The organism is Mangrovicella endophytica (genome assembly GCF_002893625.1).
Taxonomy (GTDB): domain Bacteria; phylum Pseudomonadota; class Alphaproteobacteria; order Rhizobiales; family Rhizobiaceae; genus Mangrovicella; species Mangrovicella endophytica.
Genome location: NZ_PKMZ01000012.1, coordinates 1 through 105,633, shown reverse-complemented (window position 1 = coordinate 105,633; position 105,633 = coordinate 1). Strand labels below are relative to the sequence as shown.

Genomic DNA, 105,633 nt, shown 5'->3' with positions numbered 1-105,633 from the left:
CGGCTTCCGCATCGGCATGCTGCTTCTCGATCGCCGCATCCTTGAAGATCTGGACGGCACGCGCCATCGCGCCCACTTCGTCCTTCTGCGACTTGCCCTCGATCTCGATATCGAGCTTGCCGCCGGCGAGTTCGCTCATCGCCTTGCGCAGACGCTCGATCGGACCGGTGATTCCCTTCGACGTCACGAGCATCGCTGCGATCAGGCCGATGATCGCGGCCGCGAGCGAACCGACGAGAAGCGTTGTCGAGGAGCTCTGCGACATCGCCGATAGCTCGTCGGAACGCTGATTGCCGCGGGCTTCCAGCGCCGTGTTCAGCGTGTAGGTCTTGGTGGCGAAATCCGTGATCAGCGGGTCCGCGACGGCCATGATCTGCTTGGCCTTCTCGTCGTCATCCGCCAGGGCGGCATCGAGCGCCGGCTGAACGTAGCTGATGATCTTGTCGAAGGACTGTTTCAGGTCGTTGAGTTCGGCGACGTGGTCGGGGAGCTTTTCATTGATTCCTTCGAAGAGCTTCAGGCCGAGCTGGATATCCGTGTGTGCCAGGTCGACGCTTTTCTGCGTCTGTGGATCCGTCGGTCCGTAGGTGATCGCACGATAGATCGAGTAGCCGAGGCAGTTGGCCACCCGGTTCATCCGCGCTGTTGACAGGATAGCCTTGTCAACGTTGTGCGTTAGATTGTTATAATCGTAGTCTATCGTTTCGATGACACTGCGCGAGTACACGGACGCCCCCACGCCCACTGCACTGACCGCAACGACTAACGCGCCGATCTTGGCGCCGATCTTGATATTTCCCAGCATTTTATACCCCACTCGTACAAGAACTGCTGACGGGTATAGTAAGGACCGATGATTAAAATCAAATTTAATTCAGAATTACGCGAGTTTGTCAGAATATCATCTTGAGTTATGCAGATGAGGTCATTTGGAGCATAGGAAGAAATTTAACATCTCCGACCTGGAAAGCTTGATCCGCAGCGGTCGTGTTCGACTGCATCGATAGGTCGTACAGTTTGCAACTCGAGATAAGTGGCAGAAGCTGCATCGACATCGGGTCCGCGAACCAACAGCGCCGGAGGGCCCAGGATCCTCCGGCGCTTGTCATGTCGGCTCCGCCTGCCGCGGAGAGGGCGCGATCTCACTTCGCGGCGGCGAACAGCTCCTCGAAATGCGCCTTCACCTTCGGCGGGTTCTTGACCTGCGTGGCAGCCTCGAGATTGGTCGGCTGGCCGACGATCACGAGCGCGACCATGCCCATGCCGAAATGCGGCGTGCACTTGATGCCGTAGACGCCTTCGGTGGCCAGCGTCACCGAGAAGTCCTGACCGGGCCTGCTCTTGAAGGTCTCGGCGCCTCCGGGAGCATGCCCTTGATCGTCTCGGCATTGTGACCGGGATCCACCGACACGAACTTGATCGTGTCGCCCGGCGCCGCCTTGACGAGATCGGGCTCGAAGACCATCGCGCCCTTCTCGCCCTTGTTCAGCATCTTGACCTGGAATTCGGCCGCGCTTGCGCCGTGCGCCCCCGCCAAGGCCGCCAGCAGCAATGCCAACGGCGTCATAAAGGCCTTCTTCATGGTCATAGTCCCTCTGCCCATCCGGTGCTCGGCTCGTCGGCCGCGATGCCCTTCTAGGATGGCGCCGTCGAGGGCGCTTTGATCACGCGCAAACCGGGCGCTGTCGGCCAGCCGCCGTCTGCGGCGCGCGGCGATTGCAGCGGCGCAAGCCGGGCAGAGATGCACGGTCTGGACCGGCAGCAGGACTCGGCGAAACCGGCGTGCCGACCGGCGAAGTGACGGGGCGAGCCACGGCCTGACGACACGGACGGCCAGCCGCCGGAGTATTGCGCCGACGGTCTGGATAAAGGGGGACGATGCCGGCCCGAATCGCGCGCGATCCGCCGCAGCCTTGGCAGCCGCCGCTCGGATGAACCAGATTTTTCGGGAGAAGCGACGCAGCTAAGTCTTGAGCGGCGTCCAGGTGTCGGATGGTGGGCGTGACAGGGATTGAACCTGTGACCCCTTCGATGTCAACGAAGTGCTCTCCCGCTGAGCTACACGCCCAACCGACGAAGCGGCATAGACCACAGGTGCGGAGCAGCCGTCAAGAGGCTGTCACAGCTTCAAGATCGACCGGCTGTGGATGCCGATCGATCCCGATGGATTGCAGGTCAGGCCGCGCTTTCCAGCATCTTGCCGACCTCGTCCACGAGCTCACGCAGGTGGAAGGGCTTCGACAGGATCTTGGCGTCCTTCGGAGCCTTCGAATCGGGGTTCAGCGCCACGGCGGCAAAGCCGGTGATGAACATGACCTTCAGGTCCGGGTCGAGCTCGGTTGCGCGGCGCGCCAGCTCGATTCCGTCCATCTCGGGCATGACGATGTCGGTCAGGAGCAGCGAGAAGGGTTCCTCGCGCAGCCGCTCATAGGCGCTGCCTCCATTGTCGTAGGAGACGACCTCGTAACCGGCTTTCTCCAGCGCCTTCGCCAGGAAGCGGCGCATGTCGTTGTCGTCTTCGGCAAGCAGGATCTTTGACATTCATGTTACCCGGATGCGGCTTAGGCAACGTCCAGCCGGCTGGTTTATTGACAATTGCACATTCTAGCAGATCGGCCCAACATTTCCTAAAAGGATCAAGTGGCATTGCAGCGGGAAGAGCGGATTTTTTGAACGAGTATCGCGGTTTCGAGGATCCCCTCCTGCCAGACACGATGCCGACCCTCGAAACGGCCGACGGGATCGTGCCGGCCTTCGACGTGATTCTGCCGCCGATTCAGACGATCCCCTTCGTTTTCTGCTCGCCCCATAGCGGCCGCGACTACCCGCTCGGCTTCCTCCAATCCTCGCGCCTGTCGGGTGAGGCGATTCGCCGCTCGGAAGACCTCTTCGTCGACCAGCTGTTCGATTTCGTGCCCGACTTCGGCGCGCCGATGCTGCGCGCCCGCTTTCCGCGGGCGTTCCTCGACCTCAACCGCGAGCCCTACGAGCTCGACCCCCGCATGTTCGAGGGAGACCTGCCACTCCAGGTGAACTCGGCCTCGGTCAGGGTTGCAAGCGGGCTCGGCACCATCCCGCGAATCGTTGCCGAGCGCGAGGAGATCTACCGCCGCAAGCTCACCGTCGCCGAGGCAATGCACCGGATCGACACCTTCTACCTGCCGTTCCACCACATCCTGGAGCGGCTGATCGAACAGACACTGGAGCGCTTCGGCATCTGCGTCCTCGTCGACTGCCACTCGATGCCGTCGAGCGTCCGGGCCCTGCCGGGCGGGGTGCGGCCGGACGTCGTGCTTGGGGACCGCTATGGCGAGAGCGCGTCGCGCCGTCTCGTTGCGGCGGCGGCCGCACGGCTGGCCGCGCTCGGCTACGAGGTCGCGCGCAACAAGCCCTATGCCGGGGGCTTCATCACCGAGCACTACGGTCAGCCGCATACGGGCGTTCATGCCCTCCAGATCGAGCTGAACCGCGCCCTTTACGCCGACGAGCGGCGCATGCTGCCGCATCACGGTCTGACGAGTCTGCGCGATCGGCTCGCCGACTTCGTCGCCTATTTCGCCGCTGAAGTCGGCGGCGACTTCGGTCTTCCGGCTGCAGCCGAGTAGGGGCCAAAAAAAACCGCACTGCATTGAAGCAGCGCGGTCTGAAGTCTAGGGAGGAAACGCCCATATGGGCAGCGGCACCGAAATGCCGCACTGCAAACGCTATGACTGCGCGCCCCTTCTGTCAATTCAACTGATTTAAACGTTCTGAAACGTGGTGTTCACCGATCGGGTGCGCATCCCTCATGGAGCCTTTGCGGCCGACGATGACGATAACACTGCCATCCGCCGACTTCCTGATGACGCTCATGGATGCCGCGGACGCCGAGACGCTGCCGCTGTTCCGGCAGGATCTGACGATCGACAACAAGATCCTGGCCAGCTTCGATCCGGTGACGGAAGCCGACCGCGCGGCCGAGCGCGCCATTCGCGACGTCATCGCCGCAGCCTATCCCGACCATGCGATCCTCGGCGAGGAGTATGGCACGACCGGCAAGGGGCCGTACCAATGGGTCATCGATCCGATCGACGGCACGCGCGCCTTCATCTCGGGACTGCCTGTGTGGGGAACACTGGTCGGCCTGACGGTGCAGGGCAAGGCCAGGATCGGCGTGATGTCGCAGCCCTTCACGCGCGAGCGCTTCTATGCCGACGGCAATGGCGCCCACATGGTCTGGCCGGGCGGCAAGCGGACGCTCTCGGTGCGTCCGACGACGAACCTGTCCGAGGCGACGCTCTTCACGACGACGCCCCGCCTCTTCACCGGCGAGATGCTCCCCCGCTTCGAGGCGCTGGAACGGCGGGCGCGGCTGACGCGCTTCGGCGTCGACTGCTATGCCTTTGCCATGCTCGCGGCAGGCCAGGCCGACCTCGTCGTGGAAACGGGGCTGCAGCCCTATGACATCGTGGCGCTGATCCCGATCATCGAGCAGGCTGGCGGCATCGTCTCGGCGCTCGGTGGCGGCGCGCCGGAAGCCGGCGGCACCATCATCGCGGCCGCAACGGCTGCCCTTCACGACGAAGCGGTTGCAGTCCTCTCGGGCTCCGCCGGCTGAGGGTTCACCTCCGGCAGGCCGCCGCCTTCCAAAAGCGTCGCCTCGTCATCCCCGCTCGGATCGATATCGGGCACGGGCAGCGCGCCGCCGACAAAGGCATCGAAGGCGGCGAGGAACGGCTCGCGATAGCGGTCCGCTTCCTGCAGCAGCTCGTGGCGGGCATTGGGAATGTTCAGCGCATGGCCGGAGCGCATGCGCCAGGCAAGCCGCTCGCTCTCGGCGGTCGAGACGATGCGCTCGGCACCGGCCGTGACGATCAGCGTCGGCACCTGCAGCCGTGCGATAAATTCCGAATTCGAGAGCTGGCGCATCGCCTTGAGCGCTGCCGACAGCCAGCCGACCGTCGGGCTTCCCAGGAACAGCTGCGGTGCGGCCTCGACGAGGCGCCGGTTGCGCTCGAAGCGCCCCTTGTCGCTCGTGAGCGGGCTCGTCGCCAGCGTCCAGGCCTGCCCCTGCGGGGCAACCGGCCGGACTGAGAAGCGTCCGAGGCCGACGACCCGCAGCAGCGTCAGGAGGCTCGAAAGCGCGCGTGTGGCGCCGGGGCCGTGTGGCAGCGAGACGAGCGGCGCGCTGATCACGATCCGCTCGATGCGGTTGACGAGGCGCGGACCGGCGAGCAGCGCGACAAGGCCTCCCATGGAATGGGCAAGCACCGCATAGGGACCGCGGCAGTCGGGCAGCACGACTTCGTGCAGGAAACTGTCGAGATCCTGCATGTAGCCGCGGAAGGAGTGGATATGGCCGCGGCGACTGTCGCGCAGCAGCCGCTGCGAGCCGCCCTGGCCGCGCCAGTCGAAGGTCGCCACCATGTAGCCGAGACGGGTCAGGTCGCCGATCGTCTCGAAATACTTCTCGATCGCCTCGTTGCGCCCGTGCAGCAGGATCACCGTGCCACGGGTGAAGGAGGCGTGGCTCGGGCAGACGGCGTAGCGCAGCCGCTTGCCATCGCGGGTGACGATGATGCCGGAGCGGATACCTTCCGGGGCCGGATTGCCGTCGATGACGACCAGCTGGCTCGGATCGGGAACTTCGTCGCTCATCGGCTCTCGCAGGTCCTGGGCGTGCGCAGCCCTCCTATGTCTGAAAGGCTTTAGGCCGCTCAAGCCCTGCCGGTCAAAGCAAAAGCCGGCGCAGCGATGCCGCGGCGCCGGCTGCACGGTCGCGGTAAGGGCGGCCGGGAGCCTCGAGAGTGGAGGCCCCCGGCCTGACGGCCGCAGCGGAAGGGACGGGACGCTGGACCGTGTTACTGGGCTCGCGCAGGCTTTGCGGCCGCGCGCAGCTTGATCAGTCGATGCCGATGCTGAAGCCGAAGCCCGGCCGGTGATGGTGGTAGTCGTCATAGCCGCGGCGCCCGTAGCCAGAGCGCCAGCCGATCCGCTCGCGGGCGATGACATTGCCGTCATAGGCGTCAATGGCGAGGCGCATCAGGGCGCCGTTGCGGCGCACGGCGCGGACGATGTAGCGGTCCCGCCGCCGCTCGATGTCGTCGACAGAGACGAAGCCCTCGCGCATCAGCCGGCGCACCACCTGCCGCTCTGACAGCATGTCGTCATCGTAGCGGCGCCACGGCCGCCGGTCGTGATAGCCGCGACCAAACCCGTCCTGGACTAAAAATCGCCCATCCACTCGCTCAGGCCGTCCCGCGTTCCAGGAGCCGTCATCCCAATGCCGGTACTCCGCCGCAGCGGGGCCGGCGAGCGTGATGACGCCGAGCACTGCAAGAAGAGAAGTCCGCACCCTGTTCATCGCCATCATCCCCGCGTCCGCCGCCTCGATTATGACGAGGAGATTGCGCTGAGGCGGCTGAATGAATCCGGACCGTCGTGTTCATCTGGCGTTCAGCCCGGATGCGGCGCCAGGTGACACGTTTCGGCGGAACGGCGTGCGCCTGGCCGCAGGGGCCTCGGCTGTTCGTTCACGCCTCGCCCGATCCGCACCACGTCCGCCGAAAAAAAATTTTGCGATGGCGCGCGCGGCCCGGCGCCAGAGGTCTTGAAGCAGCTTTTGACCGCTACCACCTCATCGTTGCGGTCGCCCAAGTGGGACCGCCGGCCGGGCCAGCTTCGCCACAGATGTGGGAGCTTCACCGACCACAACGCAAACACCGTTGCTTCTGAATGGAGAACTCACATGCGTCAGATCGACTTTGCACCGCTCTACCGTTCCACCGTCGGCTTCGACCGTCTCTTCTCGATGCTTGACGGCCTGTCGCAGCCCGACAACGGCCAGAGCTATCCGCCTTACAATATCGAGCGTACCGGCGAGAACGCCTATCGCATCGTCATGGCCGTCGCCGGCTTCGGTGACACCGATCTCTCCATCGAGTCGCGCGAAAACGTGCTGACCGTGAAGGGTGAGAAGGCCGAGGACAGTGCCGAAGGCGAGCGCGAGCTGCTCTATCGCGGCATTGCGGGCCGCAGCTTCGAGCGCCGCTTCCAGCTGGCGGAGCATGTCGAGGTCAAGGGCGCTAGCCTGCGCAACGGCCTGCTCCATGTCGACCTCGTCCGCGTCATTCCGGAGGCGATGAAGCCCCGCCGGATCGAGATCGCGACGGCCGGCAACGCCAACACCAAGCAGATCGAGACCAACGCCGCCTGATCAGCGGTCTTGATCGATCGAACCGACGGCGCCCCTTACCGGGCGCCGTTTTCGTTCGTGGAGAGCGCTGAGAGGCGCGCTACCGCAAATGGGGCAGCGAGCCCTTCGGTAGCCTGTTCACTCAGCGCCGTCGCATTCGTTCCTCAGGCGCCGAGCATCGCGCAGAAGCGGTCGACCTCGTCCGCCTCGGTCGACCAGCTCGTCACCAGTCGCACGAGCTGTTCGTTCTCCGCCATCGGTACGGCGAGCCCGCGCGGCATGTTCCAGTCATAGAAGGCTGCGCCGGCGCCGCGGAGCTTGGCCGCCGTCTCCTTGTCGAGGATCGCGAAGACCTCGTTGCTGCGGGTGCTCCAGCCCTGCCGGCCATGCCGTGCGGCATCGAGGCCGGCGCGCAGCCGGTCGGCCATTGCGTTGGAATGGGCTGCAAGCTCCAGCCACAGCCCGTCTTCCAGATAGGCCATGAACTGCGCCGCAACGAAGCGCGTCTTGGAAAACAGCTGAGCGCCGCGCTTGCGGATGTAAGGGAACTGCCTGGCCGCATCCGGATCGAAAAAGACGACGGCCTCGGCGCACCAGCAGCCGTTCTTGGTGGCGCCGAAGGAGAGGATGTCGAGGCCGCGCTTCCACGTCATCTCGGCCGGCGAGACGCCCGTCGCCGCCAGCGCATTGGCAAAGCGCGCGCCGTCCATGTGAAGGGCGAGCCGCCGCTCATGCGCTATTCCCGCGATTTCGTCGAGCGTCTCCAGCGGGTAGAGCGTCCCGGCTTCGCCAGGCTGGCTGACGGTGATCGCCATGGGCTGACCGGCATGCACGAAGTCAGGATGAAAGCGGGCGAGTTCGCGGCGCAAGTTGACGGGATCGATCAGCCCGTTGGCGCCGTCGACCGGCGCCATGCGCGCGCCATGGGTGAAGAATTCCGGGGCCCCGCACTCGTCCTCGACCACATGCGCCTCGCGGTGGCAGAGCACGACGCCGCCGGGTCGGTTGACGGCGGCAAAGGACAGGGAGTTTGCGGCCGTTCCGGTTCCGACGAAGAAGACGGCGACCTCCTTCTCGAAGATCTCGTTGAAGCGGCGCTCCACCGCCTTGTCGAGCTCGCTCGACCCGTAGGCCGACGCCATGCCGCCGGCATGGGCCGTCAGCGAAGCAGTGATGGCCGGATGGGCACCGGACCAGTTGTCGGAGGCGAAGATCATGTGGAAATCCCGCAAGGATTTGATCGCGTTGCGGCGGGCGTAACGCGCAGCGGCTGCGAGGTAAAGCCGGTGCGATCGCGGAACGTCGCCTCGGCAGATTTAGAGGACTTCTTAACGCCGCTTGCTCCGCAGACACTTTTCTGCCATGTTGCCACAGATAGGACAGCAGTGCTGCCATATCTGGCCGGTCGGCGGGAGGTTCGAGCGCCGGCCATGACTTCGTCTTCGAGGAGACGAAGGCGCCAAGAGCCTGTTGTTCTGGGTAGGGCTGTGCGAAAAGCCCATCTTGGACATCCAATGAGACAGAGCCGGACGGCCAGCGCGGATTTCGATCTGCGTCTTTGCCGCGACCGGAGAAGGAGAGACAGCGTGTCGCCGGCACCAGGGCCGCGGCGCGCCGATGGGAGACGAAGCCATGACGACGAACATGCCGTCCAGCGCCCCGAAGGCCCCGTTCGCGAACGATGCCGTCAAAGCCGCTTCGACCATCAAAGCCCGCACGATTCCGTCGCGCATCGGCCTTTATGATCCGCGCAACGAGCATGACGCCTGCGGCGTCGGCTTCATCGCGCATATGAAGAACCAGAAGTCCCACTCGATCGTCGAGAAGGGGCTGACCATCCTACTCAATCTGACGCATCGCGGCGCCGTCGGCGCCGATCCGCTGATGGGCGACGGAGCGGGCATGCTCGTCCAGATCCCGCACGGCTTCTTCAAGGCGGAAATGGCCGAGCAGGGCATCGAGCTGCCGGAGCCGGGACAGTACGGCGTCGGCCATGTCTTCATGCCGCAGGATGCCGATAAGCGCCGTCATCTGGAGGAGCTGTTCCACACCGTCGCGGCGGAGGAGGGGCAGACCATCCTCGGCTGGCGCGACGTGCCGGTCACCAACGAGTCGCTGTCCAAGGCGCCCGAGATCGTCGCCACCGAGCCCGTTCACCGCCAGATCTTCATGGCGCGGCCGGCGTCGGCCGCGACCGACGACGACTTCGAGCGCGGCCTCTATATCTTCCGCAAGGTGATCTCGAACCGCGTCCAGGCCGAGACCGGCGGCGAGGACATCGGCTTCTATGTCGTGTCGCTGTCCGCGCGCACGATCATCTACAAGGGCATGTTCCTGGCCAACCAGCTGGGCGCCTATTATCTCGACCTGAAGGACCCGCGCTTCGAAAGCGCCCTGGCGCTCGTGCACCAGCGCTTCTCGACCAACACCTTCCCGTCCTGGAAGCTCGCCCACCCCTACCGGATGGTCGCCCATAACGGCGAGATCAACACGCTGCGCGGCAACGTCAACTGGATGGCGGCGCGCCAGGCCTCGGTCGATTCGGAGCTCTACGGCAACGACATCGGCAAGCTCTGGCCGATCTCCTACGAGGGTCAGTCCGACACCGCCTGCTTCGACAACGCGCTGGAGTTCCTGCATCAGGGCGGCTACCCGCTGGCGCATGCCATGATGATGCTGATCCCGGAAGCCTGGGCCGGCAACAAGCAGATGTCGAAGGAGCGGCAGGCCTTCTACGAGTACCATGCCGCGCTGATGGAGCCGTGGGACGGTCCGGCGGCCGTCGCTTTCACCGATGGCCGACAGATCGGCGCGACGCTCGACCGCAATGGTCTGCGTCCCGCCCGCTATGTCGTCACCGACGACGACCTCGTGATCATGGCCTCCGAGGCCGGCACTCTGGAGGTCGACGAGGAGCGCATCGTCAAGAAGTGGCGGCTGCAGCCCGGCCGCATGCTGCTGATCGACCTCGAGAAGGGCCGCATCGTCTCCGACGAGGAGATCAAGAGCGAGATCGCGACGGGTAACCCCTATCGCGACTGGCTGAAGTCGACCCAGATCATCCTGGAGGACCTGAAGCCGGTGGCGCCGCGCGCCTCGCGCACCGACGTCTCGCTGCTCGATCGCCAGCAGGCCTTCGGCTACAGCCAGGAGGACACCCGCGCGCTGATGGCGCCGATGGCGACCACCGGTCAGGAAGCCATCGGCTCGATGGGGACGGACACGCCGATCTCGGCGATGTCATCGAAGTCGAAGCTGCTCTACACCTATTTCAAGCAGAACTTCGCTCAGGTGACGAACCCGCCCATCGACCCGATCCGCGAGGAGTTGGTGATGAGCCTTGTCTCCTTCATCGGGCCACGGCCGAACATCTTCGATCTCGAAGGCACCTCGCGCCGCAAGCGCCTGGAGGTCCGCCAGCCGATCCTGACCAATGGCGATCTGGAGAAGATCCGCACCATTGGCCATGCCGAGGATCGCTTCGACACCAAGACGATCGATACCACCTACGCGTCCGAGCAGGGCGCGGCCGGCATGGCCGGCGCGCTCGACCGGCTGTGCGAGCGTGCCGAGGCGGCCGTCGTCGGCGGCTACAACATCATCATCCTGTCGGATCGGCAGATGGGCCCGGACCGCATCCCGATCCCGGCGCTGCTCGCCTGCGCCGCCGTGCATCATCACCTGATCCGCAAGGGCCTGCGCACCGCGGCGGGCCTCGTCGTCGAATCCGGCGAGCCGCGCGAGGTGCATCACTTCGCCTGTCTGGCGGGCTATGGCGCCGAGGCGATCAATCCGTATCTCGCGTTCGACACGCTGCTCGACATGCACAAGCGTAAGGAGTTCCCGCCGGAGGTCGATCCGACGGAGCTCGTGCAGCGCTACATCAAGTCTGTCGGCAAGGGCCTTCTGAAGGTCATGTCGAAGATGGGCATCTCGACCTACCAGTCCTATTGCGGCGCGCAGATCTTCGATGCCGTCGGCCTGAAGAGCGACTTCGTCGAGCGTTACTTCAACGGCACCGCCACCACGATCGAGGGCGTCGGGCTGGAGGAAGTGGCGCGTGAGACCGCCGAGCGTCACGCCCGCGCCTTCTCGGACGATCCGGTGCTGCAGCGCTCGCTCGAGGTCGGCGGGGAGTATGCCTACCGCATGCGCGGTGAGTCGCATCAGTGGTCGCCGGACGCGATCGCGACGCTGCAGCATGCGGTGCGCACCGAATCCTGGGACAAGTACCAGGACTATGCGCGCATCGTGAACGAGAACGCCGTGTCGAACTCGGCGATTCGCGGTCTCTTCCACATCCGCATGGCGGAGGAGGTGGGGCTGACGCCGGTGCCGCTCGACGAGGTCGAGCCGGCCAAGGACATCGTGCGCCGCTTCTCCACCGGTGCGATGAGCTTCGGCTCGATCTCGCGCGAGGCGCATACGACGCTCGCCATCGCCATGAACCGGATCGGCGGCAAGTCGAACACCGGCGAGGGCGGCGAGGAGCCGGATCGCTTCACGCCGCTGCCGGACGGCTCGCCCAATCCGGAGCGCTCGGCGATCAAGCAGGTCGCCTCGGGCCGCTTCGGCGTCACGGCCGAGTATCTCGTCAATGCTGACATGCTGCAGATCAAGGTCGCACAGGGTGCCAAGCCCGGCGAGGGCGGTCAGCTGCCCGGTCACAAGGTCGATGCGACCATCGCCAAGACCCGGCATTCGACGCCGGGCGTCGGCCTGATCTCGCCGCCGCCGCATCACGACATCTATTCGATCGAGGATCTGGCACAGCTCATCTACGATCTGAAGAACGTCAATCCGGCCGCGGCGATCTCCGTCAAGCTCGTCTCGGAGGTCGGTGTCGGTACGGTTGCCGCGGGCGTCGCGAAGGCGCGGGCCGACCATGTGATCGTCTCCGGCTTCGACGGCGGCACCGGCGCTTCGCCGCTGACCTCGATCAAGCATGCCGGCAGCCCGTGGGAGATGGGCTTGGCCGAGACGCAGCAGACGCTCGTCCTCAACGGCCTGCGCTCGCGCATCTGCCTGCAGGTCGATGGCGGCCTCAGGACCGGGCGCGACGTCATTGTCGGTGCGCTGCTCGGCGCCGACGAGTTCGGCTTCGCCACCGCACCGCTGATCGCGGCCGGCTGCATCATGATGCGCAAGTGCCACCTCAACACCTGCCCGGTCGGCGTCGCGACGCAGGACCCGGTCCTGCGCAAGCGCTTCAAGGGCACGCCCGAGCACGTTATCAACTTCTTCTTCTACGTGGCGGAAGAGGTCCGCGAGCTAATGGCTGCCATGGGCGTGCGCAAGCTGTCTGAGCTGATCGGCCAGTCCGACCGCCTCGACAAGCAGGCGATGATCGACCATTGGAAGGCGAAGGGCCTCGACTTCAGCCGCGTCTTCTTCAAGCCCGAGGCGCCGGAAACGGCCCTGCGCTGGACTGAGCGTCAGCATCATCCGATCGACGACGTGCTCGATCGCAAGCTGATCGAAAAGGCTGAGAGCGCGCTCGTCGCCCGCCAGCAGGTGGCGATCGAGATGCCGATCTCCAATGTCGATCGGTCCGCCGGTGCGATGCTGTCCGGCGAGGTCGCCAAGCGCTTTGGCCACAAGGGCCTGCGCGACGACACGATCAGCGTGCGTCTGACCGGCACCGCCGGCCAGTCCTTCGGCGCCTTCCTGGCACGCGGCATCACTTTCGAGCTCGTCGGCGATGGCAACGACTATGTCGGCAAGGGCTTGTCCGGCGGGCGCATCATCGTGCGGCCACGCGATAACACCCGTATCGTGCCGGAGGAGTCGATCATCATCGGCAACACGGTGCTCTATGGGGCGATCGCCGGCGAGTGCTACTTCCGCGGCGTCGCGGGCGAGCGCTTCGCGGTGCGCAACTCGGGCGCCATCGCGGTGGTCGAGGGCGTCGGTGACCATGGCTGCGAGTACATGACCGGCGGCATCGTCGTCATTCTCGGCCAGACAGGGCGCAACTTCGCCGCAGGCATGTCCGGTGGCATCGCCTATGTCTATGACGAGAAGGGCGATTTTGCCGAGCGCTGCAACATGGCGATGGTTGATCTGGAGCCGGTGCCCGAGGAGGACGATCTCCTGGAGAAGCTGCACCACCATGGCGGCGATCTCCAGCATATGGGCCGCGTCGACGTGTCCTCCAATATGACGGGCCATGACGACGAGCGCCTATACCAGCTGATCTCCAACCATGCGCACTACACCGGCTCCGGCCGGGCCAAGGCGCTGCTGGCGGAGTGGGAGCTGCACCGGCCGAAATTCGTCAAGGTGATGCCGGTCGAGTACCGCCGCGCGCTGCAGGAGATGGAGCGCATGCGCATGGGCGTCGCGGCGGAGTAATTGCAGCTGTCAGACATCGTGTGATATGCCATGGCATATCACACGATTGGAGGTCCTGCATGGCGACGTCGGTAGAACGCGAAGCCAGCGTCTTTCGAAACGGCAGGAGCCAGGCGGTCCGCATTCCAAAGGAATTCGAGTTCGAGACAGAGAAGGTCCTGATCTCGCGCGACGAGGACGGTACCGTGCATCTGCGGCCGAAGGCGGGAAAGCCGAATCTGATTGAGGTGCTGGACTGGCTGGCGCGCCAGCCGCCTCTCGATGGGTGCATGCCGGAGATCGATGACCTTCCGGCCGAGCCGGTCGATCTAGACGACCCCGCATGAGGTATCTGCTGGACACCAACATCATCTCCGACGCCGTTGGATCTCCGACGGGCCGGTCGGCGAGCAGAATCAGGGATGTCTTCTCGTCCGCGTCAATCGTGACGAGCATTATCGTGGTCTCGGAACTGCGCTACGGGTACACGAAGATCTCGTCCAAACGACTGCGCGCAGCATACGAGCTGTTCTTCAGCGGCATCCCGATCGAAGACTGGGAAGTGCCGTTCGACCATGTATACGCGGACATCAGGAGCGCGTTGGACAAGAACGGGCATCCGCTGGGTGCTATGGACATGTTGATCGCGGCGCATGCCATGGCCACGGATGCTGTCCTCGTTACGGCCGACGCGGCGTTCCGTCACGTCGGCGGGCTGAGGGTGGAAAACTGGCTGCGGGACGAACCCGCGCCGCAGGGGTGAAGTATGGGCAAGGTAACTGGGTTTCTCGAGATCGACCGGCAGACGCCGAAGTACCAGCCGGCGTCGGACCGCATTCGCCATTTTCGCGAGTTCACCCTGCCGATGTCCGACGAAGAGGTCGGCAAGCAGGCGGCACGCTGCATGGACTGCGGCATCCCGTACTGCCATGGTCCGACGGGCTGCCCCGTCCACAACCAGATCCCGGACTGGAACGATCTCGTTTATTCCGGCGACTGGGAGACGGCGATCCGCAATCTCCATTCCACCAACAACTTCCCTGAATTCACCGGCCGCATCTGCCCGGCGCCCTGCGAAGAGGCCTGCACCCTCAATCTCGAAGACGTGCCGGTTGCCATCAAGACGGTGGAACAGGCGATTGCCGACAAGGCCTACCAGCTCGGCCTGGTGAAGCCGCAGCCGGCGTCGGTCTCGACCGGCAAGCGCATCGCGGTTATCGGCTCGGGCCCGGCCGGGCTCGCGGCGGCCCAGCAGCTCGGCCGCGCCGGCCACACCGTCGACGTCTATGAGCGCGAGTCGAAGCCGGGCGGCTTGCTGCGTTACGGCATCCCCGACTTCAAGATGGAGAAGCACTGGATCGACCGTCGCGTCGAGCAGATGAAGGGCGAGGGTGTCACGTTCCATTGCGGCGTCGACGTCGGCAATGACAAGCCGCTTGATGCGCTGACGGCCGAGTACGATGCCGTTCTCTATTGCGGCGGCGCCGAGCGTCCGCGTGACGCCGGCATTCCGAGTGCAGGGCTCGGCGGCATCTACGACGCCATGCCCTACCTCGTGCAGCAGAACCGCCGTGTCGGCGGCGAGCCGGTGCAGAGCGTCGCCTGGGCTTCCGAGGAGATCTGGGCCGGCGGCAAGCATGTCGTCGTCGTCGGCGGCGGCGACACGGCGTCGGACTGCGTCGGCACGGCGTTTCGCCAGGGCGCGGTCAAGGTCACCCAGCTCGACATCCGGCCGCAGCCGCCCCAGCGGGAAGACAAGCTCGCCGTCTGGCCGTATTGGGCCACGAAGATGCGCACGTCGTCGAGCCAGGCGGAAGGGGCGATCCGCGAGTTCCAGGTCGCCACGCTCGAATTTGTCGGCGAAGATGGCCAACTGACCGGCGTGCGCTGCGCTGAGGTCGATCACCAGCGCAGGCCGATCCCCGGCACGGAGTTCGTGATCAAGGCCGATCTCGCCTTCATCGCCATCGGCTTTGCAGGTCCGCTTCAGACCGGCTTCCTGTCCGATGCCGGCGACCGGCTGAAGACGGTCACCGACCGGCGCGGCAACCAGTCGGTGTCAGCAAATGACGTGGATTACCTCACCTCGGTCGACAAGCTCTATGCCGCCGGCGACGTGCGGCGCGGGCAGTCGCTCGTGGTCTGGGCGATCCGCGAGGGCCGGCAGGCCGCTCGTGCCATTGACCTCGACCTGATGGGCACGACGACGCTGCCGCGCTGACCGCAGATCCTGACCGCTGCGGCTGGCAAAGCGCGGCCGCAGCCGTGATCTCCGTCCTGAAACACGGGAAACGGCGGCTGAAGTGACGGGGTGAAGATGCCTCAGTCGGCGGATGCTGTCGGTGTCTGGCTTGCCGCAGGCGATGCCGTCTGGCCAGCCGGCACCGTACCGGCGGCGCCATTGGCCGCCGTGGTCTCGGCTGCCGGAGCTTCAGCCGCCTGGCCAGCCGGCGCCTTGGCCTTCTCCGCCTCCGACTGCTTGGTCCAGTCTTCGATGATGGCGTCCTGCAGGCTCGGCATCTGCTTGGGCGGCTGCAGCCCGTTCGAGCCGCGAATGGCCTTCAGGTCGACCGAGCCCCGCGCACTGGACGGCGAAGCGCCGGCATCAGGCGCGACGGCCGGTGCTTTAGCTTCCCATGCAAAATTGTCGGCCCGTCCCGCGGCAGCCGTCGACGGCAGGCCGGAGACGACGAGCCGTTCGCGCGGGGAGGGGTCGAGCGAGAAGCCTTGCGCGGTCCGGCTGCCAAGCAACTGGTCGCCGCCATCAAGTGCGGGATCGTTGAGGGCGACGGGTGCGACGGTGACGGCATTGGCCGCATTGGCAAGCGGCGGAAGCTGCAGGTTCGCCATCGCCTCCGGAGGCAGCGTCGTCGTCTGCGGGCCTGTGCCCGTGCCGAGCACCTTGGTCAGCGCCTTTTCGGCGAAGAAGGCGAGCTTGTCGGCGCCCGCCGGGGTCATGGTGATCCCATCCGAATTGCGCAGCTGCGCCGGTTGGCCCGAGACGTCGGGTCCGGAATAGACGAAGCCGCCATTGGCATCGACAAAGCCGTCCCAGACGTCGACGAACTCGCCGGAGGCGTCGGCTGCAGCCTTGCGGTAGATGTCGTTGAGGAACAGCATGTCCTCCGACATCTTGTCGAACTTGAAGGCAGGCATACCGACCCAGACGAGCGGCAGGTTCCTGGTGCGGACGATCTGCCCCAGTGCCCCCGCGCGTTTGCCGTATTCGCTGGCCCAGGCATCGGTCCGCGGCTGTATCGCGCCGCTCGGAAGGCCCGTGATCGCCTGCCGGTCATTGGAGCCGAGCATCACCACTACGGCCGCCGGCTTGAACTCGTCGATGAAGGTTCCGAGCTTGCCCTGCCAGTCGTAGTGATCGGTGCGTACCAGGCCGGACGAACCGTTGACCTTGCCGACGATCTGCACCGCATCATTGGCAGCGTAGATGTCGGTCAGGCCCTTGGTCAGGGAGTCGGCCAGGAAGTCGCCGATGACCAGGATGGTGCGTGCGTCCGGCTTCTTCGCCACGGCGGCCACGGCCGGCGCACTGGGCTCTGGCCGCGTCTCACGCGAGCGCTTGGCTGCAAGCGCCTTGCTGCGGCGGGGAGCTACCTTCTTGCGCGGTGCTTGTCGGCGCTCGACCCGGGCGGGCGGGCGCGAACGTGACACGCCGCCTCCGCCGCCGAAGAGCATCTCGATGATGGTGCGCGGCCGCTCCTGCGCCACAGTCACGCTGGGCAACAGAAGCCCCGCAAGGACGAGAAGGACGGCTGGCAGACGTGCGGCGAGGCGGCGGTGCATCCGCCAACGCGTCGATTGCTGCAGCCGTCCGTTGGTCATGCCGTCAGTTTTTCCTCAGAAAGTCCAGCAGCGCCTTCGATGCGTTACCGTCGCGTTCGATACCGGCCCGCTCCTGATACGCCATGATCGCGGTCTTCGAGCTCGATCCGATTTTACCATCGATCTTGCCATCATAGAGGCCGTGATGGGTCAGGCGCTGCTGCAGCTCGTAGCGCTCGTCCATCGAAAGTGGCGTATAGCCGCGCGGCCAATCCTGGGCGAGAGGGCCGTAGCCTCCAATTCGGTCGGCAAGATGGCCGACCGCGAGCGCGTATTTGTCGGCATTGTTGTAGGCCTTGATGACGAAGAAGTTCTTGGTCATCAGGAAGGCCGGGCCGTTGCTGCCCGACGGACGGATCAGCGTGGCGCGCTCGGACGAACTGGGGAAGTCGCGGCCGTTCACGCGGGTGAAGCCGAGCTTGCGCCATTCGGCCATCGTCTTGGACGTGCGCTCGGCCCGGCTGCCGAGGCCGGCGGGAACGCTGACCTCGTAGCCCCAGGTCCGCCCGCTCTGCCAGCCATTCTTGCGCAGGAGGTTCGCCGCCGTCGCCAGCGCATCCGGCACGGACGCCCAGATATTGGCATGGCCGTCGCCGTCCATGTCGGCGGCGTAATGCAGGTAGCTCGTCGGGATGAACTGCGTATGTCCCATCGCGCCGGCCCAGGAGCTGGTCAGCCCGTCGACGTCGACATGCCCGGCCTGGACGATCTTCAGCGCGGCGATCAGCTGCTGGCGTGCGAACTTGGCGCGGCGGTCGTCCAGATAGGCGAGGGTCGCCAGCGAGCGCGGCAGCGAGCGCATGACGTCCTTGCGCTCCAGGATCTTGCCGTAGTTGGTCTCCATGGACCAGATCGCCAGAAGGATGTCGCGGTCGACGCCGAAGCGCTTCTCGATCCGGTCGAGCCAGGGCTTCCACTTCGTGCGCATGCGCTGGCCTTCGGCAATCGAGTCCTCGTTGACGCGATTGTCGAGATAGTCCCAGATCTTGTCCTTGAACTCCGGCTGGAACTGCGCCTTCTGGATCACCTCCGGGTCGGGATCGCTGACGCCCGCAAAGGCGGCCCGATAGACCGACCGGCTGATGCCGGCAGCGACGGCGGTCTTCTCGAAGCCCGCGATCCAGTTGCGGAAGCCCGCATCGGCATGTGCGACGCCTGTGCTGGCGAGCGAGCCGGCGAGTGTGAGCGACAGGGCGCAGGCGAGCGCTGCCGCCTTGGCGCGGATAGAGATGGCTCCGGACATTGTTCACCTCCTTCTCAGGGCAGGGACGTTTGAAGCCCAGCCTAGAACGATGGCGTTAAGAGACTGCTTACCACAGAAATTTCCGGTTCATCATGAAGCCGCCGTGGTCGTTACGCATTCATTCGCTACTTTTCGGGCAAAAGCGCGGCGTTGCCGGCAACGGATTGGCGCGGCGCGTCTTACGTGTCGCCTTAAGGAGCATGATGCATGAAGAAGGTGCGCAAGGCCGTTTTCCCTGTTGCTGGCCTTGGAACGAGATTCCTGCCCGCCACCAAGGCGATCCCGAAGGAGATGCTGACGGTCGTCGATCGCCCTGTCATCCAATACGTCGTGGATGAGGCACGCGAGGCCGGCATCGAGCACCTGATCTTCGTGACCGGGCGCAACAAGGGCGTCATCGAAGACTATTTCGACATCCAGGTCGAGCTCGTCGGCACCCTGCAGGAGCGCAACAAGCAGAAGGAGCTCGATCTCCTCGACAGCCTGCAGCCGCGTCCCGGCACGGCGAGCTTCACCCGCCAGCAGGCGCCGCTCGGCCTTGGCCATGCCGTCTGGTGCGCCCGCGACCTGGTGGGCGGCGAGCCTTTTGCCTTGCTTCTGCCGGACATGATCATGCAGGCCGAGCGCGGCTGCCTCGCCCGCATGGTCGAGCTCTACGAGCAGACCGGCGGCAACGTCATCTCCGTCGAGCAGTGCGACCCGCAGTCGACCGAGAAATACGGCATCGTCGGGCGTGGCGAGGACGTCGGTACCGGCTTCCACATCACCGGCATGGTGGAAAAGCCGAAGCCCGCCGAAGCGCCGTCGAACTTCTACATCTCGGGCCGCTACATCCTGCAGCCGGAGATCTTCTCGATCCTCGAAACGCAGGAAAAGGGCGCCGGCAACGAGATCCAGCTGACCGACGGCATGCTGAAGCTCGCCGCCAGCCAGGAGTTCTACGGCTACCACTTCACCGGCCGCACCTTCGACTGCGGTTCGAAGGAAGGCTTCATCCAGGCGAACGTCGCCTTCGCCCTCTGGCGCCCCGATATTCGCAACCGCGTCTTCGACGACATCGGCGAACTGCTGCAGACGGTCGAGCCGGCCGAGCAATTGGCTGCGCAGTAGCATCTGTTGGCCGAGGAAGGGATGCCGGCTCATCCAGCCGGCGTCGCAACAGTACAGACCGCCGTTCAGGCGGATCTGAAGGCGACGGCATCGCCTGCCTCAATGCTGCAGTCGGATGCCGAGCTTGGCGGAGTTGACGGTGTAGTCGTTCAGCCCGTTGGCGCTGTCGTTGCGCTCGGTGCGCAGCAGCCCGGTGAAGGCGAGCGTGCGGTTCAGCCAGTAGGTGAAGCCGGTCTCGGCGGCATAGGTGGTCTCGTCGTCGCCGGGAACGTCGCTATCGCTGAAGGCAGTCGAGAGCGCCGCAGTGACGTCGGTCCGGGCGGTGGCGCGGTGCTTCACCGCCAGCGTGCCCTCATAGACGACCTTCGTCGTCAGGTTTGAGGCATCCGGGTCGAAACGGGTGAGGCCGCCGAGCGTCACGTCGGTACCGCGGCGTGGCGACCAGGCGAGCGAGGCGTCGAAGGTCGGCGTTCCTTTCGTCGGCAGGCCGTCGGCGTCCGGAACGTTCTGCGCGTAGCCGACCGCCGCCTCGCCGGACAGCTTCTCGCCGAAATCGGCTTCGACGCCCGCGCGCAGCGCCTCGATCAGCGAGTCGCGCTCGACCCCGTCGGCGCCGGTGTCATCGAAGACGCGCCGCCCGAGGCTTGCCTCCACGAAGGGCTTGATCGCCGGCGAGATCTCGTAGCCGCCACGGATCGCCGCCGTGTATGTCGTGAAACTGTCGTCGGCGGCAGCGCCCTCCTTCTTGGAGTAGCTCTCGCGGTTGAACCCACCGGTCACGCCGACGACGACGTCGCCGAAATGCCGCTCCACCTGCGCCGAGGCAGAGCCGCGGAAGATGTCCGGTCGATCGGCGGCCGAAACGGTGTCGTCGTCCGATTCGTTCGGCTCCTCGCGGCGGTACTCCATGGCGCCGCGCAGCGTTGCCGTCGTTAGTCGGTCGACGTCGAGCCGAAGCCGCCCGTCCACTGCGGCGCGTGGATCCTGCCTGGCCTCGCCGCCGAAGTTGTAGCGATAGCCGAAGAGGGCGTTGATCTCCGCCTCATGCTCGGCCCAGTCCGACAGGAGGCGGAAGGAAGTCGTGGTCTCGCTGAAGGCGCCGCCGACGCCGTTCGGCCTCTTGTCGAGATTGCTGGAATAGCCGGCGGACTGGTCGAGGGTCGAATAGATGTTGAAGTTGCCGGCGCGCAGACCCACGGGCGCGAACGGGTCGTCCTGCGACCGGCGCGGCGGCGGGCGCAAACCGGTTGCGGCAAGATTGGTGCGGATGCCGGCGCGGTCCTCGCGCAGCGGATCGGCCACAGTGCCGACGGGCAGGCCCGCATCGAGCGGCTGGGCACCGCGCAGCTCTGCGTCGTCCCGCCGGTCGGTCGCCTCCGAACGGCTGCCGTTGCGCCCTCGCTCCTGTCGCCGCTCTCGCTTGTCGCCAGGCTTGCGCTTGCGCTTGTCGGCCTTGGCACCGGCAGCGCCCGCGGCCGAGGCGGGTGCGTTGGAGAAGCTCGCCGGCTTGGTCGGTCCGCTCATGGGTTCGAAGTCGATCTTCAGCTGCGGCGCGGCATCTGGCGCCGCCGTCTCCAGCGGTTTGCGCTGGCCCGTCGCATCCTCCAGGAGGTCGAAGGTCGAATCCTCATCGTCCTGCGGGTTCTGGAGGTCGTCCTGACCCGTTCGAAAACCGCTCGGGGTCGTCAGCCGCTCGGCATCGGACGGCGCGCCGGACAGCGCCGGCCGCAGATCCTCATTCGCAGTGGAGATGTCGCGGCCCTGGCGCAGGTTCGTTGCGGGCACGACGTCCTGCGCAGCGGTCAGCGAGGTGGTTGCGGCGAGTACGGCGACGGCGCCCGCGGCGATCAGGACGCCGGTCGTCGCCAAGTTGAGGGAGCGGTGAGGGGCCATTACCGATTGCCGATCGCGCTGTCATCGCCTCGGCTCGCCCGCCGCAGGTCTTTCCGAACCGTAAACATCTATGGTTAACGATGCGTTGAGGAGGCCGAAGTCCGACGCTCCAGTTGCCGCACCGCATATGACGGCGTAGAGCCTTTGCGAGGCTGGAGGGGCCGATCCGCCGCAGACGCTCGCCGGATTGGCCGTGACGCCGGTAGGGACTGATGACGAAGCAGGGTGATCCGATGAACAGCGTGGCGATGAGCTCAGCCGTAACACCGGGTGTTGCCTCGGCTCTGCGAACGGTCGAAACCGAGGCTGCCGGGCTCGCCGCCGTGCAGGTCTGCCTCGCCGGCGACATGGCGGCGCCTTTCGAGGCGGCACTGGAAACGATCGCGGGCGTCAAGGGCCGGCTGATCGTCACCGGTGTCGGCAAGAGCGGCCATGTCGGCTCCAAGATCGCCGCGACCTTTGCCTCGACCGGCACGCCCGCCTTCTTCGTGCATCCGGTCGAAGCCGTGCACGGCGATCTCGGCATGATCGGGCGCGACGATGCAATTCTTGCGATGTCCTGGTCCGGCGAGACGGCCGAGCTGAAGGGGATCGTCGCCTATTCCAGGCGCTTCCGCATCCCGCTGATCGCGATCACCTCGCGGCCAAGCTCGGCACTGGCGACGGCCGCCGACACCGCGCTGGTCCTGCCGCGGGCGGAAGAGGCCTGTCCGCACGGTCTGGCTCCGACGACGTCGACGACGATGCAGCTCGCCCTCGGCGATGCACTTGCCGTCGCGCTGCTCGAACGGCGCGGCTTCACCGCCGGCGATTTCCGCGTCTTCCATCCCGGTGGTCAGCTCGGTGCTCAGCTGACCCATGCCGGCGACATCATGCATTCGGGCGACCGCCTGCCGATCGTCGCCAGTGGCACGCCGATGTCGGAGGCGATCATCGTCATGTCGCGCAAGGGTTTTGGCTGTATTGCCGTCGTCGCTGACGACAGGCTGATCGGCATCGTCACGGACGGCGACCTGCGCCGCCACATCGGCAATGATCTTCTCGACCGCACGGTCGACGAGGTGATGTCGCGCAATCCGAAGACGATCGAGCCGGAAACGCTGACCGGCAAGGCGATCGACATGCTCAACGAGGCCAACATCACCGCGCTGATGGTGGTGAAGCAGGGGCGGCCGGTCGGCATCGTCCACCTGCACGATCTCCTGCGCATCGGCGCTGCCTGAGACAGGCAAGAGCCGTCCGGCACAGCGATCAGGCGTCGTGACGCTGGCCGAGGTCGTGAGCGTCAGGCGCTGCAGCCACCTTCAGCAATGAGCTTTCGGCGCCGGTGATCTGCACCCGGCTCCCTGCCGGAAGGTCGGGACCCTCGACGCTCCACCAGCTGTCCTCGATCGCGACCCGCCCGCGCCCGCCGACGATCGCCTCGGTCAAGGTGGCGGTGCGGCCGATCAGCCGGTCCGTGCGCCGGTTCAGCGACTCGCCCTGGCGCTCCTCGGCGCGCGGGCCGTACCAGCGGCGGCCGACGAGCGCTGCCGCCACCGAGACTGCGATGAAGGCCAGCACCTGCTCCATCCAGCCGAACCATGGCGACAGGAGGAGAGCATTGGTGCCGACGACCAGCGCGCCGATGCCGAAGAACAGGAAGTAGACGCCGGGCGCCAGCACTTCGAGCGTGAGCAGGACGAGGCCCAGGACCCACCAGCTGTAGCCGCCATAGCCGGTGACGAACTCGACGAGCGGGGTCATGCGTCGTCGTCAGCGGGTCGGGTGGTGAAGACCGGGGCGCGGCGCGGCGGCTTGCCAGGCGTTGGCGCTGCCGGTGACGGCTCGCCGCCCTGGAACGAGGCCTTGGCGATCTCGGCGATGCCGCCGATGGCGCCGATCAGCGAGGAGGCCTCGAGCGGCATCAGGACGACGCGCTGGTTGTTGGCCGACGCGATCTTGGCGAGAGCCTCGGTGTATTTCTGCGCGACGAAGTAGTTGATCGCCTGCACGTCGCCGGCGGCGATGGCTTCCGAGACGAGCCGCGTCGCTGTCGCTTCGGCCTCAGCCAGGCGCTCGCGTGCTTCCGCCTCGCGAAAGGCAGCCTCGCGCCGGCCTTCCGCCGCCAGGATCTGCGCCTGCTTCTCGCCCTCGGCCCGCAGGATCGAGGCGTTGCGCTTGCCCTCGGCCTCCAGCACCTCGGCTCGCTTCTCGCGTTCGGCCTTCATCTGCCGGCCCATCGCATCGACGAGGTCGCGGGGCGGGGCGATGTCCTTCAGCTCGATACGCGTGATCTTGATGCCCCAGCTGTGCGCGGCCTGATCGACGACGCGCAGGATCCGCTCCGAGATCGCGTCGCGGTTCGACAGGAGATCGTCGAGGTCCATCGAGCCCATGACCGAGCGCAGGTTGGTCATCACCAGGTTGAGGATGGCGTTCTGCAGACCGGCGACCTCGTAGGCCGCCGCCGCCGCATCGAGGATCTGGTAGAAGGCGACGCCGTCGGCCGCGACGGAGGCATTGTCGCGCGTGATGACCTCCTGGGTCGGCACGTCGAGCACCTGCTCCATCATGTTCATGCGATGGCCGACCCGCTCCACGAAGGGCAGGATCAGGTTCAGGCCCGGCGTCAGGGTACGGGTGTAGCGGCCGAAATTCTCGATCGTATAGTTATAGCCCTGCGGCACGATCTTGACGGTCGAGACCAGCACGATCACCGCCAGCACCAGCAGAACGATGACGACGATAGCGGGACCTGTCAGCGGCACGACCATACTCCACCCAAGACGGCGACATAGACGTGGCGCCGCGAGGACTATCGCCCGGCGGGCGAAGTCAGTGCAAGCATGAGCTGTTCCTCAGTCGATCCAGCCCTGCAATTCCCGTCGCACCATGGTCTCGATCACGTCCATTCCGGCGTCGCTGTCGTTGAGGCAGGGGATGTGGCTGAAGTGCTCGCCGCCATGTTCCTTGAAGATGTGGCCGGCCTCGACGGCGATCTCCTCCAGCGTCTCCAGGCAGTCGGAGACAAAGCCCGGATTGAAAACGGCGATCCGCTTGATCCCCTGTGCGGGCAGCGCCTCGACGGTCTTGTCCGTGTAAGGCTGCAGCCACTCCTCCGGGCCGAAGCGCGACTGGAAGGTCGTCATCAGCCGCCCGTCCGCCCAGCCGAGCCGCTCCTGCAGAAGGCGCGAGGTCTTCTGGCAGTGGCAATGGTAGGGATCGCCATTGCGGAAGTAGCTCTGCGGTATGCCATGGTAGGAGGCGATCACCCGCTCCGGCTCGAAGTCGAGGGTCGCCAGATGCGCCTCGATCGAGCGGGCGAGCGCGTCGATATAGACCGGCTCGTCATGGTAGGGCGGCACCGTGCGCACCGACGGCATCCAGCGCTTCGTCATCATATGCGCGAAGAAGCTGTCGTTCACCGTCGCCGTCGTCGACGCAGAATATTGCGGGTAAAGCGGATAGACGAGGATACGGTCGCAGCCGGCTGCCAGAAGCCGGTCGGCGCGCTCGGCGATGGACGGCTGGCCGTAGCGCATGGCCCAGTCGACGACCACGCCGTGCTCCTCCGCCATACGCTCTGCCAGCTTCTCACCCTGCGACCGGGTGAACGTGCGCAGCGGCGACTCGCCGCGTTCGTAGTTCCAGATCTTCGCATAGGCCGCACCCGACTTCTTCGGCCGGGTGTTGAGGACGATGCCGTAGAGGATCGGGTACCAGACGGCGCGCGGCCATTCGATGACGCGGCGGTCGGACAGGAACTCGCGCAGGTACCGCCGCATCGGCCTGTAGTCGGTACCGTCGGGCGTGCCGAGATTGACGAGGAGCACGCCGACCTTCGGCGTCTTCACCGGCGGGTGGCCCGCCGGCAGCGGTCCGATCGTCCGGGGCTGGGCGGTCGGAGAGGAAGAGGTCATGGATGATCGATCCCGCGGCCGGCGCCCGCGTCAGCAGCGGGCCCGTGTCTTCGTTGTGCCGCCGGCGCCCGACGGGCCGGCAGGCCTGCTTCAGATGGTGAACCGGCGGCAGGAACCGCAACGGGATGCGTCAACGTGGCTGAGGCTGTTTGTCCGCACTTGGCAGCGGATCGCGTCCAGCTCAGCCGCGGCGGACGAGGTCGAACGTGCTGCCGTTGGATGAGGCACAGGACAGCCGATCCATCTGGACCTGATTGCAGTTCACCGCGAGGCGCTGGTTGCGCGCTGTCGAGGTGTAGATGATGTTCACCTGCCCCGGTCCCCGGTCGGTGTAGGTGCCGGCGGCGAGCGTCGCGCCGGTGGCGCTTTCGGTCGAGGTGAAGCGGCCGCCGCTGAACGTCGCCGTATAGGGCACCGGACCGCCGACCGACGACCAGGCGCCTTCGATGCCGCGCGGCTGCGGTGCCGTCGCTACGCGCTGCGGCGCTGCGGACTGGCAGGCGGACAGGGCGAGCAGCGCGGCGGACATAAGGAGCGGGGCGGCCGTCCGGGACATGAGGAACTCCAACTCGTTTGAGCGTTCGCGGTGAGATTTAGAGCATTTCGAAACGAAGGGAAATTACGCCGCGTTCAACAAGTCGGACACTGCACAAGGTGCTTCGCTCAGGGTTCCTGAGCGGCGGCCGCGGCTAAACGAAACATCCGTTCCGCGCCTCAGGCTGCGCCTTCGCGTGTCTTTGCGGGGATGACGGAGTGGATCGAGCCGATCGTCTCGATCGAGCGGATCCGTCCATCGGTCGTGAAGCTGAACCAGTACATTGTCGTGCCCGTCACCAGCGAGCCGTTCCGCTCGTCGCGCCGGGTCCAGTTGCAGCGGCTGGCGGCGTCGTCCTGCTCGACCACGATCCCACGCAGCTCATAGGAGATGTAGGTCGCACGCCGCAGCAGCTCGCTGAGGAAGGACTTTGCCTCCTCCTCGCCCTGCAGACGAAACTCGCCTTCCATGCGGTCGAACCACGGCGCATCAATGATGCCGGCATTGCTGCGAGTCGAGATCACGGCTCCAGGGGCGAAATAGGAAGTGATCTTGCCGGGGTTACCCGACATCATGGCGTCCAGAACCTCGATCAAGAGATTTCGACGTCTATCCTGCTCTTCTATCACTTCGCTCATACGCAATTCCTCGCTGCACCTTGGGAGATGCAGGTCAAGGACTTAGTGCATCCCGCTCATTCAACCAGCGGGACCTTGAAATTGATCCAAGGTTGAAAGTTCGGCGGCGCTTCGTCCACAGGAAAAGCCGCCGAACGCTGTCAGCGCACGAGGATGTTACGAAACTGCCAGGGATCGTCGGTGTCGATGTCCTCTTCGAAGAGGCCCGGCCGATCCTGCAGCGGCGTCCAGTCGGTGAAGTAGCCTTTCACCGGTCCGAGATACGGAGCCTGCACCGCGAGGCAGCGGCGATAGTCCATGTCATCGGTCTCGACGATACCGGCCTCGGGATTTTCCAGGGCCCAGCTCATGCCGGCGATCACCGCCGAGGAGACTTGCAGCCCGGTGGCGTTCTGGTAGGGCGCCAGCGAGCGTGCTTCCTCCAGCGAGAGCTGTGAGCCGTACCAGTAGGCGTTCTTCTTGTGGCCGTAGAGGAGGACGCCGAGCTCGTCTGCGCCGTCCACCAGTTCATCCTGATCCAGCACGTGGAAGACTGGCTGCGGACGGCCCGCAGCGCCGAACATCTCGTGCAGCGACAGAACCGCATCGTTGCAGGGATGATAGGCGTAGTGGCACGTCGGCCGGAAGCTCACCTCGTCATGCTTGTCATAGGTGGTGAAGTATTCGGAGACCGAAATCGCCTCGTTATGCGTGACGAGATAGCCGTATTGCGGGCCGAAGGTCGGGCACCAGGTGCGCACGCGCGTATTGGCGCCCGGCTGCTCCAGATAGATCGCCGCCGCCTTCTTGTGCTTCTTGAAAGTCTTGGCGTTCTTCGGCATCCACGTCTCGTGGGTGCCCCAACCGAGTTCGGCCGGCTGCAGCCCCTCGGAGACGAAGCCCTCCACAGACCACGTGTTCCAGAAGACGTTCTGCGGCTTCGGCCGCTTGGCGCGCTGCGTATCGCGCTCGGCGATGTGGATGCCCTTCACGCCGGTCTTCTTCATCAGCTTGGCCCAGGCGCTGCGATCCTCCGAGCCCGGCACCTCGAAATCGAGGCCGATCTCCGTCGCAACGTCGACGAGGGCCTGCTTGACGAGCCAGGAGACCATGCCCGGATTCGCGCCTGAGCAGGACACGGCCGTGGTGCCGCCCGGGTTCTTCCGCCGCTCCTTCTTGACCGTTTCCCGCAGCGCGTAATTGGTGCGGTCGGCGTTCGAGGCCTCCTTGTCGTAGTAGAAGCCCTTCCAGGGCTCCACCACCGTATCGATGTAGAGAACGCCGAGCTTGCGGCAGAGGCGCATCAGGTCGAGCGAGGACGTATCGATCGAGAGATTGACGCAGAAGCCCTGGCCTTCGCCTTCCGTCAGGAACGGCGTCAGCAGCTCCTCATAGTTCTGCGGCGTGACTGCCTCGCGGACGAAGCGCAGTCCGCGCTCGTCGACCAGGCCGCGGTGACTGTCGTCGGGGTCGATGACGGTGAAGCGGGAGCGATCGATCTCGAAGTGACGTTCGATCAGCGGCAGCGTGCCCCGTCCGATCGAGCCAAAACCGATCATGACGATCGGGCCGGCAATCTTGCCGTGGATCGGATAGGTTTCGTCTGCCATTCGTCGGTCCTTCCTGACTGCGTATGCGAAAACAAGCTTCACCGGCTAAATCAGTTTGATGTCACATGAAAGTGCCGGAGGCACTCGAACGCAAACGCGGTGAACGCTGAACTATTTGGTCTCGCCGGCTGGATTGGCTACAGAGGCTTTGGGACTCCGGCGTTCCCGTGGCTCCCGCGCTTAATCCTTTCAACATCTTCGGTCGCGTCAGCATGGAACTTCCGGCAGCCTTGCGCATCGGCGTGGAGCGCATTCTCGATGGCGTGCCGCCGGCCGATCTGCACCGCGCGTCTGCGGTTCTGTCGACGCGCTATCGTGCCGAAATCCGCGACGGCCGGCTGCATCTTGGCGACGATCTGGCCGCGCGCGCCTACCTGGCGACGCGCCTGCCCGCGACCTTTGCGGCGATCCGAACGAGCCTTGCGGCTGCCGCCGAGCGGTTGCCCGACTTCGCGCCGACGAGCCTCCTCGACGTCGGTGCCGGACCTGGTTCGGCGCTCTGGGCCGCGGCCGATTGCTGGCCGGATCTGAAGGAGGCGACGCTGATCGAGGCCAGTCCGTCGATCCGTCGGGTGGGCGAAGCGCTCGGCAGCGAGCTTGCCAATGTCGCTGTCGGCTGGAGGGCAGGGCGGATCGAAGACGGGCTTGCCGATGCTGAGGCCGCGGACCTCGTGACGCTGGCCTATGTCCTCGATGAACTCTCGCCGGCGGCCGGCGAGCAGCTGATCTCGCGCCTGTGGGCGCTGACGCGCGGCCTTCTCGTCGTCGTCGAGCCGGGCACGCCCGCCGGCTGGCGGCGGATACTGGCGGCCCGGGATCAGCTGATCGCAAGCGGTGCCGCGGTTGTGGCGCCCTGCGCCCATGCGTCGCCCTGTCCATTGGTCGCGCCGGACTGGTGCCACTTCGCCGCGCGCGTCGCGCGATCGAGGCGCCACCGGCTCGCCAAGGGCGGCGAGGTGCCGTGGGAGGACGAGAAGTACATCTTCATCGCCGCCAGCCGGCATCCCGTGCCCGTGGGGGCTGCGCGCGTTCTCGCACCGCCGCGGACCGCCAGCGGCCGCGTCGCGCTGAAGCTTTGCGAACCGGACGGCACGGCGCGAGAGCGCCTGATCACCCGCCGCGACGGCGATGCCTTCCGCCGCGCGCGCCGCCTCGACTGGGGCGACGCGCTGGACGAGGGCACCTGAGGCCCGTCAGTCCTCCAGCGCTTCCAGCTCGTCGATGAAGCCGGAGATGACGCCGAGGCCACGCGACCAGAAGGAGGGATCGGAGGCATCGAGCCCGAACGGCGCCAGGAGCTCCGAATGATGCTTGCTGCCGCCCGCCCGCAGCATGGCGAAGTACTTGTCCTGAAAACCCTCGCCCGCGTTCTCGTAGACCGCGTAGAGCGAGTTCACCAGGCAATCGCCGAAGGCATAGGCATAGACGTAGAAGGGCGAGTGGATGAAGTGCGGAACATAGGTCCAGAAGGTCTCGTAGCCGGGACCGAGATGGATCGCGGGTCCGAGGCTGCGCCCCTGCACGCTCGTCCAGATTTCGCCGATGCGTTCGGCGGTGAGTTCGCCCTGCCGCCGCTCCTGATGTAGCTCCCGCTCGAAGGTGTAGAAGGCGATCTGCCGCACCACCGTATTGATCATGTCCTCCACCTTGGAGGCGAGCAGCGTCTTGCGTTCGCTGCGTGTCGCGGCCTGGTCGAGGAGGGAGCGGAAGGTCAGCATCTCGCCGAACACCGAGGCGGTCTCCGCGAGCGTCAGCGGCGTCGGCGCCATCAGCGCGCCTTGCGGACCCGCCAGCACCTGATGGACGCCATGGCCGAGCTCATGGGCAAGCGTCATGACGTCCCGCGGTTTGCCGAGATAGTTGAGCAGCACGTAAGGATGGGCCGACGGCACGGTCGGATGTGCGAAGGCGCCAGGGGACTTGCCCGGCCGGATCGCCGCGTCGATCCAGTTGCAGTCGAAGAAGCGCTTGGCGATCTCGGCCATGTCAGGCGAGAAGCCGGCATAGGCGCCGAGCACAGTTGAACGCGCCTCGGCCCAGGGGATGTCGCGGCGGGCTGCGTTCGGCAGCGGCGCGTTGCGGTCGTAATGGGCGAGCTGATCCAGGCCGAGCCACTTCGCCTTCATCGCGTAGTAGCGGTGCGAAATCGAGGGATAGGCGGCGACGACCGCTTCCGCCAGCGCGTCGACGACCTCGCGCTCCACGCGGTTCGCCAGATGCCGCGAGTCTGCGACGTCCTGGAAGCCGCGCCAGCGGTCGGAGATCTCTTTGTCCTTGGCCAGCGTGTTGGTGATCAGCGTGAAGGTGCGAAGGTTCTGCGAGAACACGGCAGCGAGCGCGTCGGACGCGGTGCGGCGCTTCTCGCGCTCCGGATCCTGGAGGAGGTTCAACGTCTCTTCGAGAGCGAGACTCTTGCCGTCGACGTCGAAGCGCAGCGCGGTCATCGTCTCGTCGAAGAGGCGGTTCCAGGCACTCCAGCCGGTCACGGCCTTGTCGTGGAACAGTTCCTCGACCCGGTCCTCGAGCTGATACGGCTTGTCCTGGCGAAGATCGACGATCCACGGCTTGTAATGCGCGAGCTTCGGATTGGCGGCGATCGCAGCGTCCATCACCGCATCGTCGATGCGGTTCAGCTCCAGCGCGAAGAACAGGAGGCGCGAGGAGATGTCGGTGATGCGGGACTGCACGTCGCCATAGAATTTGGCACGGGCCGGATCGGCGGTGTCGCCGGAGTAGACGAGGCCCGCATAGGAGATGATGCGACCCAGCCGCTCCTCCAGGTGCTCGAATTCCGCGATCGCAGTCGCCAGGCTGCCGCCTGACGGCTTCTCCGCTTCGCGGGCAAGGATGCCGCGCCAGCGGGCCTGAAATGCGGCGGCGTCGCTCGCCCCGGTGTCGAGGTCGGAGGCAAGCTGCGGGCTGTCCATGCCGGAATAGAGATCTGTGAGGTCCCATTCCGGCAGCGCCTCGCGCGGTGCTGCGTCGGCAGCCGCTTCGGCGGCTGCAAGAACCCGGAAGGTATCGCTCATGCTGATGGTTCCGTCGTTGGTGGGACGAGGCCGCAGGCCAGACGCGGCGGAAGCTTGAGAAGCGCCGTCACGCTTCGTTAGCCCTGCTCCTTCAATCCCGCTTCAGGGACCCGTGTCAAATTGGGTCATCGACGCCATGAGGCGAGAGCGGGAGAGACGGCATGGAGCCGACCGTCCTGATTGTCGATGACGATCCCGTGCAGCGGCGGCTGCTGGAGGCAGCGGTCGCGCGCCTTGGCGTTTCGCATTGCTCATGTTCCGGCGGGGCTGCGGCGCTCTCCTATCTGCAGTCGGCGTCGGGCAGGGCGGTCGCCGCCATGGTGCTCGACCTGATGATGCCGGACCTCGGCGGCCTCGCCGTTCTGGAGGCGATGCGCCGCGACGGCATCGCTCTGCCGGTGATCGTCCAGACAGCCAAGGGCGGCATCGACACCGTCGTTGCCGCAATGCGCGTCGGCGCCTTCGACTTCGTCGTCAAGCCGGCTTCACCGGAGCGGCTGCAGACGGCGTTCGCCGCGGCCATGCGGGTCGGCGCCAGCAGGACGGCGGCGGTTCGGCCGGACGTGCGTACCGACGCTTGGCCGCTTGCCACCGGCGCCTTGCGGCCGGTTCTGGAGACCGCGCGCAAGGCTGCCGCATCGGCGATCCCGATCCTCCTTTGCGGCGAGACCGGTTCCGGCAAGGAGTGGCTGGCTCGTGTGATCCAGGAAGCCGGCCCGCGGGCGGGGCGACCCTTCGTTGCCGTGAACTGTGGCGCACTGCCCGAGGCTCTCGTCGAAAGCATTCTCTTCGGCCACGAGAAGGGCGCCTTCACCGACGCCACGGAGCGCCACAGGGGCAAGTTCGTCGAGGCGCATGGTGGGACCCTCTTCCTCGACGAGGTGGGCGAGCTGTCCGCCGCCGCGCAGGTCAAGCTGCTGCGCGCGTTGCAGGGCGGCGAGATCGATCCAGTCGGCGCAGGCCGGCCGGTCCGCACGGATGTGCGGCTGATCTCCGCCACTAACCGCGATCTCGCGGCCGCGGTGCGCGACGGGAGCTTCCGGGAGGATCTCTATTATCGCCTCAACGTCCTGGCCATCGAGCTTCCGCCACTGCGGCAGCGCCGCGAGGAAATTGAGGAGCTGGCAAACGGCTTTGTTCGTCGCTGCTGCGCCGCGGAAGGCGTCTCGCCGCCACGCCGGATCGGCCGCGATGCGCTGGCGCTGCTGCGCGCCTATAACTGGCCCGGCAACATCCGGCAGCTGCAGAACGCCATCCACCGCGCCGTCGTGCTCGGCGAAGGCACGACGATCGGGATCCACGACTTTCCGCAGATCGAGCCCTTCGTCGATCGCAGCCGGCTGGACCTGCGGAACCATGCCGAAGCTCCGCGAGCTGACCTAGAGGGCGCCGCCGAAGCCGCCGAAGCCCTCTCTGATGGCGCCAATTCGGCGTCGATCACGGCCGATGCGGTGATGGCCGCCCTTGATGATGCCGGCGACATCCGCACGCTCGAAGCCGTGGAAGCCGAGCTGATCCGCCGGGCGGTGATCCGCTATGGCGGCCGGATGAGCGAAGTCGCGCGCCGGCTCGCCATCGGGCGCTCGACCCTCTACCGCAAGCTGCAGGCCTACGGCATCGAGACGTAAACGGATCGCCAATGGCGGCATTGCGGTGCGGCATGGAAGCCGCTGAAATGCTATCGTCCTTAATAGCTACTTAAGTTGTTTCGTTTCAAATGCAGCTTCGATGAGCTAGGCGTCATTTTGATGCCGCACTTGTGTAAGACTAGGCGCTCGTAGAATATCCTGCGCGGATCGCTGCCGAGGGATGTCGGGCGCGACCGACGGTTCGAGGGGAAGACCGAATGCTCGGAATGACCGACCGCGCCGGCCGTTGGGCTGGTCGCGTGGCCAGCATCGCCGCCGCAGGACTGCTTCTTTTTTCCGCTGGAACCGTTGCGGCACGAGCCGAAACGCGGACGCTGAAATTCTATCATCTCCATACGCATGAGAAGGCGGAGATCGCCTACAAGAAGGACGGCCGCTATCTCAAGGACGGTCTGAAGCAGATCAACTGGATCCTTCGGGACTGGCGCCAGAAGAAGCCGGTCAACATGGATCCCCGGCTGCTTGATCTGATCTACGAGGCCTACCGTCAGTCCGGCTCTCGCGCCTATATCAACGTCATCTGCGGATATCGCGCCCCGGCCACCAACTCGATGCTGCGCTCGCGCTCGTCCGGTGTCGCCAAGGAAAGCCAGCACATGCTGGGCAAGGCGCTCGACTTCTACCTTCCGGACGTTCCGCTGAAGAAGATGCGCGAGATCGGTCTGAAGATGCAGGTCGGCGGTGTCGGCTATTATCCGAAGTCCGGATCGCCTTTCGTCCATTTCGACGTCGGTAACGCCCGGCACTGGCCGCGCATGAGCCGCCGGGAGCTCCTCGCCGTCTTCCCGAAGGGCAACACCATCCACGTTCCGTCCGACGGCAAGCCGCTGCCGGGCTATCAGGAGGCGCTCGCCTCCTACAAGAAGCGCCGTGGCGCCGACACGCTGATGGTCGCCAATGCCAGCGCAGCCTCGAAGTCTTCGGGCGGTGGTCGTACGCTGTTCGCCGCCCTGTTCGGCGGTGGCGGGGCCGACGAGGAAGAGGATGAGGTCGAGGCCGCCGCGCCGACGCCGAAGGCTGCAACCCCCAAGGCTGTTCCCGCGCCTGTTGCTCCGAAGGCTGTGACGCCGCGCGCCGTTGCGATGCCGGAGGTCGACGTGGCTGAGGTGGCTCCGGCCCGTCGTCCGGCCGTGCTGCCGTCCGGCGTGGCGCTGCCGGCCCGCGACACCTTCGATCTCGGTGCTCCGACGCCGCCGGCCGGCATTCCGGAAGAGAAGGCGACGGAGGTCGCTTCGCTCGATACGCGGCATGTTCCGACCCCGACATGGGCTCCGGCACGCGCTGCCGCCGCTCCTGCAGCCGCCGCAGTGCCCGCCGACGAGGTGACGACGCTTGTCGCCGCGCTCGAGAAGCAGGCCGCGGATGAGACCGAAAGCGCGGCCCAGCTCGCCTACAACGTTCCGACCCCGCGTCAGCGGCCGCTCTTCGAGACGATCCTTGCCGAAAAAGCGCCCGAGCCGAAGGCGGCTGCCGAGGAGGCGATCGTCACCGCCAGCGTCATGCCGGCGCCGCGGCCCGAGCGCCTGGTTGTCGAGCCTGGCAAGACCGCGGCTGCCAGCCTGATGCTGAACGCCGCCGCTCCTTCGATGAAGCCTGCCGCGGCGCCGAAATCCGCCGCTGTTCCGGCCGCGACGCGCGTCGCCTCGCTGGCACCGGCCGCACCGGTTGCTGCACCGCGCGCTGCCTCCGTGTCCGGCAAAGGCGGCCGCCTTGTCCGCTCGCAGCGCCAGGTCGCTGCGCCGGCGCCGACCATGGCACAGCAGGCGATCACGTCACGAGTGCAGATCGCGTCGCTGGTCATCGATCCGGACCTGCGCGCCAAGGTCGCCGGCATGCAGCGTCCGAAGGCCGACCGCCTCGTCCAGGAAGCGCCGACCTCCGTCTACACGATGGGCTTTGCCGCAGAGCCTCGGAACCCTGCCGCCGATCGCTTCGTCGGCACTGCGGTGGAGTTCCTCCCGGTCGCCAATTTTCGCTGATCGCGGCTTACGACGTTGAACGAGCGCTGCGGCAAAGCCTGCCGCAGCGCTCGTTTCGTTTTGCGCGAGCGGTCAAGGCGCGCCAACGGCTGCCGGTCAGCCTGCCGCCAGAGAGGCATGGCTGCGCGTGATCATCTGCGAATCACCTAGATTAAGATTGGGCGGACTGTCCTCTAGGGGATGGTAGAATAGATGGCCAATCACGCATAAGTTGTAGAAATTGACCATAGCTTGATCTTGTTAATTCATTGAGCGCTTGAAAACTTCGCCGGTCGTCTGCAACGGCGACAACTCAGACGCTGATTTCCAATGAAATAAGTGGTTGATGCTGCAATTTCGCCTATGCAGCTAAGCTTGGCCTTGCAGATTCGTCACTTGACATTAAGTAATGGCCCATCAATACCAAGCTAGCCGCAGTCGAGCGACGCAGTCTTCGCAGACGGCCATGAACAATAGGAACTTCCCCCGAAATCCCGAGATCCCGCAGGATGTAGGATTCTGCGGCGCAACCGATTTCGGCTGACGCTGGAGCCAACGAGATATGGATCAGATCGATAGCTTTGATAACAACGAGATGCTCATGGAGCTGACGGCGGAGGTCGTAGCCGCCTATGTCAGCAACAATTCGCTTCCGGTATCCGAGCTGCCTGCCCTTATTTCTGATGTCTACGGCGCGCTCGGCCGCACCACTGCCGCACCGCAGGCGCCGCAGGTTGAAAAGCCGAAGCCGGCCATCCCGGTGAAGAAGTCGGTGACGGACGACTACATCGTCTGCCTCGAGGACGGCAAGAAGTTCAAGTCGCTGAAGCGCCACCTGATGACGCACTATAATCTGTCGCCCGAGGAATACCGCGAGAAGTGGGACCTGCCGGCCGACTACCCGATGGTTGCGCCGAACTATGCAGCCGCTCGGTCGCGTCTCGCCAAGCAGATGGGTCTCGGCCACAAGCGCCGCGGCGGCCGCTGAGGGTCCAAGCCGGCGCCCCCGCGCCGCAGATAAAGAACTTAAGGGCCGCGCGGCGATGGCTGCGCGGCCCTTACTGTATTCACGGCCCATAGGCTGAGCGGCGGGAGAGCGGCCATGGGCCGTTCAGCGCATCGCCACCGCGACTGTCGCTCGCATGCTTCGCGCTGCCATGAGCGCTCAGCTGGCACCCGGAGTCATGCCGAGGGCCTGCAGGTAGAGGTCGAGGATCGCATCCTGCTCGGCGCGCTCGTTCTGGTCCTGCTTGCGGATGGAGATCACCTTGCGCAGCACCTTGGTGTCGAAGCCGTTGCCCTTGGCTTCGGCATAGACGTCCTTGATGTCGTCGGCGATCGTCTTCTTTTCTTCCTCAAGCCGCTCGATGCGCTCCACGAAGGAGCGAAGCTGATCCTGGGCGACGCCGTCGGTATTGGACATGCGGAACTCCGTCCTTGCGCGGTTCTTTGAACTCGGAGCCGGCGACTAGCAGAAAAGCGGTGATTCGTTGAAGCGGCACGCAGCAACCGCGGAGTTGGGCAGACAGCCGCGATCGCTACGGCAGCCGTTCTCTCCCGTGTCTAGCGTAAGCCTATGACCCGTCGTCAGCCGTGGGGCTGCGACGACTCGAATGCCGACCGGCTTTCCTCGCTGGACTCAGCCTGGTAGCGCGCCTTCCACTCCTCATAGGGCATTCCATAGACGAACTCGCGCGCCTCGTCCTTGGAGACCGCCACATTGTCGGCTTCGGCCGCTTCGCGATACCAATTGGACAGGCAGTTGCGGCAGAAGCCGGCGAGATTCATCAAGTCGATATTCTGCACGTCGGTTCGCTGGCGCAGGTGATCGCGCAGCCGCCGAAAGGCCGCCGCCTCATAGGCGATACGTTGTTCGTCGGTCATGGGCCGGCTCCTGTCGAACGTGCAGCGGTGTCCTGAGGATATCGGCTACGGGTCCTGCAAGATCAACGGGGCCGTTGCAGCGACGGTCCGGCATGCTACAGCCACCGGCGCGGCATCGGAACGATGCTCCCCCAGCGGATCATCCCGCGACTTCGGCAGAGGATCGAGCAATATGGATGCGACGGTCGCCCGCGCGCCGCGGGCTCTGACAGCTGCGTCGGCCTTTCCGCTGCTCGTGCTCGGCGCCGCCGCGATGGGCATCTCGCCCTTGTTCGTCCGCGATGCCGGCGTCGGGCCGTTCGCCAGCGCATTCTGGCGCGTCGGACTGGCGCTTCCCGTGCTGGCGATCTGGGCGCAGGCCAGCCGCGGCAGCGCCTCGCAGCCCTGGCGCCGGATCTGGCGCAATCGTGCCCTGCATCTGGCCGGCATCCTGTTTGCCGGCGATCTGATCTGCTGGCATCTGGCCGTCCTCAACACCTCGATCGCCAACGCCACCTTCTTCGCCTGCCTGGCGCCGATCTGGGTGGCTCTCCTGTCCCGCTTCACCATCGGCGAGAGCGTCAGTCCCCGCACGTTCGCGGGCCTCGCCATATGCCTGCCCGGCGCGGCGCTGCTGATCCTCCACTCCCGCGGCGACGCGATCAGCCATCCCGTCGGCGATCTCCTCGGTCTCGGCACCTCATTCTTCTTCGGCCTCTACTTCCTGGCGATCCGCAGCGCGCGCCGGGTTGCCGGCGGCGCCGAGGCAACGCTCGTCTCCTCCGCAGTGTCGACCGTCATCCTGCTGATCGTCGCGCTGGCGGCGGGCGACAGCCTCATTCCCCAGACGTGGCAAGCCGCCGCCAACCTCACCGCGCTCGGCCTTGTCAGCCACGCTGCGGGGCAGGGGCTGTTGGCGGTGGCGCTCGGCGTCCTGTCGGCCTCCTTCTCCTCGCTGGTGATCCTGATCGAAGCCGTCATTGCCGCGCTGGCGGCGTGGATCTTCGCAGGCGAGCCGCTGAGCCTGCTGCAGATAGCCGGCGGTCTCATGGTCATGGCCGGTCTGCTCGTGGCGCGGCCGCGTGGCGGCAAGGCGTGACGAGGCTCGAGTGGTCAATGCGCCGTGAACGGATCGCCGAGCATTGTCATTGCGTTGACAGCGTAAGCCGCTAAGTCGAGAATCCCGGTACCGCACGCATGCAAAGGACATTCATCATGCCGTCCCGCCTCGTACGACGCTGCCGTGGGCTGATCGGCCCTGGCATCCTGGCGTCGGCTGCCCTCCTGCTGGCTTCGCCCTTGGCTGCGACACCTGCGCGGGCGGACTTCAGGGTCTGCAACGGGACACAGTCGCTGATCGGCGTGGCGATCGGCTACCGGGCGGATGCCGGCTGGACGACCGAGGGCTGGTGGCGCATTCCCGCCACCACCTGCAAGTCGATCATCGATGGCGCGTTGTCGTCACGCTACTACTACCTCTATGCCGAGGATGCCGAAGGGCAGGGCCGTTGGGCCGGTAACGTCGACCTTTGCATCGCCGAAAACGAGTTCAAGATCGTCGGGGTCAAGGACTGCTTCAAGCGGGGCTACCAGAAAATGGGCTTCCGGGAGTATGACACCGGCGAACAGGGTAGCTGGATGGTTCAGCTGACAGAAGCGCCTCGTGGGGGCACCGGGACACCATGAAACGTAATCGCAAGGTCAAGATTCTCGCAACGCTCGGACCTGCCTCCTCCGACGAAGCGATGATCAAGAAGCTGCACCAGGCCGGTGCCGATGTCTTCCGCATCAATATGAGCCACACCGATCACGACACGATGCGTGAGCTGGTGAAGCGCATCCGCGCCGTCGAAGCGGATCAGGGGCGGCCGATCGGCATCCTCGCCGATCTTCAGGGGCCGAAGCTGCGCGTCGGCAAGTTCGCCGAAGGCAAGGTCGATCTCACCGTCGGCCAGACCTTCACGCTCGATGCCGATACGACGCCGGGCGATGCGACACGCGTGCATCTGCCGCATCCGGAGATCCTCGAAGCCGTGCAGGCGGGACACCGCCTTCTCATCGATGATGGCCGTCTGCAGCTGGTCGCGCTGGAGGCGGACGGCAAGAGCATCCGCTGCCGTGTCGTTGCCGGCAACAAGATATCCGACCGCAAGGGCGTCAGCCTGCCCGATACGACGATCGGGACTGGCGCTCTGACCGAGAAGGACCGCCGCGACCTCGATGCCGTCCTCAACGAGTCCGTTGATTGGGTGGCGCTGTCCTTCATCCAGCGACCGGAGGATCTGGCAGAGGCACGCAAGATCGCCCGCGGCCGCGTTTCGCTTCTCTCGAAGATCGAGAAGCCGCAGGCCGTCGAGCGGCTGGACGAGATCATCGAGCTGTCCGACGCCATCATGGTGGCGCGCGGCGATCTCGGCGTCGAATTGCCGCTCGAAGCCGTGCCCGGTATCCAGAAACGCATCACCCGCGCCGCCCGCAAGGCCGGCAAGCCGGTGGTCGTCGCAACGCAGATGCTGGAATCGATGATCACGGCGCCGGTGCCAACGCGCGCTGAGGTGTCCGACGTCTCGATCGCCGTCTTCGAGGGCGCCGACGCGGTGATGCTCTCGGCCGAATCCGCGGCCGGCGAATATCCGGTCGAAGCCGTCGAGATGATGAACCGCATCGCCCAGCAGGTCGAGCGCGACCCGCTCTACGAGCAGATCATCACGGCCCAGCGCCCTGTCGCGGAGGCGACCGGTGCCGACGCGGTATCGCTCGCGGCGCGCCAGATGGCCGAGACGCTGAAGGTCGCCAACATCGTCACCTACACGGCCACCGGCACGACCGGCCTTCGCACGGCGCGCGAGCGCCCGCATCTGCCGATCGTGGCGCTGTCGCCGGTGGTGCAGACCGCCCGCCGTCTGTCGCTGGTCTGGGGGCTGCACTGCGTCGTCACCGAAGAAGCGCAGGACCTCGACGCGATGATCGATAAGGCGTGCCGCATGTCGGTCGAGGAAGGCTTCGCACGGGCCGGCGAGCGCGTCATCGTCACCGCGGGCGTGCCCCTGCGCACGCCAGGCGCGACCAACATGCTGCGCATTGCCTATATCGGCTCAGATGGCCTGTCGGCCATCTGACGTCCCAAGGCTCGGAGGCGGCGCGAACGATGCGTGCCGCCTCGCCACCGCCGCGGTCGGTCTCCTTCATCCCTGGGTCGATGCTCGTTAGTGCCGGCAGGACGACGCACCGCGTCGGCTCGAAAGGGCGTGGCGCCGTTCTGCGCTTCGCCCCCTCCTGCATGGGTCCCCTGCAGCGAACCGAGCCACGGAGTGATCCAGCCTTACCCGAAGTGCTTCAGGCGAGAGCCCTGGCTCTGACGGCCTGATCGTCCGCCGACGGCTCGGTCAGAAGATCACGCATCGCAGAGGCGTCGATCGGCTTCGAGTACAGATAGCCTTGCGCTTCTGCACAGCCGAGCATCCTGAGGCACTCCGCCTGCTCCTCGTTCTCGATCCCTTCCGCGATGGTGCGGAGGTCGAGGCCTTGTGCGAGCGCCAGGATTGCCCGCAGGATCGCCAGCGACTGGCCGCTGCGCGGCAGATCCTTGACGAAGCTGCGGTCGATCTTGAGCTTCGAGACCGGGAAGCGGTGGAGGTAGCCGAGCGATGAGTAGCCGGTGCCGAAATCATCAAGCGAAAAGCTGACGCCGATCTCGGTGAGTTCGTCGAACACGGCCTGCAGACGCGAATCCTCGTTGACGAAGGCGCTTTCGGTAATCTCGAGTTCAAGACGGTGCGCGGGCAGACCGGAAGCGTCCAAGGCCGCGCGAACGGCGGACACGACGTCACCCGCCGAGAGCTGAAGCGCCGAAACATTGACCGCCACGCGCAGCGGCTGGTCCCAGGATGCCGCCTCCTCGCAGGCGACCCGAAGCACCCGGGCTCCGATCCGATGGATCAGCCCCATCTCCTCGGCAACGGGTATGAAGAGCGCCGGGGAGATCGGTCCCTTCAGCGGATGCTGCCAGCGCAGCAGCGCCTCGGCACCGGTGAAGGCTCCGTAGCGAAGCGAAACCTGCGGCTGGAAGACGACCTCCAGCGCCTCGGCCTCGACGGCTTCCAGAAGATCGCGCTCGAGATCGAGCCGCACGAGCCGATCCTCTTCCATGGCCGGCTCGAACAGTCGAAGCTGCCCTTCGCGCTCGGCGCAGTAGAGGGCGAGGTCGGCACGGCGCATCCGATCCTCGGCCGAGGCACTGTCGCTGCTCCAGCAGTAGAGGCCGAAGCTCGCCCTTATGCTCAGCCGGTGGCCCGAGGCCATGATCGGCGTCTCGATCGTCGCGCTCAGATGCTGCGCGACCTCGTGAGCCTGCTCGGGCGAAGCCTTCGGCAGAAAGGCCATGAACTCGTCGCTGCTGATCCGGGCTGCCAGGCCCTGTTCCGGGAGACAGCGCTCCAGGCGTCTGGCAACCTCTACCAGCACCGCATCGCCCATCGCATGGCCCAGAGCGTCGTTGACGGTCTTGAACCGGTCGAGGTCGAAGGCGATGAGCGCAAAGCCTCCCGCCGACCCGTCGCCATCTTCGCGAGATGCGGAATCGAGGTGAAGCTGGAGCGCTGCTCGGTTGGCCAGCCCCGTCAGGTCGTCGTGTAGAGCCAGATGGCGCATCCGATCCTCCACCATCTGCCGCTCCGTGACGTCGCGGGCGGTGAGGCAGAGATGGGTGGCGCTCACGGCCTGGCCGGAGGAGGCATCGTCCACAGCGGCAAGACGCAGCGGGGAAACGGTGTATTCCAGCGCCTGCATGGCGCCGTCCTTCTCCGACCGCAGGAGGTTCGTGACGGAGCGAGGGGCGAGTGGTGCGGCTGTATCCGCCGGCCAGAGCACCGCTCGACAGTCCCTGGCGACCAAAGCGGGCAGTGCCTCCAGCTGCGCGCCCACGGAGATCGCAAATAGGCGGCGTGCCTCGTCGTTGAGGCGCCGGACGGTCCCTTTGTCGTCGACGATCACCACGGCCCCGAAACCTTCCTCGACCACGCGCTCCAGCATGGCGCGGCTGTTGCTCGCTTGGATGCCGGCGACCCAGGCAAGAACTTTGCGGATACCGAGTTCACGCAGCAGGCGTTCACCGGCTATGCAGACGAGAAGGCCGTGAAACGGCGCGGTGACAAGCGCGATGCAGGCCTTCTCCTGCAGGACGAAGGCAGCGGCTTCGGCGCTCACCCCGAGGAGCGCCAGACCGCACAGACCAGGTATGATGCGGGCGCGGCGCAGAAGCGGAACAAGAAGGATGGCGGCGATCGCCAGCCCGCCCCAGGGCAGCTCGACAGGCTGCAGGGCCCGGCCCTGGAGCAGCGTCTCGCTGGCCAGGGCAAGAACGGTGGAGCCCGACACGTTCCCCCACCTGGGGATGGTGAAGCGGTCCTGCAGTTCCACGGCATTGGCGCCGACGATCAGCGTGCGCCCGGCCAGCAGAGCCGGGTCGACGCGCTTCGAGATCAGATCGGCATAGGAGATGCGCGGAACGCTGGTCGCATCGATCGAGTAGTCGATGCCGAAAACATCCTCCCCCGCCGGGTCGAGCCCCGCAATTGCTGCTGGTATCGAGGGAAGGAGTTCTCCGCCGATTTCAACCGCAACCGGGAAGGTCCGAACCAGTCCGTCCGCATCCGGACGCAGGTTGACCACAGCGGGCCAGCCGGAGGCCGCAAGGGCGGTAAGCGGCATGGAAGCGATGTCCTGGCCCTGGGCATCATGTTGCTTGAAGGCGGCGAGAAGCGTGTCGAGCCCGGTTTCGTCGATTGCCTTGGCAAAGGCCGCGTCGGACGCTGGCTGAGACGCGGAACTGAAGTCGATATCGAAGGCGACCCGAGCCGCGCCGGCTGCCGCCGCGGCACGCACGAGATCGGCGTGCAGCGTCCGCGGCCAGGGCCAGATCCCGATCTCGGCCAGACTGCGGGGGTCGATGTCGACCAGCACGACCTCACCGCTCGGGGAACGCTCCTGGAAGCGGAACCGAAGATCCGAGAGATGCGACTGCAGGAGCGGCAGAATGCCGGCGGCCCCCGCGGCCGCATGCAGCGTCAGGATGACCGTCAGCCTTATGGCCAGGCTCAGCAGAGTGGCTGTACGCGAATGGTGACGGCTAAACAGGGAAGCGGCTTTCGATCTGAGGAACGGGGCGAGGGGCAGACCTTACGGCCTGCCGTTACCGCCGCCATTGCCGCCGCCATTGCCGCCGCCGGGGCCGCCGGCACCACCGCCGGGACCGCCTGAACCGCCACCACCGGGGCCGCCTGCACCACCGCCGGGACCGCCTGCACCGCCGCCACCGGGGCCGCCGGCACCACCGCCGGGACCGCCTGAACCGCCACCACCAGGGCCGCCTGCACCTCCACCGGGGCCGCCTGCACCGCCACCAGCGGGGCCGCCTGAACCGCCACCACCGGCAGGACCGCCTGCACCGCCACCGGGACCGCCGGCGCCACCACCGGGACCGCCGGCACCACCACCGGGACCGCCTGAACCGCCTCCACCGGGGCCGCCGGCACCTCCACCGGGGCCGCCTGAACCGCCACCACCGGCAGGACCGCCTGCACCGCCACCGGGACCGCCGGCACCGCCGCCGGGACCACCTGCACCACCACCGGGACCGCCTGGACCGCCACCCGGGCCGCCTGCACCACCGCCGGTACCGCCTGCACCGCTGCCGGGGCCGCCGTTGCCGTGACCGCCAACACCGTTCCCGTGCCCATGCCCGGCACCGCCGCCGGGACCGCCTGCACCGCCACCGGGGCCGCCGTTGCCGTGACCGCCAGCACCGTTCCCGTGCCCATGCCCGGCACCACCGCCGCTGCCTGCACCACCGCCGGGACCGCCTGCACTGCCGCCAGGACCGCCTGAACCGCCGCCGGGACCGCCTGCACCGCTGCCGGGGCCGCCTGCACCACCGCCGCTGCCATGGCCGCCGCTGCCGTTGCCATGGTCATGGCCACCACTGTGTCCGTGGCCGTGCCCTCCGGCGCCGCCGCCGTTACCCTGACCACCGTTGCCGTTGCCGTTGCCGCCCCTGCCGCCCGTTCCGCCAGAGTTGCCGCGGCCGCTATCGTCGTCGTTGCCGCGTCCGCTGTTGCCGCCGAAGCCGCCGCTGCCTTTGCTGCCCCTCGATCCCGTACTGGTCGATCCGGCGCTGCTTGATCCGGCGCTGCTTGATCCGGCGCTGCTTGATCCGGCACTGCTTGATCCGGCACTGGCCGATCCGGCACTCATCGATCCGGCGCTTGCGGAGCCGGCGCTCGTGGTCGCGTCATCGGCGGAAGAGAGGCCACTGGCCGTGTTCGATTCCGCCGTCGCTGCCTGCGTCTCCGCCTTGAACGTATCGAGCGTCACGCCGACAGGAGCGACGGCGGGGGCCTGTGGCGCCGCCTGAACAACGGCCGGTGCGCTCGGACCGGCGGTGCGCAGACCCGGCTGCGTGGCGCTGACCTGCGCGCGCTGGCCGGCGGCGATGCCAGCCGTCTGGCCGCTGCGCAGGTCGGTCGCCTGCACCAGCCCGCGCGAGACCGTGAGCCTGGTGGAACTGCGCGCGACGTCGACCGTGAACCTGGTGCCCTTCACCACCGCAACGAGGTAGGGGCTGGAGACGGAGAAATAGGGCCGCGACCGCTTCTCCACCTCGAACTCAACCCGCCCCGTCCGCTGGAGAACCTTGACGGTTCGGCTTGCCGTGGAAGATGGCGTCACGGCGACAGCGCTGTTTGGCGCGAGCGTCATGACGTTGTTGTCGCTTGAAAGGCGCACCCGCCCATCGGCCGCGGTGATCACCGTGATGCCTTCCGGCACGGTCATCTGCGCCCGCAGGGGATATTTGTTTCTGTCCGCGTCGATCATCACGACCCTGCCGGACACCCGCTCCACGAGCCAGTCCTTAGCCATGGCGGCAGGGGCGCACAGCAGGAACCCGGCGAGCGTAGCGACGCACAAAGTCTTCGATTTCACTGACGGACTCCGCCCCAAAACTCGGCTGAGCCTAACGACGGATCCTTAGAGGCCAGTGAATCCATCGGGAAGGATTCTCTGCTCCTACGATTTCCAGGAATTTCTCCAACCGCTAGCGGTCCTGCTGAGCCACTTTCAGGGCCGTAGACGGCTGCGCCGAGACGCAGGACAGCCGCTTCCGGTGTCGGCTTTGAGATTCGCAATAGCCACGACCGGACGCCGTCGCCTTCTGCCAGCCCGTGACTGCAGGCCGCTGTCAGATCGGCTGACCGCCCAACTCGTCGGCGAGGCGGCCGACGGCATCCTGCGCCGCCTTCAGGGCAGGATAGACCGCCAGCGCGCGACTATAGGCGTCAAGCGCCTTGTCCTTCTGGTCGAGCTCTTCGAGGATCATCCCGAGCCCCATCAGGGCGCCGTAGTGGCGGGGCTCCCGGCGCAGCGTCTGCTCGACGTCGGCAATCGACTGCGGGTAGCGGTTCATGGTGAAGTTCAACGTCGCGCGCCGGTTCCATCCTTCCGCATAGTCGGGGGCGAGGAGCACCACCTGATCGAGAAGGTCGAGCGCTGCGGCATTGTCCTTCTTGGCGATCGCGGCTGCAGACCACAGCATCAGGAGATCGACCGTATCGCTGCCGCTGTCGCGCCAGATGCTCTCGATGGAACTGGCGATCCCACCGGCTTTGTCAGCCGATGGCTCGCGCTTCAATTCGGCGAAAAGCGCGTCCAGTCGCTCTCCACGCGGCTTCTCCGCCGTCTTCGGACCGCTCGAATCGAACCGGGGAAGGGGTGCTGCCTTGATGTCCGGGGCCGCCGGTGCAGCCGGTGAGCCCGGAGCGGGCACGGCCGGTGCCGCCGCCGGCGGTTCATCCGACGGTCGCTGCGGCTCACCCTCGGCGGCCAGCACGACCGCAGCCGACATCAACAGGATGGCGAGGCCAAGACATGACAAAGCACGCATGCCGCAGAGAGTAGTCTCCGGCCGCGTGCCGTCAAACCCAAAAAGCCGTGACACAGCCGCGGGAGCGGCAGCCCGCCGGATGGCGAGCCGAAGCGTCAGCCCTGGCGCGCCTTATAGCGCGGGGCGAGCTTGTTGATGATGTAGATGCGGCCCTTGCGGCGCACGAGGCGATTGGCGCGGTGGCGGGCCTTGAGGGCCTTCAGCGAATTCTTGATCTTCATGTCAGTCACCGAGGTCGAAGGATGGCGACGATGAAGCCCCGCCGCGTAATCAAAAACGCGCCGGAAAGGCGCGCTTGAAGAGTGCCGCCGAGATACAAGCGGACTTGACCGATGTCAACGCTCGCCGGCCACCTGCATGCCCGTTTGGAACGGCCCGCGATGCCGCCGATCAGCTCCGCGCAGGGCCTGTGAGGCGGGTGAAATGCCCCATCTTGCGGCCGGGACGGCTTTCGGCCTTGCCGTAGAGATGCAGCATGACCTGCGGCTCGCCGACCAACTCGGCACCGCGCAGTACCTCGTCGCCGATAAGGTTCTCCATGACGCAGTCCGAATGCCGCTGCGTGTCGCCGAGCGGCAGGCCTGCGACCGCGCGGATATGCTGCTCGAATTGCGAGATCAGCGTCGCGGCCTCCGTCCAGTGGCCGGAATTGTGCACCCGCGGCGCGATCTCGTTGACGAGGAGGTCGCCCACTGCTGTCACGAAGAACTCGACGCCGATGACGCCGACATAGTCGAGCTTCTCCAGAATCGCCGTCGCAATCTTTCGAGCCGCATCCGCCGTCGCGGGATCGATCTGTCCTGGAACGGTGGAGCTCTTCAGGATGCCGAGGCGATGGACATTCTCGGCGGGATCGAAGAAGGCCAGGCTCCCGTCCTGCCCGCGCGTCGCAATCACCGAACATTCGAAGGCGAACGGCACCTTCTTTTCCAGGATGCAGGGCACGCCGCCGAGGCTGCGGAAGGCCTCCTCATGCGGGCTTCCCGGGCGCATCGTCGCCTGGCCCTTGCCGTCATAGCCGAATCGGCGCGTCTTCAGGATGCATTCGCCCCCGAGGTCGTTCAGCGCATGGTCGAGCTCCTGCGCGTCGTCGACGGCCCGCCAGCCGGCCGTCTCGACACCGATGCCATTGAGGAACGCCTTTTCGACAACCCGGTCCTGCGCGACCTCCAGCGCCTGCACCGGCGGAAAGACGGGCACCGCGTCGGCGAGAAGGCGGATCGGCTCGACCGGTACGTTCTCGAACTCATAAGTGACGACATCACAGCTCGTGCCGAGTGCCGTCAGGCCCGTCGGGCTGCCATAGCCGGCCACGATCATCTCGCTCGTGACCTGCGCGGCCGGGCAATCGGCCGCCGGGTCGAGCGCGACGGTGCGGTAGCCGAGCCGCGCCGCGGCCATGGCCAGCATGCGGCCGAGCTGGCCGCCGCCGATGATGCCGATGGTGGAGCCTGGCGGAAGGGGCGTCGTGCTCATGCCGCGTCCTCCGGCTGTTCGGCGACCGATTCGCTTTGCGCCCGGCGCCAGTCGTCGAGCCGGCTCGCGAGGCCTTCGTCGGTCAGCGCCAGCACGCTGGCGGCGAGCAGCGCCGCATTGACGGCACCGGCCCGGCCGATGGCGAGCGTGCCGACCGGGATACCGGCCGGCATCTGCACGATCGACAGGAGGCTGTCCTGGCCCGACAGCGCCTTGCTCTCGACGGGTACCCCGAAGACGGGAAGCGGCGTCATCGCCGCCGTCATGCCTGGCAGATGCGCCGCACCGCCGGCACCCGCGATGATCACCTTGAACCCGTCCGCCTTTGCCGATCGTGCAAAGGCATAGAGACGCTCCGGGGTGCGATGGGCCGAGACGATCCGCGCCTCGTGCGCGATGCTGAGGGCGGCCAGCGTGTCCGCCGCATGCTTCATGGTCGCCCAGTCGGACTGGCTGCCCATGATGATGGCGACGAGCGGCGTGCCATTGGCGGAAGAGGGGGAGGTCACGCGATGATGTCCGGCACGATCTGGTCCTCGATGTCCTGCAGGAGGTCCTTGATCGCCAGCTTCTTCTTCTTCATCCGCTGCACCTGCAGCCGGTCGCAGCCGGTCGCCTCCATGGCGTTCACGGCCGCGTCGAAGTCGGCGTGGTCCTGCCGCAAGCGCGCCAGCTGCAGCCGCAGGGCCGCCTGTTCCTGATCCGGCATTGCCTCTCCTCGATCCCCGTCCCTGAAACGAAAGCCCCGGCCGCTCGTTAGACGTCCTGCTGCCTCAGGACCGCTTAGCAGCGACCGCGATGAGGCGGAATGGCTGCAGCGGTCGGTTCGACAGTGTCGACATTTTGTGACACGTTCGAATGGTCGGCGAAGCCGGCACAAACGAGGAAAGCGGAACGAAACCAACGAAGGGAGACACCATGTCCTTGGATACCCATCTCGCGACGCTGGAACAACGGCACTCCGCGCTCGACGATGAGATTTCGTCGGCGTTGACCAAACCAGCGATGAGCGATGAGGAGATCAGGGAATTGAAGCGTCGCAAGCTTCAGCTCAAGGACGAGATCGAGAGGCTGCGCACCACGCACGCCTGACCTTCGACGATGGAGGACGCGGCACTGCCCGCGTCCTCTTCGCTCCGTCGGCGTCCCGTGCGGACGGTAGCCTCAAGAGATACTGAGCCGATCGATTAGCGACGCCGACGTCGCTGCCGGTCCAGATGCAGGTCACGCGACCACGCTGACAAGCCCTCGTGAACCTGAAGATCGCCTGGCTCGGCAGAGGCTGCCGAAGCCGCGTGAAATCGTGATTCCGGTTCAAGCGGCTCCGGCGTCTTGCATCAGATCGTTCGACACGGACGACCTCTGGCGTTAACGAGGATGACGCGACGTCGCTGCAGATGCGGCATTGCTGATTTTCCCCCGTATCAAGCCTGCGCTACAATCGCCGCAATCCGGCGCCACCTGCGCCGTCAACGCATCGATTACGCCGCCATGTCCGACGCTCTCATCCGACCCCGCCTTGTCCTGATCACGACGCCGCTGCCCGACGGGGCCCCCGGCGAGGACGCGCTGCGCGCTGCCCTCTCGGGCGGCGATGTCGCTTCGGTGATCATCGACCCGGCAGGGCGCGACGAAGCGGCGTTCCAGCGCTTCGCCGAAGCTCTTGTGCCGATCGCCCAGGACGCAGGGGCGGCCGCCATTGTCGTCGACGATACGCGCTGTGCGGGACGGGTGAGGGCGGATGGTCTGCATGTTGCGAGCGGCACGGTCGAGGCGCTGCAGGATGCCATCGCCCGCTTCTCGCCCAAGCTCATCGTCGGCGGATCGGGCTTCGAGACACGCCACGAGGGTCTGGAGGCAGGCGAGTTCCTGCCGGACTACCTGATGTTCGGACGGCTCGGCGGCGATGCCGCCGAGGAGCCGCACGCCAAGAATCTCGAACTCGGCGAATGGTGGGCGGCCGTCGTCGAGATCCCATGCATCGTCATGGCCGGCGGCAACGTCGAATCGGCCAGAGCCGCAGCCGCGACCGGCGCCGAGTTCGTCGCCCTCTCATCGGCCGTGTTTGCAGAAGGGTCCGACACGGCCGCTCAGGTCGCGCGCGCCAATGCGATCTTCGACGAGATCGCGGAAGGCGTTGCCGCATGACACGCGCGCGCCTTGCCGTAGCCGCCGCCATTCTGATTCTCGGCGCGAGCGGGACCGGCCATGCCGCGCCTGACACCAAGGCGGATGCACTGGCGGCCGCCGCCGCGGTGAAGGCCGCGGCGCCGAAGCCGGCGCCGCCGAAAGCCGGCGCCGCGGCGGCCGCAAAGCCGCAGCAGGGTGCCGCACCGACGCAGAGCGACCTTGCCTATGGCGCGTTCCAGCGCGGCCTTTACCTGACCGCACTGCAGATCGCCCGCCCGCTCGGCAATCTCGGCGACCCCGCAGCTCAGACCCTTCTCGGCGAGATCTACTCGCGGGGCCTCGGCGTTCCGACCGACCTGAAGGAGGCGGCGCGCTGGTACCGGGCCGCTGCCGTCGCCGGCAGCGCCGAGGGGCAGTTCCGCTATGCGATGCTGCTGCTCGATGGAACTGTGGTCGAGCAGGATCTCGCCCAGGCGCGCGATCTCATGAAGGCGGCCGCCGATGCCGGCCTGCCGCTGGCGCAGTTCAACTACGGTCAGATGTTGATCCAGGCCTCGCCGGCGGGCGGGTTCGAAGAGGCGCGCAGCTATTTCGAGAAGGCTGCCAAGGCGGGCGTCGGCGACGCGCAATATGCGATGGCGCAGCTCTACATCTATGGGCGCGGCGTCAAGAAGACCGATCTGGCGGCGGCGCGAGAATGGCTGAAGACGGCAGCCAGCAACGGCTATGACACCGCGCAGATCGAATACGGTATCTGGCTGGTCAACGGGAAAGGCGGGCCGGCCAACGCGCAGGAGGGCTTCCTGTGGCTGAAGCGCGCCGCCGAGCGCGGCAATCCGATCGCGATCAACCGCGTCGCGCATCTCTACAAGGACGGCATCGGCACGGCGGCAGATCGCGGCCAGGCCGCCATGTGGTCGGTCCTGGCCAAGCGCGCCGACAACACCGATCCTACGCTGGACGACTTCTTCCGCGGCCTTGATGCAACGGCGCAGAAGGCCGCTCTTGAGGCAGCCAACCGCTTCCGCACGAGCTGAGCTGCCGCGGGCCGCGGCCAGCCCGAGGCTTGAACGGCACGGCTTTTTATGGTCTTGAGCAGCCGCATGCCGGGAAACGCGCGTCGGCTTCGTCGCTGCGGCCTCTGAGGTGCGATGCATCCGACGATCACCGCCTGCCCATGATGTCCGCGCGGACCGCGTCGCAGGCTGTCTGAACGAGCTTTCGAGATAAAGATGAAGATCAACGGCAACGAAATCCGTCCCGGCAACGTCATCGAGCACAATGGCGGCCTCTGGGCCGCGGTGAAGACGGCGCATGTCAAGCCCGGCAAGGGCGGCGCCTTCGCACAGGTCGAGCTTAAGAACCTGATCGACGGCACCAAGCTCAACGAGCGCTTCCGTGCGTCCGAGACCGTCGAGCGCATCCGCCTCGAGCAGAAGGACTATCAGTTCCTCTACGCCGAGGGCGAGATGCTGGTCTTCATGGATAGCGAGACCTACGAGCAGCTCGAGCTGCAGAAGGATTTCGTTGGCGACCGCGCTGCCTTCCTGCAGGATGGCATGACGGTGACGGTCGAGAGCCACGAGGAACGTCCGATCGGCATCTCTTTGCCGGACTATGTCACGCTGCAGATCGTCGAGGCCGATCCGGTGGTGAAGGGGCAGACGGCGGCATCCTCCTACAAGCCTGCCAAGATGGAAAACGGCATGCGCGTGATGGTGCCGCCCTTCATCGAGACCGGCGAGCGCATCATCGTCGATACCAACGAGATCACTTATGTCCGCCGCGCCGACTGAGCGCTGACGCCCGATCTCTCATAGGTGCCGGCCCTAAGCCGCCGGCGCCTTCGTGCGCCCGTGCGGCGCCACCGCTGAAAGCTCAAAGTCCATGGCTCGTTCCGCGCTTCTCAACGTGATGACGCAGGCCGCCCTGAAGGCCGGCCGCTCGCTGACGCGCGACTTCGGCGAGGTGCAGAACCTCCAGGTCTCCATGAAGGGACCGGCCGACTTCGTCTCCAACGCCGACCGGAGGGCGGAGGAGATCGTCTTCCAGGAGCTCTCGCGGGCCCGCCCGGACTGGGGCTTCCTGATGGAGGAACGTGGCGCCGTCGAGGGTCGCGATCCCCAGCATCGCTGGATCGTCGATCCGCTGGACGGCACCACCAACTTCCTGCACGGCATTCCGATCTTCGCCGTCTCGATCGCATTGGAGCGCGACGGGCAGATCGTCGCCGGTGTCGTCTTCAACCCGGCCGTCGACGAGCTCTACACCGCTGAAAAGGGTGGTGGCGCCTTCGTCAACGACCGCCGCATCCGCGTCGCGGCGCGCCAGAAGCTGCCGGAGGCCTTGATTGGCACGGGCATTCCCTTCCTCGGTCATGGCGATCATGCGCGCTTTCTCTATGAAGTGCGGCAGATCATGAACGAGACGGCCGGCATCCGCCGCATGGGCGCCGCCTCGCTCGATCTGGCCTACCTCGCCGCCGGCCGGCTGGACGCCTTCTGGGAGCGGGAGCTGCAGCCCTGGGACATTGCGGCCGGTGCGATTCTGGTGCGGGAGGCGGGCGGCTTCGTGACCGCGACGGATGGATCGCCCTTCGATCACATTCAGGGCGAGATCGTCTGCGGCAACGAGTTCATGCACAAGGCGATGCTGGACCAGTTGAAGAAGGCCGCTGCCAGCCGCCGCTCCGATCGGAGCTGATGCCGCGCCGCTGATCCCGGCATCTCATCCGCGGATCATCCTGCTGCGTTCGACGAAGCGCGCGGGCGTGCAGGCGCTGTGACAAGCCGCTGTTCTCCGGCGCTTGTAACCCGCGGGAACGCATTCACTGCGATAGCGATTTCGGCTTGCATGAGTCGGCTGAGCCCTGCAACTGTCTGAAAAGAACAGGCCGGCGCTCGCGGAGGCGCCGACAGCGGGAACTCGATCGCACGATGCAGGTCTTCACGAAGCCGAACGGCAAGACGACGAGGCCGGAAGGTTTCGAAACCGACAGCCTGTCGAGCCCGCTCGTCTTCCTGTGGTCGATGCTGGTGTTTCTGGCGCTGGCCGGATTTGTCGTCGCGATCCTGTGGCGTCAGATCACCGAAGCCTTCGTCACCAATCCCGGACTGAACGGGCTGATCGCCGGCGTCCTCGGCGTCGGCGTGCTCCTGGCGCTGCTGCAGGTCGTCCGGCTCAATCGTGAGGTGCGCTGGGTCAATGCCTTCCGCGAAGGCGCCGACGACTTCGAGACGATGTCGGATCCGGTGCTGCTGGCGCCGATGCGCGCCTTGATCGGGCGCCGCCGCTCGCTGGCGTTGTCCACGCCGTCCATGCGCTCCATCCTCGATTCGGTCGCCACGCGTCTCGACGAGGCGCGCGACATCGCCCGCTATCTCACCGGGCTCCTCGTCTTCCTTGGCCTTCTCGGCACCTTCTGGGGCCTGCTGCGCACCATCGGCTCGATCGGCGAGACGATCCAGGCGCTCGATCCTTCCGGCGGCGACACGTCGAGCATCCTCGACGCGCTGAAGGCGGGTTTGGCAGCCCCCTTGTCCGGCATGGGCACGGCCTTCTCGTCATCGCTGTTCGGCCTGTCGGGATCGCTGATCCTCGGCTTTCTCGATCTGCAGATCGGCCGGGCGCAGGGGCGCTTCTACAGCGAGCTGGAGAACTGGCTGTCCTCCATCACCGACGTCGGATCGGATCTCGTCCTGCCACCAAGCGCGGTCCCCGCCGGTGGCAACGGGACGGACGAGCTGCGGCTCCTGTCCGAGCGACTGAACCGCCTGGTGCAGGATCAGTCGGCCAGTCCGCGCAGCAGCGCCGCGATGGCCAATCTCGCGGAGAGCATCCAGGGTCTCGTCCAGCACATGCGCAGCGAGCAGCAGATGCTCCGCGATTTCGTCGAGACACAGGCGGGTGAACAGCACGAGTTGCGCAACGTCCTCGACCGGCTGACCAAGACCATCGCCGACGGGCGCGGCAGCAGCGGGTCGTAAGCCATGGCGCTGTCGAGAGGCCGGCGCTCGGAGCGCACGATCGACTACTGGCCGGGCTTCGTCGACGCGCTGTCGACGATCCTCCTTGCCATCATGTTCCTCCTCACGGTCTTCGTGCTGGCGCAGTTCCTGCTCAGCCGCGAACTGTCGGGCCGCGACGAGGTGCTCGACCGGCTGAACAGCCAGATCAACGAGCTGACCCAGCTGCTCGCGCTGGAGCGCACCTCGGGGCAGGATTATCAGGACCAGATTGCCAGCCTGCAAGCGTCCCTGGCCTCCGCCGAGGATCAGCGTACGCGGCTGCAGCGTGCGCTCGACACCGGCAGCGGTTCTGCCGCGGCGGCGAATGCGCAGGTCGGCCAGCTGCAGGGCGAATTGACGGACCAGCGGCAGATCTCGCAGCGGGCGCAGTCGCAGGTGGAGCTTCTGAACCAGCAGCTGTCCGCGCTGCGCCAGCAGATCGCCGCGCTGGAAAGCGCTCTCGACGTCTCGGAGAACCGCGACAAGGAGAGCCAGACGCGCATCGCCGATCTCGGCCGCCGGCTCAACGTCGCTCTGGCGCAGCGTGTGCAGGAGCTGGCGCGCTATCGCTCCGACTTTTTCGGGCGCCTGCGTGAGATCCTCTCCGATCGGGAAAACATCCGCATCGTCGGCGACCGCTTCGTCTTCCAGTCCGAGGTGCTGTTCCCCTCGGGCTCCGACGTCCTTCAGGCGGCGGGGCAGGACGAGATGGTCAAGCTCGCCGACGCCGTGAAGGCGCTCGCCCGCGAGATCCCCTCCGACATCAACTGGATCATCCGCGTCGATGGCCACACCGACAATGTGCCGATCTCCAGCGGGCGCTATGCCGACAACTGGCAGCTCTCGACCGATCGCGCCGCTGCGGTGGTCAAGTTCCTGATCGCGCAAGGGGTGCCGGCCGACCGGCTCGCTGCGGCGGGCTTCGGCGAGTACCAGCCGCTCGATCCGGCCAACACGCCGGAGGCCCGCGCTCGCAACCGCCGCATCGAGCTGAAGCTGACGGAGCGGTAGCAGCGCGGCAGCCGGGGTAGCTGCGGCTTCCTCCTTAAGGACCGGCGTGCAGGCTGCTGATGGCAGTGCCGGACAGACCTCTCAGCCCAGCAGCGCCAGGACCACGCCGGCCGCAGCCGCGAAGGCCACCACGATCCAGGGCGGCGCCTTCCACACGACAAGCGCGACGAAACAGGCGAGCGCCACTGCAAGGTCGCGCAGGTCTCCGATCGCGCTGGTGAAGACCGGCGAATAGAGCGCAGCTCCCAATATGCCGACGACCGCGGCATTGGCGCCTCGCATCAGGGCTTGCGCGGTTGTCCCGCTGCGAAACCGGTTCCAGAACGGCAGGACGCCGATGAGCACGAGGAAGCCCGGCAGGAAGATCGCCGCCAGGGCCATTGCCGCGCCCGCAGCACCGCCGGGTGGGATGATCGCCCCGAGATAGGCCGCGAAGGTGAACAGCGGCCCTGGGACAGCCTGCGCCGCGCCATATCCCGCAAGGAAGGCGTCGGAGCTGATCCAGCCGCTCTGCACCACCTCGGCATCGAGAAGCGGCAGCACGACATGCCCGCCACCGAAGACCAGCGCGCCTGCCCGAAAGAAGCTATCGATGAGGGCGAGCGTCTGCGACTGCGGCGCCAGAAGCGGCAGGAGGCCGAGCAGAACGAAGAGGAGGATCAGAGCGAGGACGGCACCTGTCCGAGAAATCGGCACGTCGAAAGGGGCTGCGGGTTGGGTCTCTGCGCCGCGGCAGAAGACCAATCCAAGGGCGGCGCCAAGAAGAATGGCGCCGATCATCCCGATCGAGCCCGGCAGGGCGGCGAGAACCGCAACCGCCGTGACCGCGATGCCGGCTCGCGCTTGGTCGGGGCACAGCGACCGCGCCATGCCCCATACGGCCTGCGCCACGATGGCGACGGCGACGATCTTCAACCCGTGCAGCGCGCCGCCGGCGAGAGGTCCCTCGACGGCCGCCGCCGCCATGGCGAAGGCCAGCATGATCAGCGCCGACGGCAGGGTGAAACCGATGAAGGCCGCGATGGCGCCCGTCCATCCCGCACGCATCATGCCGAGCGCAAAGCCGGTCTGACTCGACGCTGGCCCGGGCAGGAACTGGCAGAGCGCCACGAGATCGGCATAGGCGCGGTCATCCAGCCATTGCTGCCGCACGACAAGCTCCTCCCGGAAGTAGCCGAGATGCGCGATCGGGCCGCCGAAGGAGGTGAGGCCGAGCTTGAGGAAGGTGGCGAAGACTTCGCCCGCGCGACCCCGGCGAGGCTCAGCCTGCGAACTCACAACCTGATCTGCCACCGCTGTCGCCCCTGTCTTCTCACCAACCCTGAGATCCTCCATGCGACAATCCCGTGACACGCTGGTGACGACGTCGCACCTCAGGGCTTGGCCGTTCGGTCCGCCGGGCCCCGCGATCAGCCTCCCCCGCGATCGCAACATACCGACCCGGATCGCCGGCCTCCACCGCCCGCCGCGGCTAGAGTTGCCTGAGGCGCGGAATGCCAGGATCAAGACCGGCGCAGCATTGAGCAGGTATCCGTAATCCGGTAGCGTTGATATCAACCAAGACGGAGGGGCTGCGATGCGCGTGATGGTTATGGTGAAGGCGACCGAGGCGAGCGAGGCCGGCACTATGCCGTCGACGGCGGACTTCGAAGCGATGGGGCGCTTCAACGAGGAGCTTGCGGCCGCTGGTATCATCCTAGCGGGGGAGGGGCTGCATCCGAGCTCGAAGGGCAAACGCGTCGTGTTCGACGGGTCGAGCCGCACCGAAGTCGACGGGCCATTTTTGGCAACGAACGAGCTCGTCGCCGGCTTCTGGCTCTGGCAGGTGAAGGATATGGCCGAGGCGGTCGAGTGGGTGAAGCGCTGCCCCAATCCGATGCCGACCCGCAGCGAGATCGAGATCCGCCCGCTCTTCGAGGCCGCCGACTTCGGTGAGGCGTTTACACCGGAACTCGCCGAGCGGGAGGACAGCCTGCGTCAGACGCTCGGCGCCGGCTGACAGGTGCCTTCGTCGCCTGCGATGGGGACTATTGCGGAACATCGCGATCGGCCGGCCTGACGATGACGGCTTCCTCTTCGTCGATCAGCAGGAGTCGCGGCGGAACAGAAAGTCCGAGGCTGGCCGAGATGTCCTCTTCCTGTTCCGCCAAGTGCCGGGCGGCAAGCGCGAGGCGTGAACGGACGCGCGGCTGCAGGGCAGCGAAGCGACGTTCTGTGTAGCGGCGGGTGAGAAGCCTGTCGAAGATCGGCATCGGTCACGACCCGGTCTGATGGAACGGGAGAAGGGCGAAGGCGACGGCCTGAAGAAGCAGCGACGCCAGGATCAGGCGCAGCGCCCAGGTGCGGCACCGCGAACTGATCGCATTACCCTGCAGGTATTGCTCGTAGGCGACGGCATAGCTGGCGGCGAGAACGCCCCGCAGCCGCTCTTCCTCGGCCTCAGCTGTTTCGGTGCCGAGATCGACGATGTCGGTCAGTCGCGGCGGCTCATGATAAACGAAGAGCCACTCCGACTTCACGACCTGGTATGCTGAGCTGAACAGTGCCAGGACCGCGGCCGAGCCCAGCGCGAGAATGGCCAAGGTGATGCCGTCGCGCCAGCGTGAGGCGTCGACTGCCGCCGACAGCGTGCTGAGCGCGAAAACGGCAAAGGAGATCGCTGCAACCGGCGTGCTGAGGCTGCTGCGGATCGACTCGCGGCGCTCCCGCTCCCCGAAGAACAACTGCCGCGTATGCTCCAGGTGAAGTGTAGTGATCGTGCGCAAGCGGAATGCCCTTGAAGCGATCCGCCGCCGGGGCGGATAAATCCTCTACGATCGGCCCTGACGATCGGCCACCTCGTCCCGACCGGCCGAGACTGCGAACCAGTTCCTCCGGAACTAGGGTGCCCTGAGCCGGATATACCGCCCCGCCAGGCTGTGCGTTCCGACGCGGCGCCCTCGGTGAAGCCGGTCAGTATTCGAGCCCGCTCGCTGGGAACGAGCTGCATCCGGGATGCGTTGCCTGTCCGATCGTTCGTCAGGCACATAAGTGCTATGAGACTAAAGCGGCAGGTTGCCGGGCGGCCATGGCGCGGGCGCTTCGGGACGGCCAATGCGCCGTGGTGCCGTGGCGACTACTCCGCCGCGGCACCTTCGTAGAGGCCGGCGCTGCCGGCTTCGAACTGCAGCCGCGCCAGCTTGGCATAGAGGCCGCCACGGGTGATCAGGCTCTGGTGCGTGCCTTCTTCGACGATCCGGCCTCCATCCATCACGAGGATGCGGTCAGCCTTCAGGACGGTCGCAAGACGATGCGCAATGACGATCGTCGTGCGCCCGCGCATCAGCTGTTCCAGAGCCTTCTGCACCAGCACCTCGCTTTCGGCGTCGAGCGCTGACGTCGCCTCGTCCAGGAGGAGGATCGGCGCGTCACGCAGGATGGCGCGGGCAATCGCGATGCGCTGGCGCTGGCCGCCCGACAGCGTGATGCCGCGCTCGCCGATCTCCGTCTCGTAGCCTTTCTCCATGGCTTCGATGAAGCCGCTGGCAAGCGCAGCCTGTGCCGCCGCCTCGATCCGAACATCGGAAGCGGAAGGATCGCCGAAGCCGATATTCTCGGCCGCTGTCGCGGCAAAGATGGTGACGTCCTGCGGCACCAGTGCCAGCCGGTCGCGCAGCACCCGCAGATCGGCCTCGCGAACGTCGACGCCGTCGATCAGGACGCGGCCCGAGACGGCGTCGTAGAAGCGCTCGATCAGGGCGAAGACGGTCGACTTGCCAGCACCGGATGGGCCGACAAGCGCCACCGTCTCGCCCGGCTGCACTTCGAATGAGAGGCCCTCGACGGTCGGTCGGTCGCGCCGTGTCGGATAGGCGAAGGAGACGTTCTCGAAGCGGACGGAGCCGCGCGACGGCGTCGGCAGCGGCACTGGCACCGCGGGGCTGTCGACGGTCGGTACTTCCGCGAGAAGCTCGGTCAGCCGCTCGGCGGCACCGGCGGCCTGCGCCAGCTCGCCCCAGACTTCCGACAGCGAGCCGAGCGCGCCGGCGGCAAAGACGGAATAGAGCAGGAACTGACCGAGCGTACCCGGCGACATGGTACCGGCGATCACCTGCTGTGCACCCACCCAGAGCACCGCGACGATGGAGGTGAAGATCAGGAAGATCGCGAAAGCTGTCAGGAAGGCGCGCGCCGTTACCGAGGAGCGTGCGGCCCCGAAGGCAGTGTCCACGGCGCGCGAGAAGCGGCCGCTCGCCGTGCCCTCGCTGGTAAACGCCTGGACGGTGCGCATCGCGCCGATCGCCTCGCTGGCATAGGCGGTTGCCTCGGCGAGGGTGTCCTGCGCCAGGCGCGAACGCTTGCGCACGGAGCGGCCGAAGGCGATCAGCGGCAGCACGATCACCGGGATCGCGCCGATGACGATCAGCGAAAGCTGCGGGCTGGTCACCGCCATCATCGCAATGGCGCCGATGAAGAGGATGGCGTTGCGCAGCGCGACGGAGGTCGTCGCACCCACCGCAGACTTGATCTGCGTCGTGTCGGCCGTCAGACGCGAGACGATCTCGCCGGACAGCGCCTTGTCGTAGAAGGCGGCGGACAGGCGGGTGATGTGCTCGAAGACGTCCTTGCGCAGATCCGCGACCACGCGCTCCCCGAGGGTGATGACGAAGTAGTAGCGGCCGGCGCTGGCGAGGGCGAGAACCGCCGCCAGTGCGATCAGCATCATGAAATAGGCGTCGATGAACCCGGAATCGGAATTCTGGAAGCCGTGGTCGATGACGCGGCGAACCGCGATCGGCAAGGCCAGCGTCGCGACGGCAGCGATAGCGAGCGACACGGCAGCGCCGACCAGAAGTCCCTTATAGCGCGCCATGTAGGGATTGAGCCGGGCCAGCGGCTTCAGATCGCGCTGCCGGCGCTCGGCCGGGGCGCGTTCTGCTTTCGGTTTACGCACGTCCTGAACTCGCCGCTCTCGCACTTGTGCCTGTTTGGGCCCTCATGTATAGGCTCACCCCTGAATTTGAAAGCCAAAGCGCTTTCCGGCTCCTCAGACATCGATGCTGGCGCCCGCGGGTCTTTCCCGGTTGCCGCAGGCTTGGGCAGACGGTGCGACGGCATTGAACAGGACCAAGGCGATGAAGAACGGCATCCATCCGGACTACCACACGATCACCGTCGTGATGACGAACGGCACCGAGTACCAGACCCGCTCGACCTGGGGCGGCGAGGGCGACAAGATGAACCTCGACATCGACCCGACCAGCCATCCGGCCTGGACCGGCGGCAACCAGCAGCTGCTCGACCGCGGCGGCCGCGTGTCGCGCTTCAAGAAGCGTTACGAAGGCCTCGGCATCTAAGACGGCTTGCGCGGCCGGCTGTTCCGGCGGTCGCATCTACTCAAGCAAAGGCCCGGCTGCTCGCGCGCCGGGCCTTTGTCGTTTCCAACGTCCTGGACGACTGGATAGTCGGCGGTCGCCGGCGCCAACGTGGCAAGAGGCCTGCCCAACGAAAAAGGCCCGGCGCTTTGATTGCGCCAGGCCTCGAATGTCGTTCCCGAATGTTGCGCTTTAGCGCAGGAAGGCGGTCTTCAGAAGGTTGATCTGCTCGCCGACGGGATTGCCGATCTCCTCCGCCGCCGCGCCGGCGCCGCCATAGATCTCGCGGTCGAGCATGGCGATGCGGCGCTCGAGCTTCAGCGCGCGCTCCACCAGTGAGCGGAAGGCTGCCGGCAGGTCGCCGAATTGCGGCGACTCGCGGCCCGTGCCGAGCCCTTCGAGCCGGACCTTCACCTTCTCGGCTTCCACCTGCGCGCGCGACATGTCGCCCTGGTTGGCGGCGCGCTGCAGCAGCAGCCAGGAGGCGACCTGCATCAGACGCGTCGTCAGGCGCATCGATTCCGCGGCGTAGAGCGTCGCCGCAGGCTTCGACAGCGCCTTGGCCGCCGTGCGTCCTTCGCCGTCGAGATAGAGCGCCGTCTCGTCGACCAGCGCCATACCCTCGTTGAACAGCGGCTGGAACGAGCGCGAGAAGGCGAGGTGCTCGGCGAGGCGGATGGTGCGGTCGTCGTCCATCAGAGTCGGAATCTGCGTGGTCATGGGGTGGCGGCAACTCTCGAAAGCACGAACAGTGCCGCAGCCGGCATGCGCCAGCCTTTCGCACCTGTGAAGCGTCCGGCGACCCTGCTTGGAGACGGGCTCTTTGGCAAGCCGCTGCGAAGAGCGTGGTTAACGCGCGTTAGCCCTGTTTCGTTCAGGCAACGCCTGCGATTTCAACGCGCAAAAAAAAAGAGCCGCAGCGGGGCGGCTCTCAGGAGTTTCAACAGGGAGGCGTCAAACGACGCGGCCAGCGCGCCATCTATCCGGCGAACCGGACTGACTGCAGTTAAACACCGTAAAGCTTGACGGAGGATTAATGCGGGTTCGTTTTCTTAAGTCTTGGCGCTACCTCTCGCCGCAGCAAAGCATGTGGATGAGGTTCAACTGATATGGCCGAGACGATGACGGCAGTCCTGGTGGATGGCTTCGGCGGGCCGGAGGTGCTGGTGCCGGGCGAGCGTTCGAGGCCGGAACCCGCGGCGGGCGAGGTGCTGATCGAGGTTCATGCCGCCGGGGTGAACCGGCCGGACATCCTGCAGCGCAAGGGCGCCTATCCCCCGCCGCCGGGGGCGCCGGACTGGCCGGGACTGGAGGTCGCGGGGCGCGTCGTCCGCTGCGGCGATGGGGTGGCGCGGTTCTCGCCGGGCGATGCCGTGATGGCGCTGCTGCCGGGCGGCGGTTATGCCGAGTATGCCGTGGCCGACGAAGGCAGCGTCCTGCCTGTTCCAGCTGGCATCTCGATGGCGGCGGCGGCGGCAATACCGGAAACCTTCTTCACCGTCTGGCAGAACGTCTTTCAGCGCGCCGGCCTGAAGGCAGGCGAGAACTTCCTCGTCCATGGCGGCACCTCCGGTATAGGCACGACGGCGATCCAGCTGGCGAGCGCCTTCGGCGCCAAGGTGTTCGCAACCGCCGGCAGCGCCGACAAATGCGCGGCGGCCGAAAGGCTCGGCGCCGAGCTCTGCGTCGATTATCGCAAGGGCGACTTCGTCGAAGCGTTGCGCGCCAGAACGGACGGCCGGGGTGTCGACGTCATCCTCGACATGGTCGGCGGCGACTACGTCAACCGCAACCTCGATGTCGCCGCCGAAGACGCGCGCATCGTGCAGATCGCCTTCCTGCGCGGCCGCACTGCCGAGATCGACCTCAACCATGTCATGCGCAAGCGCCTGACGCTCACCGGCTCGACACTGCGCAACCGGTCCGCCGCCTTCAAGCGCGGCATTGCCGAGGCGCTCGTCGAAAATGTCTGGCCGCTGCTGGAGGCCGGCCGCGTGCGCCCGCTGATCGAGGCGACCTATCGGCTGGAGGAGGCGGCCGAGGCGCATCGGCACATGGACGAGGACCACGTCGGCAAGATCGTCCTGACGACGCAGGCCGGCCGTGCGGCGGCTTGAGCGGAGGTCAGGTGACGTGACGGTCCGCCGTGTCGAAAAGCCTGTGGTGACGCGTCGGCATTTCTTGCGGAAAGGGCCGTCAGCGCCTATAACTACAGGTACTTTCCAAGACATGTGGTGAACATCCACAGCTTGTCCGGTTCCGGGCAGGTGACCAGGAGGACCGTATCCATGGCCCAGCAGCTTCTGATGCCGAAGGCGACTGCCGTCTGGCTCGTCGACAACACGTCGCTGTCCTTCGAGCAGATCGCCGATTTCTGCACGCTCCACCCGCTGGAGGTGAAGGCCATCGCAGACGGCGAATCGGCGCAGGGCATCAAGGGCCTTGATCCCGTCATGACGGGCCAGCTCAGCCGCGAAGAGATCGAGCGCGCCGAGAGGGACGAGAAGCACCGGCTGAAGCTCGCGCCGCCGAAGGTCCGCGTCCCCGAGGCCAAGCGCAAGGGGCCGCGCTATACGCCGGTGTCCAAGCGCCAGGATCGGCCGAACGCCATCCTCTGGCTGGTGCGCAATCACGCCGAGCTGAAGGACGCGCAGATTTCACGCCTCGTCGGCACGACCAAGAACACCATCCAGCAGATCCGCGAGCGCAGCCACTGGAACTCGGCCAATCTGACGCCGATGGATCCGGTGACGCTCGGCCTCTGCTCGCAGATCGATCTCGATCTCGAGGTGGAGAAGGCCTCGCGCGGCCTGCCGCGGACGGAGGAGCTGGAGGAGGAGGAGCGTCTCCTGTCGGCAGCGCAGACGCAGAATTACCGGCCGAGCTCTTCGTCCGACGAGGACGAGCTGGACGCCGCCGCCGTCTTCGCCAAGCTCACCTCCATGCGCCGCACCGAGACCGACGAGGAGGACGAGGATCAGCTCTGATCCTCGTTTGCTGACGATCGAACGCGTAAGGGAGCGCCGGTGGGCCGGCCGCTCCTGATGCGCTGAAGAAGAAGGCCTGGTGGGTGCCGGGCGGCTGTCACCAGCTGGGCTTGACCCGGCGGCTTCGAACTTCGGCGCTCGGCAGCTCGCATGACCGCTGCGAGCCATCCTGCCTCTCGGCGATCAGGCTTTACCGGCGCGGCCACAGTGCAGCCGCCTTACGACGGCCGCACCTTTGAACGAGTTGGCGTTCAGTGCCACTCCCGAATGTCGACAAAGCGGCCGGCAATCGCCGCCGCCGCTGCCATGGCCGGTGACACGAGGTGCGTGCGCCCCTTGTAGCCCTGCCGACCCTCGAAGTTGCGGTTCGAGGTCGAGGCGCAGCGCTCCAGCGGATTCAGCCGGTCCTCGTTCATGCCGAGGCACATCGAGCAGCCCGGTTCCCGCCAGTCGAAGCCGGCGTCGCGGAAGATCACATCCAGCCCTTCCGCTTCCGCCTGCGCCTTCACCAGACCCGATCCCGGCACGATCATCGCCGAAACGCCGTCGGCGACCCTGCGGCCCTCGACGACCTTGGCAACCGCCCGCAGATCCTCGATGCGGCCATTGGTGCAGGAGCCGATGAAGATGCGGTCGAGCGTGATGTCGGTGATCGGCGTGCCGGGCTGCAGGCCCATATAATCGAGCGCGCGCGCCTTTGACTGGCGCTTGTTCTCGTCCGGAATGGTGGCCGGATCCGGCACCACGCCGTTGATCCCGACGACGTCCTCGGGCGAGGAGCCCCAGGAGACGATGGGCGGCAGGTTGGCCGCATCGAGCCGCACGATCTTGTCATAATGCGCCCCGGGGTCGGAGGCGAGCGTACGCCAGTAAGCGACCGCCTTCTCGAACATCTCGCCCTTCGGCGCGCGCGGCTTGTCGCGCAGGTAATCGAAGGTGACGTCGTCCGGCGCGATCAGGCCGGCCCGGGCGCCGCCCTCGATCGACATGTTGCAGATCGTCATCCGCCCTTCCATGGAGAGCGAGCGGATCGCCTCGCCGGCATATTCGATGACGTGGCCGGTGCCGCCGGCTGTGCCGATCTCGCCGATAATGGCGAGAATGATGTCCTTGGCGGTGACGCCGAAGGGCAGCTGGCCATTGACCTCGACCAGCATGTTCTTGGCCTTGGCCTGGATCAGCGTCTGCGTGGCGAGCACATGCTCGACTTCCGACGTGCCGATGCCGTGCGCCAGCGCCCCGAAGGCGCCGTGCGTCGAGGTGTGGCTGTCGCCGCAGACGATCGTCGTACCTGGCAGGGTGAAGCCCTGCTCAGGCCCGATGATGTGGACGATGCCCTGGCGGCGGTCGACCTCGTTGAAATACTCGACGCCGAACTCGGCCGCGTTGCGGGCCAGCGTTTCCACCTGCAGCCGGCTCTCCGGATCGCGGATGCCGTTGCGCCGGTCACTGGTCGGCACATTGTGGTCGACGGCGGCGAGCGTGCGCTCAGGGTGGCGGACCTTGCGGCCGGCCATCCGCAGTCCCTCGAAGGCCTGAGGGCTGGTCACCTCATGGACGAGGTGACGATCGATATAGAGGAGGGCGCTGCCGCCTTCCTGCTGCTCGACGACGTGGTCGTCCCAGATCTTGTCGTAGAGGGTACGCGGCTTGTTGCTCTCTGTCATGGCTTGGCTTCCACTGCCGGCGGCAAGGCCTCGAAGGGGCTCGATCCGTACGGTCGCGATCGGGGTCGGAAAATGGCGGCTGCGATAGGGAGCGCTAGCGGCCGTCGGCGACGAGAAGACGATAGAAGAAGCGACCAGGCATCCGCCAACGATCGCCCACCGGCGAGAAGCCGAGGGTGGTCGGCAGGCGCGACCCGGACGTGATCGTCGGCAAGGCTGGCATGGTTCTAATGAGATAGCCGAGCCAAGTGGTCAGTGCAAGACGATCGCCCATCGCGAACGTCTTGGCCGCCGAGGTCTGCCGCTCATGCCATCCTGCGTGCGGGACGACTGAGGCCCAGAACGCAGAAAAGCGGCCGAAGCCGCTTTTCCGTTGGATAAGGAAGCGTGCGGCCGAAGCTTACTCGGCAGCCTGCGTGGCGCTGGCCTCGGCGGCAGCAGCCTTGTCGGCAGCGGCCTTGGCGCGCTCGTCGGCGGCGACCTGACGGGCGTCGTCGTTCAGCTTGCGGGCGCGGGCATTGGTGGCCTCGACGATACGGGCCGACTTGCCGCGGCGATCGCGCAGATAATAGAGCTTGGCGCGGCGGACACGGCCGCGGCGCACGACCTCGACCGAGTCGAGCATCGGCGAATAGATCGGGAAGACGCGCTCGACGCCCTCGCCATAGGAGATCTTGCGAACCGTGAAGTTCTCCTGGAAGCCCGAGCCGGAGCGGGCGATGCAGACGCCCTCATAGGCCTGCACGCGGGTGCGGGTGCCTTCCACGACGCGCACGTTCACGCGCAGCGTGTCGCCCGGCGAGAAGGTCGGGATGGTACGCACTGCATCGATGCGAGCGGCCTCGGCGGCCTCGATCTCGGAGATGATATCCATGTCATAGCCTCAATTCGTTTCATGCCGGTTAGACCCCGGACATGGCCGTCGTGACGGTCAAGTTATTCTGAGGAAATCGCGCTGGCACATACACTGCATGCTCCGGCTTGTCGAGTGCCGGTGATCCCAAGCGCCGCGCTTGATCTGCACCCCTTGCAGCCGCGACGCCAACATGGCGTTGCGGCCGGCTCGCCCGCCGCCTATGCGTGTCGGGTTGCAGTTCCCGGCGGTCCCCCATGTCGTTTGTCGAAGTCTTTCTCCTGTTTCTCGCAGGCTTTGTTTCGGGCGCCATCAATGCCGTTGCCGGCGGCGGCACCTTCATTACCTTCGGCGCCTTCACCCTCATCGGCATCGGGCCGATCTCGGCCAATGCCACCTCTTCGATCGCGCAGTTCCCCGGCTATATCACCTCGACCCTCGCCTATCGCAGGGATCTCGTCCGCATCTGGCGCGAGGTGCTCGTCCTCGCCGCTGCGTCGATCGCAGGCTCGCTCGTCGGGGCGCTGATTCTGCTGGCGCTGGACAACCCGTCTTTTGCGGCGCTCGTTCCCTGGCTGCTGCTGGCCGCGACCGCTCTCTTCGCCGCTGGTCCGTGGCTGCGCCCGAGCCCGCGCGAGGCAGCGGAGGCTGCAAGAGGGCACCGAGTTATCGGCCCCATCGTTCAGTTCCTGGCGTCGATCTATGGCGGCTTCTTTGGCGCCGGCATGGGAATCATGATGCTCGCGACGCTCGGCCTCACCGAAAGCGGCGACTATCATCGGCTGAACGCGCTGAAGAACCTTCTCGCGACGGTGATCGCCGTGATCGCAATCGTCGTCTTCGTATCCGGCGGGGTCGTTGCCTGGCCGGCCGCGCTGGTGATGATCCCGGGAGTTGCACTCGGCGGCTATTCCGGAGTGTGGATCGCCAAGCGGGTGCCGCAGATGGCCGTCCGCCTCTTCGTCATCGCCATCGGCCTCGGGCTGGCAGCCTACTACTTCTACGTGGCCTGACGTGACGGGAGAGCGCAGAAAGCCCATCTGCTCACGGGTGAGGCAGGAACCAACCCCATATCCAACAGTTGAGGGGAGACACTACATCCTTTGGAGGTTCCCACGATGGGCCGCGGCATTCTTCTCTGGCTTCTGGGGGTTCCGATCCCCGTAATCATCCTTCTCGCATTGTTCTTCCGCTGAGGAGCGCGCCCGTGCCCCTTGCTCCAACGCCGGTGGTTGACGCCGACGCATCGGCCTCCGCCGTCTCCTGGGGAGCGATCATCGCCGGCGCCGTCGCTGCGGCGGTGATCTCGCTGGTGCTCATGCTGGTCGGCTCCGGCCTCGGCATGACGATGGTATCCCCTTTCTCCAATGAGGGCGTCAGCGCCACCACCTTCGCCGTCTCAGGAATCATCTGGCTGGTGATCGTGCAGTGGCTGTCCTCCGGTCTCGGCGGCTATCTCACCGGACGTCTGCGGACGCGCTGGGCCGCGACCCATAGCGACGAGGTCTACTTCCGTGACAGCGCCCATGGCTTCCTCGCCTGGGCTCTGGCGACGATCCTTGTTGCGGGACTTCTGTCGTCTGCCGTCAGTTCCATCGTGGGCGGTGGCGTCAGCGCTGTGTCCAACGTCGCGGCCGGTGCTGCGCAGGGCGGCGTCCAGGCTGCCGGCGAGCAGGCGGGCAATGCAGGTGGCGGCAGCGATCCGACCGGCTATTTCGTCGACACGCTGTTTCGCACCGATGCCGCGGCTCCGGCCGCTGCCCCGGGCGCATCTGCTACGGGCACGACCGACTACCGCGGCGAGGCCACGCGCATCCTCGCCCGCAGCGCGGTGACGGGTGAACTGCCCGATGCCGACAAGGCCTATCTCGCGACGCTCGTCGCCCGTGAGACCGGCCAGCCGCAGGACCAGGCACAGGCACGGGTCGATCAGGTCATCGCCTCGGTCGACGCAGCCAAGCAGGAAGCCAAGGAAGCTGCCGATACGGCGCGTTCGGCTACGGCGACGCTGTCGCTTCTGACGGCTCTGTCGCTGGTCATCGGTGCCTTCATCGCCGGTGTCGCTGCGATCTTCGGCGGGCGCGAGCGCGACGACGAGCGGGTCGTCCTGCGCTCCTGAAGTGGCTGGCTGGTAGACGTTAGTCCGTCGCTCACTCCGGGCAGATCGACATCCAGGACCTGTCGCCCGGACGCAGCCGGTTCATCGAGCCTCCGCGGTCATCCGCGGGGGCTCCACGGCATCGGGCGCCACGTATTCGGAGACGGGCGGGAAGCGGTTCGCGCCGCGCAAGTCCAAAGGTCGGTGATCGCAAAGGCTCGCCTATCGGTAATCTGCCCATCGTCGAAAGCTGCCTCTCGGTGCTGCGAATTGTCACGCATTGAGAGGACCTGCCGGAGCACAATCCCGGCAGCGGAAGGGGATGCATCGTTGTTTCGGCCTCTGGTGCCACGCGGGCGGCCGCCCACGTCTCCGTGATCCAGCTACGCGAAATCCACCGCGCGTTCTGTGCCGCCTCAAACAAGAGGATGAGCCGATGTACAACCGTTACATGCCGAACGAAGCCGCATGCCCAGTCAACCTCGAGCTCCTCGGGCTCCTCCTTCGCTCGGCCGAAGAGCGTGTGGTCGAGATCGTCGACGAGCAGGATCCGAAGCAACGTGCCCGCCTGGCAGTCTTCTGCTTCCAACGCGCGCATATGCGCGACATGGCCGTTCTGGTCGCCAGCCGGTGCGATGAACGAACCCTTCGGCAGGCCGACGCGACGATCGGCGAGATGCTGATCGAACAGGTTCAGGAGCGCGCTTCCAAAGCGAAGGTCAGCAAGTCGCGCATCACGCTGGCGCGGGCCGCCTGACGGCGCTTGGCTCCACAGCCCGTCCGCCCGCCACGAGTCGATTTCGGCTCGTGCTTGCGCCTGAAAGAGCCGATCAGACACCGGTCGGCACGGACTTTGATCATGCTATAGCTGCCCTCGGCATTACACGAGGTCGGATCCAGTGAGCAGCATTCCCCGTCGAACTCACACGATCCTGGTGACCGACGTTCATGTTGGCGGAGACGTGCATCAGATCATTCTGGGAGGCATCGCACCGATCCCTGGACTGACGGTGCTCGAGAAGCGTGACTATCTGCGCGATCACGCCGACGAACTCCGCCAGGTCGTTCTCGGCGAGCCACGCGGAGGCCATCCGTCACTCTTCGCCGACCTGGCCATCCCGCCGGTCGATCCGCGGGCCGCGGCCGCCTTCATCATCATGGAATTCCTGGGCTATCCGCTCTTCAGCGGGTCCAACACGATGGCGACGGCGATAGCCCTCATCGAGGAGGGTGTTCTGCAGGCGCCTGCCGGCAAGTCGAGCCTTGTGCTGGAGAGCCCCGGCGGCCTCGTGAATGTGGAGGTCGACGTCGAGCCCGATGGAAAGGTCTCGTCGGTGACCTTCAAGCCCGACGATACGGCATGTGTCATCAAGAAGGGGGCTCTCGTCGAGGTCGATGGCCGCGGCCGTGTCCGCTACGACCTTGTATGGGCTGGATGCTGGTACGCTGTCGTTGCGGCGGAAGACTGCGGTCTGGCAATGATGCGCAATGAGGAGGCTGCGCAGGGTCAACTCGCCTTCGAGATCATGGAAGCGCTCGCTCGCGAGCCCAACCCCGTCCATCCCGTTCTCGGCGAGCAGGGACGGATTGCCCTCGTCCTTTTCGCCGCAGCGCCCTATCGGGGATCCGACGGCCGCCTCAGGCGCCGGATTTCGCCAGTCGTGCACCCTCGCTCGGTGTCGCGCTGTCCTGCAGGAACGGGGACGACGGCAGCCGTTGCCCAGCTCGTCGCTGACGGCGCAATGGCGCTTGATGAGGATATCACCACGATCAGTTGCTGGGATACCCAGTTCGAGGCGTCCTGTTGCGAAAACCCCGACGACTATGGGGTGAGAGTCGCCGTGACCGGCCACGGATGGGTGATTGCGAGGAAAGAACTGATCCTGGATGCAACGGACCCGTTGACCCCTACGGGTGCCTTGAGAGCGCTCCTGGATCACTAGCTCCAAGGCAGTACGGCATCCCTCGTCGGCGGGCATGCCTGCACCTGCCTGGCTTCCGCAGACGTAGACAGGTTGAACCCGTCGATCCTCTGCCTCAACCGTTGCCGCGAAATTCCGGATAGAGCGACATGCCGCCGTCGATGAAGAGCGTCTCGCCGACCATGTAGTCGGCGGCGTCCGATGCGATCCAGGCGACGGCGCGCCCGATATCGGCGGCTTCGCCGATGCGGCCGTAGGGGATCAGCTTCAGCATCCCTTCTTCGTTGTCGTCCCGCTCCTCGGCGTTGATCTTCGTGGCGATAGCGCCCGGTGCGACGGCATTCACCCGGATACGCTCGCAGGCGACTTCCTGTGCCAGCGACTGCATCAGCAGGTGAAGGCCGCCCTTGGACGCCGCATAGTTGGCGTGGAACGCCCATGGAATGCGCTGATGCACCGAGGAGTCGAAGATCAGCTTGCCGAGCGCGCGGCTGACATTGGGCCGCATGCCCTTCTTGCGGAAGCGCCGCACCGCCTCGCGCCCAACGAGAAACCCGCCGGTGAGGTTGAGCGCGATCACAGCATTCCAGTCCTCGATCGTCATGTCGGCGATGGCTGCGTCCTTCTGCAGCCCGGCATTGGAGACGACGATGTCGATCGGCCCGAGGGCAGCCTCGGCCGTGTCGAAGAGGGAGACGACGTCGTGCTCCACCGAGACATTCGCCTTCACCGTCACCGCATTCCGGCCAAGCGCGCGGATCCGCGCGGCGACGTCCTCTGCGGCATCTTCCGAGCCGTGGAAGTTGACGGCGACATCGGCGCCGGCGCGGGCGAGCTCGAGTGCCGTCGCGGCGCCGATGCCGGACGATGCGCCGGTGACGATGGCGCTCTGGCCGGCGAGAGAGATTAGGTCAGACACCGTCGGGATCCTCCAGCATGTGCGAGGGTGGAAGATTGGGACCTTGCGTCTGTCCGTCCAGCGCCCGCGACAGCCAGATCGCGGCAGAGATCAGCGATAAGTGTGTGAGTGCCTGCGGAAAATTGCCGAGGTGCTCGCCATCGGCGGAGAGCTCTTCCGCGTAGAGACCGAGATGATTGGAATATGTGTGCAGCTTCTCGAACAGGAGCCGCGCCTCGGCGACGTACCCTGTCCGCGCTAAGGCCTCGACATACCAGAACGAGCAGATGGTGAAGGCGCCTTCGGTGCCGTTCAGTCCATCTCCATTCGCCTCGGTGTTGATGTAGCGGTGGACGAGGCAGTCATGCACGAGGTGGCGGCGCACGGCCTTCAGCGTCGAGGTCCACATCGGATCGCGCGGGTTGATGAACTTCACCAGCGGCATCAGCAGTACGACGGCGTCGAGCGACTTGCCGCCCTTGTACTGGGTGAAGGCGCCGAGCTCCTTGTTCCAGAACTCCTCGATGATGGAGGCCTGGATGCGGTTCCGCTCCAGCCGCCAGCGGTCGATGTCGGCTGCCAGCGATTGCCGCAACGCCATGCGAAATCCGCGGTCGAGGGCAACCCAGCTCATCAGTCTGGACGACAGGTGTTCGCGCGGCTCGCCCCGGCTCTCCCAGATACCCTGGTCCGGCAGATGCCAGGTGTCGCAGAGCTTGTCCAGCATGGCGGCGATGGTGCCCCACACCTCGTAGGAGGGCTTTCCACGCGCCTTCACGGCGATGTAGAGCGCGTCCATGAACTCGCCGTGGATGTCGATCTGCAGCTGATCGAAGGCCGCGTTGCCGACCCTGACCGGCTGCGACCCGGCATAGCCGCTGAGGTGATCGAGCGACTCCTCCGCGGCAGGGTCCGAGCCGTCCATCGCATACATGACGCGCAGGCGCGCCTCGTCGGCCGCGACCCGCTCCATCAGGAAGTGGATGAAGGCCTCGGCCTCGTCGTAGTAGTTGAGGCGGGACAGGGCATAGAGGGTGAAGGCGGCATCGCGGACCCAGCAGAAGCGATAGTCCCAGTTCCGCTCGCCGCCGAGGACCTCCGGCAGGCCAAAGGTCGCGGCGGCGGCGATCGACCCGTGCTTCTGCGAGGTCAGGAGTTTCAGCGTCAGGGCCGAACGCACCACGAGTTCGCGCCAGTAGGCGGGGAAGGTGCCCTTCTTGACCCAGTCGTGCCAATAGTCACGGGTCGCGTTGAAGGCATCTAGAACATAGGCCTCGTCGACGGCCGGGCTGTCCTTGCGGCCGGGACAGAAGACCGCGTAGCAGACCTCCCCTTCCTTCAGCTCGATCTGCCCGGACGCACACCCGTCGGCGATCTCGAGCGGTACGTGAGTATAGAAATAGACGCAGTCCTCCTCGGGCTCGGCGCGGAGGCAGACGCCGCCCTCCATCGCTTCGAGCTTGGCATCGCGCCGCGCATAGTCCGGCCGCGGCGCGATCTCCAGACCGACGGTCAGCGTGCCGCGGATCGCTTCCGCCCGCCTGATGATGCGTCCCGAGCCGTCGACCGGCATGAAGTCGCAGACCTCCCCAATGCTCTCCTCACCGAGAAAGCGGGTGACGAGAATATTGGTGTCCGGCAGATAGATCTGCCGTTGCTTCATCTCGCCCTCGAAGCCGAGGCGGAAGAAGCCTCCCTTGTCCGGATCAAGCAGGCTGGCAAAAAGCGTCGGCGAATCGAGGTCGGGGTGGCAGAAGAAGTCGATCGTCCCGTCGGTCGCAACGAGCGCGAGCGTGCGCATGTCGCCGATGACGCCATGTTCGGAGATTTGTCGCGGCTTGGCAGGCGGCATCAGCACCAATTCCCTTCGAAATGAAGGCGCGACATTGGCTCTTCAGCCGGAAAGTAAAGCGGCGACGACGAGGGGTCCTTCAATCTGACTAAGCCGTGATTGTGCTCTAGCCGATGGCGGGCGAGCCTAATCCGACGGAGCGCGACCCGAGGCGCCGATCGCGGCGCTCGGCTGATACGTGGAATTTGCACCATCTTTGGATAGATTGTGCAGAGTACAGAGGAAGTGGGCCGGCTTGTGCCCAAGTATGGAGCTCTTGGGAGACGCAATGAGCGCGATCGAAACCAGCCTGCGGCGCGCTCTGGCGAAAGGCGATACGGCTGACCCAGAGTTCAGGCGCAGCGTCTATGAAGCCGCCGTGCGCGCTCTGGAGAAGCTCGCCGTCGACCGCGGCTACGACTCTGGCATGCAGGCCGGGCAGCGCGAGCGGCTGATGGACGCGATCAGCACCATCGAGGCCGATCTTCGCGCTTTGGCCGCGGAGAAGGCCGAGCCTTACGAGGCCGAAGACGGCCTCTCGTCGGACGCGATCGGCGACGTCGACGATGCCGAAAGCGATCGTGGCGGCGTCGGCGATGACGGCGAGCAGCTTTGGGATGCTGCGGAGGAGGAGCCCCGCGGCGTCCACATTGTTCCCGAGGCCGTCGGCACCACGACGAGCGAAAGCGGCTACGGCCAGCCCGCGCCCGACTGGCGCTATGGCGACGATGATGGACAGGAGCGCTTCGAAGGCGGCCAGCAGTCGCCGGCCGCGGACCGCTCCTTCATCGATGGCGAGGCCTCAACCATCGATCAGCCGGCGCCCCACGATCCCGGTGACGATCAGCTTATGGCTTCCGATGATGCACGGAGCGATGATCTCGCGCCACGGATCGGCAACGACGGATCTGAGCAAGGCGGCGACGAGGCTGACGAATATGGGCGTACGCCGCGGGCCCTTCCGCCGGACGATCTTTCCTACACGGCGGGAGAGTTCGACGATGGGCGGTCGCCGGGAGCCGCCTTCCCGCAGGGCGCCGGCCCTGTCGGCGGCCCGGTCGCTGGCGCGGCGACCGCCGACCTCGACGATGGAAGCTGGCGGCCTGGCGCTTCCGAGCGCGACGCGGCCCGGCCGCGGCGCCAGCGGCGCAGCCTGTTCTTCTGGATCGGCGTCGTTGCCTCGATCCTCGGGCTGATCATCGTCGCGACGGTGATCTATGGCTTCATCATGGTCGATGACGTCACGAGCCAGTCTGCCGCCTCGCAGCAGCAGGCCCTGCCGCAGCAGCCGGAAAACTGGATCGACGTCTTCTCCGGAAACGACCTCGAAGCCATATCGACGCCGGCAGGCGGCCGCGTCGAAGCGGTGACCGGCGCAGGCGGCGCACCCGCCGTCCGCATCGCGCCCGCACCCGGCAGCCAGGATGGCGAGATCGCGATCGCCATTGGCCCGGGCCTCCTCGGCCAGATCGCGGCCCGCTCCGTGCGTGTGGAGATCACCGTCGGCTCGCCGGACGGCCAGACGCGCGAATTCGCCGTCCGCTGCCTCTTCGGGGAAGAGAGCGCCTGTCAGCGACAGCGCTTCTCCACCGATCTGCAGAGCGAGAAGTTCGTCTTCGACTTCGAGGTACCGACATCGCCGAAGGAGCCGGCGCGTCTCGCGATACAGCCCGGGCTCGGTACCGAGGGGCCTGACCTTGACGTCTACGGCTTCAGGATGCGGCTGCTATGAGGCGCAAGCTCTGCGGCGAAGCTCGCGCCTCGCTGCCCTAGCCCTCAGAGGCTAAAGCGACGCCGCCACGCGGCTGCTGCGGCGCGCTACGCTGGCGGCGAAGGTCTCGTCCAGCGCGTAGCCGGAGCCTCGTACGGTGCGGATCGGGTCGACCTCGCGGCCGCGGATCAGCGCCTTCCGCAGGCGTCCGACATGGACGTCCACCGTCCGCTCGTCGACATAGATGTCTCGCCCCCAGACGCTGTCGAGCAACTGCTCGCGCGAGAAGACGCGACCCGGCGCCTGCATGAAGAACTCCATCAGCTTGAACTCCGTGGGGCCAAGCTTGATCTCGCGCCCCGAGCGGCGGACCCGATGCGTTTCGCGATCGAGCTCGATGTCGCCGGCTGTGAGTGTCGTGGAGATCTTCTGCGGGTTGGAGCGCCGCAGCATCGCCTTGACGCGGGCAAGCAACTCCGGGGTCGAGAAGGGCTTGACGACATAGTCGTCGGCACCGACGGAAAGGCCCCGTATCCGCTCGCTCTCCTCGCCGCGCGCCGTCAGCATGATGATCGGCAGGCGCTCGGCCTCGGGCCGCGTCCTCAGGCGCCGGCAGAGCTCGACACCGGACAGGCCGGGAAGCATCCAGTCGAGGATGAGAAGGTCCGGCAGGGTTTCCTTCAGGCGGAGGTCCGCCTCGTCGCCGCGCGCGATAACGTCGACTTCGTAGCCGGCCGCTTCGAGATTGTAGCGCAGGAGGACGGAGAGGGCCTCCTCGTCCTCCACCACTGCGATGCGTGTCGCCATCGGTTCAGCGATCCTCGTCGACAGCCTCGCCGTCATTCGTCTGCGGCAGCACCATCGAGGTCGTGCTGTCGCCCTTCGGACGGTCGAGGTTCATCTGCTGGCCGGTCCGGATGTAGTAGACCGTCTCGGCGATGTTGGTGGCGTGGTCGCCGATCCGCTCGATGTTCTTGGCACTGAACAGGAGATGGGTGCAGGCGGTGATGTTGCGCGGATCTTCCATCATGTAGGTGAGGAGCTCGCGGAAGATCGACGTATACATGGCGTCGATTTCCTCGTCGTTCTGCCGCACCGACTGGGCGCGCTGATGGTCGCGCGAGGCATAGGCGTCGAGCACGTCCTTCAGCTGGTCGAGCGCCAGCTCCGAGAGATGCTCAATGCCGCGCACGAGCCGGATCGGCTGCGTATGATCCTGCACGGCGATGACGCGCTTGGCGATGTTCTTGCCGAGATCGCCGATGCGCTCGAGATCGCTGGAGATGCGGATCGCGCCGATGATCTCGCGAAGATCCTGCGCCATTGGCTGGCGCTTGGCGATCATCATGATCGCGCGCTCGTCGACCTCGCGCTGCGCGGCGTCGAGCAGCGCGTCGTCGGCGACGACCGAATTGGCAAGGCCCCAGTCGCTCTGGATCAGCGCCGAGACCGAGCGCTCCACGATCCGTTCGGCCTGTCCGCCCATCTCGGAGATGCAGCGGGCGATGAACTTCAGTTCTTCGTCGTAGGACCTGACGATATGCTCGTCCATGGGAATACCCTCCTCGAAATCGTCAGCCGAAGCGGCCGGTGATGTAGTCCTGCGTCCGCTTGTCATCGGGGTTCTGGAACATCTTTTCCGTCGGCCCGACTTCCACGAGATTGCCGAGGTGGAACATCGCGGTGATCTGGCTGACGCGCGCCGCCTGCTGCATGGAGTGCGTCACGATGACGATCGTGTAGTTCTGGCGGAGCTCGTCGATCAGCTCCTCGACCTTGGCGGTGGCGATCGGATCAAGCGCGGAGCACGGCTCGTCCATCAGGATCACCTCCGGCGAAACCGCGATGGCGCGGGCGATGCACAGGCGCTGCTGCTGGCCGCCGGAGAGGCCGGTGCCGGCCTCGTGCAGACGGTCCTTGACCTCCTCGAACAGGCCGGCGCGGCGCAGGCTGGTGACGACGATCTCCTCGATATCGGATTTGGAGCGCGCAAGGCCGTGGATTCGCGGGCCATAGGCGACGTTGTCGAAGATCGACTTCGGAAACGGGTTCGGCTTCTGGAACACCATGCCGACGCGGGCGCGCAGTTCCACGACGTCGAGCGTGGGATCGTAGATGTCCTCGCCGTCAAGCGTGATCATGCCGCCGACGCGGGCGCCCTCGATTGTGTCGTTCATGCGGTTGAGGCAGCGCAGGAAGGTCGACTTGCCGCAGCCCGACGGTCCGATCAGCGCGGTGACCTGGCGTTCGGGGATCTCAAGATTGACCTCGAACAGCGCCTGCTTGGCGCCGTAGTGGACGGTGACCTTCTCGCCGCGCATCTTCACCGGCCGCGCAAAGGCGGCCGTGGGATGGAGGACGGAAGCGGCGGGTACGATGGTCTGGTTCATGGACAAGATCCTGATCGGCCTACCAGCGGCGCTCGAAGCGGCGGCGCAGGATGATGGCGGTGATGTTCATCAGAGCGAGGAAAGCAAGCAGCACGATGATCGCGCCGGACGTGCGTTCCACGAAGGCGCGCTCGGCCTCGTTCGCCCACATGTAGATCTGCACGGGAAGGGCGGTGGACGGCGCCATCGGCGAGGACGGATAGTCCGCGACGAAGGCGACCATGCCGATGAGAAGCAGCGGTGCCGTCTCGCCCAGCGCATGCGCAAGGCCGATGATCGTGCCGGTGAGGATGCCGGGCATCGCCAGTGGCAGCACGTGGTGGAACACCATCTGCGTCTTGGATGCGCCAAGGCCCAGCGCGGCCGCCCGGATCGACGGCGGCACTGCCTTCAAGGCGGCACGCGTCGCGATGATGATCGTCGGCAGCGTCATCAGCGTCAGCACCAGTCCGCCGACGACGGCGGCAGAGCGTGGCAGGCCGAAGCCGTTGACGAAGACCGCAAGGCCGAGAAGGCCGTAAACGATGGACGGCACCGCCGCGAGGTTGTTGATGTTCACCTCGATGAAGTCGGTCAGCCGGTTCTTCGGCGCGAACTCTTCGAGATAGATCGAGGCGGCGACGCCGATCGGCAGCGACAGGACGAGCACGATCACCATCATGTAGATCGACCCGACGATGGCGACGCCGACGCCCGCCGTCTCGGCCCGGCTGGAGCCGCCGAAGGTGAAGAAGCCCCAGTTGAAGCGCTGCTGCAGCCGGTCGTCGTCGCGCAGCTGCTGCAGCCATTGGAGCTGCTGATCCTTCAGCGGACGACGGCTCTCCTCGACGCTGAGGTCGTATTGGCCCTTCTCGGCGCTATCGACCTCGCTGGCCGCATACAGCCAGACCTCCTGGGTCTTCCCGATGGTCGTGATGTCGCCGAGGACGATATCGCGCAGCTGTCCGCGCACACTCTGCGAGACGAGGGCGTTGGCGGCGCGCACGGCCGTCCGATCCGACGGGTCGATGCCGAGCAGGGCGACGATGCCGTTCTGCACGAGGCGCGGATAGTTCGCCATCGACAGCGCCTTGGTGTCCTTGCCGCCGCTGTTCTTCGGGTCGACGATCGACTGGTCGAAGGTGATGGGAACGCGGATCTCGGTCTGGAAGAAGGCGGTGTAGCCTTTCGAGAAGACGCTCCAGAGGAGGGCAACGAGGAAGATCAGGCCGATGGCGATCGCGACGATGCCATAGAGCTTGAAGCGGCGCTCGGCGGCATAGCGGCGCTTGATGCCGATGTCGCGGCGCTCGGATGCCGCCGGATGCGCGGCGCGAGCTTCGGAGACAGCGAGGTCGGTCATTCATACGCCTCCCGGTATTTGCGCACGATCACCAGCGCGATGATGTTGAGGCAGAGCGTTATGGCGAAGAGGGTGATACCCAGCGCGAAGGCCACCAGCGTCTGCGGCGAGTTGAACTCAAGGTCGCCAGTCAGCTGGTTGACGATCTTCACGGTCACCGTGGTCATCGCCTCGAACGGGTTGAGCGTGAGGCGTGCGGCGACGCCGGCGGCCAGGACGACGATCATCGTTTCACCGATGGCGCGCGAGGCCGTCAGCAGCAGCGCGCTGACGATGCCTGGCAGGGCTGCCGGCAGGATGACGCGCTTCACCGTTTCGGAGCGGGTGGCTCCGAGGCCGAAGGAACCATCGCGCAGGGACCGAGGCACGGCGGTAATGATGTCGTCGGAGAGCGACGACACGAAGGGGATCAGCATCACCCCCATCACGATGCCGGCGGTGATGACGCTCTGGGCCTGGATGAAGTTCTGGTAGTTGCCGGTGATCAGCCCATTCAGCTGGGCCGACATGTCGCGCAGGAATGGACCGACCGTGACGAGAGCGAAGAAGCCGTAGACGATTGTCGGGATGCCCGCGAGGAGCTCCAGCAGCGGCTTGACGGTGGAGCGCACGCCGCGGCTCGCATATTCGGACATGTAGATGGCGGCGAAGAGGCCGATCGGTACGGCCACCAGCATCGCGACGAAGGCGATGTAGAGCGTGCCGGCCAGCAGTGGGATGAGGCCGAACTGGCCGACGGTCGGATCGGCGCCTGCCGCGGCAAAGCCCGGATCCCAGACTGTTCCGAAGAAGAAGCTTGTGGGCGAGACGCGACCAAAGAAATCGATCGTCTCGAACAGCATGGAGAAGATGATGCCGACCGTGGTGAGAATAGCGATCGACGAGGCCAGCACCAAGATCCCGCCGACGACGCGTTCAACCTGGTTGCGGGCACGAAGGCGGACGGCGATCTGCGACAGGCCATACGCGGCGCCGGCAACCGCAAGAAGGATCACCACCGCGCTCATCGCGATGCGGCTGTAATCCTCGAGGCGGTTCCGCTTCACCGCCAGCTCGACCATGTAGTCTTCCGAGGCGGAGGCGACCATTATGCCTCGGCGCTGGAACATCGCGCGCAGGTCGGCGGCACTTGCGGCAGCAGCGGCATCCTGCTCGTCGGCAGGCAACGCGCGCAGTCCTGCGCCGATCCCCTCGACCATCTGGTAGGCAAGGCGCGGGTTTGTGCCGTTCTCGATGGCTTCTGGCATGTCGGCGTGGATATCGGCGGCGATCAGGGCCGGTGAGGCGATAAGCCAGCCTGCGAGAAGAATGAGCGACGGGATGAGCGCCCAGGAAACGACAAACATGCCGTGATAGACGGCGCGCGAATGGGCCTTCTGCGCGCTGCCCGCAGCGAGCCTTTGGCTCTTGCGGTAGCCGAGCGTGAACCCGACGGCGGCTATCAGAAGAACGATCGCGATAATCGCGGACGTGGACACGCGTAGACTCCTGGCGCTGCGCGAAGGAACAGTGGCGCTCTGCGAGAAAAAACCGGCGCCCGAAGGCGCCGGCCAATTTACTGCTTACATCGTCTTCCCGGCCGAGAAGGCCTGGCGGAACTCTTCGCGCTCGGCATCCGGAGCCGGCACGAGACCGTACTCGGCGAGCGGACCGTCATTGCCGATCATCTGCTCGGAGAGGAAGAAGTCGACATACTCGGAAAGGCCCGGGACCACGCCGACATGCGCCTTCTTGACGTAGAAGAAGAGAGGGCGCGACACCGGGTACTTGCCGGAGGAGATGGTCTCGACCGACGGCACGACGTCGTTGATGGTCGCGACCTTCAGCTTGTCCTGGTTCTGCTCGTAGAAGGCGAGGCCGAAGACGCCAACGCCCTGCTTGTTGGCGTCGATGCGAGCAAGCGTCTCGGTGTAGTCGCCGTCGATCTCGGCCGCGGCGCCGTCCTTGCGGACCTGCATGCACTGAGCCGCAGCGGCCTTCTCGTCCATGCCGGACTTGGCGAAGGCTTCCTTGGCGCCGGTCTCTTCACAGCCGGCCGCAAGGAGCTTCTCGGCGAAGACTTCGCGGGTGCCGTGCTTCTCGCCCGGGATGTAGGCGGCGATGTTCCATGCCGGGAGCGAGGCGTCGACATCGGCCCAGGTCTTGGCCGGATTGTCCACGACCTTACCGTCGACGACCGACTTCGCACCGAGCGCCTTGAAGACGATCGCCGGCGTCAGCTTGAAGTCCGGGCCGCCAGCATCCGTCGCGAAGACGATGCCGTCATAGCCGAACTTGACCTCCTGGATGTCGGTCACGCCGTTCTTCTTGCAGGTCTCGACCTCGGACTCCTTGATCGGACGCGAGGCGTTCGCGATGTCGATCTGGTCCGGGCCGACGCCCTGGCAGAACTGCTTCAGGCCGGCCGAGCTGCCGCCCGATTCCACGACCGGGGTCGGGAAGTCCGGCGAGGCTTCGTGGAAGTTCTCGGCGACGATCTGTGCGTAGGGGAGAACGGTCGAGGATCCGGCGATCTGGATCGGGTCGGCCGACTGGGCGTGCGCCTGCGCGGCGATGGTGAGGGCGGTGCCGAGCGTGAGGCCGGCGACAAGCTTGGAGATGCTCACGGGAAGCTCCTTGAGGCGTTGCGTTGACGAACCGTTCCTGAGGTCCACGCCGGAGCGGCGTCCTCGGTTCGGCTTTCGTCTAGCGGTCCTGGAAGAACTCTATATGACAGACCCGTTGCAGTTTTTTGACACGCTAACCGACTGATAGGACAGCATATATGTCGATCAATCGACTGTTGCGCCGATCGCCGGGAATCGTGCGGTGAAGGTCGAGCCCTGTCCCGGCTCGGAAACGATGAGGAGTCGGGCACGGTGGCGCAACAGCAGGTTGCGCACGATCGACAGGCCAAGCCCGGTGCCGCGCTTGGCGCGGGAGTTGCCGACGTCGACGCGGTAGAAGCGCTCGGTGAGGCGCGGCACGTGCTGCGGCGGAATGCCGGGGCCGAAGTCCTGCACCGAGGCATCGATGAAGGCGCGGCCGCCTTCAACACCCTCGGACAGATGCAGGACCACCCGCTTGCCGCTCTCGCCATATTTGCAGGCATTCTCGACGAGGTTGGCGAAGACCTGCATCAGTTCGTCCGTGTCGCCTGCAACGGTCCAGTGCCTGTCGGAGGGCGTATAGTCGATGGTGACGCCGAGCTCGGCGGCCAGCGGCGCCATCTGCTCCCGGACCTTGGCCAGGATGGCGCCGAGATCGACATGGGCCGTCAGAGGCACGTTGCGCTTCATTTCGATGCGCGACAGCGACAGGAGGTCGTCGATCAGCCGCGACATCCGCGCCGCCTGCTCCCGCATGATGCCGAGGAAGCGCTCGCGCGCCGCCGCGTCTCCCTTAGCGGGTCCTTGCAGCGTTTCGATGAAGCCGATCAGGGAGGCGAGGGGCGTGCGCAGCTCATGGCTGGCATTGGCCACGAAGTCGGTGCGCATCCGCTCTACCCGCCGCTCGGCGGTGCGGTCTCGGAAGAGCAGCAGGAAGAAGTGGGGCGCAGCGCTGCCCGCGGCTGGAATGGGAGCGATCTGCGCCTCCCAGTGACGCTCCACCGGCCGCTTCTCGTCATAGAGGGCCGAGCCGCCGGACTGGCTTGCGGCCGCCGCTTCGATCGCGGCCAGGAACTCGGGCGAGCGGAAGCGGAGCGCAACCGGATCGCCCATGGTCAGCGGCCCGAAGGCGACGGCCGAGACGGCATTGCGATAGCGCAGCGTCAGGTCGCGACCGAGCACGAAGGCGGGGTCCGGCAGCGCCTCGACGGCTGCCTTCACGCCGTCATCGGGCCAGGTGGGCGTCGTCCGGCTTTGAGGATCACGAAGTGCCTTCGGCGGACGCGGGCGCTGTGGCAGCAGGCAGATGATCGCGAGAGCAACCAGGCCCGCCAGCGCTTTCCATCCGATGGATGGCTCAAGCAGTATGACGATGCCGAAGCCGACAACGGCTGCAACGGCGACCCGCGTCGCCGGAACGACGCGACGGTTGTCGGAGCCGTCACTCGTCGTCACACCTGTGCGCCTAGAGGGCATGATCGGCGCTCCGCAATCGAGATCGGACCGCCGTGAGCTGTTCAGCGGGCGCGGCGCCGCTCGGAGACCGGCTGGAAGGCGAGCTTGGAATGATAGGAGCAGTAGGGCGAGCTGTCGCCCGACGCGCAGCCGCAGAAGCGAAAATCAGCCGAGAGCGGATCGCCGAGCGGCCACTTGCAGGTGCGGTCGGTCAGCTGGACGAGCGTCAGGTTGCGCGAGATCGGAACCACCTCGCCCGGCTGGCGCTGCGGCTCGGCCACGACCGGCACCAGCACCGGCTCCATCTTCAGCGCCGTTGCGCCGACCGTGCGGGTGATGGAGCGCATCACCGGCTGAGCCGCGACGACCCGCGCCGGCACGATCACCTCAACGACTTCCGTAACGGCCTCAGCTGCCACCACTTCGGCGGCCGTTGACACGGCCGGTGCCGAGACGGTGGACTTGCCGCGCGACTCCAGCTTGAGGCGGTGCACCTTGCCGATTACGGCATTGCGGCTGACGCCGCCGCCCAGCCTGTCGGCGATCTGGCTGGCACTGAGGCCTTCGGTCCAGAGTCGCCGCAAGAGATCGACGCGTTCGTCGTTCCAGCTCATGGGAAGCTCCTAAGTCCTGGGTGCGGCCCGCCGGAATCCTTTCACGCCCACGACAGCGCCTGTCGAGGGATGTGCACTACATCTATTGATGAACCAGGGTCCGCCGCACGAAATCTAGTACGTTAAGGAATTTAGCGCATGCGCTGACTCCGTGACAAGAGTCGCACAAGCTTGACGGAATCGAATTTGCGCTTTTCCCCAGCTTGTGACGCAATCCTGATTCGATATCGCATTTCGATGCGGCTGGGCTGACGCTACGGCGTGTCGCCGAACCTTCCTGCGGCCGACCCCGCCCGCATTCATTGACATGGCGCGCCGCGCGCGTGGTATAGAACTCGCCTCACTGCGCAGACCAGCCGAACGAAGCCTGCCTCAACGGCAGGCTTTGACGTTTCCGGAAGCGGCCCAGCCGGGCCTCAGCAAAGTCGAACGCCATGTCAGCATCCAACGCCGGCTCCTCATCGTCCCTCTACCAGACTTATGCACGCGCCGAACTCTCCTTCGAGCGCGGCGAAGGTGTCTGGCTGATTGCGCGAGACGGCCGACGCTACATGGATTTCGCCGGCGGCGTTGCGGTCAGCTCGCTCGGCCACGCCCATCCGCATCTCGTTGCGGCGCTGAAGGAGCAGGCCGACAAGCTCTGGCACGTCTCCAATCTCTTCCAGATCCCGGGGCAGGAGCGGCTCGGCGAGCGGCTCACCGCCGTCACCTTCGCGGACCGCGCCTTCTTCACCAATTCCGGCGCCGAGGCGTTGGAATGCGCGATCAAGACTGCGCGCCGCTACCAGTATGTCTCCGGGCATCCCGAGCGCTACGGCATCATCACCTTCGAGGGCGCCTTCCACGGCCGCACGCTGGCGACCATCGCCGCCGGCGGCCAGGCGAAATATCTCGAAGGATTCGGCCCGAAGGTGCAGGGCTTCGACCAGGTGCCGTTCGGTGATCTCGACGCCGTGCGCGCCGCCATCACGCCCGAAACCGCCGCGATCCTGATCGAGCCGGTGCAGGGGGAGGGCGGCGTGCGCGTCGTCCCGCCGGAGTTCCTGCGGGCGCTGCGCACGATCTGTGACGAAAACGGTCTGCTCCTGATCTTCGACGAGGTGCAGACCGGCGTCGGACGCACCGGCACGCTCTATGCCTATGAAGCTTGCGGCGCCGTGCCGGACATCCTGGCCTCCGCCAAGGGCATCGGCGGTGGCTTCCCGATGGGCGTCTGTCTCGCCACGGAGGAAGCGGCCAAGGGCATGACGGCGGGAACGCACGGGACGACCTATGGCGGCAACCCGCTTGCCATGGCGGTCGGTAACGCGGTTCTCGACGTCGTCCTCGCCGACGGCTTCCTGGAGCATGTGCGCGACACCGCGATCCTGTTCAAGCAATCGCTCGCCTCGCTGGCCGACCGCTATCCCGACGTGATCGAGGAGGTCCGCGGCACCGGCCTGCTCATCGGCCTCAAGGCCAAGGTCCCGAACTCCCTCCTCGTGCAGGAGCTGCGCGCCAACGGGCTTCTGGCCGTCATGGCCGGCGACAATGTCGTGCGCCTGCTGCCGCCGTTGATCCTGACGGCGGACGAGATGCGCGAGGGCATGGAGCGCATCGAAGCCGCGGTGGCCGAGCTGTCGCCCGGCGCGGCGCGCAAGAGCGCCTGAGGACGGTTCGATGACGGCTGGTCCCAAGCACTTCCTCGACATCGCCGCGCTGGAGCCCGGCGAGCTGCGGGCGATCATGAGCGATGCCCTCGCCCGCAAGGCGGCCGGCAGGGCCGGACCACGCCCCCTGGAGGGACGGGTTCTCGCGATGATCTTCGAGAAGCCCTCGACGCGCACCCGCGTCTCCTTCGACGTCGCCATGCGCCAGCTCGGCGGCGAGACGCTGTTCCTCTCCGGCACCGAGATGCAGCTCGGCCGCAGCGAGACGATCGCGGATACGGCGCGCGTCCTGTCGCGCTTCGTCGATGCGATCATGATCCGCACCACGGCGCATAGCCGCCTCAGCGAGCTCGCCGAATATGCCACCGTGCCGGTGATCAACGGGCTGACCGACGAGACGCATCCCTGCCAGATCATGGCCGATCTCCTCACCTTCGAGGAGAAGCGCGGACCACTGGCCGGAAAGACCTTCGCCTGGAGCGGCGACGGCAACAACGTGCTGGCCTCGCTGGTCGAGGCATCGGCCCGGTTCGGCTTTGCGCTTCGCATCGCAACGCCCGAAGGCTCCGAGCCGGACATGCGCCACGTCGCCCGGGCTCGCAAGGACGGGGCCTCGATCCTACTTACCGGCGACCCGGTTGAGGCGGTCACCGGCGCCGATTGCGTCGTGACCGACACCTGGGTGTCCATGGGCCGCGAGTCGACCGCGCGCGGCCACAACGTCTTCATGCCGTATCAGGTCAACGAACGCCTGATGCGTCATGCCAAGCCCGAGGCGCTCTTCATGCATTGTCTTCCGGCCCATCGCGGCGAGGAGGTCACCGACGCCGTGATCGACGGTCCGCAGTCCGTCGTCTTCGACGAGGCTGAGAACCGGCTCCACGCCCAGAAATCCATCCTTGCCTGGTGCTTCGGCGAGGTGCCTGCCCATGGCTGATCTGCAGCCGGTCCTCGGCGAGTTCGATTTCGCCGGCGACGATGCGGTGGTGCCGTTCGCGGTGGAGGCGCTGGATGCGCGCGGCCGGGCGGTGCAGCTCGGCACCATGCTCGACCACATTCTCGACCGGCACGCCTATCCAGAGCCGGTCTCGCGGCTACTCGCCGAGATGATCGTGCTGACCGTGCTGCTCGGAACATCGCTGAAGTTCGACGGCAAGTTCATCGCGCAGACGAAGACGAACGGTCCGGTGGACCTCCTCGTCGTTGACTTCGCGACGCCGTCCGCCGTGCGCGCCTATGCCAGGTTCGATGCGGACCGGCTGGCGGAAGCGAGTGCGGCCGGGCGCGTCTCCTCGCAGGATTTGCTGGGCACCGGCGTTATGGCCTTCACGGTCGATCAGGGCGCCCATATGCAGCGCTACCAGGGCATCGTGGAACTCAGCGGCGGGTCGATGGAAGACGTCGCGGAAGCCTATTTCCGCCAATCCGAGCAGATCCCGACGACGGTCAAGCTAGCCGTGGCACGCATTGCGCGCCGCGCCGAGGGCGGCGGCTTCCAGGAGGGCTGGCGCGCCGGCGGGATGATCGCGCAGTTCCTCCCCGATGCACCGGAACGCATGCGCCTGCCGGACCTTCCGGGCGGCGATGCACCGGCGCATCTGGGCGAGGGATTGGCGCTGGAGCCGGACGATGCCTGGCTGGAGGTGCGTGCGCTGGTCGACACCGTCGAACCCTCCGAACTTGCCGACCCGGATGTCGGTGTGGAGCGGCTGCTCTTTCGCCTGTTCCATGAGCGCGGCGTGCGCGTCTTCCCCGCGAACCGCGTGGAGGACGACTGCTCCTGCTCACGCGACAAGATCAAGGAGGTGCTGTCGAGCTTCTCCGCCGAGGAGATCGCCGACAGCATCGAGGATGGCCGTATCGCCGTGACCTGCGAATTCTGCAGCGAACATTACGAGTTCGATCCCGCCGAATTCGCCAAGAGCTGACGCGACCACCCGCCGCAAGCTTTGCTAAGGACCTTGCGGCTAGAACCTTCAGCAGCCAGAACCAGCTCTACTGGATTGGGCGAAGGGCCGCGCGCGGCTCTCCGCTCCGCCTGATCGGCTGCGGACAAGCGCGGTAGCACCGGAGACTGCCAACGATGACAAGCACTTCATCGGGCCGATCGCTTCTGTCGAAGGCCAGTCGCCTGCTGTCGGTCGCGCTTTGTGTGGCGCTCGCTGCCTGCCAGTCGACGGAGCTGACCTCCGCCGGCCTCTCCTCGAGCACCCGTCCTTATCCGCCGCTCGTGGGCCAGCCGGAGGTGAGGGCGCCCGCGACCTACGTGGTCGATGCAACGAACGGCGCGACGCTGTTTGCCGAGAATGCCGACGCACTGCGCTACCCAGCGTCGCTGACCAAGATGATGACGCTCTATCTGCTCTTCGAGGCGATCGCGAGCGGCCGCGCCTCGCTCGACGGCGACCTCTTGATCTCCGAGAACGCGGCATCCAAGCCGCCTTCGAAGCTCGGTGCCAAGGCCGGCACGCGGCTGCGGGTGCGCGATGCCATCCAGGCCGTTGCGGTGCGCTCCGCCAACGATGTCGCGACAGCGATTGCGGAAAACCTCGGCGGCTCGGAACAGGCCTTCGCCGTGCGGATGACCGCCAAGGCACGCCAGCTCGGCATGATGCGCACGCAGTTCGTCAATCCGTCGGGTCTGCCGGATCCGCGCCAGATCTCCACCGCCCACGACATGGCGATCCTCGCCCGGGCGCTGCGCAGCCGCTTTCCGCAGTTCCTGCCGTTCTTCAGCGTCACGTCGTTCCAGTATGGCGGCCGCACCTTCAAGGCCACCAACAAGCTGCTCGGCAGGGTCGAAGGCGTCGACGGCATGAAGACCGGCTATATCCGCGATTCCGGCTTCCACCTCGTGGCCTCGGCGCGCCGTGGCGGACGCAGCATCATCGTCGTGGTGATGGGCGGGGTCACCGGCCGGGCACGCGATGCCTATGCGACGCAGCTGATCGACCGCTATCTCGGCGGCACCGTGACAGCCGCATCACCAATGGCGGCGCCGCTACTGCCAGGCGACGAGACCGAGACCTTCTGAAGCCGGTGGTGCGGCCGGCAGACCGTCTTGCTTCGTCTCAGACGGCCGCCCTGTCGCCGCTGAGTTGATAAGGGCGACGCCGGCTGCCACTCAGTTGAGGACGCGCTGGCGCGCCGGCACGTCGAGCGAAAAGGCCGGGATTTCGACGGTGAAGGTGCTGCCATCCGGCTTCTGCATCCGGTAGTGCCCGCGCATGATGCCGGAGGACGTCCGCAGCGGGCAGCCCGATGTGTAGGTGAAGCTGTCGCCGGGTGACAGGATCGGCTGCTCGCCGACGACGCCGGCACCCTCAACCTCTTCGACATGGCCCTGCGCATCGGTGATCTGCCAGTAGCGCGAGCGCAACTGCACGGTATCGCGGCTGCCATTGTCGATCTCGACAGTGTAGGCCCAGACCCAGCGCCCGTCCTCCGGCTGCGACTGCTCTTCCAGAAAGGACGGGGTGACCGTCACTGTGATGTTGCGCGTCGTCGCCTTGTACATGGGTCCTGGTCCGGCTCAGCGCGGGGTTGGCCCTGTTATCGCGGCAGATGATGCGGCGGTCAACGCGCGGCAGGGAAGGCGGCTTATATGCTGGACGGTGTTCTGAAACGGCGGATCGATCCTGCGCTGGCGGCGCTCGCCTCGACATTGGACCGCCGGAGAATTTCAGCCAATGCCGTCACCGCCGGCGGGTTGGCGCTCGGGCTCGCCGCCGCGGGGTCGATCGCATCCGGCTGGCTGCTGGCCGGCCTGGTGCTCATTCTTCTCTCGCGCCTCGCCGACGGGCTCGACGGTGCGCTGGCACGGCGCCGTGGGCCGACCGACCTCGGCGGCTATCTCGACATCGTCTTCGACTACATCTTCTACGGCGCGATCCCGCTTGCCTTCGCCGTGCTTGATCCCGACCGCAACGCCTTGCCGGCAGCGATGCTCTTGACGAGCTTCTATGCCAACTGCGCGAGCTTCCTTGCCTTCGCTGTCATGGCCGAGAAACGCCGATTGAGCGCTTCGCCGCGCGGGCCGAAATCCTTCTACTTCACCACCGGGCTCGCCGAAGGGAGCGAGACGCTTCTCGTCTTTGTGCTCGCCTGCCTGTTCCCGGCGCATTTTCCGGTGCTCGCCGCAGTCTTCACCGCGATGTGCGTCTGGACCTGCGCGGCCCGGATCGCACTGGCGATCCGGACCTTCGGCTGAACGCCCGTTCTTCTTGCGGTCAGACCGCGGCGAGCGCCCGCTCGATGTCCTCGATCAGGTCGTCGCAGTCCTCCAGCCCGGTCGACAGGCGCAGCAGCCCCGCATCGATGCCGAGACGCGCCCGCGCTTCCTCGGTGAGGTTCTTGTGCGTTGTCGTCGCGGGGTGGGTGATGAGGCTCTTGGCATCGCCAAGATTGTTGGAGATCTTGACGATCTCCAGCGCATTGGAGAAGCGGAAGGCCGCTTCCTTGCCACCCTTGACCTCGAAGGCGACCAACGTCGAGCCGCCCTGCATCTGTTTGGCGATGATGGCAGCATCCGGATGGTCCGGCCGGCCGGGATAGATCACCCGGGCGATCTTGTTCGAGCCGGCCAGGTGATCGGCGATGCGGCCGGCGCTTTCCATCTGCGCCTTCACCCGGATCGGCAGCGTCTCCAGGCCCTTCAGCAGCGTCCAGGCATTGAAGGGCGACAGCGACGGGCCGGTGTGGCGGAAGAAGTCGTGCAGGTTCTCCGCGATCCACTCCTCCGAGGAGAGGACGATGCCGCCGAGACAGCGGCCCTGGCCATCAATGTGCTTGGTGGCGGAATAGACGACGACGTCGGCGCCGAGCGCCAGCGGTCGCTGCAGCATCGGCGTCGCGAACACGTTGTCGACGACGAGGATCGCACCGGCGGCGTGGGCGATCTCAGCCACCGCCGCGACGTCGATCACCTCGAGCGTCGGATTGGTCGGTGTCTCCATGAAGAAGAGCTTGGTCTCCGGGCGCACCGCCGCGCGCCACTGGTCGAGATCGCGACCGTCGACGAGCGTTGCGGTCACGCCGGCGCGGGCGAGCACCGTCTCGATGATGTAGAGGCAGGAGCCGAACAGCGCGCGCGCCGCAACCACGTGGTCGCCGGCCTTGACCGCGCATTGCAGCACGCAGGCGACGGCGGCCATGCCGGAGGCGGTGGCCCTGGCATCGCCGGCGCCTTCCAGCGCCATCATTCGCTCCTCGAACATGCGGGTCGTCGGATTGGCGTAGCGCGAATAGATGAAGCCGGGCTCCTCGCCCTTGAAGCGCGCTTCGGCCGCCTCTGCCGTGTCGTAGACGAACCCTTGCGTCAGGAAGAGCGCCTCGGACGTCTCGCCGAACTGCGAGCGCATCGTGCCGCCGTGAACCATGGTGGTGGCGGGACGCAGCGCGCGGCCATCTGAGTTCGGCTTCGTCATGATATCGGTCTCCAACCATGCGGACTGCCGGCCGCGGCGTCGCGCCAGAGGCCGGTCCACGGACGATCCGCTGCTGGAACGGCCCTTTAGCGACTTGTTTAACGTGGCTGCAAGCCGGCCGGCCAAATCACCACGATCCCGGTTGCTTAGACCCCAGGTGGACTCAGGTCAATCTTCTGCAAGAGCCTTTCAGGGCCAAGTGGAACCCGTTCTGTTTCTCCGCTGGCGAGGCGATCCGGCAGGAGAGACGCGCCGGTCGATGGGCGTCCATCGGCCAAGCGGCTGGACGAACCGGGCGCCCGCCAGCGGGAAACCCTTTAGGGCCGGGTGAATTCGGGCCAATTCCATCGGGCTCCGGCTCGGCCGTAGCCCCGCTACGACCTTCACCGAACCCCTCGACCCTGATCCCGAATTCCCGCCGGCAGAACGCTTCCACTTGACCCTGAAAGGCTCTAAAGCCTCTCCCAGTTTGTGTAGGGCGTGCTGAATATGACGGGTGGCATACTGCCGGATCGCGAGATTGCGAGCCTGTTCCAGTCTGGCGCGATTGTCGCGCCGCGGCCCCTCGATCCCGATCAGATCCAGCCGGCTAGCCTCGACCTGAGGCTGGGACCCAAGGCCTTCCGTGTCCGCGCCAGCTTCCTGCCGGGTCCGGGCCGATCGGTGCGGCAGCAACTGGCGCGCTTCTCACTGCATGAAATCGACCTGTCCGTCGGCTCGGTGCTGGAAACGGGCTGCGTCTACATCGTTCCCCTGATCGAGACGCTGCGGCTGCCGGCCGATGTGCGGGCCGCCGCCAACCCGAAGTCCTCCACCGGACGCCTCGACATCTTCACCCGCGTCATCACCGACGGCGGCCGTGAATTCGACAAGGTGGCGGCAGGCTATGACGGCCCGCTCTTCCTGGAGATCAGCCCGCGAACCTTCCCGATCGTGGTGCGCGAGGGTTCCCGGCTCAGCCAGATCCGCTTCCGCACCGGCGAGGCGCAGCTCTCCGGCGCCGAGCTCGGCGAACTGCACGAGCGCGAGAACCTTGTCAGCAGTGGCGAGGCGGATATCTCCGGCGGCGGCATCGCGCTTTCGATCGATCTCAGCGGGGATGCCAGCGGCCTTGTCGGCTATCGCGGCAAGCGCCACACCGGTGTCGTCGACGTCGACAAGCGCGGCGCTCAGCGTGTGGCGGACTTCTGGGAGCCGATCCATCGCGCCGGCGAGGGCGAACTGGTGCTCGATCCTGACGAATTCTACATCCTCGTTTCGAAGGAAGCCGTGCATGTGCCGCCGGCCTTCGCAGCGGAGATGACGCCCTTCGACCCGCTGGTTGGGGAGTTCCGCGTCCACTACGCCGGCTTCTTCGATCCTGGCTTCGGCCATTCGCCGGCCGGCGGTCGCGGCAGCCGCGCGGTCTTGGAAGTGCGCAGCCACGAGGTGCCGTTCATCCTGGAGGACGGACAGATCGTCGGGCGTCTCGTCTATGAGCGGATGGCGAGCCTGCCCGACCGGCTCTATGGCTCGGCGCTCAACTCCAACTATCAGGCGCAGGGGCTGAAGCTCTCCAAGCACTTCGCCTGAGAGGCCGAGGCGATATCTGTCGTCGATCACGACAGGCGAGCGCGCCTCGTCGCAGGACGCGATCTCAAAACCGCCATCGCAGTCCCGTCCGTTCGGGCTCCTCGCAACGATGAAGAGCCGTATGGATGAAATTGCATCTCCTCCTGAGCCTGCCCTGTGTTCTGATGCTCGGCGCCTGCGTGGCGTCCGAGCCCGCCCCGGCGCCTGCGCCAGAAGCCGCCACCGAGCAGCGTCCGATGGACGAGGTACCGGTGCAGAAGAGGCTGGCAAATGGCGACAGGCAGTACGGCTTCGCCAATGGATGCATCATCGTCCTTCCGCCGAAGCGCGCTGTCGTGAAGTCCGAAGGCGCAGCCTGCAAGCTTCATCACCGCGATATCGCGCTGCTTTACGCGTCCGGCGATTAATCTAGGCAAGCCGCTGTCGGGGCGGTGGCAGGGACGGACACACGGCCGGCGGCGTCCGTCACGCGTCTGAGACGCGCTCCATGAGGCCTGGGCCATCAGCATTTCGTGTCCGGCAAGAACGGCCTGCCCGCCGTGCATCTTGCGCTGAGACGCCTTGTTCTGTAGGGGTTTTACCGAGCGCGGGTGTAGTTCAGCGGTAGAACGCCAGCTTCCCAAGCTGGATGTCGTGGGTTCGATCCCCATCGCCCGCTCCAGCCTTTTCCTTGGCCCACGGCATCTCGGCACGCGACTGGTTCGCGCCAAAGCGGGCAGCGCACGATCCTCCGCACGCTGCCAGCTCCGCCTGTGTCCACAGGAGCGGCTCGCCGCCTCAGAAGCCTTCGAGCACGATCTTGCCTCTGGCCCGGCCGCTCTCCAGGAGCGCATGAGCCTGCTTCAGGTTGGCCGCGTTGATCGGTGCCAGCCGTTCCGTCACCGTCGTGCGGATCCGGCCGGCGTCGACGAGCCTTGCCACCTCGTTCAGGATGCGGCCCTGCTCGGCCATGTCGGCCGTCTCGAAAATGGCGCGGGTGAACATCAGCTCCCAATGGATCGAGACGGCCTTGCGCTTGAAGGGACGGATATCGAGCGCATCCGGATCGTCGATCAGGCCGAAGCGGCCCTGCGGCGCGATCAGCTCGACGATCTCGGTCAGGTGCCGTTGCGTTTCGGTGGTCGAGAACACGAAGGCAGGCGCGCCGAGCCCGAGGCTTGCCACCTGCGCCGCCAGCGGCTGCGAGTGGTCGAGGACGTGATGGGCGCCGAGCTCGGTCACCCAGGCCTTCGTTTCCGGCCGCGAGGCCGTGGCGATGACGGTGAGGTCGGTCAGCGCGCGCGCGAGCTGGATGGCGATGGAGCCGACGCCGCCGGCGCCGCCGACGATCAGGATCGCCTTTGCCGCGCCCGGCACTGGCTTTTCCACGCCGAGCCGGTCGAACAGCATCTCCCAGGCGGTGAGGGCGGTCAGCGGCAGCGCCGCCGCCTCGGCATCCGACAGTGATGCGGGCTTGTGCCCGACGATGCGCTCGTCGACGAGATGAAACTCGCTGTTGGCGCCGGCCCGCGTGATCGAGCCTGCATAGAACACCTTATCGCCCGCCTTGAAGCCGGTGACAGCCTCGCCGACTTGGACTACCCGGCCGACGGCGTCCCAGCCGAGCACCTTCCAGTCGCCGTCTGGCGGTGTGGCGCTGCGCCGGACCTTCGTGTCGACCGGGTTCACCGAGATGGCGTCGACCTGAACGAGGAGATCGCGCCCGGCGGGCACCGGGCGGGGCAGCTCGATATCGGCCAGCGCGTCGGCGCGCTCGATGGCGCCGGGTGTCCTGTAGCCGATAGCCTTCATGGGGTTCGCTCCTGTAACGTTGATAGAGGCGCAAACTGCCTCTATCGTCGCCCGGCGGCAATACGCACAAATTCAGCCAGTAGTATCAAGAGGGATACCACCATGGCCAAGGCCCGTTTTTCACGCTTCGACTGCAGCCCGGGCTGCTCGGTGGAAGCCGCTGTCGGGCTGATCGACGGCAAGTGGAAGTCGGTGATCCTGTTCCATCTTCTGTCGGGCACGCTGCGCTTCGGCGAGATCAAGCGGCAAGTGGCGAGTGTGACGCCGCGCATGCTGACCAACCAGCTGCGCGAGCTGGAGGCGGACGGGCTGGTCGAGCGCCGCGTCTATGCGCAGGTGCCGCCAAAGGTGGAGTACAGCCTGTCACCGCTCGGCCGCAGCATGGAGCCGATCCTGCTGGCGCTGAAAGCCTGGGGCGACGCCAATCTCGGCCTCTACGGCAAGCCACTTTCGGGCGAGCCGGCGGAGCCTACCGGTGCAGCGGCATCCACCGTCATGGCCGCAGGCGCGGAAAAGGCGGACCTCGTTTCCGCCTGAACACCTCGGGCCACAGCGTCGGTCGCCTGACGGAGGGACGGGAAGAGGCGTGCCGCAGCCGGCGTGGTCACGCCGATGCAGCGGTCGTCGGGTTGCTCCCTCAGGCCGTCAGTGCCAGCGGCTCCCCCGGAGCGATGAAGGGCAGTTCGTCCGCTGGCTGCGGCCGGGCATAGAGGTAGCCCTGCAGCTCCTGGCAGCCTGTTCCCCGAAGATGATCGGCCTGCTCGGCCGTTTCGACGCCCTCGGCCGTGATCGACATGCCGAGCCCCTGGGCGATGTCGCGGATCGCGCGCACGATGAGCTGCGTGTCCTGCCGCACGGCGAGATCATTGACGAACGACTTGTCGATCTTGATCTTGTCGAAGGGGAAGCTGCGGAGATAGCTGAGCGAGGAGTAGCCCGTCCCGAAGTCGTCCAGCGCGACGCGCACCCCAAGCGCGCGGATCTGGCGGAGCAGGTCGAGCGCTGCGGTGGCGTCGTCGATCAGCACCGCTTCCGTGACCTCGATCTCCAACCGCGAGGGGAGGAGGCCGGTCTCCGCCAGTGCCGACAGGATCGTCCGTGGCAAGCGGCCGCGTCCGAACTGCAGGGCCGAGACATTGACGGATACGCGCAGGTCCGATGGCCATGTCGCGGCCTCGCGGCAGGCTTCGCGTAGCACCCAGTCGCCGATCTCGACGATCAGTCCGCTCTCCTCCGCCAGCGTGATGAACTCGCCAGGCTGGATGAGACCACGCTCGGGGTGCTGCCAGCGCAGCAGGGCTTCGCAGCCCGTCACAGTCTCCGACTGGGAGTCAACGAACGGCTGATAGTGCAGGACGAATTCGTTTCGCGCGATCGCCAGTCGCAGATCCTGGATGATGCGGCGGCGATCCTGTAGCTTTCCGTCCATCTCGGCCGAGAAGAAGCGGAACAGGCCCCGGCCATCGGCTTTCGCCCGGTAGAGCGCCGCGTCGACATTCTTGAGAAGCATCTCCGCGGTATTGCCGTCCTGCGGCCCCAGGGCGATGCCGATGCTGACGCCGATGGACGCTTCGATACCGTCGATGTGGAACGGCGCCTTCAACGTCTCAATGATGCAGGTTGCGAGCGTCTCGATGGCGGCAATGCTCGTGGCACCGTAATGCAGCACGATGAACTCGTCGCCGCCGAAACGCGCCGCATGGTCCGCGGCGCACAGGCACGAGCGCAGTCGCTGCGAAACCTCGACCAGGAGGAGATCGCCGATCGGATGTCCGTGCCGGTCATTCACGGCCTTGAAACCGTCGAGGTCGAGGCTGAGGAGCGCCAGTTGCGACGCAGATTGCGGCTCCAGGGCCTGGCTCAGCAGGCGCGAGAACAGCATCCGGTTGGGAAGGTCCGTCAGCGCATCGTGATGGGCAAGGTGCTCGAGGCGCAGCTCGGCGCGTTTGGCGGTCGAGACGTCCGAACAGACACCGCGATAGCCGAGGAAGCGCCCGGCTTCGTCATAGGTCGGCCGGCCGGAGAACGACCACCAGCACCTCTCTCCGTCGATCTTGAACGCGATGACGAGGTCGCGGAATGTCCGGCGTTGCTCGGCCTGCTCGCGAATGGCGCGTCGCATCTGCGCATTGTCGGCGGAGCTCTCGTCCACGCAGAGCGCTCCGAACGCAATCCCTTCGATCTCGGAATGCGGCCGGCCAAGAGCCTCCACGAAGCGGTCGGAGACGTTCCTGTAGTGCAGCTCTCCGTCGGTCTCCCACAGCCAGTCGCTGGCCTGCTCTTCGTAGTCCTTGAGAAGCACGCCGATGACGTCGCTCTGACGCTCCATGGCGATCTGCTGGAGCTGCGCGGCGACAAAGGTGTGGGATGTACGCACGGCGCTCCGCAGCGCCGTTCCGCCGCCGACGATGAAGAGGAACGCCAGGAACAGGTGATAGGGGGTCATGCCATCGACGAGGATGCCGCAGATGGTGATCGCGACAGTCAGCGTGATGTAGACGGCCGCGGCTCTGGAGATGGCCGAAAGCACAAGCCCACCGGCCCAGAGGAGGCCGGTGATGAAGCAGACGACAATGGCATAGGCGACGCCCGACGTTTGCGTCAGCAGCCAGGCGGGAACGCTGGTGAAGAACACCGCCATGACGCCGGCCTGGATGATGCTGCGCCGGATGGCTCGCGTGGAGGCTGTCATGGGAACAGCCTGCCGTACCCGCAGAGCCGCCGTCAGACGCCAGCCCGACATTATGGCGATCAGCACGAACCAGCCGATCAGCACGCCGGGGCCATGATCCAGCAGCAGCGCAACGAGCGCCGCGGAGCAACCGATATTCGCGGTCATCGTCGCCGGAACGACATCATCCACCGCCTGCAGCTGGCGAAGCCTTATTCTGCCAGCGGTGAGATCGTCGGTATTCATCAAGGGGGCGCCACAAGCCGGGGTCGACGGCAGAAGATCATCCAACCTCTAAGGAACATGTGAATCGCACCGAACAACTTCGTGTGAGCTGCTGCCGAAGCGGGCGTCTGCATCGATCAACAGGCGCCGAGGTGGCCAGGTGCCCTCAGGCGGCGGACCACGCGTGCCGCGTCGGACAACCGGCATCACGTGGCCGAGCGCCCGCGCGCCACCGGCAACGCTGGCCACGCCGCTACGCGCCCATATATGCCCGCGCCCGAGTGACGAGCGCCTGCCATGTTCGAAGCCTATGCCCAGACCAACGAAGCCGCGAGCGAGGCGCAGGCCGTCGACAAGCTGGCAGCGACGGCGCCTGATACGGTGGATCAGGCCGTGCGCATCGATTCCGGCTTCATCCTGTCAAAGATCGAAGCCTGGGTGGTCGGCTTCCAGCGCCTGCTGCCGAACATCATCGTTGCGGTGATCCTGTTCGCGATCGCCTTTGCTATCGCCTGGCTTGTGGAGCGCAGCTTCAGCCGATGGGCGGAAAAGCACGACCGCTCCAATCTTGGTGCGGTACTGGGATCATTCCTGAAATGGCTGATCCTGCTGTTCGGCCTGCTGCTCGCCCTGACCATCGTCATCCCGTCACTTAATCCAGGGGACCTTCTCGCCGGGCTCGGCATCGGTTCGGTGGCGATCGGATTCGCCTTCAAGGACATTCTGCAGAACTGGCTGGCCGGCCTGCTCATCCTGATCCAGCAGCCGTTCCGCGTCGGCGACCAGATCGTGGTCAACGGCTATGAGGGGACTGTCGAATGGATCGAGACGCGGGCGACGATCATCGCAACCTATGACGGCCGGCGTGCGATCATTCCCAACGCCGACGTCTATTCCAATGCCGTGACGGTCAACACAGCCCGCCCGACGCGCCGGTCGCAATATGACGTCGGCATCGGCTATGGCGACAGCATCCAGCGGGCACGCGAGGTGATCCTCGCGGCCGTTGCGGCTACGGAGGGGATCGAGAACAGTCCCAAGGCCGAGGTGCTGGTGTGGGACCTGTCGGACTCGGCCATCACGCTGCGGGTGCGCTGGTGGACCCATTCCAAGCGCACCGACGTGGTGCATGTTCAGGCCGCGCTGCTGGAAGCGATCAAGCACGGGCTCGACGAGGCCGGCATCGACATGCCGTTCCCCACGCGGATGGTGCTGCTGCACGATCAGACGGATGAATTCGACGGCGTGCGCGGCCGCCAGCGCGAGGGTTGGCCGGCCAGGCCGGGCGAGACGCAGCCCCGGCCGGCGCGCACGGTTGAAACCGAATACGATCGGAGTGCCAAGACAGAGGCTGACTAGAGTCTGACGCCGGGCGTCACTGTGCCGCCTCAAGGAAGGCGCGCATGTGGAACGCCATCTGCTCGGAGCCGTACGCGGCGTCTTGCCCGAAGGGGCACGCCAGGCGTGCCCTGCAGCCGCCGCTGCGGCAGCCCTCGCCCTCAGGCCCGCGCGCATAGGCGCGGCAGCGCCCGACGTCATAGCCCGCACCTGTGAACGCCCCCACCGGGCAGGCGGTCAGACATGGCCGGCCGCGGCAGCTCTCACATGGGCTCGGCAACGGCGGGCATGGTGGCAGATCGACCGCGTGACCGAGGGCGAGAGCACCGCGATAGGCGTGCCAGAGACCAAAGCGTGGGTGAATCAGCAGGCCCAGCGGCGACGGGTGTAAAGGTTCGGACCGCTTCGCCCATTGCTGGAAGGGCAGGTGTGGCGGCCCGCCGAACGGGAAGTAGGCCGCAGCGCCGATCGCTTCGGCGATTGACGTGAGTACACGCTGCGACCATCGGTCGAGCGCGTCGGAGTGTCCGTCGTCGAATTCGGGCGAGGTCGTGAAGACGCGCCACAGGTCGGGGCCTGCATTTCCGACGAGCAGCAGTGTCGCCGGCGCTGAGCCGTCCGGCATCGGCGGTAGAGCTTCTTCTGCGTCGGGCCGAAAACCGCCGCGCAGGCATAGACCGAACGCAGCCAGCCGAGCTGCGATCGGCTCATAGCTCTCCGCCTTCCCGGTCTCGTCCGCCATGGCCGCGATGTTACGCGGCCTCGGTCAGCCGCGCCATCGAGACGATACCGACAGGCTAGGGATGATAGACTTCAATGACAGCATGGCCGGGGACGAATGCCCGGCCATGCTGAATGGGATCCGCCGCAGCCTTCGAGCCGCGATTGAAGGCAGGCAGCCGTGGATCAGCTGCCGCTCGAAAGGCGCTTGGCCTCCTGCAAGGCAGCCTGGCAAGCGGCTTCGTCGCCGGACGAGAGCGCGGTGCGAGCCTTGTCGAGCGCGGCCATCACCTCGGGCTTCTGCGCGGCTGCCGCGGTCATCTGCCCGGATTGCTGAGCCTGTGCGTCCTGGCTGGATGTCGCCACATTGACGTCACCGCCGCCCTCGGCATTGGCAAGCGGCATCGTGGAGCCATCCTTGCTGACGGCGCCGCCGGAGGTCGTGCCCCCTTCGGTCGTCGTGCCGCCCGAAGCACTGGCGGTCGCCGTTCCGGCGCCTGAGCCAGCCGTCGTGCCGGAGGCCGTGCCTGTCCCGGCAGTGTTACCGGCCGTCGCGCCCGCAGTCTCCTGTAGCGGCGCCGTCGATCCATCCTTGGAGACGCTGCTGCTGGTTGCGATTTGCTGGCCGCTGGCGTCGGTCTTGGTCTCTTTGCCGGACGCGTCATACTGCGTCGTCGTGCCGCCGCTGGCGGCCGCGCCGCCCGCATCCGTGGAGGATGTGGTGGTCGTGTCAGCAGACATCGCCTGAAGATCGGCGTTGCAGTCGGCAAGCGCCGGTGCTGCGCTGATGGAGAGGAACGCACTGCCTGCGAGGAGAATGGAAGATCGTTTCATCCCGACTATCCTTTTATCCTTGTTTGGCACCCGTAACGAAACCCGTTCCGCGAACACCGGTTCCAAGCAAAACGACAGTTTTCTGCACCGCCGCTCTTCATGCCCGCTGCTGCAGGGCAGTTGCAGGATGTCCGCCATCTGACAATCGTTACATTATTCATCGAATCCCTGAACTCTCCGGCGGCTTCGCTCGTTGAGGTACTGGATGGGAGGATTAGTGATGTTGGATGGACGCACGATTGATGACGATGCCGCCGTGCGGGATCGCGCTTATGAAATCTGGGAGCGTGAAGGCCGGCCGAGCGGACGCGAACATGAGCATTGGGCGGAGGCTGCGCGGGATATAGAGCGGCAGTTCCGCCAGATTCAGGACGGCGAGAGCGCGCCCCGTGATCCAGAGCGGCTGGATGGCGCCGAGGCGACTGATGCCAAGAAGATCCGCCATGACGGTCCCTGATCGTGCGGATGCGGAAGGCGGTATGATGAGTGACATTGCGCCGGGCCGCGGCGTCGGCGGACAGACATCGATCGGGCCAACAGCCGGGAAGGCTGACAGTTCCGCAAGCGTTGCCGGTCTCGAGATCGATCATGGTCTGCCACCGGAGCGGGCGTCGATTTCGACGCAGCGCGGGCACGCTCCAACACATCTGGAGGATGGGGCATCCTTGCAGCCCACTGATGCACGACGGCTGCGACCTCATGATGGTCCGCGATCGGGTGATCGGCTTGCCGACGAAGGTGCGCAGGCGCAAGCCGCCAGCGCATAAGCGCGAGAGCCGATCGGCAGGTCATCAGCAATCGGACCAGTCGTGCCGCATATCCGGGCCGCGGTATGGCCTGCTCTGCGTCCGTCCCCTGCGGCGTTGGCGTGGCGAGCTATCGGCCCAGTCATCCCAATGCCGGCCGCGCCTCCAGGGAATGGCCGGCGTCCAGCGGCGCCAGGTCCTGCGAGCCGGCATCGTGCCGGCGCGCTGCCGATGCGGCGTCGCCGCCATGTGGCGTCTTCTCCCAACGATGCGGCGCATGAAGGAGCTGCAGCGCCGCCCTGAAGGCGGCGAAGCTGAGCAGCAGCCAATAGGGATAAAGCCCGAGCAGGCGCAACCCGAGGCCGGTCCGTTCTCGCGGCTTCAGGACAGTCCTGATGAGCATCGCTGTTGCTGCATAGCCAAGGACGACATTGACAAGGTCGAGGACCAGCAGCGCGGTCATCAGAAGGTTCGGCGCGCCCTCCGTCGCCATCGTCCAGATCGTCCAGCCGGACAGGCCGAGGAAGAACGGGTGTGCCATGCTCGACGCGATCATCCCGAAAAACAGCAGCTGAAACGTGACGAAGGCCTTGGCTCCAAGCTCCTGCCACAGGCGGACGGGTTGGCGCATGTGAACGCAGTAGGTCTGCATCCAGCCCTTCATCCAGCGCGTGCGCTGATTGCGCCAGATGCGCCACCGATGCGGCGCTTCCTCATAAGTGGGCGCGGTGATCGTGCCGCAGCGATAGCCGCGCCGGTAGAGCCGCATGCCGAGATCGGCATCCTCGGTGACATTGTGGGAGTCCCAGCCGCCCACCGCGACGAGCGCGGCTCGGCGGAAGTGGTTCGACGTGCCGCCGAGCGGCATCGGCAGCGCCTGGTCGGCGAGGAGCGGCAGCAGCCCACGGAACAGCGCCGCGTACTCCAGCGCGAACATGTCCGAGAGCCAGCTCTTCCCGGCATTGTGGATGGTGAGCGGCGCCTGCAGACAGGCAAGGCGCTCGTCGGACTGCTGAAAGCGCGCATGCGCCTCCCGCAACTGGGTTGGGTGCGGTATGTCCTCCGCGTCATAGAGAACGAGGAGTTCGCCGCGCGTCAGCGGCAGCGCGTAATTCAACGCTTTCGGCTTGGTACGCGGTTCCGACGGCGGAACGGCGACGACCTCGAACTGCGCTCGCCCGGCGATCGCGTGACGCACAGCTCGGATCGTGCCTGCGTCGTCCGCCTCGCAGACAAGCTTGATCTCGATCCTCGACACCGGCCATTCGAGAAGGGAGAGCGCGGCAACCAGTGTCGGCACGACACTCTCCTCGCGATGCAACGCAACCACCACAGAATAGAACGGCAGCTTTTCGCTGCTGCCGGCGTCAGTGGTGATCGGGACGGCGGGACGACGCTTCAGGTGCAGTCGCGCCAGCAGGCGCAGCATCGTCGTGCCGAAGAACAGGATCGACGCCGCGACGTGGAGGAACAGGCCGGCGGCGACCGAGCCGGACAGGAGCGCCACCGCGAGGATGGTGCCTCCGCAGCCGAGAACGAGACCTTGAGTGCCGGTCAAAGTGCTGCGTGCAGACGCGAGCGGCTCGTCTGCCGAAAGGCTGAGACGGGCCGATTGCGCACGGTCGACGCGGCTGCGGGCGCCGAGCGCCGCCGAGATCTCCCGGGCGGTCGCAACGAAGGTCTGGCCGCGCAGGTTCGGATGGCGGTCGAGCAGCTCGGCTGCCGCATCCAGCGTTTCCAGCAGCGGATCGACGAAGATCCGCGTCACGAGCCCTGCGTCGCAGGTTTTCACCAGCCGGACCGGTCCAGATGGAACATCGCCGATGACAGTGTCCTCAGGCAGGATCGCGCCGCGTGGAAGGCCGAGGCTCGCCGCCATCGCCGCCGCCAGGCGCCCGCGCGAGACGATGCCGGCTGCAACGAGCTCGCTGGCGGCGTCGGTTCCAAGCCGCCGAGCCCGATCGCGTGCTGCGGCGTAGATCCAGGGCTCGACGGAGGCGAGACGCAGCGCGGTATCGACGGCCGAGACCAGACGGACGATCTGCCCCGGTGATGCCTTGGAATCGCCTTTGCTTTCGTTTCCTGAACGATCATAAGAACGGCCGATCCGTTCGACGGGAAAGTCGTCGAGAAGCGTGGGCAACAGAACGGCGCCTCGTAAGACGATCGCTGATGATGCAACTGCGGATGAGGCTTTCAGGCAATGGCATCTTCCGCGGGAATCCCTCGGCAGGAAACGAACCTATGGTAGTCAGAATCCCGCTCTGGTTGATCCTGGTCGTCGGGGCGTTCATCGGTGCGCTCGGCGCTTCGGCTGCCGCGGCGGCCGATCAGGCCGGCGGGATCAACTTCTGGGACCAGCACCAGCGCATGGCACGCCCGACGCTCGGAGAGCGCCAGCGGGTGCGGTTCCTGACGACGACGGATTTCCCGCCCTTCAATTTTCTGGACTCACGCGGGAAGCTCGGCGGCTTCAATGTCGACCTCGCTCGGCTGCTGTGCGAGGAGCTCGGCGTCCTGGAGCGCTGCCAGATCGAAGCCGTTCCCTTTGCCGAGCTGGCGTCGAGATTGGAGCGCGGCGACGCCGAAGCGATCATCGCCGGCCTTTCCGTGACTGCGGCCAACCGGTCGAAATTCGGCTTCACTGGGTCGTATTTCCGCTTTCCCGCACGTTTCGTCATGCGCCGAGACCGGCCGCTTCCCGATGATGCACTAGCCGAGATGCGGGGCAGGGCCGTAGGTGTCGTCGAGGGCAGTGCGCATGCCGCGATGCTCGCGGCCTTCTTCCCGGCCGCGAAGGTGGTCCCGTTCAAGGACCAGGGGCAGGCGCTGGATGCCTTGAAGTCCGGGACCGTGGAGACCGTCTTCGGCGACGGCGTCGGCCTGTCCTTCTGGCTGGAGAGCGACGCGGCCGCGAGCTGTTGTGCCTTCGCCGGCGGTCCGTATCTCTCCGACCGCTTCCTCGGCGAAGGGCTCGCCATCGCAGTCGGGCGGAGTGATGCCGAACTCGTCCGCGCGCTTGACTATGCGCTTGGTCAGATCGTCGCAAAGCACCGCTTCTCGGAGCTGATGCTGCGCTATTTCCCCGTCAGCCCGTTCTGAGCCTGCAAGGAGTCGCGGCGTGCGCGCGGCACCCTGGAGCCGGTCGGCCGCGATCGTCTGCGGCCGGCAGTCGTGTTGACGGGGCGGCATGACCCCCATAGACGGTGGGGCCGTGCCGCCGCTGCATGGCCGGGTTTTGCCTGCGTTGCCGCTGCCGCACGTCCAGCCAAACGAGGAATGACATGCCCGCATCGCCTGCGCAGCCTTTGATCGTCGATGCGGCCCTCCAGGAGGAAGCGGCGCGATCGGGCGCCTGGCCGTTCGAGGAGGCGCGCAAGCTCGTCGCGCGTTTTGCGGCAGCGGGGACGCCGCAGGAGGTTCTCTTCGAGACCGGCTATGGCCCGTCCGGCCTGCCGCACATCGGAACCTTTGGCGAGGTGGCGCGAACCTCGATGGTGCGCCATGCCTTCCGAGTGCTCACCGGCGACACGGTGCGAACGCGCCTTCTGTGCTTCTCCGACGACATGGATGGTTTGCGCAAGGTGCCGGACAACGTGCCGAACCGCGACATGATGGCGAGCCATCTCGGCAAGCCACTGAGCCGCGTGCCCGACCCGTTCTCCAACGAATATCCGTCCTTCGGCGCCGCCAACAATGCAAGGCTGCGGGCCTTCCTCGACCGTTTCGGCTTCGACTACGAATTCGCCTCGGCCACCGACTACTACGTCTCGGGACGCTTCGACGAAACGCTGCTGAAGATGCTGGCGGTCTATGATGAGGTGATGGACATCATCCTGCCGACCCTCGGCCCTGATCGTCGCGCCACCTATTCGCCTTTCCTGCCCGTCTCGCCCCGCACCGGCATCGTGCTGCAGGTGCCGATGGTGGAGCGTGACCCTCAGCGCGGACTGATCGCCTATATTGACCCGGATACCGGCGAGCGGGTCGAGACCAGCGTGACGGGCGGCGCCGTCAAGTGCCAGTGGAAGGCCGACTGGGCGCTCCGCTGGACCGCACTTGGCGTGCATTACGAGATGGCGGGCAAGGATCTCATCGATTCCGTCACGCTGTCGTCGAAGATCTGCCGGGCGCTCGGTGCGATGCCGCCGGAGGGCTTCAACTACGAGCTCTTCCTCGATGATCGCGGTCAGAAGATCTCCAAGTCGAAGGGCAACGGCCTCACCATCGACGAGTGGCTGACCTATGCCTCGCCGGAGAGCCTGGCCTTCTACATGTTCGGCAAGCCGCGGGCGGCCAAGAAGCTGCATTTCGACGTCATTCCGAAGGCCGTCGACGACTACTACAGCTTCATCGCGGCCTATGGCCGGCAGGAACTGGCGCAGCAGCTGCAGAACCCGGTCTGGCACATCCACGGCGGCAAGCCGCCGCAGACGGCGATCGCAGTGCCTTTTGCGATGCTCTTGAACCTCGTCTCGGCATCGAATGCCGCGAATGCGCAGACCCTCTGGGGTTTCATCACCCGCTACGCGCCGGCCGTGACGCCGGCGAGCGACCCGGAACTCGACCGGCTTGTTGGTTATGCGCTGCGCTATTTCGAGGATTTCGTGCGGCCGGCCAAGCGCTTCCGCGCGCCCGACGATGTTGAGAGGGCAGCGCTCGAAGATCTGGAGGCGCGCCTCGCATCGCTGCCTGAGGATGCCGATGGCGATACGGTGCAGAATGCCGTTCTCGATGTCGCCCGGCCGATCGAGCGCTACCAGGACCTGAAGAAGAAGGGACCTGATGGCGGACCAGGAGTCTCCGGCGAGTGGTTCCAGGCGCTGTATCAGATCCTTATCGGGCAGGAGCGCGGCCCGCGCTTCGGCTCCTTTGTCGCGCTCTACGGGATCGGCGCGACGCGTGCGCTGATCCGGGACGCGCTGGACGGACGTCTCAGCTAATCTTCATGTTGGCATGGCAGCATGCTGCACACCGTCGACGCAGACCTGCCTGGACCTGCCTGAGAGTCACGGGTGGCGCCGGGTGGCTCAATGAATACATACGAAAGATTGTATATTAGCCAATAGTCAACTCCCCGCGGGTATTGTGGCAGCAATCTGTCGGGACGTCTGCTGTCTTGTGCGACACGCGCTCCGATAGTGGTGTTGCGTTAGCAGGGGGCTGCAATGGCAGACGTGAAGGTCCGTCGACCGCTTTGGATCCGCATAGCATTGTACGGCTTTGCCGCCGTCTTGTTCGCGAGTGCCGCTATCGGTGCTCAGGCCTGGTACCGCCAAAGCGGTATGATCGACCAGTCGCTGCAGACTGAGCTGAAAAGCGATCTCGCCGTGATCACGGCCGATATCGATGCGCAGAAGCGGGCTGCCTCTGCGCTCGCCCTCGCCGTTGCCGGCGAGCCTGAAATGCCCGACCTGATCCTCACCGGCAACCGCGACGAACTCATCCGGCGCTACAGCCAAAGCCTGCCGGCGATCAAGGAGAAGGGCGACCTCCAGCTCATGACCTTCGCCGATGCAAAGGGTACGGCGGTTGCGCGCATGCATACGCCGGAGAAATTCGGTGACGACATGACCCAGCGGCGTAAGACGATCGTCAGCACGCTGCGCGACGGCAACCTGTCCGCCGGCATCGAGCCTGGCCGGACCGCTCTCAGCGTCTTTGCCACCGCTCCCGTCCGTAAGGACGGCGTTATCGTCGGCGTTGCTGATGTCGGCACCATGCTGACCGAAGATTACTTCTCGCGGCTCGCGGGCAGCATCAACGCCAATATCGGCATCCACATCAAGACCGCCGACGGCTTCGAGACGCAGTCGACGACGTCCAAGACCGGCAACTTCCTCACGCCTGAGGAGCTGCAGAGCGTCTTTGACGGCAAGACCTTCGACGGCGCTGTCGATGCCGATGACAAGCACTACGCCGTGACCGGCATGCCGCTGGTCGACTTCTCCGGCACCAAGGTCGGCGTTCTCGAGCTTGCCTCCGACGTCACGGAGATGACTGCGGCGGGTCAGAGAGCTCTGGCGGAGATGGTGATCGGCGCGCTCGTCGTGTCGCTTCTGTCGCTGGTCGGCTTCCTTGTCTTCGCGCGGGCCCTGGCCGGAGCGCTCCGCCAGATCACCACGACGATGAACCGTCTGGCCGCTGGCGACCTGACGATCGAAGTTGCCGGCAAGGATCGCCCCGATGAGATCGGCGCGATGGGCAAGGCCGTCGAGGTCTTCAAGGACGCGGCCATCGAGCGTGAGCGCCTGCAGGCGGAAGCCGCAGCCCGCGAAGCGGAAAAGGAAGAGCAGCGCCGGCGGCAGGAGATCGAAGGCCAGGAATACGTCAAGGCGCATCACTTCTTCATGAGCGAGATGACGAACGGCTTCGAGCGCGTCTCCAACGGCGATCTGACAGCGCGGCTCGATAAGCCGTTCTCCAGCGACTATGAAGGTGTCCGCGGCCTGTTCAACTCGTCCATCGGCAAGCTGGAGGACACGGTCGGCTCGGTGGTGAACTCGATCGGCGCCATCCGCACCGGTCTTGCCGAGATCACGGTCGCCTCAAACGACCTCGCCCAGCGCACCGAGCAGCAGGCCGCAAGCCTGGAAGAGACGGTGGCGGCCCTGTCCGAAGTCACCAGCGCGG

The 105,633-nt window shown here is 66.1% G+C and carries 96 protein-coding genes, 2 tRNA genes, 2 pseudogenes and 1 riboswitch; of the genes and pseudogenes, 48 read left to right on the top strand and 52 right to left on the bottom strand.

What is annotated here, in order from left to right; translation table 11 throughout:
* The 4 genes and pseudogenes from C0R46_RS18775 to cpdR all read right to left on the bottom strand — a co-directional run.
* Positions 1–628: HAMP domain-containing protein (locus C0R46_RS18775; RefSeq protein ID WP_198598400.1), on the bottom strand; the 628-nt coding region annotated here is incomplete at its 3' end.
* A 514-nt stretch (positions 629–1,142) separates the two neighbouring features.
* Positions 1,143–1,567 (bottom strand): annotated as a pseudogene (locus tag C0R46_RS18770) (pseudoazurin).
* Positions 1,568–1,993: 426 nt separating this feature from the next.
* Positions 1,994–2,068: transfer RNA gene (locus C0R46_RS18765), tRNA-Val, on the bottom strand.
* Positions 2,069–2,175: 107 nt separating this feature from the next.
* Entirely contained in the window at positions 2,176–2,541 is a 366-nt protein-coding gene (cpdR, locus tag C0R46_RS18760; RefSeq protein WP_102961198.1) for a cell cycle two-component system response regulator CpdR, read from the bottom strand.
* A 173-nt stretch (positions 2,542–2,714) separates the two neighbouring features.
* On the opposite strand from cpdR, the gene C0R46_RS18755 reads away from it, so the two are divergent.
* Together C0R46_RS18755 and hisN are read left to right on the top strand one after the other, a co-directional pair.
* Positions 2,715–3,605: an N-formylglutamate amidohydrolase gene (locus C0R46_RS18755; RefSeq protein WP_102961208.1), complete on the top strand. Its 891-nt coding sequence runs from the start codon at positions 2,715–2,717 to the stop codon at positions 3,603–3,605.
* Between the two features lie 203 nt (positions 3,606–3,808).
* On the top strand, positions 3,809–4,597 hold the full coding sequence (gene hisN, locus C0R46_RS18750; protein ID WP_102961197.1) for a histidinol-phosphatase: 789 nt from the start codon (positions 3,809–3,811) through the stop codon (positions 4,595–4,597).
* On the opposite strand, the gene C0R46_RS18745 is transcribed toward hisN, so the two are convergent.
* Complete coding sequence (locus tag C0R46_RS18745; RefSeq protein WP_102961196.1) at positions 4,555–5,637, bottom strand: alpha/beta fold hydrolase; 1,083 nt, start codon at positions 5,635–5,637, stop codon at positions 4,555–4,557. The two genes, hisN and C0R46_RS18745, sit on opposite strands and share 43 nt — an antisense overlap.
* Positions 5,638–5,881: 244 nt before the next feature.
* A complete protein-coding gene (locus tag C0R46_RS20845) occupies positions 5,882–6,343 on the bottom strand; it encodes a hypothetical protein (RefSeq protein ID WP_157944690.1) in 462 nt (153 codons plus the stop codon).
* Between the two features lie 384 nt (positions 6,344–6,727).
* Between C0R46_RS20845 and C0R46_RS18735 the strand changes: the two genes are divergently transcribed.
* Positions 6,728–7,195, top strand: coding sequence for an Hsp20 family protein (locus C0R46_RS18735; protein ID WP_102961194.1), 468 nt, complete (start codon positions 6,728–6,730; stop codon positions 7,193–7,195).
* 143 nt (positions 7,196–7,338) lie between these two features.
* Here C0R46_RS18735 and C0R46_RS18730 read toward each other — a convergent pair whose 3' ends face one another.
* Positions 7,339–8,391 carry a threonine aldolase family protein gene (locus C0R46_RS18730; RefSeq protein ID WP_102961193.1) on the bottom strand — a complete coding sequence of 351 codons (1,053 nt, stop codon included), beginning with the start codon at positions 8,389–8,391 and terminating at the stop codon, positions 7,339–7,341.
* Between the two features lie 415 nt (positions 8,392–8,806).
* Between C0R46_RS18730 and gltB the strand changes: the two genes are divergently transcribed.
* From gltB to C0R46_RS18710, 4 genes are read left to right on the top strand one after another with little or no spacing between them, the layout of a single operon-like run.
* Complete coding sequence (gene gltB, locus C0R46_RS18725) at positions 8,807–13,528, top strand: glutamate synthase large subunit (RefSeq protein ID WP_245413677.1); 4,722 nt, start codon at positions 8,807–8,809, stop codon at positions 13,526–13,528.
* Between the two features lie 59 nt (positions 13,529–13,587).
* Complete coding sequence (locus tag C0R46_RS18720; protein WP_102961191.1) at positions 13,588–13,854, top strand: antitoxin; 267 nt, start codon at positions 13,588–13,590, stop codon at positions 13,852–13,854.
* Positions 13,851–14,270, top strand: coding sequence for a PIN domain-containing protein (locus C0R46_RS18715; protein ID WP_102961190.1), 420 nt, complete (start codon positions 13,851–13,853; stop codon positions 14,268–14,270). The genes C0R46_RS18720 and C0R46_RS18715 overlap by 4 nt, the downstream gene beginning before the upstream one ends.
* A gap of 3 nt (positions 14,271–14,273) precedes the next feature.
* Positions 14,274–15,728, top strand: coding sequence for a glutamate synthase subunit beta (locus C0R46_RS18710; RefSeq protein ID WP_102961189.1), 1,455 nt, complete (start codon positions 14,274–14,276; stop codon positions 15,726–15,728).
* Positions 15,729–15,829: 101 nt separating this feature from the next.
* Here the strand turns inward: C0R46_RS18710 and C0R46_RS18705 are convergent, their stop codons facing one another.
* Together C0R46_RS18705 and C0R46_RS18700 are read right to left on the bottom strand one after the other, a co-directional pair.
* Positions 15,830–17,347, bottom strand: a complete 1,518-nt coding sequence (locus C0R46_RS18705) for an SGNH/GDSL hydrolase family protein (protein ID WP_102961188.1) — start codon at positions 17,345–17,347, stop codon at positions 15,830–15,832.
* Between the two features lie 4 nt (positions 17,348–17,351).
* Positions 17,352–18,590: a lytic murein transglycosylase gene (locus C0R46_RS18700; protein WP_102961187.1), complete on the bottom strand. Its 1,239-nt coding sequence runs from the start codon at positions 18,588–18,590 to the stop codon at positions 17,352–17,354.
* 207 nt (positions 18,591–18,797) lie between these two features.
* On the opposite strand from C0R46_RS18700, the gene galU reads away from it, so the two are divergent.
* A complete protein-coding gene (gene galU, locus C0R46_RS18695) occupies positions 18,798–19,700 on the top strand; it encodes a UTP--glucose-1-phosphate uridylyltransferase GalU (protein WP_102961186.1) in 903 nt (300 codons plus the stop codon).
* A gap of 99 nt (positions 19,701–19,799) precedes the next feature.
* Here the strand turns inward: galU and C0R46_RS18690 are convergent, their stop codons facing one another.
* On the bottom strand, positions 19,800–21,593 hold the full coding sequence (locus C0R46_RS18690) for an outer membrane beta-barrel protein (protein WP_102961185.1): 1,794 nt from the start codon (positions 21,591–21,593) through the stop codon (positions 19,800–19,802).
* 212 nt (positions 21,594–21,805) lie between these two features.
* Between C0R46_RS18690 and C0R46_RS18685 the strand changes: the two genes are divergently transcribed.
* Entirely contained in the window at positions 21,806–22,816 is a 1,011-nt protein-coding gene (locus C0R46_RS18685) for a KpsF/GutQ family sugar-phosphate isomerase (RefSeq protein ID WP_245413676.1), read from the top strand.
* Between the two features lie 28 nt (positions 22,817–22,844).
* Here the strand turns inward: C0R46_RS18685 and C0R46_RS18680 are convergent, their stop codons facing one another.
* The 6 genes from C0R46_RS18680 to C0R46_RS18655 form a co-directional block, all read right to left on the bottom strand.
* A complete protein-coding gene (locus C0R46_RS18680) occupies positions 22,845–23,339 on the bottom strand; it encodes an NfeD family protein (RefSeq protein ID WP_102961184.1) in 495 nt (164 codons plus the stop codon).
* The gene (locus tag C0R46_RS18675; RefSeq protein WP_102961183.1) at positions 23,336–24,349 is read right to left on the bottom strand and encodes an SPFH domain-containing protein; all 1,014 of its coding nucleotides are present in this window, start codon (positions 24,347–24,349) and stop codon (positions 23,336–23,338) included. Before C0R46_RS18675 ends, C0R46_RS18680 begins: the two co-directional genes overlap by 4 nt.
* Before the next feature lie 84 nt (positions 24,350–24,433).
* A complete protein-coding gene (gene hemH, locus C0R46_RS18670) occupies positions 24,434–25,495 on the bottom strand; it encodes a ferrochelatase (RefSeq protein ID WP_102961182.1) in 1,062 nt (353 codons plus the stop codon).
* Between the two features lie 181 nt (positions 25,496–25,676).
* A complete protein-coding gene (locus C0R46_RS18665; RefSeq protein ID WP_102961181.1) occupies positions 25,677–26,051 on the bottom strand; it encodes an Omp10 family outer membrane lipoprotein in 375 nt (124 codons plus the stop codon).
* Between the two features lie 158 nt (positions 26,052–26,209).
* On the bottom strand, positions 26,210–26,668 hold the full coding sequence (locus tag C0R46_RS18660; RefSeq protein WP_102961180.1) for a nuclear transport factor 2 family protein: 459 nt from the start codon (positions 26,666–26,668) through the stop codon (positions 26,210–26,212).
* Positions 26,669–26,808: 140 nt separating this feature from the next.
* Entirely contained in the window at positions 26,809–28,257 is a 1,449-nt protein-coding gene (locus C0R46_RS18655; RefSeq protein WP_102961179.1) for a homospermidine synthase, read from the bottom strand.
* 212 nt (positions 28,258–28,469) lie between these two features.
* On the opposite strand from C0R46_RS18655, the gene C0R46_RS18650 reads away from it, so the two are divergent.
* Positions 28,470–29,444 (top strand): small ribosomal subunit Rsm22 family protein, encoded by a 975-nt coding sequence (locus C0R46_RS18650; protein ID WP_102961206.1) that lies wholly within the window; start codon positions 28,470–28,472, stop codon positions 29,442–29,444.
* A gap of 6 nt (positions 29,445–29,450) precedes the next feature.
* Here C0R46_RS18650 and C0R46_RS18645 read toward each other — a convergent pair whose 3' ends face one another.
* Positions 29,451–31,286, bottom strand: coding sequence for a M3 family oligoendopeptidase (locus C0R46_RS18645; RefSeq protein ID WP_102961178.1), 1,836 nt, complete (start codon positions 31,284–31,286; stop codon positions 29,451–29,453).
* 161 nt (positions 31,287–31,447) lie between these two features.
* Here C0R46_RS18645 and C0R46_RS18640 point away from each other — a divergent pair, with 161 nt between their 5' ends.
* The 3 genes from C0R46_RS18640 (at position 31,448) to C0R46_RS18630 (ending at position 35,881) form a co-directional block, all read left to right on the top strand.
* Positions 31,448–32,914, top strand: a complete 1,467-nt coding sequence (locus tag C0R46_RS18640) for a sigma-54-dependent transcriptional regulator (RefSeq protein WP_102961177.1) — start codon at positions 31,448–31,450, stop codon at positions 32,912–32,914.
* 227 nt (positions 32,915–33,141) lie between these two features.
* On the top strand, positions 33,142–34,914 hold the full coding sequence (locus C0R46_RS18635) for a peptidoglycan L,D-endopeptidase MepK (RefSeq protein WP_102961205.1): 1,773 nt from the start codon (positions 33,142–33,144) through the stop codon (positions 34,912–34,914).
* Between the two features lie 541 nt (positions 34,915–35,455).
* Positions 35,456–35,881, top strand: coding sequence for a Ros/MucR family transcriptional regulator (locus C0R46_RS18630; protein WP_102961176.1), 426 nt, complete (start codon positions 35,456–35,458; stop codon positions 35,879–35,881).
* Positions 35,882–36,058: 177 nt separating this feature from the next.
* On the opposite strand, the gene C0R46_RS18625 is transcribed toward C0R46_RS18630, so the two are convergent.
* Positions 36,059–36,316: a DUF2312 domain-containing protein gene (locus C0R46_RS18625; RefSeq protein ID WP_102961175.1), complete on the bottom strand. Its 258-nt coding sequence runs from the start codon at positions 36,314–36,316 to the stop codon at positions 36,059–36,061.
* A 164-nt stretch (positions 36,317–36,480) separates the two neighbouring features.
* Entirely contained in the window at positions 36,481–36,777 is a 297-nt protein-coding gene (locus C0R46_RS18620) for a DUF1244 domain-containing protein (protein ID WP_102961174.1), read from the bottom strand.
* A 172-nt stretch (positions 36,778–36,949) separates the two neighbouring features.
* Between C0R46_RS18620 and C0R46_RS18615 the strand changes: the two genes are divergently transcribed.
* The 3 genes from C0R46_RS18615 (at position 36,950) to pyk (ending at position 39,875) form a co-directional block, all read left to right on the top strand.
* Positions 36,950–37,855, top strand: coding sequence for a DMT family transporter (locus C0R46_RS18615; RefSeq protein ID WP_102961173.1), 906 nt, complete (start codon positions 36,950–36,952; stop codon positions 37,853–37,855).
* A gap of 116 nt (positions 37,856–37,971) precedes the next feature.
* Positions 37,972–38,442, top strand: a complete 471-nt coding sequence (locus C0R46_RS18610) for a DUF1036 domain-containing protein (RefSeq protein WP_102961172.1) — start codon at positions 37,972–37,974, stop codon at positions 38,440–38,442.
* Entirely contained in the window at positions 38,439–39,875 is a 1,437-nt protein-coding gene (gene pyk, locus C0R46_RS18605; protein ID WP_102961171.1) for a pyruvate kinase, read from the top strand. The genes C0R46_RS18610 and pyk overlap by 4 nt, the downstream gene beginning before the upstream one ends.
* A gap of 217 nt (positions 39,876–40,092) precedes the next feature.
* On the opposite strand, the gene C0R46_RS18600 is transcribed toward pyk, so the two are convergent.
* Together C0R46_RS18600 and C0R46_RS21300 are read right to left on the bottom strand one after the other, a co-directional pair.
* Positions 40,093–42,819 carry an EAL domain-containing protein gene (locus tag C0R46_RS18600; RefSeq protein WP_280953031.1) on the bottom strand — a complete coding sequence of 909 codons (2,727 nt, stop codon included), beginning with the start codon at positions 42,817–42,819 and terminating at the stop codon, positions 40,093–40,095.
* A 32-nt stretch (positions 42,820–42,851) separates the two neighbouring features.
* Positions 42,852–43,727, bottom strand: a complete 876-nt coding sequence (locus tag C0R46_RS21300; protein ID WP_280953030.1) for a hypothetical protein — start codon at positions 43,725–43,727, stop codon at positions 42,852–42,854.
* 59 nt (positions 43,728–43,786) lie between these two features.
* Here C0R46_RS21300 and C0R46_RS21200 point away from each other — a divergent pair, with 59 nt between their 5' ends.
* Entirely contained in the window at positions 43,787–44,167 is a 381-nt protein-coding gene (locus C0R46_RS21200) for a hypothetical protein (RefSeq protein ID WP_245413675.1), read from the top strand.
* 176 nt (positions 44,168–44,343) lie between these two features.
* Here the strand turns inward: C0R46_RS21200 and C0R46_RS21380 are convergent.
* A pseudogene (locus C0R46_RS21380) lies at positions 44,344–44,511 on the bottom strand (FecR domain-containing protein); the annotation flags it as partial.
* Here C0R46_RS21380 and C0R46_RS21195 point away from each other — a divergent pair.
* Positions 44,447–44,785, top strand: coding sequence for a hypothetical protein (locus C0R46_RS21195; RefSeq protein ID WP_245413674.1), 339 nt, complete (start codon positions 44,447–44,449; stop codon positions 44,783–44,785). The pseudogene C0R46_RS21380 and the gene C0R46_RS21195 overlap by 65 nt on opposite strands.
* 207 nt (positions 44,786–44,992) lie before the next feature.
* Here C0R46_RS21195 and C0R46_RS18590 read toward each other — a convergent pair whose 3' ends face one another.
* From C0R46_RS18590 to C0R46_RS18570, 5 genes are all read right to left on the bottom strand, one after another.
* Complete coding sequence (locus C0R46_RS18590; protein ID WP_198598399.1) at positions 44,993–45,694, bottom strand: tetratricopeptide repeat protein; 702 nt, start codon at positions 45,692–45,694, stop codon at positions 44,993–44,995.
* A 95-nt stretch (positions 45,695–45,789) separates the two neighbouring features.
* Positions 45,790–45,915, bottom strand: coding sequence for a type B 50S ribosomal protein L36 (ykgO, locus tag C0R46_RS18585; RefSeq protein WP_102961168.1), 126 nt, complete (start codon positions 45,913–45,915; stop codon positions 45,790–45,792).
* Between the two features lie 169 nt (positions 45,916–46,084).
* Positions 46,085–47,170, bottom strand: coding sequence for a 5-(carboxyamino)imidazole ribonucleotide synthase (locus C0R46_RS18580; protein WP_102961167.1), 1,086 nt, complete (start codon positions 47,168–47,170; stop codon positions 46,085–46,087).
* Positions 47,167–47,631: a 5-(carboxyamino)imidazole ribonucleotide mutase gene (gene purE / locus C0R46_RS18575; protein ID WP_102961203.1), complete on the bottom strand. Its 465-nt coding sequence runs from the start codon at positions 47,629–47,631 to the stop codon at positions 47,167–47,169. Before purE ends, C0R46_RS18580 begins: the two co-directional genes overlap by 4 nt.
* A gap of 44 nt (positions 47,632–47,675) precedes the next feature.
* Positions 47,676–47,879 carry a YdcH family protein gene (locus tag C0R46_RS18570; protein WP_102961166.1) on the bottom strand — a complete coding sequence of 68 codons (204 nt, stop codon included), beginning with the start codon at positions 47,877–47,879 and terminating at the stop codon, positions 47,676–47,678.
* A gap of 209 nt (positions 47,880–48,088) precedes the next feature.
* Here C0R46_RS18570 and C0R46_RS18565 point away from each other — a divergent pair, with 209 nt between their 5' ends.
* The 7 genes from C0R46_RS18565 (at position 48,089) to C0R46_RS18535 (ending at position 54,318) form a co-directional block, all read left to right on the top strand.
* A complete protein-coding gene (locus C0R46_RS18565) occupies positions 48,089–48,262 on the top strand; it encodes a YdcH family protein (protein ID WP_102961165.1) in 174 nt (57 codons plus the stop codon).
* A gap of 399 nt (positions 48,263–48,661) precedes the next feature.
* Positions 48,662–49,318: a thiamine phosphate synthase gene (locus C0R46_RS18560; protein ID WP_102961164.1), complete on the top strand. Its 657-nt coding sequence runs from the start codon at positions 48,662–48,664 to the stop codon at positions 49,316–49,318.
* On the top strand, positions 49,315–50,337 hold the full coding sequence (locus tag C0R46_RS18555; protein WP_102961163.1) for a tetratricopeptide repeat protein: 1,023 nt from the start codon (positions 49,315–49,317) through the stop codon (positions 50,335–50,337). Before C0R46_RS18560 ends, C0R46_RS18555 begins: the two co-directional genes overlap by 4 nt.
* A gap of 195 nt (positions 50,338–50,532) precedes the next feature.
* Positions 50,533–51,096, top strand: coding sequence for an elongation factor P (gene efp / locus C0R46_RS18550; RefSeq protein ID WP_102961162.1), 564 nt, complete (start codon positions 50,533–50,535; stop codon positions 51,094–51,096).
* Positions 51,097–51,187: 91 nt separating this feature from the next.
* Positions 51,188–52,003 (top strand): inositol monophosphatase family protein, encoded by an 816-nt coding sequence (locus tag C0R46_RS18545; protein WP_102961161.1) that lies wholly within the window; start codon positions 51,188–51,190, stop codon positions 52,001–52,003.
* Positions 52,004–52,236: 233 nt separating this feature from the next.
* Positions 52,237–53,286 carry a MotA/TolQ/ExbB proton channel family protein gene (locus C0R46_RS18540; RefSeq protein WP_102961160.1) on the top strand — a complete coding sequence of 350 codons (1,050 nt, stop codon included), beginning with the start codon at positions 52,237–52,239 and terminating at the stop codon, positions 53,284–53,286.
* A gap of 3 nt (positions 53,287–53,289) precedes the next feature.
* Positions 53,290–54,318, top strand: coding sequence for a peptidoglycan -binding protein (locus tag C0R46_RS18535; RefSeq protein ID WP_102961159.1), 1,029 nt, complete (start codon positions 53,290–53,292; stop codon positions 54,316–54,318).
* A gap of 81 nt (positions 54,319–54,399) precedes the next feature.
* Here C0R46_RS18535 and chrA read toward each other — a convergent pair whose 3' ends face one another.
* Positions 54,400–55,653, bottom strand: a complete 1,254-nt coding sequence (gene chrA, locus C0R46_RS18530) for a chromate efflux transporter (protein WP_102961158.1) — start codon at positions 55,651–55,653, stop codon at positions 54,400–54,402.
* A gap of 241 nt (positions 55,654–55,894) precedes the next feature.
* Here chrA and C0R46_RS18525 point away from each other — a divergent pair, with 241 nt between their 5' ends.
* Entirely contained in the window at positions 55,895–56,317 is a 423-nt protein-coding gene (locus C0R46_RS18525; protein WP_102961157.1) for a YciI family protein, read from the top strand.
* A 28-nt stretch (positions 56,318–56,345) separates the two neighbouring features.
* Here C0R46_RS18525 and C0R46_RS18520 read toward each other — a convergent pair whose 3' ends face one another.
* From C0R46_RS18520 to C0R46_RS18510, 3 genes are all read right to left on the bottom strand, one after another.
* The gene (locus tag C0R46_RS18520) at positions 56,346–56,570 is read right to left on the bottom strand and encodes a hypothetical protein (protein WP_102961156.1); all 225 of its coding nucleotides are present in this window, start codon (positions 56,568–56,570) and stop codon (positions 56,346–56,348) included.
* Positions 56,571–56,573: 3 nt separating this feature from the next.
* Positions 56,574–57,083: a hypothetical protein gene (locus tag C0R46_RS18515; RefSeq protein WP_102961155.1), complete on the bottom strand. Its 510-nt coding sequence runs from the start codon at positions 57,081–57,083 to the stop codon at positions 56,574–56,576.
* 350 nt (positions 57,084–57,433) lie between these two features.
* The gene (locus C0R46_RS18510; RefSeq protein WP_245413673.1) at positions 57,434–59,251 is read right to left on the bottom strand and encodes an ABC transporter transmembrane domain-containing protein; all 1,818 of its coding nucleotides are present in this window, start codon (positions 59,249–59,251) and stop codon (positions 57,434–57,436) included.
* Between the two features lie 181 nt (positions 59,252–59,432).
* Between C0R46_RS18510 and rpmE the strand changes: the two genes are divergently transcribed.
* Positions 59,433–59,654, top strand: coding sequence for a 50S ribosomal protein L31 (rpmE, locus tag C0R46_RS18505; RefSeq protein ID WP_102961154.1), 222 nt, complete (start codon positions 59,433–59,435; stop codon positions 59,652–59,654).
* A 210-nt stretch (positions 59,655–59,864) separates the two neighbouring features.
* Here rpmE and rcdA read toward each other — a convergent pair whose 3' ends face one another.
* Complete coding sequence (gene rcdA / locus C0R46_RS18500; protein WP_102961153.1) at positions 59,865–60,392, bottom strand: protease adaptor protein RcdA; 528 nt, start codon at positions 60,390–60,392, stop codon at positions 59,865–59,867.
* A gap of 389 nt (positions 60,393–60,781) precedes the next feature.
* On the opposite strand from rcdA, the gene C0R46_RS18495 reads away from it, so the two are divergent.
* Both C0R46_RS18495 and C0R46_RS18490 read left to right on the top strand, forming a co-directional pair.
* Positions 60,782–61,789, top strand: a complete 1,008-nt coding sequence (locus C0R46_RS18495; protein WP_102961152.1) for an NAD(P)H-quinone oxidoreductase — start codon at positions 60,782–60,784, stop codon at positions 61,787–61,789.
* A gap of 171 nt (positions 61,790–61,960) precedes the next feature.
* On the top strand, positions 61,961–62,659 hold the full coding sequence (locus tag C0R46_RS18490; protein ID WP_102961151.1) for a DUF1013 domain-containing protein: 699 nt from the start codon (positions 61,961–61,963) through the stop codon (positions 62,657–62,659).
* A 251-nt stretch (positions 62,660–62,910) separates the two neighbouring features.
* Here the strand turns inward: C0R46_RS18490 and leuC are convergent, their stop codons facing one another.
* The 3 genes from leuC to rplS all read right to left on the bottom strand — a co-directional run bounded on the left by leuC (position 62,911) and on the right by rplS (position 65,200).
* Positions 62,911–64,326: a 3-isopropylmalate dehydratase large subunit gene (leuC, locus tag C0R46_RS18485; protein WP_102961150.1), complete on the bottom strand. Its 1,416-nt coding sequence runs from the start codon at positions 64,324–64,326 to the stop codon at positions 62,911–62,913.
* 94 nt (positions 64,327–64,420) lie between these two features.
* Entirely contained in the window at positions 64,421–64,600 is a 180-nt protein-coding gene (locus tag C0R46_RS18480) for a hypothetical protein (protein WP_102961149.1), read from the bottom strand.
* A gap of 126 nt (positions 64,601–64,726) precedes the next feature.
* A complete protein-coding gene (rplS, locus tag C0R46_RS18475) occupies positions 64,727–65,200 on the bottom strand; it encodes a 50S ribosomal protein L19 (RefSeq protein WP_102961148.1) in 474 nt (157 codons plus the stop codon).
* Positions 65,201–65,436: 236 nt separating this feature from the next.
* Between rplS and C0R46_RS18470 the strand changes: the two genes are divergently transcribed.
* The 4 genes from C0R46_RS18470 (at position 65,437) to C0R46_RS18455 (ending at position 69,220) form a co-directional block, all read left to right on the top strand.
* Positions 65,437–66,192, top strand: a complete 756-nt coding sequence (locus tag C0R46_RS18470; protein ID WP_102961147.1) for a sulfite exporter TauE/SafE family protein — start codon at positions 65,437–65,439, stop codon at positions 66,190–66,192.
* A gap of 194 nt (positions 66,193–66,386) precedes the next feature.
* Entirely contained in the window at positions 66,387–67,298 is a 912-nt protein-coding gene (locus C0R46_RS18465; RefSeq protein WP_102961146.1) for a hypothetical protein, read from the top strand.
* Positions 67,299–67,728: 430 nt separating this feature from the next.
* Complete coding sequence (locus tag C0R46_RS18460) at positions 67,729–68,034, top strand: hypothetical protein (RefSeq protein ID WP_157944688.1); 306 nt, start codon at positions 67,729–67,731, stop codon at positions 68,032–68,034.
* A gap of 142 nt (positions 68,035–68,176) precedes the next feature.
* Positions 68,177–69,220: a proline racemase family protein gene (locus tag C0R46_RS18455; RefSeq protein ID WP_102961144.1), complete on the top strand. Its 1,044-nt coding sequence runs from the start codon at positions 68,177–68,179 to the stop codon at positions 69,218–69,220.
* Between the two features lie 94 nt (positions 69,221–69,314).
* Here the strand turns inward: C0R46_RS18455 and C0R46_RS18450 are convergent, their stop codons facing one another.
* Both C0R46_RS18450 and C0R46_RS18445 read right to left on the bottom strand, forming a co-directional pair.
* Complete coding sequence (locus C0R46_RS18450; protein ID WP_102961143.1) at positions 69,315–70,118, bottom strand: SDR family oxidoreductase; 804 nt, start codon at positions 70,116–70,118, stop codon at positions 69,315–69,317.
* Positions 70,111–71,949 carry a glycoside hydrolase family 15 protein gene (locus C0R46_RS18445; protein ID WP_102961142.1) on the bottom strand — a complete coding sequence of 613 codons (1,839 nt, stop codon included), beginning with the start codon at positions 71,947–71,949 and terminating at the stop codon, positions 70,111–70,113. Before C0R46_RS18445 ends, C0R46_RS18450 begins: the two co-directional genes overlap by 8 nt.
* 268 nt (positions 71,950–72,217) lie before the next feature.
* On the opposite strand from C0R46_RS18445, the gene C0R46_RS18440 reads away from it, so the two are divergent.
* Positions 72,218–73,660: a hypothetical protein gene (locus C0R46_RS18440; protein ID WP_102961141.1), complete on the top strand. Its 1,443-nt coding sequence runs from the start codon at positions 72,218–72,220 to the stop codon at positions 73,658–73,660.
* Positions 73,661–73,711: 51 nt separating this feature from the next.
* Here the strand turns inward: C0R46_RS18440 and phoB are convergent, their stop codons facing one another.
* The 8 genes from phoB to C0R46_RS18400 form a co-directional block, all read right to left on the bottom strand.
* Positions 73,712–74,446, bottom strand: coding sequence for a phosphate regulon transcriptional regulator PhoB (gene phoB, locus C0R46_RS18435; protein WP_102961140.1), 735 nt, complete (start codon positions 74,444–74,446; stop codon positions 73,712–73,714).
* A gap of 4 nt (positions 74,447–74,450) precedes the next feature.
* Positions 74,451–75,191: a phosphate signaling complex protein PhoU gene (gene phoU, locus C0R46_RS18430; RefSeq protein WP_425349907.1), complete on the bottom strand. Its 741-nt coding sequence runs from the start codon at positions 75,189–75,191 to the stop codon at positions 74,451–74,453.
* Positions 75,192–75,213: 22 nt separating this feature from the next.
* The gene (gene pstB / locus C0R46_RS18425; RefSeq protein ID WP_102961139.1) at positions 75,214–76,029 is read right to left on the bottom strand and encodes a phosphate ABC transporter ATP-binding protein PstB; all 816 of its coding nucleotides are present in this window, start codon (positions 76,027–76,029) and stop codon (positions 75,214–75,216) included.
* A 19-nt stretch (positions 76,030–76,048) separates the two neighbouring features.
* On the bottom strand, positions 76,049–77,371 hold the full coding sequence (pstA, locus tag C0R46_RS18420) for a phosphate ABC transporter permease PstA (RefSeq protein ID WP_102961138.1): 1,323 nt from the start codon (positions 77,369–77,371) through the stop codon (positions 76,049–76,051).
* The gene (pstC, locus tag C0R46_RS18415; RefSeq protein ID WP_102961137.1) at positions 77,368–78,849 is read right to left on the bottom strand and encodes a phosphate ABC transporter permease subunit PstC; all 1,482 of its coding nucleotides are present in this window, start codon (positions 78,847–78,849) and stop codon (positions 77,368–77,370) included. Before pstC ends, pstA begins: the two co-directional genes overlap by 4 nt.
* 84 nt (positions 78,850–78,933) lie before the next feature.
* Positions 78,934–79,926 carry a PstS family phosphate ABC transporter substrate-binding protein gene (locus tag C0R46_RS18410; protein ID WP_425349908.1) on the bottom strand — a complete coding sequence of 331 codons (993 nt, stop codon included), beginning with the start codon at positions 79,924–79,926 and terminating at the stop codon, positions 78,934–78,936.
* A 216-nt stretch (positions 79,927–80,142) separates the two neighbouring features.
* On the bottom strand, positions 80,143–81,414 hold the full coding sequence (locus C0R46_RS18405; protein WP_245413672.1) for an ATP-binding protein: 1,272 nt from the start codon (positions 81,412–81,414) through the stop codon (positions 80,143–80,145).
* A gap of 62 nt (positions 81,415–81,476) precedes the next feature.
* Positions 81,477–82,028 (bottom strand): GcrA family cell cycle regulator, encoded by a 552-nt coding sequence (locus C0R46_RS18400; RefSeq protein ID WP_102961135.1) that lies wholly within the window; start codon positions 82,026–82,028, stop codon positions 81,477–81,479.
* Positions 82,029–82,462: 434 nt separating this feature from the next.
* Here C0R46_RS18400 and C0R46_RS18395 point away from each other — a divergent pair, with 434 nt between their 5' ends.
* The 4 genes from C0R46_RS18395 to C0R46_RS18380 all read left to right on the top strand — a co-directional run bounded on the left by C0R46_RS18395 (position 82,463) and on the right by C0R46_RS18380 (position 86,711).
* A complete protein-coding gene (locus C0R46_RS18395; protein WP_102961134.1) occupies positions 82,463–83,677 on the top strand; it encodes an aspartate aminotransferase family protein in 1,215 nt (404 codons plus the stop codon).
* Between the two features lie 10 nt (positions 83,678–83,687).
* Entirely contained in the window at positions 83,688–84,614 is a 927-nt protein-coding gene (gene argF, locus C0R46_RS18390) for an ornithine carbamoyltransferase (RefSeq protein ID WP_102961133.1), read from the top strand.
* Complete coding sequence (locus tag C0R46_RS18385) at positions 84,607–85,605, top strand: Hsp33 family molecular chaperone (RefSeq protein ID WP_102961132.1); 999 nt, start codon at positions 84,607–84,609, stop codon at positions 85,603–85,605. The genes argF and C0R46_RS18385 overlap by 8 nt, the downstream gene beginning before the upstream one ends.
* Positions 85,606–85,760: 155 nt before the next feature.
* Positions 85,761–86,711: a D-alanyl-D-alanine carboxypeptidase family protein gene (locus C0R46_RS18380; protein ID WP_102961131.1), complete on the top strand. Its 951-nt coding sequence runs from the start codon at positions 85,761–85,763 to the stop codon at positions 86,709–86,711.
* 90 nt (positions 86,712–86,801) lie between these two features.
* Here C0R46_RS18380 and apaG read toward each other — a convergent pair whose 3' ends face one another.
* Complete coding sequence (gene apaG, locus C0R46_RS18375) at positions 86,802–87,194, bottom strand: Co2+/Mg2+ efflux protein ApaG (protein ID WP_102961130.1); 393 nt, start codon at positions 87,192–87,194, stop codon at positions 86,802–86,804.
* Between the two features lie 87 nt (positions 87,195–87,281).
* Here apaG and C0R46_RS18370 point away from each other — a divergent pair, with 87 nt between their 5' ends.
* Entirely contained in the window at positions 87,282–87,887 is a 606-nt protein-coding gene (locus tag C0R46_RS18370; protein WP_102961129.1) for a CDP-alcohol phosphatidyltransferase family protein, read from the top strand.
* A gap of 19 nt (positions 87,888–87,906) precedes the next feature.
* Here the strand turns inward: C0R46_RS18370 and C0R46_RS18365 are convergent, their stop codons facing one another.
* A complete protein-coding gene (locus tag C0R46_RS18365; RefSeq protein WP_102961128.1) occupies positions 87,907–89,103 on the bottom strand; it encodes an O-succinylhomoserine sulfhydrylase in 1,197 nt (398 codons plus the stop codon).
* A gap of 66 nt (positions 89,104–89,169) precedes the next feature.
* A riboswitch (SAM riboswitch) is annotated at positions 89,170–89,247 on the bottom strand.
* 345 nt (positions 89,248–89,592) lie between these two features.
* On the opposite strand from C0R46_RS18365, the gene C0R46_RS18360 reads away from it, so the two are divergent.
* The 3 genes from C0R46_RS18360 to C0R46_RS18350 all read left to right on the top strand — a co-directional run bounded on the left by C0R46_RS18360 (position 89,593) and on the right by C0R46_RS18350 (position 91,336).
* Positions 89,593–90,675 (top strand): 2'-deoxycytidine 5'-triphosphate deaminase, encoded by a 1,083-nt coding sequence (locus C0R46_RS18360; protein WP_102961127.1) that lies wholly within the window; start codon positions 89,593–89,595, stop codon positions 90,673–90,675.
* Between the two features lie 125 nt (positions 90,676–90,800).
* A complete protein-coding gene (locus C0R46_RS18355; RefSeq protein ID WP_102961126.1) occupies positions 90,801–91,082 on the top strand; it encodes a hypothetical protein in 282 nt (93 codons plus the stop codon).
* 179 nt (positions 91,083–91,261) lie between these two features.
* Positions 91,262–91,336, top strand: a tRNA-Gly gene (locus tag C0R46_RS18350).
* A gap of 116 nt (positions 91,337–91,452) precedes the next feature.
* On the opposite strand, the gene C0R46_RS18345 is transcribed toward C0R46_RS18350, so the two are convergent.
* Positions 91,453–92,466, bottom strand: a complete 1,014-nt coding sequence (locus C0R46_RS18345) for a zinc-binding alcohol dehydrogenase family protein (protein ID WP_102961125.1) — start codon at positions 92,464–92,466, stop codon at positions 91,453–91,455.
* A gap of 102 nt (positions 92,467–92,568) precedes the next feature.
* Between C0R46_RS18345 and C0R46_RS18340 the strand changes: the two genes are divergently transcribed.
* Positions 92,569–93,003, top strand: coding sequence for a winged helix-turn-helix transcriptional regulator (locus tag C0R46_RS18340; protein WP_198598398.1), 435 nt, complete (start codon positions 92,569–92,571; stop codon positions 93,001–93,003).
* A 100-nt stretch (positions 93,004–93,103) separates the two neighbouring features.
* On the opposite strand, the gene C0R46_RS18335 is transcribed toward C0R46_RS18340, so the two are convergent.
* Complete coding sequence (locus tag C0R46_RS18335; protein ID WP_245413671.1) at positions 93,104–95,383, bottom strand: putative bifunctional diguanylate cyclase/phosphodiesterase; 2,280 nt, start codon at positions 95,381–95,383, stop codon at positions 93,104–93,106.
* A 276-nt stretch (positions 95,384–95,659) separates the two neighbouring features.
* On the opposite strand from C0R46_RS18335, the gene C0R46_RS18330 reads away from it, so the two are divergent.
* Positions 95,660–96,721, top strand: a complete 1,062-nt coding sequence (locus tag C0R46_RS18330; protein ID WP_102961124.1) for a mechanosensitive ion channel family protein — start codon at positions 95,660–95,662, stop codon at positions 96,719–96,721.
* Between the two features lie 16 nt (positions 96,722–96,737).
* On the opposite strand, the gene C0R46_RS18325 is transcribed toward C0R46_RS18330, so the two are convergent.
* Both C0R46_RS18325 and C0R46_RS21190 read right to left on the bottom strand, forming a co-directional pair.
* On the bottom strand, positions 96,738–97,442 hold the full coding sequence (locus C0R46_RS18325) for a hypothetical protein (RefSeq protein ID WP_102961123.1): 705 nt from the start codon (positions 97,440–97,442) through the stop codon (positions 96,738–96,740).
* 164 nt (positions 97,443–97,606) lie between these two features.
* Entirely contained in the window at positions 97,607–98,392 is a 786-nt protein-coding gene (locus C0R46_RS21190; RefSeq protein WP_245413670.1) for a hypothetical protein, read from the bottom strand.
* 55 nt (positions 98,393–98,447) lie between these two features.
* Between C0R46_RS21190 and C0R46_RS18315 the strand changes: the two genes are divergently transcribed.
* On the top strand, positions 98,448–98,711 hold the full coding sequence (locus C0R46_RS18315) for a DUF2934 domain-containing protein (protein WP_245413669.1): 264 nt from the start codon (positions 98,448–98,450) through the stop codon (positions 98,709–98,711).
* Positions 98,712–99,142: 431 nt separating this feature from the next.
* Here the strand turns inward: C0R46_RS18315 and C0R46_RS18310 are convergent, their stop codons facing one another.
* A complete protein-coding gene (locus C0R46_RS18310; RefSeq protein ID WP_102961121.1) occupies positions 99,143–101,143 on the bottom strand; it encodes a glycosyltransferase in 2,001 nt (666 codons plus the stop codon).
* Between the two features lie 101 nt (positions 101,144–101,244).
* Between C0R46_RS18310 and C0R46_RS18305 the strand changes: the two genes are divergently transcribed.
* The 3 genes from C0R46_RS18305 to C0R46_RS18295 all read left to right on the top strand — a co-directional run.
* Positions 101,245–102,102: a transporter substrate-binding domain-containing protein gene (locus C0R46_RS18305; protein WP_102961120.1), complete on the top strand. Its 858-nt coding sequence runs from the start codon at positions 101,245–101,247 to the stop codon at positions 102,100–102,102.
* 182 nt (positions 102,103–102,284) lie between these two features.
* Positions 102,285–103,943: a lysine--tRNA ligase gene (locus C0R46_RS18300; RefSeq protein ID WP_102961119.1), complete on the top strand. Its 1,659-nt coding sequence runs from the start codon at positions 102,285–102,287 to the stop codon at positions 103,941–103,943.
* Positions 103,944–104,168: 225 nt separating this feature from the next.
* Positions 104,169–105,633, top strand: a 1,465-nt coding sequence (locus tag C0R46_RS18295; protein WP_157944687.1) for a methyl-accepting chemotaxis protein, incomplete at its 3' end; no start/stop codon positions are given.

Excerpts from the sequence above, each read along its gene's own strand:
- cpdR (WP_102961198.1), bottom strand. The coding sequence starts at position 2,541 with ATGTCAAAGATCCTGCTTGCCGAAGACGACAACGACATGCGCCGCTTC.
- C0R46_RS18755 (WP_102961208.1), top strand. The coding sequence starts at position 2,715 with ATGCCGACCCTCGAAACGGCCGACGGGATCGTGCCGGCCTTCGACGTG.
- hisN (WP_102961197.1), top strand. The coding sequence starts at position 3,809 with ATGACGATAACACTGCCATCCGCCGACTTCCTGATGACGCTCATGGAT.
- C0R46_RS18745 (WP_102961196.1), bottom strand. The coding sequence starts at position 5,637 with ATGAGCGACGAAGTTCCCGATCCGAGCCAGCTGGTCGTCATCGACGGC.
- C0R46_RS20845 (WP_157944690.1), bottom strand. The coding sequence starts at position 6,343 with ATGAACAGGGTGCGGACTTCTCTTCTTGCAGTGCTCGGCGTCATCACG.
- C0R46_RS18735 (WP_102961194.1), top strand. The coding sequence starts at position 6,728 with ATGCGTCAGATCGACTTTGCACCGCTCTACCGTTCCACCGTCGGCTTC.
- C0R46_RS18730 (WP_102961193.1), bottom strand. The coding sequence starts at position 8,391 with ATGATCTTCGCCTCCGACAACTGGTCCGGTGCCCATCCGGCCATCACT.
- gltB (WP_245413677.1), top strand. The coding sequence starts at position 8,807 with ATGACGACGAACATGCCGTCCAGCGCCCCGAAGGCCCCGTTCGCGAAC.
- C0R46_RS18720 (WP_102961191.1), top strand. The coding sequence starts at position 13,588 with ATGGCGACGTCGGTAGAACGCGAAGCCAGCGTCTTTCGAAACGGCAGG.
- C0R46_RS18715 (WP_102961190.1), top strand. The coding sequence starts at position 13,851 with ATGAGGTATCTGCTGGACACCAACATCATCTCCGACGCCGTTGGATCT.
- C0R46_RS18710 (WP_102961189.1), top strand. The coding sequence starts at position 14,274 with ATGGGCAAGGTAACTGGGTTTCTCGAGATCGACCGGCAGACGCCGAAG.
- C0R46_RS18705 (WP_102961188.1), bottom strand. The coding sequence starts at position 17,347 with ATGACCAACGGACGGCTGCAGCAATCGACGCGTTGGCGGATGCACCGC.
- C0R46_RS18700 (WP_102961187.1), bottom strand. The coding sequence starts at position 18,590 with ATGTCCGGAGCCATCTCTATCCGCGCCAAGGCGGCAGCGCTCGCCTGC.
- galU (WP_102961186.1), top strand. The coding sequence starts at position 18,798 with ATGAAGAAGGTGCGCAAGGCCGTTTTCCCTGTTGCTGGCCTTGGAACG.
- C0R46_RS18690 (WP_102961185.1), bottom strand. The coding sequence starts at position 21,593 with ATGGCCCCTCACCGCTCCCTCAACTTGGCGACGACCGGCGTCCTGATC.
- C0R46_RS18685 (WP_245413676.1), top strand. The coding sequence starts at position 21,806 with ATGACGAAGCAGGGTGATCCGATGAACAGCGTGGCGATGAGCTCAGCC.
- C0R46_RS18680 (WP_102961184.1), bottom strand. The coding sequence starts at position 23,339 with ATGACCCCGCTCGTCGAGTTCGTCACCGGCTATGGCGGCTACAGCTGG.
- C0R46_RS18675 (WP_102961183.1), bottom strand. The coding sequence starts at position 24,349 with ATGGTCGTGCCGCTGACAGGTCCCGCTATCGTCGTCATCGTTCTGCTG.
- hemH (WP_102961182.1), bottom strand. The coding sequence starts at position 25,495 with ATGACCTCTTCCTCTCCGACCGCCCAGCCCCGGACGATCGGACCGCTG.
- C0R46_RS18665 (WP_102961181.1), bottom strand. The coding sequence starts at position 26,051 with ATGTCCCGGACGGCCGCCCCGCTCCTTATGTCCGCCGCGCTGCTCGCC.
- C0R46_RS18660 (WP_102961180.1), bottom strand. The coding sequence starts at position 26,668 with ATGAGCGAAGTGATAGAAGAGCAGGATAGACGTCGAAATCTCTTGATC.
- C0R46_RS18655 (WP_102961179.1), bottom strand. The coding sequence starts at position 28,257 with ATGGCAGACGAAACCTATCCGATCCACGGCAAGATTGCCGGCCCGATC.
- C0R46_RS18650 (WP_102961206.1), top strand. The coding sequence starts at position 28,470 with ATGGAACTTCCGGCAGCCTTGCGCATCGGCGTGGAGCGCATTCTCGAT.
- C0R46_RS18645 (WP_102961178.1), bottom strand. The coding sequence starts at position 31,286 with ATGAGCGATACCTTCCGGGTTCTTGCAGCCGCCGAAGCGGCTGCCGAC.
- C0R46_RS18640 (WP_102961177.1), top strand. The coding sequence starts at position 31,448 with ATGGAGCCGACCGTCCTGATTGTCGATGACGATCCCGTGCAGCGGCGG.
- C0R46_RS18635 (WP_102961205.1), top strand. The coding sequence starts at position 33,142 with ATGACCGACCGCGCCGGCCGTTGGGCTGGTCGCGTGGCCAGCATCGCC.
- C0R46_RS18630 (WP_102961176.1), top strand. The coding sequence starts at position 35,456 with ATGGATCAGATCGATAGCTTTGATAACAACGAGATGCTCATGGAGCTG.
- C0R46_RS18625 (WP_102961175.1), bottom strand. The coding sequence starts at position 36,316 with ATGTCCAATACCGACGGCGTCGCCCAGGATCAGCTTCGCTCCTTCGTG.
- C0R46_RS18620 (WP_102961174.1), bottom strand. The coding sequence starts at position 36,777 with ATGACCGACGAACAACGTATCGCCTATGAGGCGGCGGCCTTTCGGCGG.
- C0R46_RS18615 (WP_102961173.1), top strand. The coding sequence starts at position 36,950 with ATGGATGCGACGGTCGCCCGCGCGCCGCGGGCTCTGACAGCTGCGTCG.
- C0R46_RS18610 (WP_102961172.1), top strand. The coding sequence starts at position 37,972 with ATGCCGTCCCGCCTCGTACGACGCTGCCGTGGGCTGATCGGCCCTGGC.
- pyk (WP_102961171.1), top strand. The coding sequence starts at position 38,439 with ATGAAACGTAATCGCAAGGTCAAGATTCTCGCAACGCTCGGACCTGCC.
- C0R46_RS21300 (WP_280953030.1), bottom strand. The coding sequence starts at position 43,727 with ATGACCATGGCAACGGCAGCGGCGGCCATGGCAGCGGCGGTGGTGCAG.
- C0R46_RS18590 (WP_198598399.1), bottom strand. The coding sequence starts at position 45,694 with ATGCGTGCTTTGTCATGTCTTGGCCTCGCCATCCTGTTGATGTCGGCT.
- ykgO (WP_102961168.1), bottom strand. The coding sequence starts at position 45,915 with ATGAAGATCAAGAATTCGCTGAAGGCCCTCAAGGCCCGCCACCGCGCC.
- C0R46_RS18580 (WP_102961167.1), bottom strand. The coding sequence starts at position 47,170 with ATGAGCACGACGCCCCTTCCGCCAGGCTCCACCATCGGCATCATCGGC.
- purE (WP_102961203.1), bottom strand. The coding sequence starts at position 47,631 with ATGGGCAGCCAGTCCGACTGGGCGACCATGAAGCATGCGGCGGACACG.
- C0R46_RS18570 (WP_102961166.1), bottom strand. The coding sequence starts at position 47,879 with ATGCCGGATCAGGAACAGGCGGCCCTGCGGCTGCAGCTGGCGCGCTTG.
- C0R46_RS18565 (WP_102961165.1), top strand. The coding sequence starts at position 48,089 with ATGTCCTTGGATACCCATCTCGCGACGCTGGAACAACGGCACTCCGCG.
- C0R46_RS18560 (WP_102961164.1), top strand. The coding sequence starts at position 48,662 with ATGTCCGACGCTCTCATCCGACCCCGCCTTGTCCTGATCACGACGCCG.
- C0R46_RS18555 (WP_102961163.1), top strand. The coding sequence starts at position 49,315 with ATGACACGCGCGCGCCTTGCCGTAGCCGCCGCCATTCTGATTCTCGGC.
- efp (WP_102961162.1), top strand. The coding sequence starts at position 50,533 with ATGAAGATCAACGGCAACGAAATCCGTCCCGGCAACGTCATCGAGCAC.
- C0R46_RS18545 (WP_102961161.1), top strand. The coding sequence starts at position 51,188 with ATGGCTCGTTCCGCGCTTCTCAACGTGATGACGCAGGCCGCCCTGAAG.
- C0R46_RS18540 (WP_102961160.1), top strand. The coding sequence starts at position 52,237 with ATGCAGGTCTTCACGAAGCCGAACGGCAAGACGACGAGGCCGGAAGGT.
- C0R46_RS18535 (WP_102961159.1), top strand. The coding sequence starts at position 53,290 with ATGGCGCTGTCGAGAGGCCGGCGCTCGGAGCGCACGATCGACTACTGG.
- chrA (WP_102961158.1), bottom strand. The coding sequence starts at position 55,653 with ATGGAGGATCTCAGGGTTGGTGAGAAGACAGGGGCGACAGCGGTGGCA.
- C0R46_RS18525 (WP_102961157.1), top strand. The coding sequence starts at position 55,895 with ATGCGCGTGATGGTTATGGTGAAGGCGACCGAGGCGAGCGAGGCCGGC.
- C0R46_RS18520 (WP_102961156.1), bottom strand. The coding sequence starts at position 56,570 with ATGCCGATCTTCGACAGGCTTCTCACCCGCCGCTACACAGAACGTCGC.
- rpmE (WP_102961154.1), top strand. The coding sequence starts at position 59,433 with ATGAAGAACGGCATCCATCCGGACTACCACACGATCACCGTCGTGATG.
- rcdA (WP_102961153.1), bottom strand. The coding sequence starts at position 60,392 with ATGACCACGCAGATTCCGACTCTGATGGACGACGACCGCACCATCCGC.
- C0R46_RS18495 (WP_102961152.1), top strand. The coding sequence starts at position 60,782 with ATGGCCGAGACGATGACGGCAGTCCTGGTGGATGGCTTCGGCGGGCCG.
- C0R46_RS18490 (WP_102961151.1), top strand. The coding sequence starts at position 61,961 with ATGGCCCAGCAGCTTCTGATGCCGAAGGCGACTGCCGTCTGGCTCGTC.
- leuC (WP_102961150.1), bottom strand. The coding sequence starts at position 64,326 with ATGACAGAGAGCAACAAGCCGCGTACCCTCTACGACAAGATCTGGGAC.
- C0R46_RS18480 (WP_102961149.1), bottom strand. The coding sequence starts at position 64,600 with ATGGGCGATCGTCTTGCACTGACCACTTGGCTCGGCTATCTCATTAGA.
- rplS (WP_102961148.1), bottom strand. The coding sequence starts at position 65,200 with ATGGATATCATCTCCGAGATCGAGGCCGCCGAGGCCGCTCGCATCGAT.
- C0R46_RS18470 (WP_102961147.1), top strand. The coding sequence starts at position 65,437 with ATGTCGTTTGTCGAAGTCTTTCTCCTGTTTCTCGCAGGCTTTGTTTCG.
- C0R46_RS18460 (WP_157944688.1), top strand. The coding sequence starts at position 67,729 with ATGCCGAACGAAGCCGCATGCCCAGTCAACCTCGAGCTCCTCGGGCTC.
- C0R46_RS18445 (WP_102961142.1), bottom strand. The coding sequence starts at position 71,949 with ATGCCGCCTGCCAAGCCGCGACAAATCTCCGAACATGGCGTCATCGGC.
- C0R46_RS18440 (WP_102961141.1), top strand. The coding sequence starts at position 72,218 with ATGAGCGCGATCGAAACCAGCCTGCGGCGCGCTCTGGCGAAAGGCGAT.
- phoB (WP_102961140.1), bottom strand. The coding sequence starts at position 74,446 with ATGGCGACACGCATCGCAGTGGTGGAGGACGAGGAGGCCCTCTCCGTC.
- phoU (WP_425349907.1), bottom strand. The coding sequence starts at position 75,191 with ATGGACGAGCATATCGTCAGGTCCTACGACGAAGAACTGAAGTTCATC.
- pstB (WP_102961139.1), bottom strand. The coding sequence starts at position 76,029 with ATGAACCAGACCATCGTACCCGCCGCTTCCGTCCTCCATCCCACGGCC.
- pstA (WP_102961138.1), bottom strand. The coding sequence starts at position 77,371 with ATGACCGACCTCGCTGTCTCCGAAGCTCGCGCCGCGCATCCGGCGGCA.
- C0R46_RS18400 (WP_102961135.1), bottom strand. The coding sequence starts at position 82,028 with ATGAGCTGGAACGACGAACGCGTCGATCTCTTGCGGCGACTCTGGACC.
- C0R46_RS18395 (WP_102961134.1), top strand. The coding sequence starts at position 82,463 with ATGTCAGCATCCAACGCCGGCTCCTCATCGTCCCTCTACCAGACTTAT.
- argF (WP_102961133.1), top strand. The coding sequence starts at position 83,688 with ATGACGGCTGGTCCCAAGCACTTCCTCGACATCGCCGCGCTGGAGCCC.
- C0R46_RS18385 (WP_102961132.1), top strand. The coding sequence starts at position 84,607 with ATGGCTGATCTGCAGCCGGTCCTCGGCGAGTTCGATTTCGCCGGCGAC.
- C0R46_RS18380 (WP_102961131.1), top strand. The coding sequence starts at position 85,761 with ATGACAAGCACTTCATCGGGCCGATCGCTTCTGTCGAAGGCCAGTCGC.
- apaG (WP_102961130.1), bottom strand. The coding sequence starts at position 87,194 with ATGTACAAGGCGACGACGCGCAACATCACAGTGACGGTCACCCCGTCC.
- C0R46_RS18370 (WP_102961129.1), top strand. The coding sequence starts at position 87,282 with ATGCTGGACGGTGTTCTGAAACGGCGGATCGATCCTGCGCTGGCGGCG.
- C0R46_RS18365 (WP_102961128.1), bottom strand. The coding sequence starts at position 89,103 with ATGACGAAGCCGAACTCAGATGGCCGCGCGCTGCGTCCCGCCACCACC.
- C0R46_RS18360 (WP_102961127.1), top strand. The coding sequence starts at position 89,593 with ATGACGGGTGGCATACTGCCGGATCGCGAGATTGCGAGCCTGTTCCAG.
- C0R46_RS18355 (WP_102961126.1), top strand. The coding sequence starts at position 90,801 with ATGAAATTGCATCTCCTCCTGAGCCTGCCCTGTGTTCTGATGCTCGGC.
- C0R46_RS18345 (WP_102961125.1), bottom strand. The coding sequence starts at position 92,466 with ATGAAGGCTATCGGCTACAGGACACCCGGCGCCATCGAGCGCGCCGAC.
- C0R46_RS18340 (WP_198598398.1), top strand. The coding sequence starts at position 92,569 with ATGGCCAAGGCCCGTTTTTCACGCTTCGACTGCAGCCCGGGCTGCTCG.
- C0R46_RS18335 (WP_245413671.1), bottom strand. The coding sequence starts at position 95,383 with ATGAATACCGACGATCTCACCGCTGGCAGAATAAGGCTTCGCCAGCTG.
- C0R46_RS18330 (WP_102961124.1), top strand. The coding sequence starts at position 95,660 with ATGTTCGAAGCCTATGCCCAGACCAACGAAGCCGCGAGCGAGGCGCAG.
- C0R46_RS18325 (WP_102961123.1), bottom strand. The coding sequence starts at position 97,442 with ATGGCGGACGAGACCGGGAAGGCGGAGAGCTATGAGCCGATCGCAGCT.
- C0R46_RS21190 (WP_245413670.1), bottom strand. The coding sequence starts at position 98,392 with ATGGCGGACATCCTGCAACTGCCCTGCAGCAGCGGGCATGAAGAGCGG.
- C0R46_RS18305 (WP_102961120.1), top strand. The coding sequence starts at position 101,245 with ATGGTAGTCAGAATCCCGCTCTGGTTGATCCTGGTCGTCGGGGCGTTC.
- C0R46_RS18300 (WP_102961119.1), top strand. The coding sequence starts at position 102,285 with ATGCCCGCATCGCCTGCGCAGCCTTTGATCGTCGATGCGGCCCTCCAG.